We start from the raw sequence: 115,343 nt of genomic DNA on the forward strand, positions 1-115,343 counted from the left end.
GTGTCATCTTCGCTTTGGTTGCAATGTTTGCAACAGCTTCAAGAAGAGCTACCAGCAACGGAATTCAGTATGTGGGTTCGTCCATTACAAGCTGAGCTCAATGACAATACACTCACTCTTTTTGCCCCAAACCGTTTCGTATTGGACTGGGTACGTGATAAGTACCTCAACAGTATTAATCGTCTGCTGCAAGAGTATTGCGGCAATGACATGCCAAGTCTGCGTTTTGAAGTGGGTAGCCGACCAGTTGCAGCGCCAAAGCCAGCGCCTAAGCGCACGCCAGCTGATGTCGCAGCCGAATCTTCAGCTCCCGCACAGTTACAGGCAAGAAAGCCAGTTCATAAGACTTGGGATGATGATGCGCAAGCCATTGCGGATATTAACCATCGCTCGAATGTGAACCCAAAACATAAGTTCAACAACTTTGTTGAGGGTAAGTCGAACCAATTAGGCTTAGCGGCTGCTCGTCAGGTGTCAGATAACCCAGGCTCTGCATACAATCCGCTATTCTTATACGGTGGTACAGGTTTAGGTAAGACTCACCTGTTGCACGCTGTGGGTAATGCGATTGTGGATAACAAGCCAAATGCTAAAGTTGTCTACATGCACTCTGAGCGCTTTGTGCAAGATATGGTAAAAGCGCTACAAAACAACGCGATTGAAGAGTTCAAGCGTTACTACCGTAGTGTCGACGCGCTGCTTATCGATGATATTCAATTCTTTGCCAATAAAGAGCGTTCGCAGGAAGAGTTCTTCCATACTTTCAACGCTCTGTTAGAAGGCAACCAACAGATCATCTTGACTTCGGACCGTTATCCTAAAGAGATCAATGGTGTTGAAGATCGCCTTAAATCTCGTTTTGGTTGGGGGCTAACGGTTGCGATCGAGCCTCCAGAGCTGGAAACACGCGTCGCGATCTTGATGAAAAAAGCCGAAGATCACCAGATTCACCTTGCCGATGAAGTTGCGTTCTTTATTGCTAAGCGACTGCGTTCTAATGTTCGTGAGCTGGAAGGTGCTTTAAACCGTGTTATCGCCAATGCGAACTTTACCGGCCGACCAATTACTATCGACTTTGTTCGTGAAGCGCTGCGTGACCTACTTGCCCTGCAAGAAAAGTTGGTGACGATTGATAACATTCAAAAGACAGTCGCGGAATACTACAAGATTAAAGTCGCAGACCTGTTGTCTAAGCGCCGCTCTCGCTCAGTAGCCCGTCCACGTCAGCTGGCGATGGCATTAGCCAAAGAGCTGACTAACCACAGCTTGCCAGAAATTGGTGATGCGTTTGGTGGCCGAGACCATACCACGGTACTGCATGCTTGCCGTAAGATTGAGCAGCTACGTGAAGAGAGCCACGACATTAAAGAAGATTACTCGAACCTGATTCGTACTCTATCTTCTTAATTCGCACTATTTCTTGATTCACAGTATTCTAAGCATCGAGCAACAATAACGAATTCGGATAAGAGCATCCTATGAAATTTTCCATTGAGCGTAGCCACCTGCTTAAACCACTTCAGCAAGTGTCAGGAGCACTGGGCGGTCGTCCAACTTTACCAATTCTTGGTAACTTACTTCTTAAAGTCGAAGACAACGTACTCTCAATGACGGCAACCGACCTTGAGGTCGAATTGATTAGCCGTGTTAACCTCGAAGGTGAATTCGAAGCGGGGAGCATTACCGTACCTTCACGCAAGTTTTTGGATATTTGCCGTGGTTTGCCTGATGACTCTGTGATTACCTTTGTCTTAGAAGGCGACCGTGTCCAGGTTCGTTCTGGACGCAGCCGTTTCTCACTATCGACCCTACCTGCCAATGATTTCCCAAACATTGAAGACTGGCAGAGTGAAGTGGAAGTCTCACTGACTCAAGCAGAGTTACGTGGCTTAGTGGAAAAGACACAATTCTCAATGGCGAACCAAGATGTTCGCTATTACCTCAACGGCATGCTGTTTGAAATTGACGGCACAACGCTACGCAGTGTTGCGACCGATGGTCACCGTATGGCGGTATCTCAAACTGAACTTGGTGCGGACTTTGCACAGAAGCAAATCATTGTGCCGCGTAAAGGAGTATTAGAGCTGGTTAAGCTACTCGATGCACCAGAGCAACCTGTTGTGCTGCAAATTGGTAGCTCTAACGTTCGTGCTGAAGTGAACAACTATGTGTTTACCTCTAAGCTGGTGGATGGTCGATTCCCAGATTACCGCCGCGTTATGCCACAGACGACAACCAAAACGCTTGAAGCAGGTTGTGATGAGTTACGCCAAGCTTTTTCGCGCGCTGCGATTCTTTCTAACGAGAAATTCCGTGGTGTACGTGTCAACCTAGCTGACACCGAAATGCGCATTACGGCCAATAACCCAGAGCAGGAAGAAGCTGAAGAGATGCTTGATGTCAGCTTTGAAGGTGAGCCGATTGAGATTGGTTTCAACGTTAGCTATGTATTGGATGTGTTGAACACCCTGCGCTGTGAAAAAGTCAGAATTTCGATGTCAGATGCCAATGCCAGTGCGCTGATCGAAAACTCGGAAGATGACAGTGCCATGTACGTGGTGATGCCAATCCGACTCTAGCATGCCGCTCTCTCGTCTTATAATAAAGCAGTTTAGAAACATTGAAGCCTGTGACATTAACTTGTCAGCAGGCTTTAACTTTCTTATTGGACCAAACGGCAGTGGCAAAACCAGTGTCTTAGAAGCGATCTACTTACTTGGTCATGGTCGCTCATTTAAGAGCTCTTTGACCGGAAGAGTGATTCAAAATGACTGTAATGAGCTGTTTGTTCATGGACGTTTTTTGAACTCGGATCAATTTGAGCTACCAATTGGCATTAATAAGCAGCGTGATGGCTCAACAGAGGTTAAAATAGGCGGTCAGTCTGGGCAAAAGCTCGCCCAGCTGGCGCAGGTTTTACCTTTGCAGTTGATACACCCAGAAGGGTTTGATTTATTGACTGATGGGCCGAAACATCGTCGCTCGTTTATCGACTGGGGTGTGTTTCATACCGAGTCGGCATTTTATGATGCTTGGGGGCGATTCAAACGTCTTAACAAGCAGCGTAATGCTCTATTGAAAACAGCAACTAGCTATCGAGAGCTGAGTTATTGGGATCAAGAGATGGCGCGTTTGGCTGAGAATATCAGTCAATGGCGAGCCGATTACGTTGAACAAATGAAGGTCAAAGCGGAGCAGATCTGCAAAGCGTTTTTACCCGAGTTCGACATCCAATTGAAGTATTATCGTGGTTGGGATAAAGATACGCCTTACCAAGAGATACTAGAGAAAAATTTTGAGCGTGATCAGGCGTTAGGGTACACCTTTAGTGGTCCTAACAAAGCAGATTTGCGCATTAAAGTGAATGGTACGCCTGTTGAAGATGTGCTTTCACGAGGTCAGTTAAAATTGATGGTGTGTGCACTGCGCGTGGCGCAAGGACAACACCTAACAGAAATGACTGGCAAGCAATGTATCTACTTAATTGATGACTTTGCATCTGAATTAGATAGCCAACGTCGTAAGCGTCTAGCTGACTGCTTAAAAGAGACGGGGGCGCAAGTTTTTGTAAGTTCTATTACTGATAGCCAAATTGCGGATATGCGTGATGAAAATGGCAAGATGTTCCATGTGGAACATGGCACAATAGAGCAAAATATATAGCGGAAGATAACTCATGTCTGAAAATTACGATTCATCGAGTATTAAGGTACTAAAGGGTCTGGATGCGGTTCGTAAGCGTCCTGGTATGTACATCGGCGACACGGATGATGGCACCGGTCTGCACCACATGGTTTTTGAGGTGGTGGATAACTCAATTGATGAAGCGTTAGCGGGTCACTGTCAAGACATCGTTGTGACAATTCATGAGGACAATTCAGTATCGGTACGCGATGATGGTCGTGGTATCCCAACCGAAATGCACCCAGAAGAGAACGTATCAGCAGCAGAAGTTATTATGACGGTACTTCACGCTGGTGGTAAGTTCGATGATAACTCATACAAGGTATCAGGTGGTCTGCACGGTGTAGGTGTTTCGGTAGTAAACGCACTGTCTAAGCAAGTAACACTGACTATCCATCGCGGTGGTCAAATCCACACTCAAACTTACCATCACGGTGAGCCTCAAGCGCCACTGGCAGTGATTGGTGAAACAGAGCAAACAGGTACAGAAATCCGTTTCTGGCCAAGTGAAGAGACATTCTCTAACACAGAATTCCACTATGACATCCTAGCTAAACGTCTACGTGAGCTTTCTTTCCTAAACTCGGGCGTCTCGATCAAGCTACGTGATGAGCGTGAAGAAGATAAACAAGATCACTTCATGTATGAAGGTGGTATCCAAGCGTTCGTTGATCACTTGAACACCAACAAGACACCAATCATCGAGAAAGTATTCCACTTTAACGCAGAGCGTGAAGACGGTATCGCGGTAGAAGTCGCGATGCAGTGGAACGATGGCTACCAAGAGAACATCTTCTGTTTTACCAACAACATTCCTCAGCGTGATGGTGGTACTCACCTTGCTGGTTTCCGTGCAGCCCTAACGCGTACATTGAACTCGTTCATGGACAAAGAAGGCTTCTCGAAGAAAGCGAAAACCGCAACTTCAGGTGATGATGCACGTGAAGGTCTAACAGCGGTTATTTCGGTTAAGGTGCCAGATCCTAAGTTCTCAAGCCAAACCAAAGACAAACTGGTTTCTTCTGAAGTGAAGTCAGCAGTTGAGCAAGCTATGGGTGAGAAACTGTCTGAGTTCCTAATCGAGCACCCAGCAGAAGCGAAAACGGTTTGTACTAAGATTATCGACGCAGCTCGTGCTCGTGATGCAGCACGTAAAGCGCGTGAGATGACTCGTCGTAAAGGCGCTCTAGACCTAGCTGGTCTGCCAGGTAAATTGGCTGACTGTCAGGAAAAAGACCCTGCACTTTCTGAACTATACATAGTGGAGGGTGATTCGGCAGGCGGCTCCGCAAAACAAGGCCGTAATCGTAAGAACCAAGCGATTCTTCCTCTGAAAGGTAAAATCCTTAACGTTGAGAAAGCGCGTTTCGACAAAATGCTTTCTTCTCAAGAAGTGGCGACACTTATTACAGCGCTTGGCTGTGGTATCGGTCGTGACGAGTACAACCCAGACAAACTGCGTTACCACAACATCATCATCATGACCGATGCCGATGTCGATGGTTCGCACATTCGTACGCTACTATTGACCTTCTTCTATCGTCAAATGCCAGAGCTGATTGAGCGTGGCTACGTGTACATTGCTCAGCCACCGCTTTACAAAGTGAAGAAAGGTAAGCAAGAGCAGTACATCAAAGATGAAGATGCGATGAATCAATACCAAGTGGCATTGGCGCTAGATAACGCATCTCTGCATGTTAACGCTGAGGCGCCAGCCCTAGCTGGTGAAGCGCTAGAGAAGCTTGTTCAGCAGTACAACGCGGGTATTAAGCTGGTGGATCGCATGAGTCGTCGTTATCCACGTGCGCTTGTGCATGAACTGGTTTACACGCCACGTCTAACGGCAGAGCAGTGTCATGACGCAGCGGCAGTTGAAGCTTGGACTCAGCAGCTTGTCGAGCAGCTTAATGCCAAAGAAGTGGGCGCAAGCCAGTACAGCTTCGAAGTGGAACAGCACGCTGAGCTAGGTTTAAATCTACCTAAGATCATTGTTCGTACTCACGGTGTGACGCATGAGTTTGCGCTAAGTGTTGATCTATTCAACTCGAAAGAATACGGCAAGCTAGCAGACCTATCTGAAGCGTTAGATGGTCTGATCGAAGAGGGCGCCTACATCAAACGTGGTGAGCGTACTCAGCCAATCACAAGTTTTGTTGATGCTCTTGAGTGGTTAATCAAAGAGTCACGTCGTGGTCTAAGCCTACAGCGCTACAAAGGTCTAGGTGAGATGAACCCAGATCAGCTTTGGGAAACGACTATGGACCCAGAGACTCGCCGCATGATGCAAGTAACGATTGAAGATGCGGTTGGTGCAGATCAGCTGTTTACGACACTAATGGGTGACCAAGTAGAACCTCGTCGTAACTTTATCGAAGAGAATGCACTTAAAGTAGCTAACCTAGACGTTTAGATTGTTTTCTCTTCGCTGGATGAACTGATTTCTGTGTCGAAGGTGCTCATTTATGCTTATAAACTCCGCGCCTTCTCCTTGAACTAAGCTCATCCAGCTTCGATAAAAATAATCTAAAGATTTTAAAAAGACTGTCAGAAATGACGGTCTTTTTTGTTTTCGATATTTTAATTATTTTTCAAATGCTTGGGATGTCATCCTCAAGAGGGAGGAACGACTGAGTTGGGGATCTCTAAAAGCACATTGAAAATTTTTTAATTCGGATCCCTTGAAACTATTTTGCTTTAGCCACATATCTATTGTTGAAGAGGGAAGCTGTCTTGCTCAAGAGAGAAGAAACAGAACCTCTGGATTCGCTGATAAGATATCGCTCACGAGAGGATAACCTTAGAGGCACACATTGAACTGATTTATTACTACGTCCCAGCGTTATAAGAACCCGAGGAGTAGAAAATAAATCCCTTGGCCGGCAAAGATCTCAACAAGATAGATCCGCGCAAACTCACGGCTAAGACTATTGCTTACTATGAGGATAGCATTATGAGAACTGTAGATTTCACTCCACTTTACCGCAACGCAATTGGCTTCGATCGTCTATTCAACATGATGGAAGCAAACACTGCGAAAAACGCTTCTGGCGGTTACCCTCCTTACAACATTGAGCAAAAAGACGAAAACCACTATCGCATTACTATGGCAGTGGCAGGTTTCGCTGATGAGCAGCTCGATCTGACTCAGAAAGAAAACATGCTGATTGTTAAAGGTGAGCGTAAAAGCGAAGAAGAGAAGCAATACGTTTACCAAGGTATCGCAGAGCGCGATTTCGAGCGTAAATTCCAACTGGCAGACTACGTAAAAGTCGTGGGTGCTAGCATGGAAAACGGTCTACTGCATATTGACCTAGAGCGCGAGATTCCAGAAGCGATGCAACCGCGTAAGATTGCTATCAATGGCAGTAACCTAATCGAAGGTTAATTAACTGTCTCAAAACTGAGAGTAAAGAGTGAAAGAGCGCACATTAGCGCTCTTTTTTATTGTACTCGAATCTGTAAATCAGTACTTTCTGCGCCGTAAACTATAAATGTGGAAAATAGAATGAAAAAATTATTATTGGCGGCTTTAGTTATTGCTGTCTCTGGCTGTTCTAGCCTTGTTGCTCCGCTTGCTACTGATTACACCGCATCAAACGGTGAAAAGATTCGTATCGCTTACGCAAACCCTGAAAAATCGGCTAACTGTGAGCTGAAAGGTCAGTCAGCGTTCAACCCTAACTCGCAAAGTATTATGGGTATTGTATCGTTTGGTGATAGCGGAATGGATGCTGAGCACAAAATCAACTCAACTTTTGGTGAAGAAGCAGCAGCATTAGGCGCTAACTACATTAATCGTGGGTTTGCTGGCTCTTCTACATACGGTGGTGTATATCAGCGTTCTTCTACAATAGAAGCAAGCTACTTCTCATGTGAGCACATCCCTGCTCTATAAATACCAACAGCCCAAAGCGTGAACTTTGGGCTGTTTTTGTTTTGCTGCGCTTAACCTTGCTGGTAGGCGCGCTCTACTTCCTCTGCGATGATAGCGATGCCTTTTTGCATCATTTCATCATCTTGAACATAGTTCATTCGCAAGCATTGATGAGCATGTTCCCAGTCATCTTCTTGACCAATAAAGAAGTACTCGCCAGGGACAATCAGTACGCCGCGTGCTTTTAGGCGCTGATACAGTTCCATAGTGGTGATCGGCAGCTCATCAAACCAAAGCCAAAGGAAAATAGCGCCCTCTGGTTTGTGAATTCGGAAACGTGAGTCAGTAATTGCTGTTTGCAGTAACTCGACAGCGCGCTGAGACTTCTGTTTATAGAAAGGTTTAATCACCTCTGAACTCAGCTTTAACAAATCCCCTTTGCCAATAATGTGGTTGGCAATTGCAGGGCCTAAACTGCCCGGAGCGAGACTGATAATGCCATTCATATTAGTCATAGCCTGAGTGATTTCTTCACTGGCAATGACTATTCCGCAACGTACACCCGGCAAACCGAGTTTTGATAGGCTCATGCAAAGAATGGTGTTTTCATTCCAGAATGGCTCCACATCTTCAAAAATAATATTTGGAAACGGTAAACCGTAAGCATTATCAATGATCAGTGGGATGTTGTTTTCACGCGCGAGCTTATCCAATTTATGGATCTCTTCGTCGGTCAGCACGTTGCCAGTCGGGTTGGTAGGGCGGGATGCACAGATAGCGGCGACAGAGTCATCTACCTTTAGCTGTTCAAAATCGACATGATATTTAAATAGACCATTGTCGAGCATTTCAATCTCTGGGTGGTAAGAGACAAAGATATCTTCATTTATGCCTGCATCGCCATAGCCAATGTATTCTGGAGCGAGCGGCAGTAAGATTTTTTTGTGCGAGCCGTCAGGCTGTTTGCCAGCCAGCAGATTAAATAGGTAGAAAAAGCCACTTTGACTGCCGTTGGTTAAGCTGATGTTTTTTTCTGTGATATTCCAGCCATAGGTCTCTTTAAGTAGCTTGGCTAGCGCTTTAACAAATGCATCTTTGCCTTGCGGGCCATCGTAGTTCGCCATTGCGGCAACCAGCTCTCCACTTTCTAGCAGTTCCTCACTGGCGAGTCGAAAATAATCGAGCATGGCAGGAATGGCGGCCGGGTTACCTCCACCGAGCATGATGGCACCAGGAGTGCGTAGACCATCATTTAAATCATCCATTAACTGGGTAATACCTGAATACTGATTAAATTTTTCACCAAACTTAGAAAACTGCATTACTTTCTGTACCTAATTCATTGTTGTCATTGCTTTAGTTCTTGAACAGCTAGTGCGTGGCTAGCCAATAGAGTAATCCTTGAACATACATCAATGATAATAGGACGAAAAGCACTAAATCAGTGCATTGATAAAGAAAAGCCCAACTCCGAGGAGTTGGGCTTGAGTAGACTTGCTGAGTGTAAGGTCTTAGACCCTACTTTGGCGGTTACTTCTGCAGTAGAGAAATATCGGCAATTTCTAAGAACAGGTTACGCAAGTTGTTTAGCAGTGTTAGACGGTTCTTCTTCAGAGCTTCGTCATCAGCCATTACCATTACGTTATCGAAGAAGGCATCAACAGGCTCACGTAGGTCAGCTAGCTTGCTTAGTGCTTCTTGGTAGTTACCTGTTGCAAATGCTGGCTCTAGCGCTTCTGTCATCACTTCAACGCTTTCTGCTAGCGCTTTCTCTGCGTCTTCTTGGAGAAGCGCAAGGTCGATGTCTGCTGCTAGCTCACCGTCGAATTTCGCTAGGATGTTACCTACACGCTTGTTTGCTGCGGCTAGTGCTTCTGCTGCTTCTAGCTCACGGAAGTGAGATACTGCTTTCACACGCTGGTCGAAGTCGGCTGGCTTAGTTGGACGGTTAGCCAGTACAGCTTGGATGATATCCACACTGAAGCCTTCGTCTTTGTACCATGCGTTGAAACGACCAAGCATAAACTCGATAACGTCGTCAGCAACATTTGTGTTAGTCAGCTTGTCACCAAATAGAGACTGAGCCTTAGCAATTAGGTCAGTTAGGTCTAGGTTGTAGCCGTTTTCTACGATAATACGTAGTACACCTAGCGACGCACGGCGAAGTGCGAATGGGTCAGAGCCCTTAGGAGCTTGGCCAATACCGAAGATGCCAACAATTGTATCTAGCTTGTCTGCCATTGCTACCGCTGAAGAAATACCTGTGCTTGGTAGCTCGTCACCCGCGAAACGAGGCATGTACTGCTCGTAAAGCGCTAGTGCAACTTGCTCATCTTCACCGTCGTGGGTTGCGTAGTGCATGCCCATTACACCCTGAGTATCGGTAAACTCGAATACCATAGATGTCATTAGGTCACACTTAGCTAGCAGACCTGCACGCTTAGATTTTTCAACGTCAGCATCGATCTGCTCAGCAATGTAGCCAGCAAGTTCTGTGATGCGGTCTGTCTTGTCTTTGATAGTACCAAGCTGCTTCTGGAAGATAGCTTGCTCTAGCTCAGGTAGACGGTCGATAAGAGGACGCTTACGGTCAGTGTTAAAGAAGAATTCTGCATCCGCTAGACGTGGACGAACAACCTTCTCGTTACCTTCGATTACGTAGCGAGGCTCTTTTGATTCGATGTTTGAAACGAAAATGAAGTTAGGCAGTAGCTTCTTGTTGTCATCGTAAACAGGGAAGTACTTTTGGTCACCTTTCATGGTGTAAACCAATGCTTCAGAAGGTACTTTTAAGAACTCTTCTTCAAACTTCGCAGTTAAGACTACTGGCCACTCAACTAGAGATGTTACTTCTTCAACTAGATCGTCTTCTAGATCAGCAACACCGCCAACGGCAGCCGCTGCTTTTTGTGAGTCAGCAAGGATGATCGCTTTACGCGCTTCGTAATCAGCCATAACTTTACCGCGCTCTTCTAGGATCGCTGGGTATTGCTCTGCTGATTCGATAGTGAACTCTTGCTCACCCATGAAGCGGTGACCACGGATAGTGCGGTCAGAGGCTACGCCTAGGATCTCACCTTCGATAAGGTCAGAGCCCATCAGCATAGTTAGCGTTTTAACCGGGCGGATAAACTGAGTTGTTTTGTTACCCCAACGCATTGGCTTAGCGATAGGTAGGTTACCCAGTGCTTTAGCTGCTAGGTCTACAACGATTTCAGATGTTGCTTGGCCTTTTACTTCTTGTTTGAAAAGAAGCCATTCGCCTTTGTCTGTCACTAGACGGTCAGCTTGTTCAACCGTGATACCGTTACCACGTGCCCAGCCTTGTGCTGCTTTAGTCGCGTTACCGTCAGCATCGAATGCGACAGAAACCGCAGGACCGCGCTTCTCTACTACTTTGTCTGCTTGGCCTTCAGCTAGTGCTGAAACCTTAAGTGCTAGGCGACGAGGAGCGGCGTACCATTTCACTCCTTGGTGTGCTAGGTCTGCGCCTTTTAACTCTGCTTCGAAGTTTGCTGCGAACGCTTCCGCTAGCGTGCGAAGCTGCGTTGGTGGTAGCTCTTCAGTACCCAGTTCAATTAGAAATTCTTTAGCCATGATTACTTCTCCTCGTTGCGGCACATTGGGAAGCCAAGCGCTTCACGTGATGCGTAGTACGCTTCAGCAACTGATTTAGTCAGGTTGCGGATACGAAGGATGTAACGTTGGCGCTCTGTAACAGAGATAGCTTTACGCGCATCAAGGATGTTGAATGCATGACCGGCTTTTAGAATGCGCTCGTAAGCTGGAAGCGGAAGTGGCTTCTCTAGCTCAAGTAGCTCTTTACACTCTTTCTCGCACTGGTCGAAGAAAGTGAATAGGAAATCTACATCAGCGTGCTCGAAGTTGTACGTTGATTGCTCAACTTCGTTTTGGTGGAAGATGTCACCGTAAGTTACTTTGCTACCGTCTGGTGCGATGTTCCACACTAGGTCATAAACAGAGTCTACTTCTTGGATGTACATTGCTAGACGCTCGATACCGTAAGTGATCTCACCAGTAACAGGTTTACACTCAAGGCCACCTACTTGCTGGAAGTAAGTAAACTGAGTTACTTCCATGCCGTTTAGCCATACTTCCCAACCAAGACCCCATGCACCTAGCGTAGGGTTTTCCCAGTTGTCTTCTACGAAACGAATATCGTGTACTAGCGGGTCGATACCAAGAACTTCAAGCGAGCCTAGGTACAACTCCTGAATGTTATCTGGAGATGGTTTTAGAGCTACTTGGAACTGATAGTAGTGCTGCAGACGGTTCGGGTTTTCACCATAGCGACCATCGGTCGGGCGACGTGAAGGTTGAACGTAAGCTGTCGACATTGGCTCTGGGCCAAGTGCACGTAGACATGTCATTGGGTGAGAGGTGCCCGCACCTACTTCCATATCTAGAGGTTGAACAATAGTACAACCGTTTTGTGCCCAGTAATCCTGCAGCGCGAGGATCATTCCCTGGAAGGTTTTGATATCGTAATTTTGCATAGTAATTCGCGCGATTCTTGTGTCAAAAATTGAGAAAAAATAACAATCAAGTATACCCAGATATTTGGCATGGGAGTAGCGTTAATCTTGATTAATTCCTAGGCAAAATTCTCCTTTAATGGAAATTTAATGGCTTATTCGTCCAAATTTTCCTAAAAGGGAGTTTATTTGCAGTTTATCGCTTGAGAAACACCTTTCAGATGGTTAGAATTCCGCCGTCTTTGGGGAGTAGCTTACTTAACTATCAACACTGGGATGTTAAGTTCGTTCGTCAACATAATTGATGCAAAATCATCATGGCGTTCGAGACGTATCGACCAATTTAATCACAACAATGTCGCATGCGTTTAGCAAGACCTTAGACAAATCATCACGAACCGGGGTGGGGCGTGAGGTTTGTCTTCGGTTAAAATTATAATCCCTACCCCAGAAGAGCATGTCGTGAGCGTTTTAGCTATTTCTATCACCACCGTTGCTTTGGCGGAAATCGGTGACAAAACCCAACTTTTATCTCTGCTTTTAGCCAGTCGATACCGCAAACCATTACCTATTATCACTGCGATATTCTTGGCAACAATCGCGAATCATGCTTTAGCTGCCTGGCTTGGTGTGGTGGTGGCGGACTATCTTTCGCCCGAAATTCTTAAATGGGTGCTGGTGGTCAGCTTTATTGCCATGGCGGGCTGGGTATTGATTCCTGACAAACTGGATGATGATGAACAGATTTCGAATCGAGGACCGTTTGTCGCAAGCTTCATTGCCTTTTTTATCGCTGAAGTAGGAGATAAGACTCAAATAGCAACGTCGATTCTTGGTGCGCAATATCCTGACGCACTAACTTTGGTAATTTTGGGTACGACGATCGGCATGTTACTGGCCAACGTCCCTGTGGTTCTGATTGGCAAGTTATCTGCTGATAAGATGCCGCTAGATTTAATTCGCAAGATTACAGCATTACTGTTTATTGCTCTGGCAACCGCGGCTGCCGTGTTTCAATAACATCGGCTAAGTTGGTGTTAAATATCAATAACTAGCAGTGAAAAGATCCAGTTCAAACTCTGAATTTATTTCATTCTGAGTCGTGATCGCTGACATATAAGTGTCATACTTGTCATGGTACTTTAACCATGTGAATGATAGCGAGAGGGCAAGGTTATGCTTACACGTTATACTGGGATGACACCTAAAAGTCAGAGTTATTTGTTCACCTTTGGTCTAGCGCTGTGTTTGCTAGCAATGGTACTGACCGATATGTGGCTACCGATTGTGGCTGGTTCGTTTATTTTGACTGGTTTGACTGTTGAAGCTTGGATTCGAGCTGAACATATTATCCCGATGCATGAAGAGATGCGCGCGATGAGAAAACAGATAAGTAAACTTCAGTCAGAAGTCCGTACACTAGAATACGATGAATAAAACAACGGCAGCCACAAAGGCTGCCGTTTTCTTTTCTGCTATGGCGTTTAAGCCATTCCTTTCTTGATCAGATACTGATAAGGCAGTTGCTCGGTTTGCGAGCCAATCAATTGGTGGTCCATAAAGCGACAAAAGCTTGGAATGTCGCGAGTTGTTGATGGGTCATCCGCCTTAACGAGCAGTACTTCCCCATCTTGCATGGTTCTAATTGTCTTCCTGACCATCATCACTGGCTCTGGGCAGCGTAATCCTTCTGCCTCTAATGTCTTGGTTGCCTGTTCTGGATTGAATGTCATGGTCGTATCTTTGGTTACTCAATTTGGCCTAGATAATACTAGTGAAGAAAAAATATTCAATAACCCCTTGGCAAAGCGATCATTTTGTTTTAACTTAGTTAACAAGTTGGTAACATTTAAAACAGGAGAGCAAGTATGTTGACAGCTTTAGATCGTCTAACCATCTATTCAGTGCTGTGTTTTATCTCTTTTTGCGCACTTGTTTTACGTTCACCAGCAGAATCGTCGTCATTTATGCCTTTGCTCGGCATGGGTGCGACGGTGGTAGGGATTTGGCTTGAGATGCATCGCTGGCCGAGCGCATCTGAAGAACACGAAAACGAACTGTAGCGCTTCCAACTACGCTTCGTTTTTTATCACTACGCTCAACTACATTCCGACACTATCCCCAGTTTTCTTGGGCTTCCCCGCTGAAAAGCGGGATTTTTTTTGCCTGAAAAAGGTACAATACGCCCATACCCATCTAAAATACGTGGTTTAAGCGTGGAATTAGAAGATATTTATCGTCGAGATCTCAACCTATTGGTTGCATTGCGCGTACTGATTGAAGAGTGCAGCGTGAGCAAAGCTGCTAATCGCCTTAACCTTAGTCAATCCGCGATGAGTCGTGTTTTGGGGCGGCTACGCGATATGCTTGGCGACCCTTTGTTCACCCGCCAAGGTCAACATCTGATTCCGACAGAAAAGGCACTCGAAATTGATCGCTGTTTAGGTGAGCCACTAGAATCACTGCGTCAGTTGTTGTCACCGATTGAGTTTGAACCAAGCAGCTGCGATCAAACGTTTAATATCGCTACGACGGACTACGCAATGCAAACTATCTTGCCGTTTGCGTTGCCACGTATTTATCAAGAAGCGCCCAATGTGTCGTTTAACTTTTTACCACTTCAGCACGATAGATTAGCTGATCAGCTTACCTATGAAGGTGCAGACCTAGCGATCTGCCGCCCAATTGGTCCTGTAGAGCCACTACGTAGTGAAATTTTGGGTCGGGTTGGAGTGTTGTGCTTACTATCGAAGCAGCATCCATTGGCAGACAAAGAGCTCAGTCTGCAGGATTATCTCAACTACCCACATGCGATGATCGCTATTAGTGATGGTGTTAAGGCGTTGATTGAAGGGGCGTTAGTTGACCAACCTAAGCGTAAAATGGTGCTACGCGCATACCATTTAGAGGCAGCACTCGCGATTGTCGATACCATGCCACTGATTATTACGGTTCCAGCGGACTTGGCTTACTTAGTTGCCGAACGCTATGACCTAGTCATCAAGCCACTGCCATTTCAGTTTACCCCGTTCGACTATTCGATGATTTGGCACCCACGCTGTGAGCATTCGCCTGCTCAGGAGTGGTTACGCGGAATCGTAAAGGAAGAGTGCAGTCGCTTGATTGCCAAGCGCATTGAAGATATTGGTTTGGACTAAATCGTTTCAGTAACAAAAGAGCCAGCATTACAGGTGCTGGCTCTTTTCTATCTAACTGCAGCTGTTATAGCTTAATCACAACACGACCTGTTACTTGGCCGTTAGTGATGTCTTCCGCGTATTTTGGTGCTTCAGCCAATTCCACTTCAGTACAAGCTTGCTCAAAGTAGCTATCTGGAAGGAGTTCTACCAGTTTCTCCCACGCTGCGATGCGTTTTTCGGTCGGGCAAGAGACTGAATCAATACCTTGTAGGCGAACGTTACGTAGAATGAAAGGCATCACTGTAGTAGGTAGGTCAAAACCACCTGCTAGACCACACGCTGCGACCGCGCTGTTGTAATCCATCTGAGCCAGTACTTTTGCCAGTACCTTGCTACCTACAGTATCAACAGCACCTGCCCACACTTGTTTTTCAAGTGGGCGTGCTGGCTCTTCAAACTCAACCCGGTCGATAATGCGACTTGCACCGAGTTTCTCAAGTAGTGGGCCATTTTGTTCAACACGGCCTGTTACCGCCGCCACTTTGTAACCTAGTTGCGCCAATAGCGTTACTGCTACTGAGCCAACACCGCCACTTGCACCAGTAACAAGAATTTCGCCATCTTCAGGCTTAATCCCTGCATCAAGTAGTGCTTGGACACATAGCATACCTGTGAAGCCAGCCGTACCGACCATCATGGCTTTCTTGCTATCTAGCCCTTTTGGTAGTGGAACGAGCCAGTCAGCTTTCAGGCGAGCACGCTGAGCCATACCACCCCAGTGGTTTTCACCGACGCCCCAACCTGTCAGTACTACTTTGTCACCTGCTTGGTAGCGGTTGTCTTCAGAGCTCACTACGGTACCGGCTAAGTCGATACCTGGAACCATAGGGAAATTACGAATAATTTTGCCTTTCCCTGTGATTGCTAAACCGTCTTTGTAGTTTAGTGATGAGTAATCAACATCAATCAGTACGTCGCCTTGTGGCAGTTGTGCTTCGTCGATCTGCTCGATAGAAGCAATAGTACGTTTTTCTTCTTGGTTTAGAATCAGTGCGTTGAACATAAGTGGTCTCCACAAATAAGAGCAGCAATTTAAAAACTGGTTACGAGTGTAGATCCAAATCAGATATGACAAAAATGAAACTTTAGCATTATATCTATGCGCATCACGCATTTTGACCAAAGTATAAGCAAGAGATAGGTGTTGAGTGATGATAAATGACAAAAGCCCCTAATCGCGAGGATTAAGGGCTTAGGTATTTAAGAGAGGAAGAATTTGTACGACGGGTTGTCGGTTTCATCCTTGCATTGGTAACCCAGTTCGCGTAGGTGAGCAGAGAAGCGTGATAAATCCGATTCATCTAACTCAAAGCCACACAGAACGCGGCCATAGTCAGCACCATGGTTACGATAGTTGAATAAGCTGATATTCCAGTGGGTTCCCAGTGTGCTCAAAAACTTCAATAGTGCACCAGGGTATTCTGGAAACTCAAAGCTATACAAACGTTCTTTAAGTGGTTTAGAAGGTTTACCACCAATCATATAGCGCACGTGCAGCTTAGCCATTTCGTCGTCAGAAAGATCGACCACAGGGTAGCCACCATCACGCAAGTCATGAATGATGTTATCCAGCTCTTCTTGCCCGTCTTGCAGACGAACACCAACAAAGATATTGGCTAACGCGTCATCGTTGTAACGGTAGTTAAACTCAGTCACGGCACGGCCGCCAATCAAGTTACAGAACTCGAAAAAAGCCCCCTGACGTTCAGGGATGGTTACCGCCAATAGACCTTCACGTTTCTCACCCAGTTCACAGCGCTCAGAGACGTAACGTAGACCGTGGAAGTTAGTGTTGGCACCCGAAAGAACCGTACCTAGGTTTTTATCTTGCAGCCCGTTTTGCTCGGCAAATTTCTTCAGGCCCGCTAAAGCTACTGCGCCAGAAGGTTCGGCAATCGCACGTGTGTCTTCAAAGATATCCTTCACAGCCGCGCAGATTTCATCACTGGATACTGAGATATGACCATCAATGTATTTCTGACAAAGGCGGAAAGTCTCATCACCAATGCGTTTTACGGCGACGCCATCAGCAAACATGCTGACTTGATCGAGCACCACTGGTTCACCTGCGTCTAAAGCTGCTTTCAAACAAGAAGAGTCTTCTGGTTCAACCGCAATCACTTTGATTTCAGGCATCAGTTGCTTAACTAATACTGCGACGCCTGCCGCCAGACCACCACCGCCAACGGGAACGAAGATGTAGTCGAGGTGACCATTTTGCTGCAGCATCTCCATACCAATCGTACCCTGACCGGCAATCACTAGCGGGTGATCGAATGGTGGTACAAAAGTATAGCCATGCTCAGCTGATAGACGCACTGCTTCGGCTTTTGCCTCGTCAAAGTTACTGCCGTGCAGCACTACGTTACCGCCAAAACCACGTACCGCTTCGACTTTAATGTCTGGCGTGGTTTTTGGCATCACGATAGTGGTCTTGATACCTAGCTTAGTCCCAGAAAGCGCCATACCTTGAGCATGGTTACCTGCGGATGCTGCAATTACTCCCGCCGCTTTTTGCTCATCGTTTAGGCTTGCAACCATGTTGTATGCGCCGCGCAGTTTAAACGAGTGTACCGGCTGGCGGTCTTCCCGTTTGATTTGCACGTTATTACCAATACGCGCAGCAAGGCGAGGCATTTCCTGAAGTGGTGTTACTGTCGCCACTTCATAAACAGGCGCTCGTAAGATCTGGCGCAGGTAGTCTGCGCCAGTTTGAGGTTCTTGCCCTGAAAGTATTGAGTCACTCATAAGCTAGTCCTCTAGCTTAGATTTGTCTCGTACTGCACCTTTGTCAGCACTGGTCGCCATACTTGCGTACGCTTTTAGTGCAAATGAAACTTCACGTTGACGGTCGACTGGCTTCCAACCTAACTCATCTTGTTTTGCACGGCGCTCAGCAAGTTCTTGATCTGAAACTTGTAAAGAAATTGAACGGTTTGGAATATCAATAGCGATCATATCGCCTTGTTTCACCAAGCCGATTGCACCGCCGTTAGCTGCTTCTGGAGACGCGTGACCGATAGATAAACCAGATGTACCGCCAGAGAAGCGACCATCTGTCAGTAGGGCACACTCTTTACCTAGTCCCATAGACTTTAGGTAAGTCGTTGGATAGAGCATCTCTTGCATGCCCGGACCACCCTTAGGACCTTCGTAACGGATAACAACCACATCGCCTGCTTTCACTTTGCCACCAAGGATGCCTTCAACCGCATCTTCTTGGCTTTCAAACACTACCGCAGGGCCAGTGAATTTATGGATGCTCTCATCCACACCGGCTGTCTTAACGATACAGCCATCTAAGGCGATGTTGCCAGAAAGAACAGCCAGACCACCCTCTTGACTAAAGGCGTTGTCTTTGGTGCGGATACAACCTTCAGCGCGGTCGTCATCAAGACGATCCCAACGACAATCTTGTGAGAAGGCTTGAGTGGTACGAATACCTGCAGGACCTGCGCGGAAGAACTTCAATACTTCTTCATCTTCAGTTTGGATGATGTCGTATTTGGCGAGCTGCTCTTTCATTGAAAGACCAAGAACGGTGCGAGCTTGGTTGTGTAGCAGACCAGCGCGGTCAAGTTCACCAAGAATTGCCATTACACCACCTGCGCGGTGTACATCTTCCATATGATATTTCTGAGTCGAAGGTGCTACTTTACATAGGTGTGGAACTTGACGAGATAGACGATCGATATCTTCCATATCGAAATCCACTTCACCTTCTTGTGCTGCTGCTAGCAGGTGCAGGATAGTGTTGGTTGAACCACCCATTGCAATATCGAGTGCCATTGCGTTCTCAAACGCATCAAAGGTCGCGATGTTGCGTGGTAGTGCAGATTCGTCATCTTGCTCGTAGTAACGACGCGTCAGTTCAACAATGCGACGGCCCGCATTAAGGAATAGCTGTTCACGGTCAGCGTGAGTGGCTAGCATTGAACCGTTACCAGGCTGAGAAAGACCCAGCGCTTCGGTGAGACAGTTCATTGAGTTAGCAGTAAACATACCTGAACATGAACCACACGTTGGACATGCACTACGTTCGATCTGCTCACTCTGCTCGTCTGACACTTTCGGGTCAGCGCCTTGGATCATCGCATCAACCAAGTCTAGCTTGATGATTTGATCAGAAAGCTTGGTTTTACCCGCTTCCATTGGACCACCAGAAACAAAGATAACCGGGATATTGAGGCGCATTGACGCCATTAGCATCCCCGGGGTGATTTTGTCACAGTTAGAGATACATACCATGGCATCAGCACAGTGGGCATTAACCATGTACTCAACCGAGTCGGCAATCAGCTCACGTGATGGTAGCGAATAAAGCATACCGCCGTGGCCCATTGCGATACCGTCGTCGACAGCAATGGTGTTGAATTCTTTGGCGATACCGCCCGCTTTTTCAATCTCACGCGCTACCAACTGACCCATGTCTTTTAAGTGCACGTGGCCTGGTACAAATTGGGTAAACGAGTTAACTACCGCGATGATAGGTTTACCGAAATCTTCGTCTTTAACGCCCGTAGCACGCCATAAGGCGCGCGCACCGGCCATATTGCGTCCGTGTGTTGTGGTTGCTGATCTATATTTTGGCATTGTGTTACTTCCTATATTTGCCGGTGCTTTTTAAGCTTTGTCTGCGTCTTGTGGGTAAACGTAATCTAGCCAACCCCATTTATCTTCTGTGGTGCCATTAAATAGGCCGAAGTAAGCTTCTTGGAGCTCTTTGGTGATTGGGCCACGTTTACCGCTGCCGACTTCAATCTTATCGATAGTTGCAACAGGAACGACCTCTGCTGCTGTACCTGTCATAAAGACTTCGTCTGCTAGGTAAAGCGCTTCACGCGCAATGTTTGCTTCACGCACTTCATAACCGCGATCACGAGCGATAGTCATAATTGAATCGCGAGTGATACCCGGCAAGATTGCGCTGGTTGCTGGTGGCGTAGTGATAACACCATCTTTAATCACAAAGATGTTTTCGCCAGCACCTTCAGATAGGTAACCATCGACACTGAGTGCAATACCTTCATCGTAGCCGTGACGACGAGCTTCACCACCTACAAGTAGTGAAGATAGGTAGTTACCACCAGCTTTTGCCGCTGTTGGGATTGTGTTTGGCGCTGCACGGTTCCAGCTAGAGATCATCGCATCGACACCTTTCTCTAGTGCTTCTTCACCTAGGTATGAACCCCAAGGGAAAGCCGCAATGATCAGATCCATTTCAGTGCCTACTGGTGGGCAGACACCTAGACCTACGTTGCCGACGAAACCTAGTGGACGAATGTAAGCACTATCAAGTTTGTTTTGACGCAGCGTTTCGCGCGTCGCTTCCATGATCTCTTCAACAGAGTATGGAATAGGGAAGCGGTAGATTTTTGCTGAATCTTTAAGACGTTTTGCATGCTCTAAATGGCGGAAGACAATTGGGCCTTTAGGTGTGTTGTAGCAGCGCACGCCTTCAAATACTGAAGTACCGTAGTGCATAGCGTGAGTTAACACATGCACATTTGCTTCTGCCCAAGGAACCATTTCACCGTTAAACCAAATGTAGTCTGCTGTTTTTGTAGCCATTATTGCCTTCCTTATGCACAAATCTTTTGTTGTAGGTTGTTATTTGGGAGTTCGTCACTCGCAATTTGCGTGACTTCAACAGTGCGTACATCCCAAAGCTTCTCGATTTGATTGGTGAGAAATGAAATAGGACGATCACTGTCGACGATGATTTCAACGCTAGCGACTTTGCTCTCGTGGTTTTGCGTGCCAGCAACCTGCTTAACAATAAAACCACGGTGGCGTACCACACGAAGAACGCGTTCTAACAGTACAGGTTTATCATCCGCTTTAATGTCGATTAGATATCTTTCCATGTTAGGTGTTCTCCAGCATGTCATTGTTTGATGCACCTGGTGGTACAAGTGGCCATACGTTTTCTTCTTCGTCGATTAAAACATGAAGTAAGTATGAGGTTTTACTTTCTAGCATTTCTTTAAGAGCTGGCTCAACTTCTTCTTTTTTAGTGATCACTTTACCCGGAATATCAAAGGCTTTTGCTAGCATCACAAAGTCCGGGTTGTCATCAAGAATGGTTTCACTGTGGCGACCATCAAAGAACAGCGATTGCCATTGGCGAACCATGCCTAAACGCTGGTTATCGAGTAAAACGACTTTTACCGGAATCTGACGACGCTTCAGTGTGCCTAGCTCTTGGATGTTCATCATAAATGAGCCATCACCTGTGATAAGAATAGACTGATCATCAGGTCGAGCAACCGCTGCTCCCATCGCTGCAGGAAGACCAAAGCCCATAGTGCCTAGGCCTGCTGATGTGATGAAGTTTTGTGGCTCGCGCGGTTGGATGTGCTGGGCTGCCCACATCTGGTGCTGGCCCACATCGGTAGAAACAATCGAAGTGTCCGGCATAAGATCAGATAGCTGCTTCAGTAACCCTGGAGCGTAGATAAGATCGCCTGGGTGGTCGTAGCGCCACTTGAAGCCACTACGTAGACTTTCACTATGCTTAACCCAAGGCGTGATGTCTTGAGTTAGCTCTAGTTGAGGAAGAACGGCTGGGATCTCACCACGTACTGGCGCATTGGCTTGGCGCAGTTTGTGAATCTCTGCAGCATCAATATCAATGTGAATCACCTTAGCATTTGGCGCAAAGGTATCTAGCTTGCCAGTCACTCGGTCATCAAAGCGGGCGCCAACAGCAATCAATAGGTCACACTCTTGTACAACTAGGTTGGCCGCTTTAGTACCGTGCATGCCAAGCATACCTAGATAGTGAGGATCATGTCGTTCAATCGTACCTAGCCCTTTTAGGGTGCTAACAGAAGGCATTGGATTTAAACGTAGGAACTCTCGTACCGAGTCCGTTGCGTGACCAAGCTGAACACCACCACCGACATAAAGTACCGGACGAGAGCTTTGAGAAAGCAGCTCTTGTGCTTGGGTTATAGCCTCTTGGCTTGCCACAGGCATTGCTGGTGGAGAAAAAGGAGGAAGAAGGTTTACTGGTGCTTGGCCTAGTTGAACATCTTTGGCGATATCAACGATTACTGGGCCTGGGCGACCTGTTTTTGCCACTTCAAAGGCTTCAGCAAGTGTTGGTGCCAGTTCATTGATATCCGTTACTAGATAGCTGTGTTTAGTACACGCGAGTGACATACCGATCACATCGATTTCTTGGAACGCGTCAGTACCGATATGAGAGCTGGCAACCTGACCTGTGATCGCAACCAGTGGAATTGAATCCATAAAGGCATCAGCGAGACCAGTAACTAGGTTGGTTGCCCCTGGTCCTGATGTTGCCATACAGACTGCGACGTCTTGAGTTGAGCGAGCCATACCAATCGCGGCCATCGCTGCACCTTGTTCATGTCGGCAAAGGATATGTTCGACGCCACCATCATAGAGGGCATCATAGATTGGCATGATGGCCCCACCTGGGTAACCAAATACGGTTTTAATGCCTTGCTGCTTTAGGGCGGCAACGACTAACTCGGCACCTGTCATTGTGAGCCCCCTTTATGCATTGCTTGATGTTGTGTTGTGTTGCACGTCATGTGCGCTCCCATTCTTCCTACGGCTCTTGTTTTTCTGAGCTTTAATTTATGTCTGCCAAATTTTCAGCGTACTAATTGTAAAAAAACCCCCGGACTTTTCAGTGCGGGGGTTTTTTTGAATCTGTGGTTATCTTTCGCCCACTCTACCCCGCGCGGAATCAATAATGACCACGATAATCAGGGCAATCAGTGCGTTAATGCGGGCGTTGAAGTTCATTTATTATTTCTTTAGTTATCTGTGCCTATATGGGCACGAAATTGTTTGCGTCTCTAGTGGTAACATACAATTCCGCCGCATGACAAGCAAAAACTCATTCTTTTTTCACATTCTTTCAGCATCTCGCCAAGCTATATAACAACCTTGATAACAAAATAGACGAACTATCAGGGGGATAAATAATGGTCAGACAACAAGTGAGCTTGGTATGGGATTAGCGATCATTCACAGCCGAGCTTGCGTCGGGGTAGAGGCACCAACAGTGACGGTAGAAGTACATATTAGTAATGGTATGCCGGGATTTTGTTTGGTTGGGCTACCTGAAACTACGGTTAAAGAGTCTCGCGACAGAGTGCGCAGTGCGATCATCAATTCGCGTTTTGAATTTCCAGCTAAGCGAATCACAGTCAATCTCGCGCCTGCTGATTTACCTAAAGAAGGTGGTCGATTCGATCTGCCGATTGCATTAGGTATTTTAGCGGCGTCGGAGCAGATTCCTGTTAATGAACTAAATAATCAAGAGTTTATTGGCGAGCTTGCTTTATCTGGAGAGCTAAGAAGGGTGAAAGGTGTGTTACCCGCGGCATTGGCTGCCAATCGAGTTGAGCGCAGTTTAGTGGTCCCCCATAGCAATGGTGATCAGGCGGCTTTAGTTGGTGCTGAAAGACATAAATCGGCGCAAAGCTTACTTGAAGTGTGTGCCGACCTTTGTGGACAACAAAAGCTCTCACTACATCAAACCGCGCAAGTTTGTGCAGCACCGAGTAGCCAGAGAGATCTGCAAGATATAATCGGGCAGCAGCAAGGCAAGCGCGCTTTAGAGATTGCTGCCGCAGGCAATCACAACTTGTTGTTTCTTGGCCCGCCGGGGACAGGAAAAACTATGTTGGCTTCGCGTTTATGCGACTTGCTGCCCGATATGTCAGATAGTGAGGCACTTGAATCGGCTTCAGTAGCTTCATTAACCCAACAAGAAATCAATGCCCACAATTGGAAGCAGCGTCCTTTTCGCGCTCCGCATCACTCAAGCTCGATGGCGGCACTGGTGGGAGGAGGCTCTATCCCTAGGCCGGGAGAGATCTCTTTGGCGCACAATGGGCTGTTGTTTCTTGATGAGATGCCAGAATTCGAGCGCAAAGTACTCGATTCATTACGGGAACCATTAGAGTCAGGGGAGATTATTATCTCACGAGCCCAAGGCAAGACCCGCTTTCCTGCGAGATTTCAGCTCGTTGGGGCATTAAACCCAAGCCCCACTGGATACTACGAAGGCAACCAATCACGAGCCAATCCGCAAACTATTCTACGTTACTTAAGCCGCTTATCTGGCCCATTACTTGATCGCTTTGATATGTCTCTGGAAATCCCTGCTTTGCCAAAGGGGACGTTAGCGGAAGGGGGCGAAAGAGGTGAATCGACCCAGATTGTGCGAGATAGAGTATTGATAGCGCGTGAGAAGATGTTGTCGCGAGCGAGTAAGGTGAACGCCTTGTTAGGCAGTCGAGAAATTGAGCGCTACTGCCCTTTGCATAAACAAGATGCCCAGTTCTTGGAAACCGCATTGCATCGACTGGGGCTGTCGATTCGCGCTTACCATCGGATTATCAAGGTCGCACGTACCATTGCTGACTTAGAGGGGGCAAGCCATATTGAGCGCAATCATCTTGCCGAAGCACTAGGCTACCGAGCGATGGATCGCTTGTTGCGGCAGTTGACCGCGCAGGCGGTGTAAAAAAGCCCGCATTTGCGGGCTAGTAAAGTTAGAACTGGTAGTTAACACCGACAGAGAAGATCATCTGGTCTTCATCGTAGAAATCGATGTTTGAATCGGTTTGGCCGTAACCAGCAAAAGAGATAAGAGACCAATCTTGCCAACCCATAAACTGCTGATACTCATAGGCAGCAAAGAGACTTAACTCGTCATCGTCACGAACCTTGTTGTAGACAGGGTGTGACGCATCATAACCTTTGCTGGTGTAACTCGCGGTAAGCGCGAATTGATGGCGATTGATGACTTTAAACAGCGAAAGCTCGCCGCCCCAAGAGGTGAGAGAATTCGCATCGCCGTCGGCATCCGTTTTTATGTAAGTCAGTGATGGCACTAAGAACATAGTACGGTCGACGGGAATGCGATAACTACCTTTTACATAGATCGATGTCGCGTCACGTCGCAGTAACTGTTGATCACTCACTGAACGCGTCTGACCAGACTGTTCATTCTCAATATCTTTAACCGCGTATGCAGTATCTAGACTAAAACCAGAGTTAGCAATATTGCTAAATTTAAGTCGGTACGCGTTACCTTTTTCGTCGGTGACGGAGCGCGCGCTTCCTTCTAGGAAAGGATCGGCCCAAGTCTCGCCAGACATAATGGTCGGTAGGAAAGAGGCATCAATCACTGTTCCATTGGCCAATTGTTGCTTATAGCCTAACTCTAACGCTAAGGTACCAATGGCAATATCTTCACGAGATGTACCCGCATAGAACTGCTTGTCGAGTTGACTACCAAACGTATAAGCAATGCTACCTAGCGGCAGCGCTAAGACACTGCTATCACTTTGACCTTTCTGCGTATTGTCCGTAATGGTCGCGTTAGTGTCGGTATTAAAATTAGAGGTTGAAGAGGTATAACCGGCACTGAGTGAGACTTCGCCGCTGATCCCCGCTGAATCAGAGAGCTGGGCCATTGCTGGTGCTGTGCTCAGTACAGCAAGCGCAATAAGGGTTGGTTTTGTGGTCATTACGGGTTCTCCATGGTGTAAACCTAGTGACTGATTGCCTTGAGGTCGAAGTGTGCTCTAACAACTCTGACCATAGTTAGATTAGTTTCAAACTTTCCAATGGCTTGTATAATTACACGCTGTTTTATTATTCATAAATGAATGTTTATAAATTTTTCATTAAATCTCACTTATTAAGCGTATGTTGGCACATTTACTCCTTGTTCTGAATGTTAGTTTGGTCATCTTAAACTCTGCAGTCTGCTCGATAGCGATCTGCGTTGTGGCCGTTTTTAAGTTTGTTTTGCCAAGTGCTGCACTTAAAGCAAAGGGCACTCAGCTTGCCAATAAGATTATGTGGCTTTGGGCAACAATCAACTCTGCCATTCTTAACGTTTCGAACCGAATTGAGTGGGATATTCAAGGCGGTGACGAACTGAAAAAAGATGGCTGGTACTTGATGATCAGTAACCACCTTAGCTGGACAGATATTGTTGTACTGTGCTGCGTGTTCAAAGATCGCATTCCGATGCCAAAATTTTTTCTTAAGCAGCAACTGCTCTATGTACCTTTCATCGGTATGGCTTGTTGGGCTCTCGATATGCCATTTATGCGCCGCTATTCACGCGAATATCTGATTCGTCATCCGGAGAAACGTGGGCAGGATTTGGCAACCACTCGTCGTTCATGTGCTAAGTTCAAGCACACCCCTACAACGGTTGTGAACTATGTGGAAGGGACGCGCTTTACCCAAGACAAGCAGCGTAAAAGCAAAGCGGGTTATCAATATCTTCTGCAGCCTAAAACGGGTGGGATAGCCTATACGCTAGCAGCGATGGGCGATCAGTTTGAGAGTATTATTGATGTCACGTTAGCGTATCCTGATAATACACAAAAACCGTTTAAAGATGCTCTGATGGGCCGTATGACCAAGATCGTTGTTCGCACTAAAGTCTTGCCTGTGGATGAGCAAGTGCGAGGCGATTACTTTAATGATAAGCCATACAAGCGCCAGTTTCAGCAGTGGCTAGGTGATGTTTGGCAACAGAAAGATGAATTGCTACAGCAAGTACACCAAGATAAGTGATTAAATTTAAAGAATAAAAAAGGGAGCGTTTGCTCCCTTTTTACTTGGTGACTATTTTAGCGTTAGTAAGTAATTGACTAAGGCAAAGTACTCATCCAGAGAGGTGATTGAGCCTGCTTCAACTAAGTACTTGTTGTTAACAATAACCGCTGGAACACCTGATAGACCGCTGTTTTTAAACTGTTTGTCGAAGCGACGAACCATTGAATCTACCGCAAAACCGTTAAAGGCCGCGTCGAACTTCTTCGCATCGACGCCTTCATCCAAGAAGATCTGACGCAGTTCTTCATCATTCTTAGGTGCTTTGCGCATGTTGTGGATGCGGTTAAATAGCACGGGTGTCATCTTGTCTTCTACTTTCAGCACAATCATGGTTGCGTAAGCTTTGCTCATCGACTCACCCATGTTGCCGCCCATAAAAGAAACATGATTTTTCTGGAACTTGGCATCTTTAGGTAGCTTAGTTTTTAGCTGCTGAATGATAGGCTCGAACGAGTGACAGTGTGGGCAGTAGAAAGAGAAAAACTCCGTTACAGTTGGTTTCTTTGAGGCTTCTAAATCCAGCACCTTGTAGTGCTCACCTTGGTTGAACTGCGCAGCGTGAGCAGATAGGCTCAACATCAGTGTGGCAACTAGTGCAAACAGCTTTTTCATTCTTGACTCCATGTTGTCGATTTTCTTACCACTGTGGCATAAGTGAAAGTGGTGGCTCATCCAGTGCAGAAATCTGCTCTTTAAAAGCAAGTACCTGACTCTCCCAGTATTTTGGATCATTGAACCAAGGAAAAGCGAGAGGAAAAGCAGGATCTTGCCACCTTTTTGCTAACCATGCCATATAGTGCACCATACGTAGACCGCGCAGTGGCTCAATTAGTTTCAATTGATTGCTGTTGAAGTCGTTAAACTCCTGATAAGCCTCTAGCAGAATGTCTAACTGCATCAGCTTATCTGCTCGCTCGCCGTTAAGCAGCATCCACAAGTCCTGAATAGCAGGACCGTTACGAGAATCATCTAGGTCAACAAACATCGGGCCATCGCGCCAAAGAATATTTCCTGGATGGCAGTCACCATGCAAACGAATCAGGCTGGTTGAGTCACCCCAGTGGTTTTCTAGAGATTTGATCAGCAGGTCGAGATCGTTAAAGAACGCATTTTCGAGATGCATTGGTATAAACTGAGAGTGTTCTAGCAACTTGCGCGGCTGATAGACGTATTCTTCGAGCCCGATGGTAGGGCGGTGTTGGAATACTTGCTTTGAGCCAACTTTATGAATGCGACCCAAAAAGCGCCCAACTCCTTCGAGTTGCTCTAGGTTATCGACTTCAAACTGGCGCCCGCCAACACTTGCAAATAGGGCAAACAGATAGCCTTGATACTGGTGGAGAGTTTGCCCGTTAATGATTGTAGGTGGAGCAACGGGTATCTCAGACTCGATCAGTTCAAGGGTAAAGTCATGTTCCTCTTGGATTTGTTCTAAACTCCAACGCTCAGGGCGGTAAAACTTAACCACATAACGTTGGCGCTCTTCATCGGTAAATTGGTAGACGCGGTTTTCATAGCTGTTAAGAGCCAGAAATCCAGATTCCGCTCGAATACCAATGCTTTCGAGGGCATACCACATAAAATCAGGCGTTAACGCATCAAAGTTAAAGGCTTGCTGTGTCATAAAATAAAAGAGGCTCATTGCTGAGCCTCTTTCCATATCTGTGAGTAGAGCGCGCTTAGAGTTTCTTAATAAAGCGGCTTTCTACCTCAATAGTGAAGTCTTCGCTATCGGACAGTATAAACTGAATTGTTGAAACTGAAGAGCTGAGATTGTCAGGATTGACGCCTAAACTCATTGGTAGGTTAAGGACTTCACCCGGTTCAACTTGAATGGTTTGTTTGCCATACCAAGAGACATCACTTAGGCCTTCAACGCTGAGTTTGTACTCTTGTTCTTGTTGAGTTTTATTAATGATTTTCAGGGTGTAGGTATTCTCTACTTCACCTAAGCCATTGACTCTGAACAACTGATTACGGTCACGAAGAACACTCAAACCAGCAGGTTCGACACTAGCAACCTGAACAAAGAACAAGCCAATCATCACTAACAGTACCGCGCCATAACCGAGCAGTTTGGGACGCGCGACCTTAGTATGCTTGCCAGAGAGACGGTGCTCCGTGGTGTAGCTAATCAGGCCTTTTTCATAGCCCATGCGATCCATGGTTTTGTCACAGGCATCAATACAAGCACCACAGTTAATACATTCATACTGTAGGCCGTCACGGATATCGATACCGGTTGGGCAAACCTGAACACAAAGGTCACAGTCAATACAGTCACCTAAGCCCAGAGCTTTGTGATCGGCTTTTCGTGAACGAGGGCCTCGCGTTTCGCCACGTTTGCTATCGTAGCCGACGATAAAGGTATCTTTGTCGAACATAGCTGATTGGAAACGAGCGTAAGGACACATGTGAACACACATAATAGAGCGCATCCAACCTGCGTTGGCGTAAGTACAGCCCGCGAAAAATAGAACCCAGAATACCGGCCAGAATTCGGCATTAAAGGTGAAGAAGCCAACTACTAAGTCTTTGATCGGTACAAAATAACCGGTAAAGGTGAAGCCGGTAGCAAGGGCAATTGCCCACCAAGCTAAGTGTTTTACGCCTTTGCGCATTGCTAGATTGGCAGTGAGTTTTCCTGAATCTTGCTTGCGACGTTTGTTGGCGCTGCCTTCTAGTTTTTCTTCGAACCAAATATACATAAAGGTCCACACTGTTTGCGGGCATAAGTAGCCACACCAAACTCGACCTAAGAAAGTGGTGAGGAAAAAGAGACCAAAGGCGGCAATCATAAATAGCAGTGCAAGCAGAGTTAAGTCTTGCGGATAAAGTGTGGTGCCGAAAAAGTTAAACTGCTGATTGCCAAAGTCGAGCAAGATAGCTTGGCGTTCGCCATAAGGTATCCAAGGAATAAGAGCAAAGAAAACCAGTAGGAACCAGCCGCCATAACGACGTAGCTGTTGAAAGGTACCTTTACTCTCGCGAACATAGATTCGGTTGCTGGGATTAAACCTGTCCCCTTTGTTTTTATGGGCCTTAGGGTTAAAGGCCTTGGGAGTCACATCTTTGATATCGATTTTATCCTGACTCATTGCGCTTCCTTCTTGAGCTAAACGGTGAGATTTCTATTGTTCTCACTCTATAAACCTAAACATTGCTATTTGATTATAATATTTTAGTAAATACTTATGGACGGCGATTATATACGCAATAACATTTTCATTTCTTTAAGGCTATCAACCTTTAACAACAAAGATCAGTACAGTTCTATAAATAAATGGCCTAACAGTTTCTAGCTTTGTCACCAAATAGGTATAAAAAAAGCGACTCAAGGTCGCTTTCAATAAAACTGCTCGCTGCTAGTCAATAAGACCACGGGCACGCAGAATCGCCGTTTTAAAATCATCTTCTTGGTCTTTCTTTAGACCAGGAATCATTTCATTTTTGTCACTGTTGCGCATTTTTAGATGGTAAATAAGAACATCGTCTGTCAGATCTTCTAGTTTGCCTTCATAGCCTGCTTCTTGAGCGAGCTTAACGATCATCTGTAGCAGGTTAAGTTCCTGATCTTTTTGCCATTCAGGTTCAAGTAGCTCTAGTAGCTCCTCAATACGGTGACACTTCATCGGCTTTCTCCACAATATTTATAATGATTTGCTGCTAAAGGTATCAAATAGATGAAATGAAGGTAAGAAAAAAGCGCAGTCAGCACTGCGCTTTTTAATTAGGCTGCCTTGATAACCTTAGCAGGAGCAGTTGCCATAACGGCGGTCTTCTCGACTAAAGTCATTGCTGGAGCTGATTTTTTTGCCACTGGAGCAGAAACGAATCCACTACGGCGGCGCATCGCACTACGATTTGTGTGCGAAAACCTGACTGTTGTTGGGCGCATTCAGTTACCTAACTGTCAGGCATATCCATTGCCAATGTAATGGCCTAATTAATTATGAGTTTGCTTCATTGCTGAAGTTTGGCTCTTCTGGCTCACGCCAATCCGAACAATTAATTAGGAATATTGATATGCACGCATATCAATAAATAGATTAGCATTATCAGTCGGATTGGTCGATATCTAATCGATTGCGATTCGCTACAATTATGTGAAGATGTCTGTAGTAGTGAGACAGTAAACCAGATTAGTATGAAAGTAATTTAATGGTTTCGTACGTGCCAAGGAGGTGTTGATGTCGTTATTTAAGAAAACCCTGGCCAGTTTTGGTATTGGATCTGCAAAAGTAGACTCTGTTTTGCAGCAAGAGGTTTTATACCCGGGACAAAAAGTAAATATTACGATTCATGTTTATGGTGGGTCGACAGCACAAGAGATCGATAATATCGATCTAAAGCTCTATTGCCGCTATATCAAAGAGGTGCCAGCCAATCCAGATAAGGATAAGCACAATGCCGGGCGTATGCGTCGAGTTCCGACAAGTTATGCCTTAGCTAAGTGGTCACTGCCTTACGCTTTTACTATTAATCCGGGTGAAACGCGTGACTTTGAAATCGAGCTCGATGTGCCGTGGAATACGCCCGTTACCATTGGCGACTCCAAGGTGTGGTTGGAAACAGGCTTAGATATAGCGATGGCAAAAGATCCAACCGACAAAGACATTCTAACCGTCAGGCCTGATCCGCTACTTGATGGCATTTTTACCGCACTTGAAGAGCAAGGTTTGCGAATTCGTCAGGTAGAGTGTGAAGAAGTTGATGGTTTTGCGATGCCATTTGTCCAAGAGTTTGAATTTGTTCCGACCACAGGGCCTTTTCATGGCCGATGGCGAGAGCTTGAAGTAGTAGCGTATCGAACTGACGATAAGCTACAGATGTGGTTTGAGATTGATCGTCACCGTGAAGGCGCCAAGGGTATGCTTGCGAGCTTGTTAGGGATTGGCGACTTGAAGCGTCAAATGGAAATTCCTCTCCATACATCTGCGCAAGAGGCGGGTGCACAAGTGATTGCCTACTTGGATGAGCATTCTTAGCCAAAACTTAAAAACTTTCAGCTTACAAGTGTAAGCTTAATGTGCCATACTCTTGAGTAATTATTCCATATTTACTCAGAGTAGGGCACGCATGTCTGCTAATCCTCCCGCTGAATACAGCACCAAAGAAGAGTTCGCTAATACGCTGACCCATGCTCTAGGTATGGTATTAAGTATTGTTGGCTTGGTTTTACTCTTACTCAAATCGACCGAAAACAATGCGGATACGCTAACGATCACCAGTATGAGTATCTATGGCAGCAGCATGATAGTGCTGTTTCTTGCCTCTACGCTCTACCATGCGATTCCTTATAAGCGAGCCAAACGAGCATTAAAAACCTTTGACCACTGCGCTATCTACTTATTGATCGCAGGTAGCTACACGCCATTTCTACTCGTGAGCCTACGAACGCCGCTAGCGATAGGGTTAATGGTAGTGATCTGGAGCATCGCTCTGTTCGGCATCATTATGAAGCTTGCCTTTGTCTACCGTTTTAAGAAGCTTTCTTTAGTGACTTATCTGACCATGGGTTGGTTATCGCTGATTGTGATTTACCAATTGGCGATGAACTTATCGGTTGGTGGGTTAACTCTGCTTGCCGCAGGGGGAGTGATTTACTCACTGGGAGTGATCTTCTACGTCGCAAAACGCATCCCTTACAATCATGCTATTTGGCACGGATTTGTTCTAGCAGGATGCGCTTGCCATTTCTTCGCTATTTATCTCTACGTTGATCCCGTTTAACGTCGCCAGAAGGCTGGGAAAAACAGGACAAGCAAGGTCAAAATTTCTAGTCTTCCCATTAACATTCCTAAGCTTAGTAGCCACTTAGCGGCGTCTGGCAGTGGGGCAAAGTTACCCGTCGGACCGATGACTGACCCCATACCCGGTCCAACATTGGCAACCGCAGTAATAGAGCCTGAGATACTGGTGATTGGGTCGAGCCCCATTGCGCTGAGTCCACCAGCAATCGCAATAATGGTGATAAAAAACGTCAAACCAAAGGCGACAACCGAACGGACGATATCGTCGTTTACCGGGCGTTGGTTGTACCGTTGAACAAATACCCCAGAAGGATGGATCAGTTTCATCATCTGCTTGTTAAGCAATGTCAGGGCAATCTGAAAACGGAAGATTTTAATCCCGCCCGCAGTTGAACCTGAACAGGCTCCTGCCATCATCAAAAATGCAAACAAGGTGGTAGGAAGTGCGCCCCATGCGGTGAAATCTTCCAAGCCAAAGCCTGTGGTGGTAACCACTGAGACAATGTTGAACATGGATACTCGAAGTGCATCTAAAACGGCATAACCATCTCTGATCACTAACCAAGCCGCGATGATTAAGCTGCTAACCAAGAACAAGTAGCTAAATCCGCGTACTTGCGCATCTTTGACTAATTCATTGAGACGGCGCTTTCTAATTGCTGCAACAAACAGTAAAAACGGCAAACCACCCAAAAACATAAATAGTGTCGCTACCCAATGCGCACCATTAGAGAAATGGTTCATCGAGCCATCTGATGTGGAATAGCCACCGGTAGATAAGGTGGTAAAGGCGTGGTTGATTGCTTCAAACAGATTCATCCCTGTGAGAAGGTAGCCAACAATGCATAACCCCGTCAGTGATAAGTAAACCGCGACAATGTTCTTTGCCACCGTTTTGGCTCGTGGACTGCTTTTATCTGACCAGTCAGAGGATTCGGTGTGGAAGAGTTTCATACCACCGACGTTAAGCATAGGCAGTACCGCAACCGCCATCACGATAAAGCCAATCCCACCTAACCATTGCAGTATCGAGCGCCACAATAAAATGCTCGGTGCCATGTTATCTAAGCCACTGAGTACGGTTGAGCCCGTGGTTGTGATGCCCGACATGGTCTCAAAGTAAGCATCGGTAAAGCTGATGTGATTGATAAACACAAAAGGTAGCGCTGCGAACGCACTGGCTATCGTCCACACCAAACTGGTGATGAGGAACATATCGCGCACACTGAGCTTAAATTGTTTGGTGCGGCCAATCGTCAAACAGGCAAAAGCGGCGGTATGAGTAATGATAACCGCCTGGCCAAACTCTAAAAATCCAGACGTACCAGTGATGAAGGCGACCAATGTTGGTACGTACATGAACAGGGCTAGCTTAGATAACACTAGCCCGATAACAAACAGTACAGGACGGAAATTGACCATAACCCTTGCCTAAAGGAAGAACGGACTCGGTTGGAATAGGGCTTCTACGTCTGGGACGTATTTCTTGTCGACCAAGAACATCACCACATGGTCATCTTGTTCGATAACAGTACGGTCGTGGGCAATCAACACTTCCTCGCCACGGACAATCGCACCAATGGTGGTACCTGGTGGAAGCTTGATATCACCAATTGCGCGACCAACAACTTTCGATGTGGTTTCATCACCATGTGCAATGGCTTCGATCGCTTCTGCAGCCCCTCGGCGCAGTGAAGATACGTTAACAATATCGGCACGGCGAACGTGGGTCAGCAATGCAGAAATCGTCGCTTGTTGCGGTGAAATCGCGACATCGATAGCGCCACCCTGTACAAGATCGACATAAGCACCGCGCTGAATCAGTACCATCACTTTTTTGGCTCCCATGCGTTTCGCAAGCATGGCAGACATAATGTTGGTTTCATCTTCGTTGGTGAGAGCAATAAACACATCGACCTGATCGATATTCTCTTCCGCAAGGAGTTCCTGATCTGCCGCATCACCACAGAAAACGATGGTATTTTCTAGCTCTTCTGACAGCTTTTCCGCGCGTTGGTAGCTATGTTCAATCAGTTTAACGCTGTAGAGTTGTTCTAAGCGGCGAGCAAGGCTAGCACCGATGTTACCGCCACCAACTATCATAATACGGCGGTAAGGCTTCTCAAGACGTTGTAATTCACTCATTACCGAGCGGATGTGATTACTTGCTGCAACGAAGAAGACTTCATCGTCAGCTTCAATGATGGTGGTGCCCTGTGGTCGAATTGGTCGGCCTTGGCGGAAAATCGCCGCAACGCGCGTGTCGATATGCGGCATGTGCTCACGTAGCGCAGACAGTGCATTACCAACCAGTGGGCCACCATAGTAGGCTTTTACGGCAACCAAGCTCACCTTCTGCTCAGCAAAACTCACAACTTGCAGTGCCCCTGGGTATTGAATCAAGCGTTCAATGTAGCTAGTGACTAGCTCTTCTGGTGCAATCAAGTGATCGACGGGTACAGCGCCCGACTGGAACAAAGCTTCCTTCTCAGATAGATATTGAGGGGAGCGAATTCGCGCAATTCGGTTAGGAGTGTTAAACAGTGTAAAAGCCACCTGACAGGCAGCCATATTGGTTTCATCCATATTGGTGACTGCAACCAACATGTCAGCATCTTGAGCACCGGCTTCACGCAACACGTCTGGGTGGCTAGCATAACCATTCACGACACGGAGGTCGTACTTATCTTGCAGCTCGCGCAGACGATCTGAGTTGCGGTCTACAATGGTGATGTCGTTGTTCTCGCCAACTAGGTTTTCTGCCAGTGTGCCGCCAACCTGACCTGCACCAAGGATGATGATTTTCATACACTAATCTCGTTTAACTACTGAAAAGGCGGCGACTATTGTCACCGCCTAACTGTATTACGCGTTTTTGATTAACACTGCGTAGTAGAAGCCGTCCATATCCTCGTCGCCAGGTAAGATTTGGCGTCCTGGATTGTTGATATCAGAACCCACTAAGGTTGCGTTATCAGTGCGCTCAAGGAAAGCTTTTACTTGTAGTACGTTTTCTTTTGGAGTAATTGAACAAGTGGCGTAAACCATAGTACCGCCCACTTTCAATTGGCTCCACATTGCATCCATAATTTCACTTTGTAGCTCAGCTAAGGCGTCAATGTCGTTTGCTCGACGTAACCACTTAATATCTGGGTGACGACGAATAACGCCCGTTGCTGAACAAGGTGCATCAAGTAGAATGCGGTCAAATTTTTCGCCTGTCCACCACTCTTGAGGGTAGCGAGCGTCACCACAAATAACATCGGCACGCAGTTGAAGACGTTCTAGGTTGTCATAGACGCGATCAAGACGTTTGGCGTCACAATCAATCGCAACCACTTCGGTATCTTCCGTATGCTCAAGAATATGCGCGGTTTTACCGCCTGGCGCAGCACAACAATCAAGAATCAACTCACCATTCTGTGGCTGCAGATAGTTTACTGACAACTGAGCTGCAGCGTCTTGTACCGATACCCAACCACGATCGAAACCTGGAAGTAGCGTTACGTCACAAGGCGAGGCCAATTTTATGGCATCAGCAGCTTCTGGGTGAATGCTGCATTCAATGTTTTCATCTTTCAGCAGTTCTAGATATTCATCACGAGTATGGTGCTGGCGATTTACACGCAGCCACATTGGCGCTTTGCTATTGTTCGCTTCGACTAATTGCTCCCACTGCTCTGGGTAGCTCTCACGTAGCATGTTAAGCAGCCAATTTGGGTGACCATATTTGCCCGCGTTGTGGCTAACTGCTTTTTCATCTAATTCTTCTTGCTCGCGAAGGTAGCTGCGCAGCACAGCATTGATTAGGCCGCGTAGGCTTGGGCCTTTCAACGTCTTAGTTCCTTCAACCGTTTCTGCGACGGCAGCATGTGCTGGAATACGCATGAAACTCAGTTGGTAAATTCCGACCAAAATAAGATGGTGGAAAACACGCTTTTTCCCTTTGAGTGGATTTTCCATTAGCTCGTTAGCAATAGACTCCAAACGTGGCAAGTAACGCAGGGCTCCATAACAGATCTCTTGCAACAGTGCATGGTCTCTTGGTCTGATGGTCTTTTGCGCCGCAGGTAATGCGTGTGAAAGAGATTGGCCTTTGTCGACCACTTGGAATAGGACGTTGGCTGCAGCAGCGCGAACATTCATGATGAATACCTTAAATTAAGGGAGGGTGTCTCCACCCTCAAAATGTACGTTTCCCGATAAGGGAGAATATGTTTAAACCAGCTGAGTGCCGACTTCAAACCAGCTTGCACGAGAGTTCAAGATATCTTGAACAGACATCGCTTTCTTACCTGGAACTTGTAGTTGTTCTAAAACCAGTACGCCATTGCCAGTAGCAATGTAGATACCGCTTTTATCTGCTTGCAAGATAGTGCCAGCAGGTTGAGTTGTTGACTGCTCATCGACCCGGCTTTGCCATACTTTGATGCTGTTCTCAGCAGCGATAAAGTGGCTCATTGGCCAAGGATTGAAAGCACGAACGCAGCGCTCGATATGTGCAGCTTCGTCATTCCAGTCAATGCGGGCTTCTTCTTTGCTCAGTTTCTTAGCGTAGTTGGCCAGTGCATCGTCTTGCTTCTCTGGTACCGCTTTACCTAGCGCAATATCAGCTAAACATTCAACTAATGCTTGTGGGCCAAGTTCTGCCAGCTTTTCGTACATAGAAGTACTAGTATCGTTAGCTTCAATAGGCAAAGTCGCTACTTTGAGCATATCACCGGTATCTAAGCCGATATCCATTTGCATAATGGTCACGCCTGTTTCCGCATCTCCCGCCCAAATAGAGCGTTGGATCGGCGCAGCACCACGCCAGCGTGGCAGGATTGAACCGTGAACGTTAATGCAGCCTAGTTTTGGCGTATCAAGCACCGCTTGCGGAAGTAGCATGCCGTAAGCCACCACCACCATGATGTCTGCGTTTAAATCTGCCAGCTCTTGTTTGGCTTCATCAGACTTAAAGTTTTCTGGCTGATATACGGGAATATTATGCTCAAGGGCTAATTGCTTTACAGGTGGCGCTGCCAGTTTTTTACCACGACCTGCAGGACGGTCAGGGTTAGTGTATACAGCAATGACATCGTGCTCCGAAGACAACAACGCCGCCAAGTGACGGGCGGCGAAATCCGGAGTACCAGCAAAAACAATTTTCAAAGGTTTGCTCAAGGTACCTTCCTTCTATTTAATTAGCGATTAGGCTTTGCTTGCATTCTTCTCGTTGAAGCGCTTGATCTTAGCTAGCTTGTCTTGAATACGCTTGCGCTTTAAAGGCGAAAGATAGTCAACAAACAGTTTGCCTTCTAAGTGGTCAAGTTCATGCTGAACACAAATAGCTAATAGATCATCAGCTTCAAATGTGTACTCTTCACCATCACGGTTAAGTGCTTTTACCGTCACTTCCGCTGCGCGTGGCACTAATGCACGTGCGCCAGGGACAGACAGACAGCCTTCTTCGATACCATCTTCGCCGCGTTTTTCTAAGATTTCTGGGTTAATCAGAACCATAGGCTCGTCACGTGTTTCAGAAATATCGATAACAACGATACGTTGGTGGAAATCAACCTGGGTTGCTGCCAGACCAATACCTTCTTCGTCGTACATGGTTTCAATCATGTCATCAACGAACTTTTGAATCTCAGGTGTCACTTCTTCTACCGGCTTAGCTACGGTGCGAAGACGATCATCTGGGAATGTTAATACTTGTAATACAGACATATACACTCGAAATGTTGAACTGTGCCGAATCAGGATAAACCTCGTTGGCTCAATTCTAGACATTTTATACCCCAAATGACAGCATCAATGCGCTTTTTGAGCCGCTTCTCTTTGTTGTTAACACTCAGTTTAACAGGGAATGCCGTAAGGATAGGTCGCTGATAGGGAGTCGAAACATGTTACACATTTGGCGAGGTCTGTTTGTTGTCGTGTTGGTGACGATCGTTAATGGTGTTAGTGCTCAAGAAGGGGCTCTATCGATTAACAAACAAGCGCCGAAGACTTATACCGTCGTCAAAGGTGATACCTTGTGGGATATTTCTGCGCTGTATCTCGAAAGCCCGTGGCAGTGGCCGCGCTTATGGCAATTAAATTCGAACATAGTAAACCCGCACCTGATCTTTCCTGGAGATAAACTGACCCTCGTGTGGCGAGAAGGGCAACCAAAACTGATTTTAAAACCTGTGGTCAGTTTGACGCCCGCTATTCACCAACGAGCAAAACACCCGATCCCTGTCATCAAACCGCAGCATGTCCTGCCTTTCATTGAGCACGATCTGTTGTTGGAGGGGGAAGCAATCCATGAAATGAGTCGAGTGATTGGCAATAGCACCGGGAGTCAACTGATGGATTCACAAAACGTCATCTATATCTCGGCTCACCAAGTCGCTCAAGAGTGGGGGATCTATCGTTTAATGCATGAGTTTAAACGAGCAGACAAAAGCGCCAAAGTGATAAGAAAAATAGCTCATGGACAACTTGTTGCCAGTGATGAGCGATACTCCTCGCTGCGTTTGACTAAACAAAGCCATGAAGTAGTGGTAGGCGATATCGCTATGCCAATATTGCCACCTTCAAACTCAACCACTTCGCTAAGCTTAACCCCTGTCTCTGCAGAAGTTGATAAGGTTGAGATTCTCGGAGCGGTAGAAGATACCTATTACGTTGGCAAAGACCAAGCGGTGGTGGTTAATCGTGGCGAGTTAGATGGTGTTAAGCAAGGCAGCGTGTTTGAACTGTTTAACTCGGGCGCTGGTGACGTTACTCATCGTACAAACAACTCATCAATCCCTTTCCCTGATAGGCGTATTGGCCACATGATGGTTGTCCGTCCTTATCAGCATTTTAGTATCGCGATCATTACCGACAGTTCAGAGGCGGTCAGTATCGAGACCAAGGTTCACTCCCCAAGGAGCCGGTAATTTGTGACCAATGAAGAGCTCGCGGCATGGCTGTCGCTCAACTTTACCCCTAGAGTCGGTCCGAAAACCTTTTCTCGTCTGCTCGCAATGGACTCACCAGTAAACATTGTTCAATCTGACCTTCCGGCGCTTTTAGCCCTTGGATTAAACGCACAACAGGCTAACTATCTAAAAAACCGAGCGGCGAAAGAGGTTGAGCAGTGCTTTGAGTGGCAACAACAATCTGCTCAACACAACATTGTCACTAAGCAAGAGAGCAGTTACCCGGCATTACTTGAACAGGCGGTAGGCTCTCCTCCGATTTTATTCGTTCAAGGAGAGGTGAGCGGTTTGTCTGAACCTCAAATTGCGATGGTCGGTAGCCGCAATGCCAGTCCTGAAGGGCTTAATATCGCGCGAAGCTTTGCTCGGGCTTTGGTTGAGCAAGGTCTGACGGTGACAAGTGGTTTGGCCCTTGGCGTGGATGGCTACGCCCATGATGGAGCGTTGCAAGGAGGAGGACGTACACTCGCGGTTCTCGGCAGCGGCCTAGAAACTATTTACCCAACTAGACATCGTGAACTTGCTAGCAGAATCCTTGATAGTGGAGGGGCGCTGGTTTCGGAGTTTCATCCTAAAGCGAAGCCTAAAGCCGATCATTTTCCGCGCCGCAATCGAATTATCAGCGGCCTTTCTATTGGAGTGCTAGTGGTTGAAGCCGCAGAGAAAAGTGGTTCCTTGATTACGGCGCGCTATGCCATAGAGCAAGGGCGTGACGTGTTTGCTATTCCGGGTTCTATCCACGATTCAAATGCACGCGGTTGTAACCTGTTGATTAAGCAAGGTGCGTGTTTGGTGATGAGAGTTCAGGACATAGTTGATGAAATAGAGACGCTTTTACGCTGGTCTAATTCCAGTAAGCCACCGATTCAAAATGAACTTTTCGAGGAAATAGATAGTAAAGAAGAATTGCCATTTCCTCTGCTGTTAGCTAACGTAGGAAGTAAGGCTATACCAGTTGATATTCTTGCAAACAGGACCAATATACCTGTGCAGGACGTCATGATGCAGCTCTTGGAGCTTGAGCTTTCAGGGCATGTTGTTGCAGTTTCCGGTGGCTATATTCGAAAGGGGAGGGGCTAGCTATGATGATGGATATCTTAATGTATCTATTCGAAACCTACATCCATAGCGATGCAGAGTTACAAGTCAATCAAGATGAGCTAGAAGAAGAGCTTCTTCGCGCAGGCTTTCATCAAAAAGACATTTACAAAGCCCTTGTCTGGCTAGAAGAGCTAGCAGCACTGCAGCAAAGTGAAACCCACTCTGCGATCTCAGTGTGTAGCACTTCGAACTCGACTCGTATTTATACAACTAAAGAGTGTGAGCGCTTAAGTCTAGAGTGCCGCGGCTTTTTGACCTTCTTAGAGCAAGTTAACGTCCTCACGACTGAAACTCGTGAGATGGTTATTGACCGCATTATGGGCCTAGAGACGGACGAGTTTGAGCTTGATGATCTGAAATGGATTGTGCTTATGGTGCTATTTAATGTACCAGGCAATGAGAATGCATACACACTTATGGAAGAGCTGCTGTATACCAAAGAACAAGGTATCCTTCACTAACCTTTCTGAGTTGATATGAGCAATAAAATTGATCATCAGCTGTTTTCAGCCCATGAACATGCACTAGAGCACCAAGCTTGCCCTAAATGCCAAAGTGAACAGCGCGAAGGTGAACTTCACCTTCGCCATGGTAAGCATGGTCCTTTCTTGGGTTGCGATCAGTACCCTGTGTGTGACTTCATTAAACCTTTGCATCAGAACGACGGTCACATCGTTAAAGAGCTCGGTGTTGCTTGCCCTGAATGTGGCAACGAGCTGGTTCTTCGTCAGGGGCGCTATGGGATGTTTATTGGCTGTAGTCATTACCCGCAGTGCAATCACATCGAGTCTTTAGATCAACCTAAGCAAGAACAGCAGCAGCCGGAACACCATACTTGTCCAGAATGCAATAAAGGCCAGTTAGTGGAGCGTAAAACTCGTTTTGGTAAGGTTTTCTATGCTTGTGACAACTATCCGAAATGCAAGTTTGCTGTCAATCAGCCGCCGATTTCAGGTCAGTGTGAGAAATGTGGTTTTCCACTGTTAGTTGAGAAGAAACTCGCCAGTGGAGTCAAAAGGCAGTGCGCTGACCGAAAGTGTCACCACACACAGTCTGAATAATAAAAAACGGCGCATCAAGCGCCGTTTTTGCTATCTATAAACTGAGTTATTGGGCGAAGTTTGCTGAAAACTCATGAACAGCAGGAAATGCTTGCTCATCTAACAGATCGGCAAGTGCACACAGTTTACGCTGCAGTTCACCGCTGTAATCACCACACACATTAATGTGACCCATCTTGCGGCCTGTACGTTTCTCTTTGCCATACCAATGAATGTGTACCCCATCCATAGCGAGTAATTCGCTCGGTAAGGTATCTTCACCCAAGATATTAATCATTGAAGTTTCACGAATCAGTTTAGTGCTGCCTAGTGGTAAGCCGCATACTGCTCTTAAGTGATTTTCAAACTGACAAGTTTCTGCGCCTTGTTGAGTCCAGTGTCCAGAGTTATGCACGCGTGGGGCAATCTCATTGACCAGCAAGGTGCCGTCGACATCGAAAAACTCAAGGGCTAATACACCAACGTAATCGAGCTTATTTGCAACAGCGGTAAACATCTGTTTTGCTTGTTGTTGCAGTTCAGTATCTGCGATGGCAGTAGACAGAGTCAGCACGCCGTTTGTGTGAACATTTTCAGCTAATGGATAAACGGCAACGCTACCATCTTCGCTGCGTGCACCAACTAGGGAAACTTCACGGTTAAATGGCACGAACTCTTCAGCTACGATCGCTTGAGTCTCAGATGCAGCAATGCACTCGGCCATTTCTGTCCAAATAGTCTCGATTTGAGCCGGATCTTTTAAACGCCACTGACCTTTACCATCGTATCCACCAAGCGCACTTTTTAGCACCATAGGGATGCCAACGTGTGCAATGGCTTGGTCAAAGTCTTCACGTGTATTGATGACAAAGTACTTTGCATTGCGTACATCTGCGTCATCAAGCAATTGCTTCTCGATACGGCGATCGCCGCCTGCTTTTATCGCCTCAGTCGAAGGTAAGAATTTTCCACTTTGCTCGCAGATTGCCAGAATATCGTGAGGGATATGCTCAAACTCAGCGGTGATAACATCAGCATGAGCGATGGCGTTTTCAAGTCCGTGACCAATCACAGTCTGCGTGAGTGGATGAACGATATTTTTACTGCCAACGTCATACGCTGAGATATCAATATTAAGCGGCGCGCCAGCCAGCGACATCATGCGAGCTAATTGACCAGCACCTAGCACTAAAACATGCATGACTTAGTCCTCTGCAGGATTTGGGTTCGCTAAAACCGTTTCTGTCTGTTCAGCGCGGAAAGCTTCAACTTTCGCCATTACAGCTTCATCATGTGTACCAAGAATTTGCGCAGCGAGAATACCTGCATTTGCCGCACCCGCTTCGCCGATAGCCAAAGTACCGACAGCAATACCTTTTGGCATTTGCACGATGGAGTATAGAGAGTCTAGACCACTAAGTGCGCGGGACTGAACTGGAACACCTAGAACTGGCAGTGAAGTGAAGGCTGCCGCCATGCCTGGTAAGTGCGCAGCACCGCCTGCACCAGCAATGATTACTTTCAGGCCACGCTCTTTAGCGCTGTTTGCATAGTCTGCAAGAAGTTGAGGGGTACGGTGCGCAGAAACTACTTTAGTTTCGTACTCAACCCCGAATCTGTCTAGCATTTCAGCTGCTAGTTTCATGGTTGGCCAATCTGATTTAGAACCCATGATGATACCGACTTTCATCTCAAACTCCTTCAAAGCTGCATAGAATTGGTGAGCAAACATTTTGAGCGCATTATACGGAGATTTTATACTTAAGCAAACGTTTGCGTCATAGTGAAATACTTAGCTTGGGAATTTATTAATAAATAGCTTTAGTCTCGGATTGAGATTGTTTGTAGACTTAAGCCTGTAGAGAATAACTAAGGTGTGACTAAGTGGAAAACTTTAATCAAGCACTCAAGGCTTTGATGGATGGTGAAGTGATCGCTTATCCAACCGAAGGAGTCTTTGGTGTGGGTTGTGATCCCGATAATAGTGAAGCGGTGCGTAAGCTATTGGATCTTAAGCAGCGCCCAGCCGATAAAGGGCTCATTCTTATCGCGGCGAGTTACCAGCAGTTAATTCCGTATATTGATGAATCTCAGCTGACTCAAGAGCAGCTAATCAGGGTCAAGCAGAGTTGGCCAGGACCGATCACTTGGATAATGCCATCGAGTGATCGCGTATCTCGGTGGGTATCCGGTCAACATCAATCGATTGCTGTGCGAGTGACGGATCATCCTTTGGTACAAAAGATGTGTAATGCATTCGGAAAGCCGTTAACCTCTACCAGCGCAAACTTGTCCGGTCAGCCACCATGTAAGACAAGTGAAGAAGTTTATTTGCAGTTTGGCTATGACCAGATTGCGGTACTCGAAGGCCAAACAGGTGGTAGAGAAAAGCCCAGCGAAATTCGTGATGCTCAATCACTACAAGTATTAAGACAGGGATAACCCTGCAATAAAGGAAGTCGTATGTCAGCCATAGATAAACAAACGGTAAAGCAATTTTTAATGGATCTTCAGGATTCAATTTGTCAGCAGCTTGAAGAAGCAGATGGACAAGCGGTATTTGTTGAAGATGCATGGCATCGCGAGCCAGGAGAGAAGCTAGGTGGTGGTGGCCGTACTCGTGTGATGAAAGATGGTGCTGTGTTTGAGCAAGGTGGAGTGAACTTTTCTCATGTGCAAGGTAAAGAAATGCCAGCTTCTGCCACGGCGCATCGCCCTGAATTAGCGGGACGTCGTTTCGAGGCGATGGGTGTCTCCTTAGTTATGCATCCAAACAACCCTTATGTACCGACGTCGCATGCCAACGTTCGTTTCTTTATTGCAGAAAAAGAGGGTGAGGAGCCGATTTGGTGGTTTGGAGGCGGTTTCGATCTAACACCTTTCTACCCATTTGAAGAAGATGCGCAGTATTGGCACAACACAGCGAAAGAAGTGTGTGCACCGTTTGGCGAAGGCGTTTACTCGGAGCATAAAGCTTGGTGCGACAAATACTTCTACTTACCTCACCGAGATGAAACACGTGGGGTTGGTGGCTTATTCTTTGATGATCTCAACCATTGGCAGTTTGATAAGTGTTTTGACTATATTAAGGCAGTCGGTGAGGGTTATTGCCAAGCATACCTGCCGATTGTTGAACGTCGTAAAGAAACTGAATACGGTGAGCGTGAACGCCAGTTCCAACTGTATCGTCGTGGGCGCTATGTAGAGTTTAACTTAGTCTTTGACCGTGGCACATTGTTTGGCTTACAAAGCGGAGGCCGCACTGAGTCTATTCTTATGTCTATGCCGCCACTAGCTCGCTGGGAATATGCTTACCAAGTGGAGCCAAACTCTCCAGAGGCTGAGCTGTATGATCATTACCTTAAACCGAGAGAGTGGTAATACTTTCCTCCTTATATAGATAGTGATAGGGTCAATGTTCTGCATTGGCCCTTTTTGTTTTCTGATAGGTAAGGATATGACTCAGCAAATAGACAACTACGTTGTTTTTGGTAACCCAATCGCCCAAAGTAAATCACCATTTATTCATACGTTATTTGCTCGTCAAACTAATCAGTCTTTGACCTATACCACTAAGAGTCCGGCAACCGATGCTTTTGTCCAAGCTGCGAGTGAGTTTTTTGCTGAGGGTGGCAAAGGGTGCAATGTTACTGTGCCATTTAAAGAGGAGGCGTTCCGCTTTGCGAATCGTGTCACCGAGCGCGCGCAGTTAGCAGGTGCAGTTAATACTCTAAAAAAACTTGATGATGGTGAGATTCTAGGCGACAACACTGATGGCGAAGGGCTTGTCCAAGACTTGTTGCAATATCAGGTTATGCTAAAAGGGGCTCGTATTCTGCTGATTGGGGCTGGTGGTGCAGCGCGAGGTGTGATTAAACCATTACTCGATCAGCAACTGGCTGAAATTGTGGTCACCAATCGTACCTATGCTAAAGCGCAGCAGTTGGCAGAAATGTTTCAGCCTTATGGAAAGATTTCTGCCCAACCAATGGAGGCTGTGTCTGAGAGCTTTGATTTGATCATTAACTCAACATCGTCGAGCTTAAGTGGAGAGCTACCCGCTATCTCTAGCGCTATTTTCTCACCTCAAAGCACAGTCTACGACATGATGTATGGTGCAGGGAAAACGACCTTCAATCAGTGGGCAACAGATAATGGCGTCATCAAGGTATATGATGGTTTAGGCATGCTGGTGGGGCAGGCCGCGGAAAGCTTTATGTTGTGGCGTGGACTAAGGCCTGGTACAAAGCAGATTTTGCGTGAACTGAGAAAAAACCTAGAGGGCCTGTAATGAACCAATCTATTCTTTTTCCCGATATCCAATCATGGGATGAAGATAAGCAAGCGGTATTGTTTTCTGCGCAGCAAGCTGGGGCGCTGATTCAGTGCTTAGTCAGTAAAACGGAACTAGAGAAGTTGTCAGGTCAAACAGTTGAGAATGAGCAGCAAGCTCTCGAAGTATTTTCTCAATACCGTTTTGACCTTGAAGAGCTTGCTGAAGAGTTAATAGAAGATGAAGAATTTAATTCACAAGGTTGGATAGAAGTTGTTAGTTAATATCTTCTACTTGGTGTAGGTAGTCTTCTTTATTCTGCACATAGTTATCTGCCGATTTTTGTAAGAACGCGCGTTCCTTTTCATTGAGTGGACGTGCTTGCTTAACAGGGCTACCTACGTACAAATAACCGCTTTCCAGAATTTTACCTGGGGGAACTAAACTCCCAGCACCTATCATTACCTCTTCTTCTATTACCACACCATCTAAGACAATCGCCCCCATTCCAACTAGCACTCGATCTTTGATCGTGCAGCCGTGTAGCATCACTTTGTGACCAATAGTGACATCATTACCAATGAGCAGAGGGTAGCCGTCAGGGTTTTCTTTATTCTTGTGGGTGACATGCAACACACTGCCATCTTGGATATTGGTGCGATTGCCGATATGAATATGGTTTACATCACCTCGCGCTGCAACGAGCGGCCAGACACTGGAGTCGTCTCCAATACGAATATCGCCAACTAATACTGAGCTGCTATCTATATAGACTCTTTCACCTAATTGCGGAGTAATACCTTTGTAACTGCGTAGAGAACTCATTTTTTCTCCTTATATAGAGGGAATCTTGCCATGGTAGGGGTAGAAAAGTGGCAAAAACAGGTCGTTTTGAATAGAAAATACTCAAACAATAAAAAAATCAAAAAAAACTGAAAAAAGGGCTTGCCAATGTGATGGCGATCTCTATAATGCCCCCTCGCTGACACGGGAACGCTTCGAAAGAAACGAGAGCCCAGTTAGCAAGGTCAATTAGCCAAGCGGAAACGCTTGAAAAAAGTTTGAAAAAAGTGGTTGACACTAAACTTTATCTCGCTAAAATGACCGCCTCTTCCGAAGTGATGTGAGTCACAAAGAAGAGAGCTCTTTAATAATATAAACCTATCAATCTGTGTGGGCACTCGTTGATGATAATCCAAATAGATACTTCGGTATCGATTTAGGTTTCAATGAAACGAAGTGACCAACGAGTCGAAAGACTCAGCACAGTCAATTCAAGCATTACTTATGTAATGTTCAGTATTCATTGAGCCGACAAAATCTTAAATTGAAGAGTTTGATCATGGCTCAGATTGAACGCTGGCGGCAGGCCTAACACATGCAAGTCGAGCGGAAACGAGTTAACTGAACCTTCGGGGAACGTTAACGGCGTCGAGCGGCGGACGGGTGAGTAATGCCTGGGAAATTGCCCTGATGTGGGGGATAACCATTGGAAACGATGGCTAATACCGCATAATAGCTTCGGCTCAAAGAGGGGGACCTTCGGGCCTCTCGCGTCAGGATATGCCCAGGTGGGATTAGCTAGTTGGTGAGGTAAGGGCTCACCAAGGCGACGATCCCTAGCTGGTCTGAGAGGATGATCAGCCACACTGGAACTGAGACACGGTCCAGACTCCTACGGGAGGCAGCAGTGGGGAATATTGCACAATGGGCGCAAGCCTGATGCAGCCATGCCGCGTGTATGAAGAAGGCCTTCGGGTTGTAAAGTACTTTCAGCAGTGAGGAAGGTGGTAGTGTTAATAGCACTATCATTTGACGTTAGCTGCAGAAGAAGCACCGGCTAACTCCGTGCCAGCAGCCGCGGTAATACGGAGGGTGCGAGCGTTAATCGGAATTACTGGGCGTAAAGCGCATGCAGGTGGTTTGTTAAGTCAGATGTGAAAGCCCGGGGCTCAACCTCGGAATTGCATTTGAAACTGGCAGACTAGAGTACTGTAGAGGGGGGTAGAATTTCAGGTGTAGCGGTGAAATGCGTAGAGATCTGAAGGAATACCGGTGGCGAAGGCGGCCCCCTGGACAGATACTGACACTCAGATGCGAAAGCGTGGGGAGCAAACAGGATTAGATACCCTGGTAGTCCACGCCGTAAACGATGTCTACTTGGAGGTTGTGGCCTTGAGCCGTGGCTTTCGGAGCTAACGCGTTAAGTAGACCGCCTGGGGAGTACGGTCGCAAGATTAAAACTCAAATGAATTGACGGGGGCCCGCACAAGCGGTGGAGCATGTGGTTTAATTCGATGCAACGCGAAGAACCTTACCTACTCTTGACATCCAGAGAACTTTCCAGAGATGGATTGGTGCCTTCGGGAGCTCTGAGACAGGTGCTGCATGGCTGTCGTCAGCTCGTGTTGTGAAATGTTGGGTTAAGTCCCGCAACGAGCGCAACCCTTATCCTTGTTTGCCAGCGAGTAATGTCGGGAACTCCAGGGAGACTGCCGGTGATAAACCGGAGGAAGGTGGGGACGACGTCAAGTCATCATGGCCCTTACGAGTAGGGCTACACACGTGCTACAATGGCGCATACAGAGGGCGGCCAACTTGCGAAAGTGAGCGAATCCCAAAAAGTGCGTCGTAGTCCGGATCGGAGTCTGCAACTCGACTCCGTGAAGTCGGAATCGCTAGTAATCGTGGATCAGAATGCCACGGTGAATACGTTCCCGGGCCTTGTACACACCGCCCGTCACACCATGGGAGTGGGCTGCAAAAGAAGTGGGTAGTTTAACCTTCGGGAGGACGCTCACCACTTTGTGGTTCATGACTGGGGTGAAGTCGTAACAAGGTAGCCCTAGGGGAACCTGGGGCTGGATCACCTCCTTATACGATGATTATTGCGATGAGTGTTCACACAGATTGATGGTTTATGTAGTTTAAGAGATAGAACATCCCCCAAGATGTTCAACTTAGTGTCCCGTTCGTCTAGAGGCCTAGGACACCGCCCTTTCACGGCGGTAACAGGGGTTCGACTCCCCTACGGGATACCATTGGGTCGTTAGCTCAGTTGGTAGAGCAGTTGACTTTTAATCAATTGGTCGCAGGTTCGAATCCTGCACGACCCACCATTCTTTCCACGAAGGATGGCTTTTGTTTTACTTTTCAAAAGTGAAAACAAGAGAAAACTTATGTGGGCGATTAGCTCAGTTGGGAGAGCACCTGCCTTACAAGCAGGGGGTCACTGGTTCGAGCCCGGTATCGCCCACCATTCTCTAAGTATTTTTGGATTAGGATTTCCAAACCACTTCAGTAACGAGTATGTGGTTGGTATTTTCGACGCCGAAAGTCTTTAGAAAATGTACTTCCTTGTGAAGAAACATGCTCTTTAACAATTTGGAAAGCTGACGAATAACAACAATCCCCATCTCTTTGAGATGCGTTGTTATTCAATTAAAAGTTCTCAAATCCTAAAACTATGTTTTAGGTACCAACACACATTCAAGTGTTCTTGGAAATTTGAGTCCGGCAAAATCGTGTCTGCACATGTATAAAAATGCAGACAACTTTGGTTGTTTAAACAGAGACCCTTTGGGGTTGTATGGTTAAGTGACTAAGCGTACACGGTGGATGCCTTGGCAGTCAGAGGCGATGAAAGACGTAGTAACTTGCGATAAGCCCAGATTAGGTAGTAACAACCATTTGAGTCTGGGATTTCTGAATGGGGAAACCCAACTGCATAAGCAGTTACTGTTAACTGAATACATAGGTTAACAGGGCGAACCGGGGGAACTGAAACATCTAAGTACCCCGAGGAAAAGAAATCAACCGAGATTCCGAAAGTAGCGGCGAGCGAAATTGGACTAGCCCTTAAGCTTTTAATGAGACAGGTGAAGGCTCTGGAAAGTGCCGCGATACAGGGTGATAGCCCCGTAACCGACATCTCATCATCAGTGAAATCGAGTAGGGCGGGACACGTGATATCCTGTCTGAATATGGGGGGACCATCCTCCAAGGCTAAATACTACTGACTGACCGATAGTGAACCAGTACCGTGAGGGAAAGGCGAAAAGAACCCCTGTGAGGGGAGTGAAATAGAACCTGAAACCGTGTACGTACAAGCAGTAGGAGCACCTTCGTGGTGTGACTGCGTACCTTTTGTATAATGGGTCAGCGACTTATATTCAGTAGCAAGGTTAACCATCTAGGGGAGCCGTAGAGAAATCGAGTCTTAACTGGGCGTCGAGTTGCTGGATATAGACCCGAAACCAGGTGATCTAGCCATGGGCAGGTTGAAGGTTGAGTAACATCAACTGGAGGACCGAACCGACTAATGTTGAAAAATTAGCGGATGACTTGTGGCTAGGGGTGAAAGGCCAATCAAACCTGGAGATAGCTGGTTCTCCCCGAAATCTATTTAGGTAGAGCCTCGGACGAATACTACTGGGGGTAGAGCACTGTTAAGGCTAGGGGGTCATCCCGACTTACCAACCCTTTGCAAACTCCGAATACCAGTAAGTACTATCCGGGAGACACACGGCGGGTGCTAACGTCCGTCGTGGAGAGGGAAACAACCCAGACCGCCAGCTAAGGTCCCAAATTATAGCTAAGTGGGAAACGATGTGGGAAGGCTTAGACAGCTAGGATGTTGGCTTAGAAGCAGCCATCATTTAAAGAAAGCGTAATAGCTCACTAGTCGAGTCGGCCTGCGCGGAAGATGTAACGGGGCTAAGCTATAAACCGAAGCTGCGGCAATGCAATTTATTGTATTGGGTAGGGGAGCGTTCTGTAAGCCGTTGAAGGTGAGTTGTAAAGCTTGCTGGAGGTATCAGAAGTGCGAATGCTGACATGAGTAACGATAAAGGGGGTGAAAAACCTCCTCGCCGGAAGACCAAGGGTTCCTGTCCAACGTTAATCGGGGCAGGGTAAGTCGACCCCTAAGGCGAGGCCGAAAGGCGTAGTCGATGGGAAACGGGTTAATATTCCCGTACTTCTTACAATTGCGATGGGGGGACGGAGAAGGCTAGGTGGGCCTGGCGACGGTTGTCCAGGTTCAAGTGCGTAGGCTTGAGAGTTAGGTAAATCCGGCTCTCTTTAAGGCTGAGACACGATGTCGAGCATCTACGGATGTGAAGTCATTGATGCCATGCTTCCAGGAAAAGCCTCTAAGCTTCAGATTGTAAGGAATCGTACCCCAAACCGACACAGGTGGTCGGGTAGAGAATACCAAGGCGCTTGAGAGAACTCGGGTGAAGGAACTAGGCAAAATGGTACCGTAACTTCGGGAGAAGGTACGCTCTTGACGGTGAAGTCCCTTGCGGATGGAGCTATTGAGAGTCGCAGATACCAGGTGGCTGCAACTGTTTATTAAAAACACAGCACTGTGCAAAATCGTAAGATGACGTATACGGTGTGACGCCTGCCCGGTGCCGGAAGGTTAATTGATGGGGTTAGACGTAAGTCGAAGCTCTTGATCGAAGCCCCGGTAAACGGCGGCCGTAACTATAACGGTCCTAAGGTAGCGAAATTCCTTGTCGGGTAAGTTCCGACCTGCACGAATGGCGTAATGATGGCCACGCTGTCTCCACCCGAGACTCAGTGAAATTGAAATCGCTGTGAAGATGCAGTGTACCCGCGGCTAGACGGAAAGACCCCGTGAACCTTTACTACAGCTTGGCACTGAACATTGACCCTACATGTGTAGGATAGGTGGGAGGCTTTGAAACCGGTACGCCAGTATCGGTGGAGCCGTCCTTGAAATACCACCCTTGTAGTGTTGATGTTCTAACTTAGACCCGTTATCCGGGTTGAGGACAGTGCCTGGTGGGTAGTTTGACTGGGGCGGTCTCCTCCCAAAGAGTAACGGAGGAGCACGAAGGTGGGCTAATCACGGTTGGACATCGTGAGGTTAGTGCAATGGCATAAGCCCGCTTGACTGCGAGAATGACAATTCGAGCAGGTGCGAAAGCAGGTCATAGTGATCCGGTGGTTCTGTATGGAAGGGCCATCGCTCAACGGATAAAAGGTACTCCGGGGATAACAGGCTGATACCGCCCAAGAGTTCATATCGACGGCGGTGTTTGGCACCTCGATGTCGGCTCATCACATCCTGGGGCTGAAGTCGGTCCCAAGGGTATGGCTGTTCGCCATTTAAAGTGGTACGCGAGCTGGGTTTAGAACGTCGTGAGACAGTTCGGTCCCTATCTGCCGTGGGCGTTGGAAGATTGAAGGGGGCTGCTCCTAGTACGAGAGGACCGGAGTGGACGAACCTCTGGTGTTCGGGTTGTGTCGCCAGACGCATTGCCCGGTAGCTAAGTTCGGAATCGATAACCGCTGAAAGCATCTAAGCGGGAAGCGAGCCCTGAGATGAGTCTTCCCTGACCCCTTGAGGGTCCTAAAGGGTTGTTCGAGACTAGAACGTTGATAGGCAGGGTGTGTAAGCGTTGTGAGGCGTTGAGCTAACCTGTACTAATTGCCCGTGAGGCTTAACCATACAACACCCAAAGGGTTTTGATGGACTCAAAGCAAGAACTTTGAATGTGTCACTACAGAACTTAAAACAGCTTTCCGAATTAAAGAATTTGCTTGGCGACCATAGCGATTTGGACCCACCTGATTCCATGCCGAACTCAGAAGTGAAACGAATTAGCGCCGATGGTAGTGTGGGGCTTCCCCATGTGAGAGTAGGACATCGCCAGGCTTTAAATACTGTTACTCGTATATACGTGTAACCACATCATCAGTGTACTAATCTGACGATGACAATTTGTGGAGAGATGGCTGAGTGGTTGAAAGCACCGGTCTTGAAAACCGGCATACGTTAATAGCGTATCTAGGGTTCAAATCCCTATCTCTCCGCCACTATTTAAACCCCAGCAGAAATGCTGGGGTTTTTTCGTTCTTGTCTTATAAGTCTGATACTACTGAGTTTCGCATGCAGAACTGCTTCTTAAAGCAGAATTGAAGTGAGAAATAATCGCTTCTGCTAATGGGTGCTCACGACTTACAGCGATGTGTAGAGGAACTCTCTTTACCGCAAGATCTGATACGTAAAAGTCTTTTTGCTTGAGCCCCATCGTTTTTAGATTCCAAGAGAAGACAGCCTCATCCATCAAGATGGCATCCGCTCTTTGTTTAGTTAAATACAGAATGTTCTCTTTGACATCTTTCGCTGCAAGAATATTCAGCCCTGCCTTAGACTTTAATGCCTCCCCATAAGCGTACCCAGAGACTAAACCTAGCCTGATCTCGCTAAGGCTCTGAGCGTCTTGATACTTAATAGGTGCCGACTTCGGGCTTATTAATTTAATTTGATTGATGTAATAGGGATGACTAAATAGAAAGTCTTGCTCTCTTTCCGGTGTTTTCCACACTCCAAGTAAGACGTCTGATTTTGCTTCTAGCGTTGACTTATAAGCTCTCTTCCAGGGTAGAAAATGTGTTTCTAGTTCATAACCTGCAAGGCATAGTGTGTCTTTGACTATCTGATGAGCATAGCCAAGAGGTTGAGACGGAGCATTAAAATACGGCGGCCACTCGTCTTGAACACCAGTCAGAGGTTTCAATGCATAGCTGTGACCCGAAAAGATGAAACACAGTACTATTAAGGCATACTTTGCCACTTCAAGCTTCCTTGCTTACCATAAGTTGTTCTTTTCATCTTAGGAGGAAGGTAATCAAGAAACCGTGACTCGCTCAAAAGATATGATTATCAATACAACTTGGAGCGTTGCTTCTCAAGAAGGGCTTTATTTTATGTTAACTAGATTGCTTGGCCATTCTTCATAAGGAACAGGTCTGCTGTATAAGAAGCCTTGGCCAAGTGGACAGTTGAGCTTTGATAACAACTTGGCCTGTTCATCCGTTTCAATACCTTCCGCAATAAGTGATACCTTCATTCCTTTCGTCATATTGACAATCGCAGCGACAATCGAGGTATCAAGCTCTTCAGGGTTAAGGTTATTAACGAAAGTGCGATCAATCTTAAGGCAGTTAAAGGGCAGCTTGTGCAAGTAAGCGAGCGAGCTGTAACCAGTACCAAAATCATCAATCGCGATATGAACACCGAGATCACGTATGGCCTGCATGTTCTGAATAGTGACGGGATCGTTGTCAACGATGCGTGATTCAGTAATTTCCAAGGTTAGATTGTTAGCGCTCAATGTCGACTGAGCGAGAACCTTTTGCAACGTTGAAATGAAGTCTGGTTGAGATAGTTGATTTACTGACAGGTTGACGTGTATATGGAACGATGAGTCCCATTTGCCCTCTTTCATCCCTTGAACTGTGTCGTTACAGGCTTGAAGCAGTATCTGTTCGCCAATTGCGCCAATCAGTCCACTTTCTTCTGCAATAGGAATAAAGTCCATTGGCGATACCAAACCAGCAGAAGGGGAGAGCCAACGTGCTAAGGCCTCTGCGCCGACGACTTCTCCAGTCTTAAGGTCAACAAGGGGTTGATAGAAAGGTACAAACTCATTGTGTTCCAATGCATCTTTAATTTTTACCTGCATTAGCGTGCGGTTACGAGAAATATCCGCCATTTCAGGTCGATAGTGACTGATATTGGTAATATCTTGCTTAGCGTTGCTCAGGGCGATACTGCCGTTTCTGAGCCACAGAGTCATGTTTTCATTCGGTCCATGATCAACAATACCGATTGATACACTGACAACAACGCTTTCTTGCTCCATGACAAAAGGAGAGGCGAATGTATTTAGAACTCGATTTGCGGTTTGAAGGGAGCTTTCACCATTTTGTTGTTCGGGTATATAAATGGCGAACTCATCTCCGCCAATTCGTGCTAAGTAATGCTCACCAGTGAATACTGATTTGAGACGTCGCGAAATAGTAATCAGTAGCTGATCACCTTGATAATGACCTAGGCTGTCATTGATATCTCTAAACTTATTGATACCAACCAGCATCAGTGCGCCATTTAGAGCAGGAAGTTTGTCACAGGTATCTATCAAACCTTCTCGACTATAAAGTTTGGTTAAAGAGTCGTAGAGAAGCTGAGAGCGAAGCGCTCTGAACGAAGCTTTAAGGTTATTTGCCATCTCATTAAAGGCGTAAACCAGCATGGTTGTTTCGTAAATACTCCCGGGCTTTGGCATATGACTATCCCAATCCCCTTTCGCTAAACGCTTAGCTGCTGCTGCTGTCGATGTGATTGGCGCGACGATACGGTTGAAAGCGACCAGACCTAAACCTATCCCGATAAAACTGGCAATGACACCAATTATCCAGCTATTTCTTTGGCTTTCAGGAAGTTTACCCAATAAGTGATTTTCTGAAATGGCGACGCCGATATACCACTTCAATCCATGTTCGTCAGTGTAAGGGGTAAAATGATTGAAGTAGCGCTCACCTTCAATATCAAGCGTGTACCTTTGAGTCTCGCTTTTCTGATGCAGTTGGTGAGATGAGAAATAGTCAGCGTTAGCTTTGACGATAGGATCTGAGCTTTCGGTAGCAAGCAGCCGTTCACCTTTCTTACTTTGTGGTGTACCCCAAGAGACAATTCGCCCACTGGTCGACTGGGCGACAACACGATTCTTATCGTCGACGATGTAGAGCACGGCATTGGTTTTTTGTTGTTGAGCTTTTAGAAAGGTATTGAAGGTATCGATTTTGATGTCCGTGACGACAACACCTTGAAAAACTTGGTCGTAAAAGACCGGTGTTAATGCCGAGAGAGTGATTTCTTGTCTCTCATCCGCGTTGGCATATATCGATGACCACATGGGCACTAGACTTTTGGCAACAGGTGCATACCAAGGACGAATCCGTGGATCGTAACCTTCAAATACTGAGCGAATATCTTCACTGATTACCTGTCCACGGTAAATGACAAGCTTTCCGTCAGTGCGGTCATCTTGCACCATTAGGGTATAACCTTTATTCGGCTCCTTGCGAAAGCCGATATACTCAGCACTTTCTCCGCCAAAACCAATCACATCAAGTTGTGGGAAATTGTTGTAGAGGTTCCGAAATGAGGTAAGCAAATACTGCTCAATCACTGTAGTGTCACCCGGAGTATAGAGTCGATTGAAACCTATGGAGTGGCTCAAAGCTAAGCTTGCTTGAAAGGGTTCGTCTAGAAAACTGTGAAGTTCGAGGTTAACGTTGTCGGTCAGGGCAGTGAGCTGCTTGTCACTGATATCTACTACCATCTCTTCGTAACTATTTTTTTGAACAGTGACGATCACGCCTATGGTGAAGATAAAAATCATCACAAACGGTAGTACTACGGCGGTTCTAAGAGTGATTTGAGTGGTCGCTGACATCCGTGTTCTTCTGCTGATACAGTACTCTGAATTTATTCTTGTATTAAATGCGAGCGAGTGTATTGATTAAAAAGTAGGTGATTTATCCTTATTATTCAAGCTAATGAGTTTAGCCGTGTTGATTAAATCACCTCTATTTCAATCAAGTTGTGACGTTTGTTCCAGTGTTAATAGAGCTCCTTGAGCTTACGTGTCAGTGTATTGCGTCCCCAACCTAGTACTTTTGCTGCATCTTGCTTATGCCCGTTGGTGTGCTCCAACGCCGCTTCCAAAAGTATACGTTCAAATTCAGGAAGTGCATAAGAAAGTAGTTCTGTATCGCCTTGTGTGAGAGAACTTTTTGCCCATGTTGCGAGTTGTTGTTGCCAAGAGCCTGAAGTGGACACATCGTTGTGTGCCTTTTCTTCAAGCAGTTCTGTGGGAAGATCGGCAGGTAAAACTTCAGTACCGCTCGCCATAACCGTTAACCAGCGACAGATGTTTTCTAGTTGACGGACATTGCCTGGCCAATCTAAGCGGTTGAGTGTTTCGACTGTGCTTGGATGAAGCGTTTTTACATCGACGCCAAGTTCTTCTGCGGCAAGAGCGAGGAAATGTAGCGTGAGCTTTTCAATATCTTGTTTGCGCTCTCTTAACGCAGGGATCTGGATGCGAATAACATTGAGGCGGTGAAACAAATCTTCACGGAAATCGCCTTTATGCACCAACTTTTCGAGATTTTGGTGGGTTGCTGCGACAATTCTTACATCGACTTTAATTGGCGAGTGGCCGCCAACACGGTAAAACTGACCATCGGCAAGAACACGCAGCAATCGCGTTTGGATATCAAGCGGCATGTCACCAATCTCATCCAAGAATAGAGTACCGCCATTGGCTTGTTCAAAACGGCCTTGGCGAACGCTATTGGCGCCAGTAAATGCCCCTTTTTCATGACCAAACAACTCAGACTCGATTAAGTCTTTCGGTATCGCGGCCATATTCAAGGCGATAAAAGGCTTGCTGGCTCTTGGGCTGTGGCGATGAAGGGCATGAGCGACCAGTTCTTTACCAGTACCTGATTCTCCATTGATCAGCACAGAGATAGACGAACGCGACAAACGACCGATAGCGCGAAACACTTCTTGCATCGCGGGCGCTTCACCAATGATTTCTGGTGGTGTGTAGTTATCGTCAGCAAGAGAAGCCTGTTCTTGTTTTTGTTCTTGGCTATGGGTAATGGCGCGCTCAACCAAAGTCAGCGTTTCATCAACATCAAATGGCTTAGGCAAATACTCAAATGCCCCTTTCTGATAAGCATTCACGGCTGCATCGAGATCGGAGTGGGCAGTCATAATGATGACAGGTAATTCAGGCGAGCGTTCATGGACTTGCTTAAGGAGCTCAATGCCGTCAATACCAGGCATGCGTATATCGGAAACAAGCACATCAGGTGTTTCACGTTCAAGCGCCATCAGCACGCTCTCTGCATCAGCAAAGGTTTCACACTTGATATTGGCAGATGATAGGGTCTTCTCCATGACCCAGCGAATGGAGCTGTCGTCATCGACCACCCAAACATATCCTTTACTCATATTGTTTTCCTTACAGCAATGCCACTAATGATGTTTAAATAGGTAAATAAATCGTAAATGTTGTTCTACCTGGCCAACTCTCTACATCAATTTTACCTTGATGTTGGTCGATCAGATTTTGTGCAATCGAAAGCCCAAGTCCTGTTCCGCCCTCGCGGCCACTGACCATTGGGTAAAACAGCGTGTCTTGTAAGTCGGCTGGAATACCCGGTCCATTGTCGATAATTTCGATACGGGCGGCTAATTTGCATCTCTGGCCATGTATGTTGGCTTGATGCACCGTTCTGGTGCGAATGGTGATTTGGCTATTCGATTGGTTTTTTAGTATGTGTCCAGCATTGCTAACAATGTTAAGCAGTGCTTGTTCTATCTGATCCGCATCCATTAAGATTTCTGGCAAGCTCGGATCATAGTCTCGTTCAATCGTGACACTTTGATTGACTTCAAGGTCGACAAGCTGGCGAACTTTTTCCAAAATCAGATGCAGATTCTCTGGTTGTTTCTTACCGGGTTTTTGCGGGCCCAACAATCTGTCGACTAACGCGCGAAGTCGGTCTGCTTGTTCAATAATTATCTGGGTATATTCCGCTAAGCTTGGGTCTGGCAAGGTTCGCTCAAGCAGTTGTGCCGCTCCTCTCAACCCTCCTAGAGGATTCTTTATTTCATGGGCTAATCCGCGCACCAGAAGCTTAGCTGCTTGTTGCTGCGCATGCTGATTGAGCTCTTGAGATAAACGGCGCTGTTGGCCAATCTTTCTCATCTCGACTAGCAGCATTAACTCTTTTTTCCATGAGATAGGGCTAACGGTGACTTCTAACATCAGAGGCTTACCATCAACCACGAAAGTTACGTCACTATCTGTGATGCTTTGGCCGCTTTGCAAAGGCTGAGAGAGCAATGCCAGATCCATCGAGGCGTGCTGAATTAAGTGGGAAAGAGGGTGGTCAACGATGCGCTTAGCGCTTTGGGAAAAAAGCTGCTCTGCGGCTGGGTTGGCGTATTTGACTAGCAGCGATTCGTTCATGATCAAAATTGCCGTGACTTGATGATTTAAAATAATGTCGTTGAGTTCGCTATCCACTGCTTTTGCCCCATCCTTGAACTTGAATTGTGCAATGCACCAATATGGTGCGTTAAGTAATTCAAGTATGGCGCATTGAATGTGAGAACTGAAGTGAAAACAGTGAAAGTCCTAGGAATTAGGGCTTGGTTTCACTGATTTGATGGTTGCTCGCAGTAAATGCACCGTTATAGGTTGAGACGATGCAATAAGCTTGCCGTCTCTAAATGCTTGAATGCTCAATGAGTGTTGACCCCGATCGAGGTTTTTTAACTGCCAATTGGGCTGAGTGTTAAGGTCGCCATAATTAACCCCGTTGACAATAAGTTGTAGTTGCTCATTAGGGGCAAGTTTACGGTTGAGCGTCGCTTTAACCTGTAGCGAGCCGTTATTGCTTCTTACCGCTGAGTCTGGCTCTGGCACGGTAATGTTTACTTCCAGTGGTGTCGTTACTGAAGGTGAGGGAGTTTGCTGTTGTTCTAGATTGTGCTGACCCAAAGTTTGGCTTTCTCTTTGTTGATCTGAAGGAACAGTTATTGGTTCATGCTGAGGAAGGGTAATCGCACTGGCCGTGTTTTCGGGCTGTGCGTCACTGAAATGACGAGTACCATCGTCATCAACCCAGGTATATACAGTTTGAGCTGCTGCTATGGCAGTGAAGAGTAGACTAGTTGTGAGAGCGAGTCGAAGTGGGCGCATAACCGTTCCTGATTTGATGTCACAGTCATGGTATCAGGCGCATTAAACGGCATAGAAACAAAAAGGCTCACCTGCGAGGTGAGCCTTAGTTTTATGTAACCCGACGCGTTAGCGCGTACTAAAGTTGATTATACAGAGTAGTACAATTCGAACTCTAGTGGGTGAGTTGTCATGTTTACTTTCTCTACGTCTTGAGACTTAAGATCGATGTAAGAGTCGATGAAGTCGTCAGAGAATACGCCGCCAGCTGTTAGGAACTCACGGTCAGCGTCTAGACACTCTAGGGCTTCTTTTAGTGAGTAAGCAACAGTTGGGATTTCAGCTGCTTCTTCTGCTGGTAGGTCGTAAAGGTCTTTATCCATTGCTTCACCTGGGTGGATCTTGTTCTTGATACCGTCAAGACCAGCCATAAGCATTGCAGCGAAACATAGGTATGGGTTCGCAGATGGATCACCGAAGCGTAGCTCGATACGACGTGCTTTAGGGCTTGGTACCACTGGGATACGGATAGAAGCAGAACGGTTACGTGCTGAGTAAGCAAGCATAACTGGCGCTTCGAAGCCTGGTACAAGACGCTTGTACGAGTTAGTTGATGCGTTAGCAAATGCGTTGATTGCTTTAGCGTGCTTGATAACGCCACCGATGTAGTAAAGTGCCATTTCAGATAGGCCGCCGTACTTGTCACCAGCGAATAGGTTAACACCGTCTTTCGCTAGAGATTGGTGAACGTGCATACCAGAGCCGTTGTCACCAACAAGTGGTTTAGGCATGAATGTCGCTGTTTTACCAAATGCGTGAGCAACGTTGTGTACCACGTACTTGTAAACTTGGATTTCGTCCGCTTTCGCCGTTAGCGTGTTAAAGCGAGTTGCGATTTCGTTCTGACCCGCAGTTGCTACTTCGTGGTGGTGCGCTTCTACTACTTGGCCCATCTCTTCTAGGATTAGACACATTGCGCTACGGATGTCTTGAGAAGAATCCACTGGTGCTACTGGGAAGTAACCACCTTTCACGCCCGGACGGTGACCTTTGTTACCGCCTTCGATGTCTGAACCTGTGTTCCAAGCTGCTTCGATATCGTCAATCTTAAAGAAAGAACCAGACATGTCAGTTGCGAACTTAACGTCATCAAATAGGAAGAACTCTGGCTCTGGACCAACAAGTACTGTATCAGCGATACCAGTAGCGCGTAGGTAGTCTTCAGCGCGTTTTGCGATTGAGCGAGGGTCACGGTCGTAGCCTTGCATTGTTGCAGGCTCAAGGATGTCACAACGAACGTTTAGCGTTGCATCTTCAGTGAACGGGTCAAGTACAGCAGATGATGCGTCAGGCATCATTACCATGTCTGATTCGTTGATGCCTTTCCAGCCAGCAACTGATGAACCGTCAAACATTTTACCTTCTTCAAAGAAGTCTGCGTCAACTTGGTGTGCAGGGATAGATACGTGCTGCTCTTTACCTTTAGTGTCGGTAAAGCGTAGGTCAACAAACTTAACTTCGTTTTCTTGGATCAGAGATAGAACGTTTTCTACTGACATCTTGGATAACCTCCAGTGTTATTAAAGCGGTTTAGCTCGATTCGGTTTATGAAATCCAGCATTGATTAATTTCATTTCAATCGTATTAATCGATGCTATTTCTCTTAAAGCCAAAAGCGTGCCAAAAAAATTAATCCATTAATTTCAATAAGTTAGCGGTTTTGGTGTTAATTTGGTGCAGCTCTTTGCACCAAAATGATCTGCCTTTGCACTTAAATGGTGCATCTGGGGTGTGTTGCACCAAGATAAGACAAAATCGACATTCATTCAGCCGAGTTTTCGACCGCATGTCAATGGGGATTTCCCTTTACTCGGAGTGAGCTTGCGTTTCATCAATAAAAAATTCGTCTAAATGGAGCGAATCAGATCACATATTTCTGGGTTTTTCGCTAGAATCTGGTACATTACGGTCGTTTTTTTAATCAAATAGGCAGTGCTCATTAAATGTTCAATTTAAGAGGGTTGCTTCTTTTATAAGTGAATCAAAATCCATGGCTACTCCACAGATTGATAATTTAAGAAATATCGCGATCATCGCGCACGTTGACCACGGTAAAACTACACTGGTTGATAAACTACTACAGCAATCAGGTACTTTAGAGTCTCGCGGTGAAGCTGAAGAGCGAGTCATGGACTCGAACGACATCGAGAAAGAGCGTGGTATTACCATTCTTGCTAAAAACACAGCAATTAACTGGAATGATTACCGTATCAACATCGTAGATACTCCGGGACACGCGGACTTCGGTGGTGAAGTAGAACGTATCATGTCGATGGTAGACTCAGTGCTACTTATCGTTGACGCAGTTGACGGCCCAATGCCGCAAACGCGTTTCGTAACGCAAAAAGCCTTTGCTCACGGCCTTAAGCCAATCGTTGTAATCAACAAGATTGACCGTCCAGGCGCGCGCCCTGATTGGGTTATGGACCAAGTATTCGACCTATTCGACAACCTAGGTGCAACTGACGAACAGCTAGACTTTAAAGTGGTTTACGCTTCTGCACTAAACGGTTGGGCATCTCTAGAAGAAGGCGAAACTGGCGAAAACATGGAACCACTGTTCCAAACTATCGTTGAAGAAGTATCTGCACCACAAGTTGACCTAGAAGGTCCACTACAGATGCAAGTTTCTCAGCTAGATTACAGCTCTTACGTTGGCGTTATCGGTGTTGCTCGTGTAACTCGTGGTAGCGTTAAGCCAAACCAACAAGTGACAGTTATCGGTGCTGATGGTAAGACTCGCAACGGTAAAGTGGGTACGGTAATGGGTTACCTAGGTCTAGAGCGTCACGACGTAGATCAAGCGAACGCGGGTGACATCATCGCGATCACTGGTCTTGGTGAGCTAAAGATCTCTGACACTATCTGTGCACAGAACCAAGTTGAAGCGCTACCTGCGCTATCTGTTGATGAGCCAACAGTAACAATGACGTTCCAAGTAAACACTTCTCCATTCGCGGGTAAAGAAGGTAAGTTCGTGACTTCACGTAACATCCTTGAGCGTCTAGAGAAGGAACTGGTACACAACGTTGCACTACGTGTAGAACAGACTGACGATCCAGACAAATTCCGCGTATCAGGTCGTGGTGAACTTCACCTATCTATCCTGATCGAAAACATGCGTCGTGAAGGTTTCGAGCTAGCAGTATCTCGTCCAGAAGTAATCATCAAAGAAGAAGATGGTCAGCTAATGGAACCGTTTGAGACGGTAACTATCGACGTGATGGAAGAGCACCAAGGCGGCATCATGGAGAACATCGGCCTACGTAAAGGTGAGCTGAAAGATATGTCTCCAGATGGCAAAGGCCGTGTACGTATGGACTTCGTAATGCCGTCTCGTGGCCTGATTGGTTTCCAAACTGAGTTCATGACACTGACGTCGGGTTCTGGTCTTCTATACCATACGTTTGATCACTACGGCCCTCACAAAGGCGGTAACATTGGTCAACGTATCAACGGCGTACTGATCGCGAACGCGGCAGGTAAAGCACTAACTAACGCACTGTTTAACCTTCAAGAACGTGGTCGCATGTTCATTGGTCACGGTGTTGAAGTATACGAAGGCATGGTTATCGGTATTCACAGCCGTGACAACGACCTAACAGTAAACGCACTAAAAGGTAAGCAGCTAACTAACGTACGTGCATCTGGTACAGATGACGCACAGGTACTGACTCCGCCAATCATCATGACTCTAGAGCAAGCGCTAGAATTCATCGATGACGACGAGCTAGTAGAAGTTACGCCAGAAAGCATCCGTATCCGTAAGAAGTTCCTAACGGAAAGTGATCGTAAGCGTGAAGCACGTAACGCTAAGTAATCTCACTTAGTTGTTATTCAAGCTTTAAAGCCCTGAGTTGATGCCAACTTGGGGCTTTTGTTTTTTAGGGTATGGAAATGAAACCTATCATAATTACTGGCGGTCCGGGTGCAGGTAAAACAACCTTGCTTGAGGCTTTGGCTGAATATGGCTATGCCACATTTGCTGAGGGATCTCGCGCGCTGATTGAGCAGCAGAGCCAGCTGCCTGATGGTATTTTGCCATGGACAGACTTGCCTAAATTCGCGCGTTTGTGCTTAAGGTTTATGGGTGACCAAAAGCTCACTGCGCAGCAATCACAGGTTGCTTTTATGGATCGAGCCATTCCCGATATTGTTGGTTATCTTAAAGTGGGCGGCTGTGAGGTAGGGCAAGAGTTCCTAGACCAAAGTGCTGGATACCATAATCAGGTGTTTGTCTGCCGACCTGAAACCTCGATTTATGTTCAAGATGCGGTGCGTCCGCATAGTTTTGAAGAGGCACTACAAATCCACCAAGTGCTTGTCGAAACCTATACGGAGCTAGGTTATCAGGTGATTGAAGTGCCATGGGGGACAGTCGCTGAAAGAGTGGCTTTTGTTCGCCAAGTAGTGGACTTAGATACAGGGGCAGAAAGCTAAAACCTCCTCATAAAGAGGAGGCTTTTAAATATTACTTTTGACTTAACTTTTGCAGGAACTTATCCGATTCTGCAATCGCTGCATTCATATCTTGTATTGCGTATTGGATATCTTGCTCCAAGCTCGCGAACTCACCCTGTAGAGAGCCAATCGCACTCGCGTTGAGGTTGTGCTTTAAATAGAGAGTATTGTCGCGCAGTGTATTGAGGACTGGGGTCATTTTGTCTTCTGCGCGCTTCATTGCTGACAACATAGTATTGTATGAGCGCTGAGTCTCTTTAAGTTTTTGTTCACTCGAACGCTTAAGCTTAGTGCTAGTGTAAAGCTTTAGTTCTTCTTGCCACTCGGCAAATAGCGCATCTGAAACATCTTCAATTGCGGCAATGCGGTCACTGACATCTTGCGCGGCTTTTTCACTGTCTTGGTACTTGTCGTTGATCTGGTTGTAGACGGTTTCTAGTTCTCCACCGTCGAAGTTGGTTAGTGCCGAAAGCGCTTCCAGTGCACTAGTAAATTCTTGCTGCGCGTCTTGTTGTGACTGCTTGGCGTCTTCAACACGATCCACCATGATGTCTCGTTTATGGTAGCCTACTTGTTCCATTGCAGAGTAATAGGCTGATTGACACCCTGTTAGGGTAAAAATCGACAATACAATAGCCAGTAAGTACGGCATGATGGTTTCCTTTCCTTTAGAATTAGACTGTTAGGATGACTGAGATAGTAGGGAGTTACAAGTTGAAAATCGAGCCAGTGATTAAGCAAACCGTATTATTTGCGCGCTATCTGCTGACGAGAATGGGTCACGATAGAGTCAATGTTAATGCTGGCTATCTGGCGTACATAACCTTGCTATCAATTGTGCCTATGCTCACCGTGTTGCTATCGGTGTTATCCTCTTTTGCTATTTTTGAAAATGCCGGTACTGCACTGCAAGATTTTGTGATTACCCATTTTGTTCCGGCGGCAGGAGATGCGGTTAAGAATGCTTTGCTGGAGTTTGTCGCCAACACAGGGAAAATGAGTGCTGTCGGTGGTGCTTTCTTGTTTGTTGCGGCTTTAATGCTGATTTCCAACATCGACAAAAACCTTAACTATATTTGGCGTGTCACTGACAAGCGTCGCGCGGTGTTTTCCTTCTCAATGTACTGGATGGTACTGACGCTCGGACCAATACTGGTTGGCGCCAGTATTGCCGCGACTTCTTATGTCACCTCGCTGAAAATTCTTGAGAGTGAGACAATATCAGGCGTCTATAACTTATTGTTACGTTGGCTACCCTTCCTACTGTCATTCTTCGCTTTCGTCGGTTTATATCTATTGGTGCCAAACAAGAAAGTGCGATTCCCTCATGCGGTTGTCGGGGCGATTGTCGCCGCACTGCTGTTTGAGGCGAGTAAGAAAGGATTTGCCGCTTATATTACCGAGTTTCCTTCTTATCAGCTGATTTACGGTGCTTTGGCTGCGATTCCTATCCTGTTTGTTTGGGTCTACTTATGTTGGCTCATTGTTCTAGTTGGTGCTGAGGTGACGGCGGCATTGGGTGAAAGAGAGCAGTGGAGTGAGCAACAAGAAATGGTAAACTCAAGCCAAACTAATATTGAGCCAGACAAAGGAAAGCAGAGTGATAGCACTGATCCAGAGAGTAAGTGAGGCAGCCGTACGCGTAGATGGTGAAGTGGTTGGAGAGATCGACAAAGGTCTACTTGTGCTGCTAGGCGTAGAAAAAGACGATGATGAAGCGAAAGCAAAACGTTTGATGGAGCGTGTAACCACTTACCGAGTGTTTGGTGACGATGAGGACAAGATGAACCTCAACGTGAAACAAGTCGATGGTAAAGTACTGGTGGTCTCCCAATTCACGTTACCTGCTGATACTAAGAAAGGCACAAGAGCTGGATTCTCTCGTGGCGCACACCCTGCGGACGCTGAGCGTTTGTATGAATACTTTGCAGATCGCTGCGCAGAAGTATTACCGACAGAGCGAGGACGCTTTGCGGCAGATATGAAAGTGTCGTTAGTAAATGACGGCCCCGTAACCTTCTGGTTGCAAGTATAATTATAAGGCTAGTGGAGGGGCGCTCTCGCCTCTATAAAAAGGATTTTTATGTTTAAGCTGATCACGCCAAAAACAGATAACCAACTGAATAAGTATTATCACTTTCGTTGGCAAATGTTGCGCGAACCGTGGCGAATGCCGATTGGTTCAGAGCGCGATGAATATGATCCAATGAGTCACCACCGCATGATTGTCGATGGTCGTGGCAGACCAATGGCAATCGGGCGTCTGTACATTACGCCAGACAGTGAAGGTCAAATCCGCTACATGGCGGTTAAAGGTTCTCGTCGTAGTAAAGGCATGGGTTCACTTGTCTTGGTGGCGCTTGAATCTTTGGCGCGTCAGGAGGGGGCAAAGCGCTTAGTGTGTAATGCTCGTGAGGATGCGATCTCCTTTTATGAGAAGAATGGTTTTGAGCGACGCGGTGAACTGACCGACGAGCGTGGCCCGGTGAGACACCAGCAAATGGTCAAGCAGCTTGATCCGATGGCGAATGTACTGCGTAAACCAGAGTGGTGTACTGAGCTTCAAGAGCGATGGGAGCATCAAATCCCGATCAGTGACAAGATGGGCATTAAGATAAACCAATACACTGGCTATCAGTTTGAGTGTGGTGCGCAGCTTAACCCGAACCTCAACCCGCACAATACTATGTTTGCTGGCTCAGCCTTTACGTTAGCAACCCTGACAGGCTGGGGAATGACCTGGCTGCTGATGAAAGAACGCGGCCTAACTGGTGATATTGTGTTGGCAGATAGCCAGATTCGTTACCGACATCCAGTGACGCAAAACCCAGTTGCCTCGACTTCTCTAGATGGTATCAGCGGTGATTTGGATCGTTTGGCGTCAGGACGTAAAGCGCGAATTGTTATTCATGTCACGATTCAGAGTGGCGATCAGGCTGCGGTAGAATTCATCGGTACCTATATGCTCATCCCCGACTATAAGTCTGTGCTTGGTGATGACTCTTCAGCGTCGGTGTAAGCGTTCGCTTCTTGTTCGGCCGTTTCAGGTTTAGTCTTATCGGCCTGGCAAGTCTGCTTAATCACGTTGGCACCATTGAGGATGTCTGACCAAAGTTCAGCGCACTCTTGCTGTGATTTAAACAGCAAGGTCGCAAACTGAGGTTTGGTCAAATCTATTTCACCAGCAACCTGTGAGTGGCTAGTTGGGCTACTGACAGAGATTCTTCCTCGATCAGCAATCATTTTTACAGCCCCTAAATCTAGTGGGTGCAAATACTCTTGTTCACCATCGACACTTTTCGCTGCTAGTGTGGCTTGGTGGAAATAGGTGGTTAACTTTCCTGACAAGCTATGTGACAGCATTGAATAGTCGCCAGATAGGCCTTCAAGTTCAACTTCTGCTTCTGCCAGTCCGGTGAGAGAAAATGGCAGTGCTTGCTCTAGCAAATAATGTTCTAGGGGTAGACCATCGGCATGGAGTGTTAGCTGCCACGGCGCGCTTAAGGTACTTCTATCCCAAATACCGTTGGCTTCTATGTAGCCTTGTTCTAGCGGAATAAAGGCGCGATCTAAGGTGAGTTTGTTATTGCTAGCATGTGCGGTCAGGTGGGCCTGTGTGGTGAGTAGCTTATCTATGCTGGCCGCATTGGCGCTTATCTCTATTTTTCCTTCTAACAGACCGTATTGGTCTTGCTCAATTAGCGTCAGCTCAGAGCCTTCAATATTCAAACCTGAGACTTGCCAGTATGGTTGCTTTTCAACTTGGATAAACTGAGCGTTTTCAACCTCTAGTTGGTTAATTGCTAGGTGCTGTAGGGAAGCGGTGACCTTTTTAATACTGGGTATTAGCTGCTCGGTTTGTTCAAGCCATTTAATGCCGTCAAGTTTGAGCTGCGACAGTGAGATACTCTGTGGTGAAACTGCGCCTTGGAGTTGCACTCGTCCTTGTTTGAAGTCGGCGTCGAACTCTTCAATACCAATTTGGTTAGAATTGAAAGCGAGCTTTGCTCTTGGAGAGAAAAGCTGCAATTCTCCGTTGCCAATGCTTTCGGCGTTAAATGAAGCATAGCCAGTCTGTTGTTGCCACATAGTCTGAGTAAGGTCGAGATCCTCTAGTGAGGCATCAAGGTGTTCAAAGCGCCAATGGCGATAGTTAAACGAGCTATTAAGAATATCTAAGCTGTTGATGTGGTAGATCGGCAGATTAAGGTTACCCAGTGTGGTTGAAAGCGTTTCTATCTGGCTCGAAAGTGGCAACTTTAGTTGGTCGATGGTGACGTTAATTAATGACCAACCTTGCGGGTACTGCTCTGCTTGTCCGGAAATATTCGCTCCGCGCCAATTAAAAGAACTGCCAAATATTGTGCTGTTGGCGGCTTGGTAACGCATATCGATGAGCAAGTTATCAAGAGCTTCTCCTTGCATGTAAAGTTGCTCAACAGATAGCTGGATATCGCCATAAGGTAGCCCGTTTTGATCGCTGTGCCACACTGGGTTTTCTATCTGCATATTCACGCCACGAGCTGACCATTTATTGCCACTGATATCGACATGTTTAAACGCTAGCTGGTGGAGCTTAACTTGTTCGAAAAGGGGAGATTCAAGTTCATTCAGGTCTAAACTTGCCCCTTCGACTAAAATAGAGTCGAAGCTTAGTTTGCCTTGCTGCCAAGGGAATTGGCTCAGCCATAAAGTGAGTTTAGGGAGCTGGATCGCCTTGTTGTCATGTTGCAGTTCAACGTCGTTTAACGTCAGTTGGAATGGAGGAGAATATTCAGCGTGGGTGGTTTCGAGTTGATAAGGCGTCAGGGTATTAATAAAAGTGGTGACGAGTTTTGCGGCATAGCTGGTTTGCATGACCGTATACAACGCAACTAAGGATAGAGTGATGGTACTGACCACTAGAATAGTAAGCAGCAAGAGTGCTTTTTTCACGTTGAATCACTTTCCCTCGTCGATAGATGCTACTAGCTTGGAACACTTTTTCTTTTCAGGCAACAAAAAGCCCCTCAATAGAGGGGCTTAGCTAAACAATTTCCAAGCAGGTCACTAATCTAGCTGAGGTCCAGCAGCAACCAGTGATTTACCTTCGTCATTGTCAGTGTACTTATCAAAGTTGTTGATGAAGCGCTCTGCTAGGTCTTTCGCTTTGCTTTCCCATTGTAGTGGGTCAGTGTAAGTATCACGAGGATCTAGGATTGCAGGATCAACGTCATGCAATGCCGTTGGTACTTCTAGGTTAAAGATTGGAATATGCTTGGTTTCTGCGTTCTCAATCGAGCCGTCTAGGATTGCATCAATGATGCCGCGAGTATCTTGAATTGAGATACGTTTACCGCTGCCATTCCAGCCTGTATTGACTAGGTAAGCTTCAGCACCCGCTGCTTCCATACGCTTAACCAGAACTTCTGCATATTTTGTTGGGTGCAGCGTTAAGAACGCAGCACCAAAACAGGCTGAGAAGGTTGGTGTTGGCTCAGTAATACCACGCTCTGTACCCGCTAGCTTAGCAGTAAAGCCAGATAGGAAGTGGTACTTAGTTTGCTCTGGAGTCAGCTTAGACACTGGTGGTAGTACGCCAAACGCATCAGCAGATAGGAAGATAACCTTGTTTGCATGGCCTGCTTTCGATACTGGCTTAACGATGTTCTCAATGTGTTCGATTGGGTAAGAAACACGGGTGTTCTCGGTTTTAGAACCGTCATCGAAGTCGATTGAACCGTCGCTACGTACTGTGACGTTCTCTAGTAGAGCATCGCGACGAATCGCATTGTAGATGTCTGGCTCAGCTTCTTTAGATAGCTTGATGGTTTTCGCGTAACAGCCACCCTCGAAATTGAAGATACCGTCATCATCCCAGCCGTGCTCATCATCGCCGATTAGCTCACGTTTAGGGTCGGTAGATAGTGTGGTTTTGCCTGTACCAGATAGGCCGAAGAACACAGCAACATCGCCGTTTTCTTTACACTTGTTGGCGCTACAGTGCATAGAAGCAATATCTTTAAGAGGAAGGAAGTAGTTCATCATTGCGAACATGCCTTTCTTCATCTCACCGCCGTACCAAGTACCGCCAATAAGCTGCATGCGTTCAGTCAGGTTAAATACCGTGAAGTTTTCAGAGTTGAGGCCGTGTTCTTCCCATTTCTGGTTAGTACATTTCGCACCGTTCATGACCACGAAATCAGGTTCGAAGGTGGCTAGCTCTTTTTCAGATGGGCGGATGAACATGTTCTTCACGAAGTGCGCTTGCCACGCTACTTCAGTGATAACACGAATGCTTAAACGAGTGTCTGGGTTGGCACCACAGTAACCGTCAATGACGAAAACACGTTTGCCTGACAGCTGATTAGTGACGAGCTGTTTAAGATCATTCCATACCGCTTGATCAATAGGTTTATTGTCGTTTTTCACCGCGTCGGATGTCCACCACATATGTTCTTCTGTAGTTGCGTCTTTTACGATGTACTTATCTTTTGGTGAGCGTCCAGTAAAAATACCGGTATCAACAGCGACTGCGCCTAGCTCGGTGACCACGCCTTTTTCATAGCCTTCCAGATCCGCGCGAGTTTCTTCTTCGAACAACATCTCGTAGCTTGGGTTACGAATAACCTCTTTAACGTTTTGAAGCCCGTGTTTGGTAAGATCGATTGTTGCAGCCTTTGTATGTTCCATAACGGTCATAGGTGCTCCTTATAGGAATATTTTGTAGGGATTTTGTAATGATTTTTTAATTTTTATCTGCTCACCATGCTAGCAATGGGCCTCGTAGAAAACAGGGATATAGCTCAAAAAATACCCGTGTTTTTAGTGGGGTTTTAAGCGACACATCACATATTGGTGGAGTTAGTTTATCGTGTGCGCAAAGCTTTGCGCTAGAGCAAAATAATTATTAATTGATAAAAATTAACAGGTTAATTTATTACGGCTAAGGCTAGGTATTGCGGGGGATTGATCACAAAAAGGCCAGCGTGCGCTGGCCTTTTGAAGGGTAAATTACAGTCTTGCTATGCTGTAAAAATTAATGCAGTGTTTTGTTGCCTGAATCTGTTTGATTGAACAGCTCAGATACCTGTGCTTCGTCGAACGTATAGTTCGTGCCGCAGTAATCACAATGTAAAGAAATTGAACCAACCTCAGCCAAAATGTCATTTATTTCCGCACGGTCGATGGTAACAATCGCTGCGCCACTGCGCTCACGAGAACAGCCACAGAAGAACTCGACGGCTTGCGGATCAAACAGACGAACTTTTTCTTGGTTGTAGAGACGGTAAAGCAATTCGTTCGCTTCAAGGCTAAACAGCTCTTCATCTTTTACTGTATCTGTCAGCTGCTCTAAGTGCTCAAAGTCTTCTGGTGTACCAGTACCGTCAGGCATAACCTGAATTAGCATACCTGCCGCACGCTGTTGGCCTTCGTGCTCACCAGTACGCAGCCAGATGCGAGTTTTAAGCTGCTCTGAGTTGGCAAAGTAGCTTTCTAGGATTTCAGATAAGTTGTCGCCGTCTAGGCCAACGATACCTTGGTAGCGTTCACCTTTCTTAGGGTCGATGGTAATCACCAGATGGCCTTTACCCATCATGTCATGAATAGTCGCGTTATCTGCGATATCACCATCCCAACGAGCAACACCACGGATTTTCTGATCGTGATCGCCATTGATAACGGCCAGTGATACCGGGCCATCACCTTGCAGTTGCATAGTGATAGAACCTTCAAACTTTAACGTTGCCGTTAATAAGGTGGTTGAAACCAATAGCTCACCAAGCAGCTTTTGTAGTGGTGCTGGGTATTCCTTGCTAGAAACAATACGTTGGTAAGCGTCATCCAATTGTACCAACTCACCACGAACTGAAAGATCTTCAAATAAGTAGCGGTTCAAAACATTGCTTGCCATGTGGCGATTCCTCGTAAATCTGCTAGAGCTTATTGGTGTTTAAATTTAATAATATCGCGGCGCTGCTTTTTATCAGGGCGGCGGTCTGGGCTAGGGTTATGGGCGTGAAGTTTGCGACGTGCTGCATTCTCTTCACGTTTACTTAGACTCTCTGCTGTTTCAGAGTAGAGCGTTTGCGCTTCTGGAGCTCCGCGACGTTGGTCAGAAATTTTCTCTATGACCACAGTTTTTTCTTCGTGCCCTTGTCTTAAGCTAATCACCGCACCGAGTTCGACAGCCTTGCTTGGCTTGCTGCGCTGACCATTATAATGGACTTTGCCACCATCGACCATGTTGCGCGCGATGGAGCGAGTTTTATAAAATCGTGCAGCCCATAGCCATTTATCGAGTCTTACTGCTTCGGTTTGGGAACCCATTGTATTTCTTGCCCTCTAAGGTGGTGAATGTTTATTCCATTCAGATGCAGTAACAATGGTGACGAATGTGGCATTTTTCAAGCGAGATCATAAAAATTAAACGCTAAGAAAGCGACGTTCGGTGGTTTTATGTTTAGCTTGTTTCATATTTTGATACAATGATCCGCTACATCTTTGATAACTAATATTAACTTCCGTTATACAGGGCTTAATACCATATTCTTAACGGGTGCAATACGGCTCCAAGCCAGCGAGAAAGGGACAGCGAGTGCAGCAAAACAGGGTAATGACACTACTTAAATTCGGTGAGGCGCTTAGAGACGTTGCGATGCAGCAGCGTATCAGCTACGTAGTGATGATGCTTCTACTCACAATCAGTGCATGGATCGCTGGGCAGATGCTTTGGCAACCGTGGAGCGCATCGTCAGTATCGAAATGGCAGCCGAGTGGCGTGGTTAGCGCAGGCTCGTCTAGCTCATCGCAACTCGATATCTCTGAGCTACAGAACAGCAATCTATTCGGTAAGTACCGAGAAAGTGCGCCAGTTGTCGAGCAACCCAAGGTACAAGATGCGCCGAAAAGTCGCTTGAATGTGGTGCTAGTGGGTGTGGTCACTAGTTCGAACCCAGAGAAAAGTTTAGCGGTGATTGCTAATCGTGGTCAGCAGGCGACCTATGGCATAAATGAGGTGATTGAAGGCACTCGCGCTAAGCTTGTTCAAGTCCAGTCCGATCGTGTCATCATCGACAATTCAGGTCGTAATGAAACCGTTATGCTCGAAGGTCTGAAATATACCAAACCATCAGTAACGGCAGTTAAAGCACCAGAAAGTGTGACACGCAGTCAGGTTTCACCAGACTCATTAAATAAAATTCGCGAAGAAATCCGCCAAGATGCTAAACAGATCTTCCAATATGTGCGGATGTCTCAAGTAAAACAAGATGGAGAGGTGGTTGGCTACCGCCTTTCTCCTGGTAAAGATAGAGCGTTGTTTGACGCTGTTGGTCTTAAACCGGGTGATATCGCAATTTCAATAAATGGACTGGATCTCAAAGATTCTGCGGCAATGGGAGAAGTGTTTAGAAGCTTGTCCCAGTTGACTGAACTCAACTTAACAGTAGAACGAAACGGTCAACCACACGAAATATACATTGAATTATAAGGTTGTCGCAGCAGCGTCAGCGATCCGAGGAGTACAGAGTGAACCATTGGCTTAAAAAAAGCGCATGGCTTTTAGCAGGAAGCTTATTAACGTCACCTGCAGTGGTGGTAGCAAATGATTTTAGTGCCAGCTTTAAAGGCACAGATATACAAGAATTTATCAATATTGTTGGCCGTAACTTAGAAAAAACCATCATTGTTGATCCTTCGGTGAGAGGCAAAGTCGATGTGCGTAGCTACGACATGTTGACTGAAGAGCAGTACTACAGCTTTTTCCTCAATGTGCTCGAAGTGTACGGCTTTGCTGTGGTGGAAATGGACAATGGCATCTTAAAGGTCATCAAAGACAAAGATGCAAAAACATCGGCAGTGCCTGTTGTCGGTGATGGCAGTATCAATGGTGATGAAGTGGTCACCCGAGTCGTCGCAGTGCGTAATGTCTCAGTGCGTGAATTATCCCCTCTGTTGCGTCAGCTTAACGATAATGCGGGTGCGGGTAACGTGGTTCACTATGACCCAGCAAACATTATCCTAATTACGGGTCGCGCGGCGGTGGTTAATCGTCTGGCGGACATTATCAAGCGTGTTGACCAAGCGGGTGACAAAGAAATTGAAGTGGTTGAACTAGATAATGCGTCAGCCGCAGAAATGGTGCGTATTGTTGAAGCTCTGAACAAAACCACCGATGCCAAAAACACACCTGCCTTTCTTCAACCTAAATTGGTCGCTGATGATAGAACCAACTCGATTCTGATCTCTGGTGATCCGCAGGTACGTGAGCGCCTACGTAAGTTGATCAAACAGCTCGATATTGAGATGGCATCAAAGGGCAATAACCGCGTGGTTTACCTTAAGTATGCCAAAGCAGAAGATTTGGTTGATGTGCTAAAAGGCGTGTCAGATAACCTGCAAGCAGAGAAATCATCCGGTTCGAAACAGGCGAGTAGCGCTAAACGTGGTGAAGTGATGATTGCCGCTCACCCAGATACCAACGCACTAGTGGTAACTGCTCCGCCAGATATCATGAACGCGCTGCAGGATGTGATTGCTCAGCTCGATATTCGTCGTGCTCAGGTTCTCATCGAAGCGCTAATTGTGGAAATGTCTGAAGGTGATGGCCTTAACTTTGGTGTTCAATGGGGCTCGCTCGAAACAGGTGCTGTAATTCAGCACTCTAATGCAGGCGCACCAATTGGTAGCGTGATGGTTGGTCTCGAAGAGGCCAAAGATAGCACGGAAACGACCACGCTCACTGATACTACGGGGCAAGTGACAGGTTTTAACTCTGTGACTAAGAAAGGTGACTACACTAAGCTCGCTTCGGCATTGGCTGGGGTTAATGGGGCAGCGTTGAGTGTTGTTATGGGCGACTGGACAGCATTGATCAGTGCCGTTTCAACCGACTCCAACTCAAACATTCTGTCTTCACCAAGTATTACCGTAATGGACAATGGTGAAGCGTCATTTATTGTTGGTGAAGAAGTGCCGGTTATTACTGGTTCTCAGACTGGCTCAAACAATGACAACCCATTCCAGACCGTTGAACGTAAAGAGGTCGGTATCAAGCTTAAAGTGGTACCTCAAATCAACGAAGGTAACTCAGTACAGTTAAAGATTGAGCAAGAAGTCTCTAACGTACTGGGCGCTAACGGTGCGGTCGATGTGCGTTTTGCCAAGCGTCAACTGAATACCTCTGTGATGGTAGAAGACGGTCAGATGATTGTGCTTGGTGGTCTTATTGACGAGCGAGCGCTAGAAAGTGAATCTAAAGTGCCACTACTGGGCGATATTCCTTACCTAGGCCATCTATTTAAATCAACCAGCACTCAGGTTGAGAAGAAAAACCTGATGGTGTTTATCAAGCCAACCATCATTCGTGATGGCATGACGGCAGACGGTATTACTCAACGTAAATACAACTTTATTCGTGCCGAGCAGCTCTACAGAGCTGATCAGGGTTTGAAATTGATGGATGACGGTCATATTCCGGTATTGCCAGAATATGGTGAAGAGATTGGTCATCCTGTTGAGATCCAAGCATTTATTGATCAGATGAGCACTAACTAATGGACGTCGAGTTAAATCCAAGCTTTAAACGCTTGCCGTTTAGTTTTGCCAATCGCTTTAAGCTTGTTTTAGAGCCTGCGGACAGTGGTTTAGTGCTTTACTATATCGCGCCGATTTCAGTGCAGGCTTTGATTGAAGTGAAGCGCGTGTGTGGTCAGTCTTTTACCTTGCAAGCGCTAAGCAAAGAAGCATTTGATGGCAAGTTAACTGAAGCTTATCAGCGTGACTCTTCGGAAGCGCGCCAACTGATGGAAGACATTGGTGCCGATAATGATGATTTCTTCTCTTTGGCGGAAGACTTACCGCAAGATGAAGACTTGCTTGAGTCAGAAGACGACGCACCAATCATCAAGCTTATCAACGCGATGTTGGGTGAGGCGATTAAAGAAGGGGCGTCAGATATTCATATCGAGACGTTTGAGAAAAGCCTCTCTATTCGATTCCGTATTGATGGCGTGTTACGTGATGTGCTCTCACCGAGCCGCAAGTTAGCGCCATTGCTTGTATCGCGTGTTAAGGTCATGGCCAAGCTTGATATCGCTGAAAAGCGTGTCCCACAAGATGGTCGTATCTCGTTGCGAATTGGTGGTCGTGCGGTCGATGTGCGTGTTTCAACGATGCCCTCTTCACACGGCGAACGTGTGGTAATGCGTCTACTAGACAAAAACGCGACGCGCTTGGATTTGCATAGTCTTGGTATGACAGAAGCCAACCACAACGCCTTCCGTCAGATGATTGCTCGCCCGCACGGCATTATTTTGGTCACAGGTCCTACGGGTTCGGGTAAGTCGACCACCTTGTATGCTGGTCTGACAGAGATTAACAGCAATGAGCGCAATATCCTGACGGTCGAAGATCCGATTGAATTTGATATCGATGGTATTGGCCAAACTCAAGTTAATCCCAAAGTGGATATGACTTTTGCTCGTGGCTTACGTGCAATTTTGCGCCAAGACCCGGATGTGGTTATGGTGGGTGAGATTCGCGACTTAGAAACAGCGCAAATCGCGGTTCAGGCTTCTTTGACTGGTCACTTAGTGATGTCGACCTTACACACCAATACAGCCGTCGGTGCGATTACACGTCTGCGTGATATGGGCATTGAACCTTTCCTTATTTCTTCTTCTTTACTGGGTGTTTTGGCTCAGCGATTAGTGCGCACGCTATGTTCTGACTGTAAAGAGCCTTATGAAGCGGATAAAGAAACCAAAAAATTGTTTGGTTTGAAAAAGAAAGAGGACTTAACTCTCTACCGTGCCTGTGGCTGTGAAGCATGTAATTATAAAGGCTACCGCGGACGTACAGGCATTCATGAATTGCTTGTGATTGATGAAGATGTTCAGACCTTGATTCACAGTGAGTCAGGAGAGCAGGCGATTGAAAAGCAGATTCGTCAGCACACGCCGAGTATCCGAGATGATGGTCTAAGCAAAGTACGCGCGGGTATCACCTCGCTTGAAGAAGTGATGCGGGTGACCAAGGAAGGCTAATGGCGGCATTTGAATATAAAGCGCTCGATGCGAAAGGTAAGACCAAAAAAGGCGTTATCGAAGGTGATAATGCTCGTCAGGTGCGTGCCAGACTTAAAGAACAAGGCCTAATACCGGTTGAAGTGAGCGAAACAAGGCAGAAAGCGAAAAAGCAGACTAGCCAAGCGACGTTTCAGTTTAAACGGGGTTTAAGCACGCCTGATTTAGCCTTAATCACTCGTCAATTGGCGACTTTGGTTCAGTCCGGTATGCCGCTCGAAGAGTGTTTAAAAGCCGTATCTGAACAGTCAGAAAAACCGCGCATCCGTACTATGTTGCTTGCTGTCCGTTCCAAGGTGACGGAAGGTTATACCTTAGCCGACAGCTTGGCCGACTTTCCCCATGTCTTCGATGAGCTATTTCGCTCGATGGTTTCTGCAGGCGAAAAATCAGGGCATTTGGACTCAGTGCTAGAGCGTCTTGCTGATTATGCTGAAAACCGTCAAAAGCTACGTTCTAAATTGCAGCAAGCGATGATTTACCCAGTCGTGCTAGTGGTTTTCGCGGTCGGTATTGTGGCGTTCTTACTCGCCGCTGTTGTGCCTAAAATCGTGGGTCAGTTTGTCCAAATGGGCCAAGAGCTACCTCAATCGACTCAGTTCTTGCTTGCTGCCAGCGACTTTATCCAAAACTGGGGGCTTACCCTGCTTGTCGCTTTGATTGTTGTTGTCTACCTAGTTAAGTTTGCGCTTAGTAAGCCTAAGTTACGTTTGAGTTGGGATCGCAAAGTCATCTCGATGCCCTTGGTTGGCAAAATTGCCCGCGGTCTAAACACTTCGCGTTTTGCACGCACATTATCTATCTGTACTTCGAGCGCGATTCCAATTTTGGAAGGAATGCGCGTTGCAGTGGACGTTATGTCGAACCATTACGTTAAACAGCAGGTCTTAATCGCGACAGATAATGTTCGTGAAGGTGCTAGCTTACGCCGCGCTCTTGAGCAGACCAAATTGTTCCCACCCATGATGCTGCACATGATAGCCAGTGGTGAACAGAGTGGTGAGCTAGAAGGTATGCTGACTCGTGCTGCGGACAACCAAGACTCAAACTTTGAATCGACAATCAATATTGCACTGGGCATCTTTACTCCGGCTTTGATTGCTTTAATGGCGGGGTTGGTGCTGTTTATTGTTATGGCGACGCTAATGCCAATTTTAGAAATGAATAACTTAATGAGTTCATAACAGCTTTTAGCAAATCTAAGCTGCTTTTGTGGAGAATAAAATGAACAAAAAAATGAAGAAACAGTCTGGCTTTACCTTGTTAGAAGTTATGGTTGTGGTGGTGATCCTAGGTATTTTGGCAAGCTTTGTCGTACCTAATTTGCTTGGGAACAAAGAAAAAGCGGATCAACAGAAAGCGATTACCGATATCGTTGCGCTAGAGAATGCGCTTGATATGTACAAGCTTGATAACAGCGTTTACCCGTCAACAGACCAAGGTTTAGAAGCGCTAGTGACTAAGCCTTCTAGCCCTGAGCCGCGCAACTACCGTGACGGTGGCTACATTAAGCGTCTACCTTCCGATCCATGGGGTAACGACTACCAATACTTGAGCCCAGGTGACCATGGTAATGTTGATATCTTTACGCTAGGTGCGGATGGTCAGGAAGGGGGCGAAGGTGCCAACTCTGATATCGGCAACTGGAATATTCAAGATTTTCAGTAATTAGCAGTTAACGCTTAGTCTTTATGCGTCGTCATTCTGGATTTACTCTGCTTGAGATATTGCTGGTATTGGTGCTGATTTCACTCGCATCCGTAGCGGTGATTTCTACCCTACCAGTCAATGCAGAAGACGGCGCAAAAAAGCAGGCTCAATCTTTGTTTTATCGGGTACAGCTGCTTAATGAAGAGGCGATGCTGAGTGGCAATGACTTTGGTCTGCGCGTTGATGAGAAGAAATCACGCTACCACTTTATGCGACTAAAATCGCAGGGGTGGCAAAAGCTTGAACAGCACCATATACCGCCCGAGACTGAGCTCGCGGATAACCTTGCCATCATGTTAACGCTAGGAGGCAACGTCTGGAACGACCAAGAGCGCTTGTTTAAACCCGGTTCGCTCTTTGACGAAGATATGTTCGCCGAGTTTGAACAAGAGAACAAAAAACTGCCACCACCACAAGTCTTCATTATGTCGAGCGGCGAAGTGACACCATTTTCTATTGCTATTTACCCGCAGGATAGTAGTGCTGAAAACGATGCATGGCGAATAGTGGCAAAAGAAAATGGTCAGATCATCTTGTTAGCACCTGGAGAAAGTGATGAAGAAAGCTAAGCAAGGCTTTACGCTTCTTGAGGTGTTGGTCGCGTTAGCGATCTTTGCTACTGCGGCTATAGCAACCATACGCTCGGTTAGCCAACATATTAATACGCTTAACTTTCTCGAAGAGAAAACTTTTGCGGCTATGGTGGCAGACAACCAAATGGCGAAGGTAATTTTATCTGGCAGTAAGCCAAGTAAGAAAAAAGGCAAAGAAACACTTGCACAGCGAGATTGGTTCTGGACAGTGGAACCCGTTTCCACCACAGGGGATATGCTACAAGCCTTTGATGTTAAAGTTGCGACCAGTGAAAAAGGATCGCCAGTGGTCACGGTGAGAAGCTATGTACCGAAATAGTCTTGATCGGTCACAGGGCTTTACCCTGATTGAAGTGCTAGTGGCGATTGCTATTTTTGCTAGCTTGAGTGTCGGGGCTTATCAGGTTCTCAATCAAGTTCAGCGCAGCAATGAAATTTCGATGGAGCTTAGTGAGCGATTGAAAACGCTGCAACGAGCCTTGGTGTTTATGGACAATGACTTTCGCCAAATGGCGCTGCGTCAAGCTCGTACCAATGGCGAAGACCCTTCTCCTATGTTGCTGCAATGGAAAGACTATTTACTCGACTCTGATACCAAAGGGGTGATGTTCGTTCGTGCGGGGTGGCACAACCCACAGCAACAGTTTCCGCGTGGTGGAATAAGCAAAGTCGGTTATCGGATTAAAGACAAGCAGCTGCAACGAGTGTGGTGGCGTTATGCGGACACACCTGCTGGGCAAGAAGGCATTGTGATGCCATTGCTCGATGGTGTGGAAGAGTTTGAGATGCGTTTTTTCGATGGCAAGCAGTGGCAGAAAGAGTGGCAAACTAAATTTGCTCTACCACAGGCGGTAGCGTTGAGCCTAGAGCTAGAAGATTATGGCAAAATTGAGCGTATCTATCTGACATCAGGTGGCACACTGGAGCTGGCTGAGGAGCAGAAGCAAGATGGTTAGAAAGCAGCGCGGCGTCGCGCTTATTATCGTCCTGCTGCTGCTGGCGGTTATGGTCAGTATTGCTGCAAGCATGGCAGATCGTCTGTTTAGTCAGTTTAAACGAGCGACTAACCAGATCAATTATCAGCAAGCTTATTGGTATAGCGTCGGGGCTGAAGCATTGGCGCAGGCAGGTCTTGAACAAAGCTTTAAAGACTCAGATACGATTAACCTTTCGCAGCCATGGGCATTGGAAGAGCAAACTTACCCGTTGGACTATGGGACGCTAAAAGGCCGCTTAGTTGATCAGCAGTCCTGCTTTAACCTCAACGCTCTGTCGAGCTTAGCTTCGACAGCTGGGTCGGATAAGTCTCCATACTTGGTCGATGTCTTTCAAAACTTGCTCGAAGAGTTGGAAATTGAAAATTACCAAGCAGAAACAGTTGCTCAATCTACTTGGGAATACGTCGACAGCAATAACTCGGTTAACTCGACGGTTGGGGTTGAAGACAGCTTCTATGAGTCGATGTCTCCCGCCTATATGGCGGCAAATAGCCTGATGGCGGATAGCTCAGAGTTACGCGCGGTCAATCAGGTTTCGGGTGACGTGATGGAAAAAGTATTGCCTTACGTGTGTGCTATTCCAACCACTGATTTGAGATTAAATGTAAATACGATCAAGCCCGAGCATGCTGCATTGCTGGCAGCTTTGTTTCAACCTGCTCTTAGTGTCACTCAAGCTAAGCAGGTGTTGGAAAATCGCCCTTTTGACGGCTGGGCGAGTGTTGACGACTTTTTAAATGAGAAAGAGTTTGCCAACGTAACGGCTGATGCACGTAAAGAGGGCAAAGGCTATTTGGCTGTGACCAGTGCCTATTTCGAGTTGGATGTTGAATTATTAGTTGGGGACTCTCGCGTGAGAGTGCGCAGCTTGCTATTTAGTAGTGATAAACAAACTGCGACGGTCATTAGCCGTCGCTTCGGAGGTATCGGTGAACGAGTTTCTGATCGTTCGACTGACAAATAATACCGCTCAGGCTATCCAGTGGTTAGTCTGGTCGGAGTCACAAAAGGAAGTGATTGCGAGCGGAGAGCTAGACAGTTATCAGGCACTGCCAGAGATCGCGACATACGCGGAAGGCCGTCGCACGATTGTTTTGTTGTCAGCAGAAAGCCTAGTGCTAACCGATGTAGAAATTCCTGCGGGTGCCAGTCGCCAGCTTGAATCTATGCTGCCCTATGTGCTTGAAGATGATTTAGCGCAGGATGTCGATCAACTGCATTTTACCATTCTAAACAAATCGCAAGGTCAAGCGCAGGTGTGTGCGGTGGATTCACAGTGGCTAGAAAAAGTCCTCATGGAGCTTGGCGATATTGGTTGTCAGATCCAAAAGGTAATGCCCGACGTATTGGCGCTTCCAGAGAGTGAAGGATTGTCTGCGGTTGAGATTGGTCAGCAATGGCTATTGAAGAAGTCTAGCTACCAAGGTATGTCGGTTGAGAGTGATTGGCTATCGCTGGTGGCTCAGTCTGAATGGGTACAGCAAGACGAAGAATTTCTACCGCTAACTTCATATTCGGCTTTGCCTGCTTCTCTTGAGCTTGCTGAACAGCAGCAGTGGCTGAACGGCGAGCCTAAGTTGGTGATGCAGTTACTCGCTGAACAAGCTATTACAAGCAAGATTAATCTTCTGACTGGTCAATTTAAGCCTAAATCGTCTTTCAGTCGCTATTGGAAAATCTGGCAAAAGGTTGCAGTTGCGGCAGTGTTGTTATTGGCGGTTGTGGTTGTCGATAATGTGCTTAAGATTCAAAAGTATGAAGCGCAGGCGAGTGCTTATCGTACGGAAAGTGAGCGTATTTTCCGCCAGTCCTTACCGGGTAAAACCAAGATTCCGACCGTGAGTTATCTAAAGCGTGAAATGGAGCGTGAAGCGAGTCGTTTATCTGGTGGCTCTGATGGCAATGAACTCATTAGTCTGATGGTGAAGCTGCCTCCTTTACTCAATCAAGTGCCGGGTTTAGATCTCACCAGTTTTAAGTATGACAGTGGACGTAATGAAGTTCGCTTACAAGCGCAAAGCAAAGATTTCCAAACCTTTGAAAAGGCTGCAGAGCTGATGGGCTCTAATTTTGCGGTCGAGCAGGGGCAACTTAACCGCTCAGGGAGCCTAGTCAATGGCTCTTTTGTTCTCAAGCCGTTGTGAGGGATTAAGCATGAATAAATTGGTCAATACCTTACAAACTTGGTGGTTGAGTATTTCACAACGTGAGCAGCGCTTAGTGGTTGCTTGCTCCCTATTGGTGGTCATTGGTGGCCTGTATTGGGGCGTCGTTCAACCTGTCGCCGAGCGAGCAAATAACGCGCAAATGCGCATTCAAAGCGAGAAGCAACTGCTTTCTTGGGTGAAAGACAAAGCGGATCAGATCAGTCAATACCAAGGGCAGGGTGGCAGAGCGGTTTCTAGCCTACCTATCAACCAAGCGGTATCTTCAAGTGTTGGGCGCTTTAAAGTTGAGTTGATTCGTGTCCAACCGCGTGGCGAGCAGTTTCAGGTGTGGGTTGCGCCTATGCCGTTCAATCAGTTCTTAAATTGGATAACCTTTTTGCAAGAGACGCATGGAATCAAGGTGGTATTTCTTGATATCGATAAAGGAAGCCAAGACGGTATGATAGAAGTGAATCGACTCCAGCTTGGTAGAGGGTAATTGAGTGAAGAAAACAGTGTTATCGGGTGTGTTTCTTAGCTCCGTGTTTGTTGCTAGCGCTATGGTTCATTTACCCGCTCAGTTCGTAGTGCAATATGCGCCTCTGCCTAATCAACTCAGCTTGATTGGGGTTGAAGGAACTGTGTGGCAGGGCTCAGTGCACCAAGTGAAATGGCAAAACCAAAACTATGGCGCGCTAAATTGGCAGCTTAACCTTGCTAAGCTGTTAACTGGGACTGCAGAGGCTCAAGTGCGCTTCGGTCGTGGCAGTGATCTATCGCTTCAAGGTCGTGGAATTGTTGGTTATTCGCCAAGTGGTTTATACGCTGAGAATTTAATTGCTTCGCTGCCCGTTGAAAAAGTGATGCAGTTTGCACCTTCTCTGCCGGTGCCTTTAGAACTGAACGGGCAAGTAGAACTTAGCCTGCGCTCATACGTTTACGCGTCTCCTTATTGTGAGAGCGCCCAAGGAAGTGTGGTGTGGAATACCGATACTGTCGGAACGCCTATGTCTGACTTAGAAGTTGGCCCTGTGATTGCTAACTTTAGCTGTCAGTCGAGCAGCTTTGATGTGGTTGGCGAGCAGAAGAGTAATCAAGTCGAAAGTGGCTTCACTGCTAAGCTGAATTCGGATCAGAGCTACACCTCAAGTGCTTGGTTTAAGCCTCAGGCTGAGTTTCCGAGTGCATTTCAGCAGCAGTTAAAATGGTTACCAACTCCCGCAGACCGCGAAGGTAAGTTCCAGTTTAGTTACCAAGGTCGACTCTAAACACGCGATCTAAAAACCAACAAGGGCAGCGATTAAGCTGCCCTTGTTCGTTGACTCCCTGTTACTTTGTCGCAGGGAAGCTGATTTGTACTTTTAAGCCACCACCACTGCGATTATTGACGATCACTGAACCATTGTGCTGACTGACAATGCGTTTAACAATCGCTAAGCCAAGCCCTGTTCCTTCGCTTCCTCGCGCGGTATCACCACGAGTGAAGGGTTCAAACAGTTTCGCGATCTGGCTCTGTTCTATCCCTGGTCCATTATCTTCAACGCACACCCAAACCAACTTGTTATCCGCGGTAATGCCAGTGCTCACCTTTGTCCAACCATTACCATAGCGAATCGCATTGACGACTAAATTGCTCACCGCGCGCTTGATAGCAATTGGGCTGCCTAAGGTCTCTTTGATTGGCTGGTGGAGTTCGGTATCAATTTGCACCTCGTAACCGCCTTCAGATGAAGCGACATCGTTAGCGATTTCGTTAAGGTCGACCTCAATAAAAGATTGCTTGTTTACCGGCTTGAGGTAGTCCATAAATTGGCTGATGATCTCGTTGCACTCTTCAGTATCGCTAATAATGCCCTCAGCTAGATAGCTATCTTCAGGGGACATCATTTCTGTCGCAAGACGAATTCTGGTTAACGGTGTACGCAGATCGTGGCTAATGCCCGCCATCAGCAGCGCTCTGTCTTCCTCTAGTGCTTGAATGCCTTTGGACATCTGGTTGAAAGCACGGGTTACCGAGCGAATTTCCGAAGCGCCTTTTTCAGGTAACGGTGGTGGAATCTCACCGCGACCCACCCCCTTGGCCGCTTTTTCCAACGCAATAAGAGGACGATTTTGCAAACGGATGAACAACCAGCCTCCAGCAACAATCAACAACGCCATGATTAGGCTATTGCGAAACAGTGGTGTAAAGTCCTCTTCTTGCAGTTCAGAGAGTGGAATGCGTAAGAGGGAGTCAGGTAGGGAATCTATCTTCATCCACAACACGTAGCTCTCTTCTCCGAGCATCATACGAACATCGGTTGGTGAGCCAAGTTCATTAGTCATCTCTTCACTCATCAGGTCGATGCTCACCGCATGGTAATACTCTTCTGCCATTGGACTATCTTCAGCATGAACCGTCACCCCTAGCTGCTCCAATACACGCCTACGCAGCGGCGCATCCATGGCTAAGCCATCTTCTAGGGTGGCGGAGTCATCCAGCATCAGATTAATTTCGTGGCCGAGGATTTTATTGAACTGCTGCAAGCTCGGCATCAGGGCGTAATTAAATACGGCGTAGTAAGAATAGACTTGGCTGGCAATAAGCAGAGTCAGAAAGATAAAAATGGATTGAGTAAATGAGCTGCGAATGCGCATAACACCTACCTTGAGAAAAGGTTAGTCTAAAACAAAGAGTGCGAGACTAAGTCTCGCACTCTATCAAAACATATTGTCGGTTACGCTTCTTTGCCGTCTGGGACAAAAACATAACCTAAGCCCCATACCGTTTGGATGTAGCGAGGTTTACTTGGGTCGACTTCGAGCATACGACGCAGACGAGAGATTTGCACGTCAATCGAACGCTCCATCGCTGAGTATTCACGGCCGCGGGCCATGTTCATTAATTTATCACGCGACATTGGCTCGCGTGCATTGGTCACGAGAGCTTTCAGTACCGCAAATTCACCAGAAGTGAGCGGCATAGCTTCATCGCCACGGAACATTTCACGCGTACCTAGGTTTAAGCGGAAATCACCAAACTCAACCACCGATTCTTCACTACTTGGCGCACCAGGTAGCTCGGTCGTTTGACGACGCAAGACTGCTTTAATGCGCGCTAATAGTTCACGTGGGTTAAACGGTTTTGGTAAGTAGTCATCTGCGCCTACCTCAAGGCCGACGATACGATCGATCTCGTCACCTTTGGCGGTCAGCATTAGAATCGGTAATGTGCTGTTGGCATTACGAAGGCGACGGCAGATCGACAGCCCATCTTCGCCCGGTAACATCAGGTCTAGCACCATCAAATGGAAAGTTTCACGCGTTAGCAGGCGGTCCATCTGCTCACTGTTTGCAACACTACGAACTTGGAATCCTTGTTCAGACAAGTAACGCTCTAGTAGTGCACGAAGTCGTGCATCATCATCAACAACTAAGATCTTGTGATTTTCTTGCATGTAATGGGTCCACCTAGTTAATAAGCTTGCGCGACTTCAGGCTATTGAAACAGTCACCTTTATGCGCAACTTAAAATGTAACACTGTTCTTAAGCTATTGGTGCAAAGAATTGTTAACGTTTATTTCCTTTTTAGCTAATGTATATCGGAACTTCAATTTAATAACGTCAGAAATATGAAAACGAACCTAATAACAAGAGAAGGCTTTGATCGACTTAAAAAAGAGCTCGATTTTTTGTGGAAAGAAGAGCGTCCAGAAGTGACCAAAAAAGTGACTTGGGCAGCGAGTCTCGGTGACCGGAGTGAAAACGCTGACTATCAATACAACAAAAAGCGCTTAAGAGAGATAGATCGCCGTGTACGTTATTTGCGTAAGCGTTTAGAGCAAGTAAAAGTGGTTGATTACTCACCGCAGCAGGAAGGCAAAGTATTCTTTGGAGCTTGGGTCGAAATCGAAAATGAAGCGGGTGAAATCAAAGCTTTTCGTATTGTCGGCCCTGACGAAATTTACGGTGACGCCAAAGGTTATATTTCGATTGATTCCCCGATGGCGCGCGCCTTATTGAAAAAAGAAGTCGATGACGAATTCAGCGTTAAAACCCCAGAAGGTTACAAAGAGTGGTTCGTTAACACTATTCGCTATAGCGCTGAATAACAAAAAGTCCCGCGGTGCGGGACTCTTAGCTGTGATTATTTTTCGTAGTCGGGTTTTTCAGTGAGGATGTAATTATGTTCACTGCCCACCACAGCGCCATACTTGAGGAAGTTTTTACCTAAGATCATGCTGTAGTGGAAACGGCTACGGTCTTTGAGGTTCACTTGGATCTTTTTCTCTAGCTCACCCAATTTGACTTGCATTTCCACGACGGGACGAATGGTCGGTTTCTCACCTTTTTTCGCCCTGATTTTCATGCTATCGACGACCTCTAGGGTAAAGTCTTTCTCCATGCCGAGATCGTTTTGGTAGGTAAAGCTGACCATGGGCTTGCCATCTTTTTCAAACTGTTTGATGTTCTGTGCATTGATAGAGCTGACGTCTGCACCAGTATCAAGTTTGACGGGGAAGCTAAGACCTTCGACTTGCGCTACCTCGATATGGCCTGCCTTAAATAGCGGGTAGGAATCGAGGAGATGATCAGTGCGAGTGTTTATGAGTACGCCATTTTTGGACATCTTCTGGCCTATGACGAAGTAATCACTGGTCTCGTCTTCATCGAGTACATCAATGGCGTACGGCAGTTCAACTTTCTCGCCGTATAGGGTGAAGGTACCAAATACCACTGGGCGAGTGGAGTCTCCGACTTTTAGAGTTTTATTGATCGGTTTAGAAAACTGCTTGGCCTCGCCGCTTTGGTCTGTGAGGTAGTAAGTTACCCACTCTTTGCCTTTCTTTTCAAACATCTCGAAGCTTGCGACTTTTAGCAGTGGTGTTTTCACTACCAGTGATGGTTCTGCCGTTAATTCAATGCCATCAAGTAATAGAGACTCCTCACCGGAAACCTGCATGGCTTTTGACTTGCTACTGATGGTTTTAGGCTTGCCTGATAACAAAGACGTCGCGCTAGTATCGATCATAAAGCGTCGATTGAGCGTGCCTTTGCCGAGACGTAGCTGTGAATTGAGTTTGCTACGGTCAGTTAAGTAGACGAACCAGTATTGAGTTTCAGCGCCGTTAGTGTCGATTGGAACGAACACCATGGGGCGCTTTTTGCCACTCACGTTCAACATACGTACCAATGGGCGTGTGAGTGTCTCGCTGCTGCCATTGCCATCTTCGACATCGAAAGAGACCAGTTGCTTGTTAGAGTCGATGTTTATATTGGTGGCATGCAGTGAAGAGTAGTTGTTTTGCAGTGAGTAGCTGATCTTCTGCTTTACACCAGCGATTTCAACCGACTCTTTCTTACCAACAAGTTGCGCATTTTTTTGCTCTTGAAGGTAATCGTAGCCTGCGTAAACCCAAGCGTTGTTATCGAGAAAAGTTTTGCCAATCAGAATTGGCGCGGAAAACTGGTTTCTATCGGTCAAGTTAACTTGTGTCATGACGGTTTTGCCAGCAATAGTCATTGGCAAGGTGATGGTTGGGCGCAGAATCGGTTCTTTTTGTGTTCGATTGCGAATCACGCCGACACGTTCAATAGGCCTAGTCACCTCAATGCTCTCACCGGTGTGCGGATGCTTAATGGTGAAAGTCACTTCAACACCATAAGGGGCAAAAAGTTCAGCATTCCAATCATCGTAATCGACATCATCAATAGGGTCGAAGTCGATCAGCGCTTTCATCAGCTTGTGATCTTTGAGTTGGCTAAACTGGGGATCAGAGCTGGAAACGTGAATGTTGGTAGCATGCATCGATGTCGTGTCTGCGCCAGTATCAATCTTACCTGCAAATGAAACCCCTTTTAGTGCCTCGATATCGTCGAGATAAACGCTTTCTACCCGGCCTAAGACAAGTTTGTCATCAAGGGTGTAAACAGGAGACTGGGTAGAAGCATTGATCGCAGCGCTAGCTTGATCAGCTAGGGCCAGAGGAGAGGCTAAGGATACAGATAGTACAGAAAGGGCCAGTAAGATTTTTTTCATAGCGGTTCCAACTACTCGTTATTCGCACAAGGTCTTGAACGAAATTAGTTCCATTTTTCAGATCTAAGTTCTGACTTATCTCTATTTCTGACACAACTTTCACATAATTGCCAAACTATTGGCAAAACAATTGCGTAACCTTGCTCGCGGTAACAAAAAGTATTGGGTTTTACATCAAGAATCCCAATATAAAGAAGGTTAAAAATACAACAAGAGATTCAACGGATGAGCCAAGCTATCTGTAATTTGATTGCTCAGGAACTGAGTGTTCGACCTGAGCAGGTCACTGCTGCTGTTAACCTCATTGATGATGGAAACACAGTCCCTTTTATTGCCCGCTACCGTAAAGAAGTCACGGGTGGATTGGATGATACTCAGCTGCGTAACCTTGATAGCCGTTTATCCTACCTACGCGAGCTAGATGAGCGTCGTCAAACCATTCTTAAATCGATTCAAGAGCAGGGGAAGTTAACCTCTGAACTTGAAGCTGAGATAGCGCAGGCAGACAGTAAAACACGTCTTGAAGACCTTTACTTGCCTTACAAACCAAAGCGTCGTACTAAAGGCCAAATTGCGATTGAGGCAGGCTTAGAGCCACTAGCAGACAAGCTTTGGAATCATCCGCAAACCGAACCTGAAGCGGAAGCGGCAAACTACCTAGATGCAGACAAAGGCGTTGCTGATACCAAAGCAGCTCTGGATGGCGCTCGTGCTATCGTGATGGAACGAATCGCTGAGGATGCCAATCTACTAGAGAAAATTCGTGCTCATCTGAATCGCAACGCGGAACTTGTTGCTAAAGTGGTCGACGGCAAAGAGCGCGAAGGTGAGAAATTTAAAGATTACTTTGAGCACAATGAAGCCTTGAGTAAAGTGCCATCGCACCGCGCACTTGCCATGTTGCGTGGTCGAAATGAAGGTTTCTTAACTCTTGCGATGAATGCTGACCCTGCTCAGGAAGAAGGCGTTCGTCAGTCTCATTGTGAGACGATTATTAGTGACCACTATGGTATTTCCCTAAGCAGTGCTCCGGCAGATGGCTGGCGTAAGCAGGTGATTAGCTGGGCGTGGCGCATCAAAGTTTCGATGCACATGGAAACTGAGTTGATGGGCGCGATGAAAGAGCGTGCAGAGATTGAAGCGATTGAGGTTTTTGCCACTAACCTGAAAGATCTACTGATGGCAGCACCTGCGGGCCCTCGTGCCACACTTGGCCTCGATCCTGGTCTTCGTACTGGTTCTAAAATTGCGGTGGTTGATTCAACCGGTAAAGTGCTAGCAACTGAAACCATCTATCCTCATCCGCCACAAAAGCAATATGATAAATCTGCGCAAATTGTTGATGCTTTAGTTCGTAAGTACAACGTGGATCTGATTGCGATTGGTAATGGTACCGCTTCACGTGAAACCGACAGCTTTGTCGCTGATTTGATTAAACGTGGCAACCTCAAGGTGCAGAAAATCATGGTTAGCGAAGCGGGTGCATCGGTTTACTCGGCGTCAGAGCTAGCAGCAAAAGAGTTCCCGAACTTAGATGTGTCGCTGCGTGGTGCAGTGTCGATTGCTCGCCGTTTGCAAGATCCACTGGCTGAACTGGTTAAGATTGACCCTAAATCGATTGGTGTGGGTCAGTATCAGCATGATGTTAGCCAATCCATGTTGGCAAAACGTCTTGATGCGGTAGTCGAAGATTGTGTGAATGCTGTTGGTGTCGACGTGAATACCGCATCACCGGCTCTGCTAACTCGCGTAGCTGGCCTATCGAGCACAATTGCGCAAAACATTGTTGACTACCGTGATGAGAATGGCCGCTTTGAAGCGCGTACCACGCTGAAAAAAGTCGCGCGTCTTGGGCCTAAGGCATTTGAGCAGTGTGCGGGCTTCCTGCGTATTATGGATGGTAAGAACCCTCTTGATGCCTCGTCTGTTCACCCAGAAGCATACCCTGTGGTAAAAGCGATTGCTGAGAAAAACAGCAAAAATGTCAAAGCGCTGATTGGTGATACTCAGTTCCTACGCGGACTTCACGCTGTCGATTACACCGATGAGAACTTTGGTGTTCCAACCGTGAGCGACATTATCAAAGAACTTGATAAACCGGGTCGCGACCCACGCCCTGAGTTTAAGACAGCCACATTCGCTGATGGCGTTAATCAGGTTTCTGATCTTGAACCTGGCATGGTGTTAGAAGGGGTAGTGTCTAACGTTGCGAACTTTGGTGCCTTTGTTGATATCGGCGTTCACCAAGATGGCTTAGTACACATCTCTGCGCTGACGGACCGTTACGTCTCGGACCCACGAGAAGTGGTTAAAGCGGGCGATATCGTCAAGGTGAAAGTGATGGAAGTGGATGTGCAGCGTAAACGTATTGGTCTTTCAATGCGCTTAACCGATGAGCCAGGGCAGGACAACCGAGCTCAGCGTTCAAGTGCTCCACGTGGTCAGCAGCGTCAACAACAAGGTGGTCAACGCCGCCGTGATGAGTCGTCGAACAATAACAGTGCTATGGGTGGCGCATTTGCTGCTGCCTTTGCAAAAGCTAAGCGTTAAGTTATTACGCTAAAAATATAAATCCCCGTAGTAGCGATACTAGCGGGGATTTTTTTCGGCATTACCTTATCGAACCAGAGAACGACAAGGTACTACAACACCGCAATTACATCAGAAGGGGTATTTGGGGCCACGGCATCTCCGTAATGAAATTTAATCACGGTTCTGCGTTTTTCCATCATCCCCTCTGTTATCGCCGCATCGATTATGCGCTTCGGTAAACGAAAACGCATGGCATAGCCTTTACCTTGATGTTCGCTATAACTTTCCAGTGCCAACAGTTGGAATAGCCTTTCGAGGGTATCTTTAGGTTCTTCCTGAGAAACTGCAACCACACTCCCACTTTCTTCCGTCTCATAGCTTGGGTGCTCTGAGGGATCCCATGAGGATTGCTTTCGCCGCTTATCGTCTGCTGTTACCTTTCGTTCTGCGTTACTCTTGGTCAATGCAATCGTTGGTGCAATTGGCTCTCGGACTTTATTGTCGCGCGCCGCTTGCTCCGTTTGCACATTAACCGATGGGGCGATGAGTGGAACGCTTACGTTCGTAGGTGATACGAGCATTCATTAACCTCCTCACGCCCAACCTGAGAGTGGTAACTCTTTCGGTTAGTTTATTTATCGACCAGTTAGGGCAAAGGTTTAGCGCAGATTTTTATTTTTTGTACATTGTTCATTTATTGCTTTAGCGATCAATGAATTGGTGCACTTGCTGACAAAATGCCTCGAATTCAGTCATAAACGGCGCATGGGAAGAGTCGGTAAAAATGTAGCTATCGCTGTTTGGCGCGAGGCTATCGACATCACTGGCGACTTTGGCAGGCACAAGACCATCTAAGCGGCCATAGAGACGTAGCATCGGGATGGTTAGGCTTTCTAGCTCAGCACGATAGTCGATATCGGCTAACAGTTGTAAACCTGTTAACAGAGAGGTTGGGTTTGGTGTAGGCCTCGATAGAACGGCTTTTTTCAGCTGTTTGACATCTTGTCTTGCTGAAGGGCTCCCCATCGCCTGCAAGGCCATAAAACGTTCGATAGTCAGTTGGAAATCATCAACCAATTGTTCGGTAAACGCACTTAGCACATTTGGTTGAATGCCGCGCCAAGGTCTCTCGGCGGCAAATTTGGGTGAGCTTGCGACAGTAATCAGCTTTTCGACTCGTTGCGGGGCATTGAGTGCAATATGGGTTGCCAGTAAACCGCCTAGTGACCAGCCAAGCCAGATCGCTTTCTCAGGTGCGTGCAGCAAGACTTGTTCAGCGAGATCATGCATATTCTCGAAACTAGACTGATGACTATGACCAAACCCTGGCAGATCGACCACATGGACACAAAAATGCTGGCTAAGAACTTCAACAGTCTGCTGCCAAACCGCGCCATTCATTCCCCAACCATGGAGTAGCACTAGGTCATCACCTTGACCTTGGGATTGCCAGTACAAAGATTTACTGTTGTTCTCAGTTTGTAGCACTTTTTCCATCCTCTCGCTCTCAGTCCTGTCTAGACAATCATCAAATACTGTTTCAATGGAGTGGGGTTATGTTAACTCAAAAGGTAGTGAAACACATCGCCGACCTGTTGCCGATGCATTGCGAGGTTTGCCATCTCGCGCTGGCCAAGCCACATCCACCTAGTGGTATTTGCGGTCATTGCTCGCGCTACTTCGCGCCTGTTCCTCGATGCCAGCGCTGCGGTTTACCCACTCCTTTTGATATAGCAGAGTGCGGAGAATGTCTTAAACATCCGCCTAAATGGCAGCGGCTCTATTGTGTTGCTGACTATCAACCACCACTTGCGCAATATGTTCATAGGCTTAAGTACGAACGGCAATTTTGGCAGGCGAGTAAGCTCGCGAGCCTGCTCGCCCCGAGAATAGAAACGCCCGCACAGATCATCACTTTTGTGCCCTTGCACTGGGGGCGATATCTAAGGCGCGGATTTAATCAGAGTGAGTTGATAGCACGTTCACTCGCACGTCAACTCAACGTATCGTGTCAGCCCTTGTTCAAAAGAGTGAGAGCAACACCTCAGCAGCAAGGTTTAACTAAGTTGGAACGAAAGCGAAATCTAGACCGTGCTTTCTTACTCAATGGAGAGATTGTTGCTGACCATATCGCGATTGTTGATGATGTTCTCACTACAGGTAGTACGGTGCAGCATTTATGTGAATTACTGCTTGAAGCGGGGGTGAAAAGCGTTGATATTTACTGCATCTGCCGTACTCCTGAGCCAGCAAGTTAGTATAAATTGACTAAAACGCTAGATCTCTCAGTTTTCAGGAGTAAAATGGTCAACTAATAGCCTACAAAATTACTCAGGTATTCGTCGTGTCAAATACAATTACTATTACAGAAACCGCCCAAAAACACTTTGCTAACCTATTAGGTCAGCAGCCAGAAGGCACTAATATTCGTGTATTCGTGGTAAACCCTGGCACTCAAAACGCAGAGTGTGGCGTGTCTTACTGCCCGCCAGAAGCGGTAGAATCTACCGATACTGAATTGGCGTTTGAGTTCTTCTCAGCATTTGTTGATGAGCTAAGCCTGCCATTCCTTGAAGACGCTGAAATTGATTTTGTAACTGACAAAATGGGCTCTCAGCTAACTTTGAAAGCACCAAACGCGAAAATGCGTAAGGTTTCTGATGACGCGCCTCTAGTAGAGCGTGTTGAGTACGTGATTCAGACTCAGGTTAACCCTCAGCTTGCGGGTCACGGTGGTCATGTAAACCTAGTTGAAATCACAGACGAAGGCATTGCAATTGTTGCCTTTGGTGGCGGCTGCAACGGCTGTTCTATGGTTGATGTAACACTGAAGGAAGGTATCGAGAAAGAGCTCCTTCAGCAGTTTGAAGGCGAGCTGTCTGCGGTACGCGATGCAACCGAGCACGATCGTGGTGAGCACTCTTACTACTAAGAAATGCATTTAACCGAATGAAATACATAGGGTTGACAGTAATGTCAGCCCTTTTTTTGTTTTCAAAGCTGATAAATTTCTCATATATTAGGAGTGTTGAACTTTCGAACAATAGGGTTTTGAAAGAGCGACAGATTCTAGAACCTTCCCTTGATGCAAAGGAGTAAGCTCGTGGCCAAACGGAACCCACCAGAAATTCTGGCGAAACAGACTGTGGCGCAATCTCGACTGTTCGCTATTGAAGCGTTGGATTTACGCTTTAGCAATGGTGAACATCGGACTTATGAGCGCATGAAACCTAGTGGGCGAAATGCAGTCATGATGGTTCCTGTTACCGATCAAGGTGACATTTTGTTAGTCAGAGAATATGCGGCGGGCACTGAGAGGTACGAGTTGGGTTTTCCTAAGGGGTTAATTGATCCTGGTGAAACTCCCCAGCAAGCGGCTGAACGTGAATTGAAAGAAGAGATTGGCTTTGGTGCTCATAAATTAACACCTTTGAAAGAAGTCGTTCTTGCCCCTTCTTATTTCTCTAGCAAAATGACCCTGTTCATTGCAGAGCAACTATACTCAGAGCAATTGGAAGGTGATGAACCAGAGCCGTTAGAAGTGGTTCGTTGGCCTTTAGCACAAGCTGAAGAGCTTTTAACACACCTCGATTTTAGTGAAGCGCGCAGTATTACTGCGTTGTTACTCGCTCTACGAATCTTAAAATAATTAACGTTTTCCTCAGCGATGTCGCGTGAGGAAAGAGTAGGTAGAGCGTAAGGATTTTTTATGCCAATGACAGAAGACCTTTCTCATCATTTGCCCGCAGTGATTGAAATTGCCCGTAGTGCTGGGCAGTTGATTCTCGATATTTACGAGAAAAAAGAGTACCAGGCGTTTACCAAAAGTGATGAAACACCAGTGACCAGTGCTGATATCGCCGCGCACAAACTGATTGTGGAAAGACTTACCGAGCTGACTCCAGATATCCCGGTGTTATCGGAAGAAGCGGCCGATATCAGTTTAGATAAACGTTCACAGTGGGATCGCTACTGGCTAGTTGATCCACTGGATGGTACCCAAGAGTTTATTGCCCGCAGTGGCGACTTTGCCACCATTATCGCTCTCGTAGAAAACAACAAACCCGTGATGGGAGTGGTTTATGGTCCGGTTTCTGGGGTGACCTACTACGCTTATCAAGGTAAAGGGGCGTGGAAAATTCCAGACTTAAGCGAAAGCGTGCGTATCAAAACCCATCAACATGATGGCAAGCAAAGCCCAATCGCGATTGCGATTAGTCGTCGCCAAGATATCAATCGCATCACAAGCCGAATGAGCAGCGGTTGGAATTATGATTTAGTTCCACTTGGCTCAGCAGCACTGAAAGCCTGTTTAGTCGCTGAAGGCGCGGTCGATTGCTACCTACGGCTTGGCCCAACCGGTGAATGGGATACCGCCGCAACGCAATGTATTGTCGAAGAAGCGGGTGGACGTATTCTAAGTACCTTATTAGAGCCGCTCTCTTACAATGAACGCGATACGTTAGAAAACCCGAATTTTATTGTCTTAGGTGATGAAAACTTGCCGTGGGATGAGATTTTAAAGGTTAAGGATTGAAGCGGACTCCGTCCTTAAGAACGCTTCGCTTCGAGAACGGGCTTCGCCCTATGGAAAGCGGGATCGCTACGCTGCTGGATTGCTAGCTCTGATTTTGGTCATTCCTCACTCTTGAGGATGATGAATTGTTTATTCAAACTAAGAGGGTTGACGTTTTCACGCCAACCCTCTTTTTTGTTATCCAGTTATCCAGTTATCCAGTTATCCAGTTATCCAGTTATCCAGTTATCCAGTTTAAGCCTTCGAATACACATCTCTATCACCCAGCCAGCGGTCTATAATCGCGACAGCATTATCTGGATAGTTGTCATGAATATGACGAGCGATGCGCTGAACTTCGGGGATTAAGCGCTGATCACGGACTAAATCTGCAATCTTAAAGTCAGCCATACCGGTTTGCTTGGTGCCTAATAGCTCACCCGGCCCACGGATTTCTAAGTCACGCTGTGCAATCACAAATCCATCATTGCTTTCACGTAAAACGCCTAAGCGCTTTTGAGCGGTTTTCGACAGTGGTGAATGGTAGAGCAACACACAGTGACTGGCGACACTACCTCGACCTACGCGGCCTCGTAGCTGGTGGAGCTGAGCTAAACCCAAACGCTCGGGGTTTTCGATAATCATTAAGCTTGAGTTAGGCACATCAACACCCACTTCAATCACGGTGGTCGCGACCAATAGATGGAGTTTATTGTCCTTGAAATCTTGCATCACCGCTTGCTTCTCAGCGGGTTTCATTCGACCGTGTACTAAGCCAATCTTGACGTCTGGCAGTTTGCGTTGCAGTTCTTCAGCCGTATCCGCTGCCGCTTGAGCTTCGAGCACCTCAGATTCATCAATCAGAGTACACACCCAATAGGCTTGCTTGCCTTCATTGAGACAAGCGTTTTTGACTCGCTCAACAATATCGTCCCGTTTAGTATCCGGAATAGCGACGGTTTGAATCGGCGTTCTCCCCGGTGGGAGCTCATCAATCACTGACGTTTCTAAATCAGCGTAGGCGGTCATTGCCAGTGTTCGAGGTATTGGGGTAGCGGTCATAATCAGCTGGTGCGGATAAGCACCTTGCTTGGCCCCTTTTTCACGCAGCTCTAAGCGCTGGTGGACACCAAATCGATGCTGCTCATCAATGATAACTAAAGCTAAGTGATGAAACTCGACATGCTCTTGGAACAAAGCATGGGTGCCAACCACCATTTGCGCTTCACCATTGGCGATTTGAGCAAGCTCCGCTTCTTTGGCTTTACCTTTCAGTTTGCCAGCCAACCAGCCAACCTTGATGCCCATAGGTTCGAGCCAAGCCGCGAAATTAATCGCGTGCTGCTCGGCGAGTAGCTCAGTAGGGGCCATCAGTGCGACTTGATAGCCATGCTCTAAGGCGCGCAGAGCGGCAAGTGCTGCGACTAGGGTTTTACCTGAACCTACGTCCCCTTGAACCAGGCGCATCATAGGGTGTGGCTTTTCGAGATCTTGTTCGATTTCACCCACTACGCGTGCTTGTGCATTGGTGGGTGAAAAGGGAAGTTGGTCGAGCAGTTGCTGCTTAAGTTTGTTGCGAGCGGGTAGTGGTAATGCTGTGTCTTGCTGACCTTTGCTGCGCACCGCTAACATCGACAGGTTTTGTGCCAGTAGCTCTTCCATAATCAAGCGGATCTGCGCTGGGTGCTTGCCTTCATCAAACTGCTCTAAATTGATATTCGGTGGCGGGCGATGAATTGTGTGCAGTGCTTGCGCTAGGGTGATTTGGTGATCATACAGACCGTTGGGTAGCAGTTCTTGTACGGCTGCTTTGTCAAGTAACTCAAGGGCTTGGTCAGTTAAATTACGTAGCGTAACTTGACGCAGACCATCTGTCGTTGGGTAAACAGGAGTTAATGTCTGTTCTGCATCAGCTTTTTGGTTCGGAGCATAGAACTTGTAGTCTGGGTGGACAATCTCTAGTCCGTAGCCACCACGTTTGATTTCACCATAAGCGTGAACGGTTTTACCTTCGGCGAAGTTGTTCTTCATTCCGGCGGTAAAATTGAAAAAACGCAACGTGATTGTGCCGTTGCCATCACTGATTTTCACCGACAGCATTTTGCGTTTACCAAACAAGGTATCAACACTCATCACCTTGCCTTGTACCGCTGCCCATAAGCCAGCATGCAGTTTTACAATCGGGTAGATACGAGTGCGATCTTCATAACGCAGAGGAAGGTGAAACAGTATATCTTGAACACTATTGAGCCCAACTTTAGCTAACTTCTCGGCGACTTTGGCACCAACGCCAGTCAAAGAAGTGAGAGGAATCGCAGATAGCAGTTGGGACATGACACAGCTCGCTCGTTATTTTGAGTAAGTGACTCAGTGAGTTAGATAATACCTTGTTAGTTAACCATTGGGCTGTGTTTTTGTACAGGAAAAATTGGGGTTAGAGAGCGGGAACGCTGTGCTATGGATAACGGGATCGGGCTTCGCCCTGCTGGAAAACTAGGTTTGGCTCTAATGTGTACGGCGGGCAGTTATAGCCTATCCAAATGACAAAGGGTTGACCCTAAGAGTCAACGCTACATAATTTCTCCAGCTCTCCAGCTCTCCAGCTCTCCAGCTCTCCAGCTCTCCAGCTCTCCAGCTCTCCAGCTCTCCAGCTCTCCAGCTCTCCAGCTCTTTTACTTCTTCTGCATCTCTGCCCACCATTCGTCATCGGCGATAATCTGGCCTTGTTCATCTAGTGGTGGATAAGGAAGCTTTTTGCGCTTGGCGACTTTAGCTAGCACCGGATGACCACGTTCGAACAGTAAGCGATGAATGGTTTCTTCTGGTACAGAGCTTACTTCATTGTCGTACATGCCAGCCGCTTCGCGTTGGCGCTGCGCTTCATAAAGAATCACTGCACTGGCTACCGATACGTTGAGAGACTGCACCATTCCGACCATAGGGACGATAATATCTTGGTCAGCGAGCTTTTTGGCTTGCTCAGATGCGCCTACTTTTTCACTACCGAGAATGATAGCTGTTGGTTTGGTGTAGTCGATGTCGCGGAAGTCGACTGCAGTTTCAGACAGGTTGGTCACAAGCACCTGCATGCCTTGAGCTTTGAGCTCAGTGATAGCCTCGTCGATAGAGTCATGGGTTTCAACGTCTACCCAATTACGAGCACCCGCCGAAGTATGGCTCAGTGTGCGCATTTCATTTGGCCATACTGCGTGAATCTTGTGAATACCCGTTGCATCGGCGGTACGGATAACTGCAGATACGTTATTTGGCTTGTGAACTTCTTCTAGGCAAAGGGTTAAGTCAGCTTGGCGTGCTTTTAACACTTCTTGGATTCGATTGTAGCGTTCTAAATTCATAATCTTATACAAAAGAAAAGCCCTTGAAATGGTGGTTTCAAGGGCAGTTAGATATTCAAATCAAACGGTTAGTTCTTGCGGCGACGGACTTTAAGCGTCTGTGGCATAGCTTTAATCTTACGCATAATGCCAGCAAGGTGAACACGATCTTTGGTCGTTAGCAGTACTGTTACTGTGTACAAGCGACCATCACGTTCTTCTGTTGAAAGTCCGTGAATGTTGGAACCCGTCTTTGAAATAACGTTAGTCAGCTCTGCGAGTGCGCCTTGACGATTTTGTACATCGACAGTGACTTCGGTGATGAACTCTTTGTCGTAATCATCAGACCATTCCACCGCCATGTACTTATCCGGCTCTTTCTGATAACCGCGTACATTCGGACACATTTCGCGGTGAACAACTAAGCCTCGGCCCGGTGAAACATGAGCGATAATGTGGTCGTCTGGGATTGGGTGACAACAGTTAGCGAACGTCAGCAAAATACCTTCCGCACCGCGGATCGGCAGTTTCTTCTTACCTTCGTTATTGCTCTCAACTTCAGTCAACTCATCTGCATCGCCCAATAAGCGACGTGCAATGACGATGCTCATCAGCTCGCCTAGACCAATATCGGCCAGTAGATCGTCGATTGACTCTACTTTTAGGTCGGTCAGAACATGGTTGATGTTCTCTTCATCGATATCTGATAGAGAAAGCTCGCCTAAGGCATGGTTAAGCAGGCGACGACCTAAGGTAATCGACTCTTCGCGGCGCATGGTTTTCAGAACCTGACGGATCTTAGTACGCGCACGAGACGTCACCACGTAGTTGAGCCATGCAGCATTAGGACGCGCACCCGGAGCACTGATGATTTCAATCGTCTGACCGTTTTTCAGCGATTTACTCAGTGGATAAGGGTTGCGATCAACACGAGCACCAACACAGGTATTACCCACATCGGTATGTACTGCATAAGCGAAGTCTACTGCGGTAGCACCCACTGGCAACTCAACAATGCGGCCTTTCGGCGTAAAGACGTAAATCTCATCTGGGAACAGATCTGACTTAACGTTTTCGATGAATTCGAATGAGTTACCCGCGCTTTGCTGTAGCTCAAGTAGGCTTTGCATCCAGCGCTGAGCTTTGACTTGCGCTGTAGTGCCTGTTCGCTCACCGTTGCCTTTGTAAGACCAGTGAGCCGCAACCCCTTTATCCGCCATTTGATCCATATCTTCGGTACGGATCTGAACTTCAACCGGAACACCATGAGGGCCAACCATTGAAGTATGGATAGATTGATAGCCGTTCGCTTTCGGTACTGCGATGTAGTCTTTCATCCGACCTGGACGTGGCTTGTACAGGCTATGTACCTGACCAAGCACGCGATAACAAGTATCGGCATTGTTGACGACGACACGGAAAGCGTAGATATCCATGATGGTATGGAAGCGCTGCTCTTTGGTCTTCATCTTGTTGTAGATGGAGAAGAGGTTTTTCTCACGACCAAAAACACGTGCTTTAAGGCCGACTTCTTCAAGGCGACCTTCTATCTCATCATGGATACGTTGAATCATCTCTTTACGGTTACCACGGGCGGCTTTAACTACCTCTTTAAGAACGCGATAACGGTTCGGGTAGAGCGCTTCAAAACCAAGCTCTTCTAGCTCAGTTTTAATATTGTGGATACCAAGGCGGTGCGCCAATGGAGAATAGATTTCTAAGGTTTCGCGAGCGATACGACGCTTCTTGTCTGGACGAAGAGCGCCGAGCGTGCGCATGTTGTGCGTACGGTCAGCAAGCTTAATCAGAATAACGCGGATGTCTTGCACCATGGCAAGCACCATCTTGCGGAAGTTTTCTGCCTGAGCTTCCTTGCGATCGCGAAACTTAAGCTTATCAAGCTTAGAAACGCCATCCACCAGTTCTGCAACGGTATTACCAAATTGAGCTTCAAGCTCTTCTTTGGTGACTTCAGTATCTTCAATAACGTCGTGAAGTAGGGCTGCTTGCAGGGTTTCAATATCAAGGCGCATTTCAGCCAAGATACGAGCAACAGCAACAGGGTGGATGATATAAGGTTCACCGCTAGAGCGGGTTTGCCCTTCATGGGCATCTTTCGCTACCACATAAGATTGACGCAGAGCCTCAATTTGAGGCTCTGTTAGGTATTCTTGGGCAACGTCTTTTAGGCTATCGAATAGATACAAACTTTAGGCCCGGAAGATAGTTGTAGTGACGAGAAGGTCTAATTAACGGCTGTGAGCAATGCTGCTTACAGCTGCTAGTTCAGCGGCTTCTTGCTCTTGCTGCTCTTGACGCTCACGTGCATCAAGAATCTCTTTAGTGATAAGACCTTCTTCGATTTCGCGTAGAGCGATAACCGTTTGCTTATCATTCTCTTCTGGCACTAGTGAATCTTTGCCACCAGTTTGCATTTGACGAGCGCGGCGTGCCGCAATTAGAACTAGGTCGAAACGGTTGCCAACTTTTTCAACAGCGTCTTGAACAGTTACGCGTGCCATGAGAACTCCAAATTAGTTAACTAAAATTTTGAATGACGAGAAATTATACAGGCTGACAGTTCCTAGTGTCTAGGATCTGTTTGTGTTTCCTGCTATTTACTCAGCTAAAAGCGCATCAAGCATGCCTTTATATTTAGCAGCTTGCTTGTCTTGCTTCAATCTTTCTGCGCGGATGATGGCTTTAAAGTCCATCAGAGCAGTGTCGAAATCATCGTTGATGATCACGTAGTCGTACTCACTGTAGTGTGAGATTTCTGATTTTGCTTCAGCCATACGCTTAGCAATCACTGCATCGCTGTCTTGTCCACGAGCGTTAAGGCGACGCTCCAGCTCACCATTTGAAGGCGGCAGGATAAACAGGCTTTTTGCCAAAGGCATTTGTTCACGAATCTGACGAGCGCCTTGCCAGTCAATATCTAGGAACACATCGATGCCTTTATCGAGGTTTTCTTCAATCCAAACACGAGACGTGCCGTAGTAGTTGCCAAACACTTCGGCATATTCAAGGAATTCACTTTTCTCAATCAGCTCTTCAAAGTGCTCTTTTTGTACGAAGTGGTAATGAACACCATCTTGCTCGCCAGGGCGCATACCGCGAGTGGTATGAGAGACCGACACTTTCATCGCGTAGGTTGGGTTAGTTTCTAGCATGGCTGAAATCAGACTAGATTTTCCAGCACCACTTGGTGCAGATACGATATATAGAGTGCCTTTACCCATAGGTACGATCCCACATTTGGTTTGATTACTGCCAGTAGATAATACCGACATGTTTAAAGATAGCACTGACCACATAGAAACACCGAAGTGGTGAAATTTAGGCCAGAAAAATGGAGGCGAAGAGTAGCATAAATCGCCTATTTAGGACAACTTGCAATAAGGGCTTAATTGTCACCGCTTTCACTTGTTGAGAACTAAGGGGATATTCAACAGATTTATCGCCTAAGGCAATCGTTTGCTATTTTTGTATATTTAACCGAGAAAAGCGTTGAGTTTTTATTCGAGATCCTTACAATCCGCGCAAACGATTAAATGCTGTATATGTCTAATAAAATGGATTGGACGTTTCTACCACTGAGCCTACCTTAGTGACTACAGTAGCTTATGCGCCATCTCTTTTTGCAGCATTGAACCCGTTTACTGTTTACCCCACTTGTAAAGGTTTCATTGTGAGTCTCGAATCAACTCTAAAAGCCCAGAGTCAGTCTGGTGTGCTGAATTCAGTATTTAAAATTGCTGAGCGTAAAACAACCTTAGGTACCGAGCTATACGCTGGCTTTATTACCTTTTTAGCAATGAGCTATATTTTGGCGGTTAACCCTGCCATTTTGGGCGGTATTCCTGGGATGGATAAAGGCGCAGTCTTTACAGCAACAGCACTGGCTGCGGCAATCGCGACTTTCATTATGGGTGTTTGGGGTAATTACCCAGTTATGCTTGCGCCTGGCATGAGTATGAATGGTTTCTTTAAAGGGATGCTACTCAGCGGCTCGGTTGCGCTCGTGTGGAACGAAGCCCTATTTGGCATCTTTTTATCAGGTGTGCTTTATCTGCTCCTCTCCCTGACCAATATTCGTAAATCCTTGATAGAGTCGATTCCTAACGATCTGAAGAACGCCATCACAGTATCGCTTGGTCTGTTTATCGCCTTTTTAGGTTTAAAGAACGCGGGCATCATCGTTGAGAACAAGTTTGTTTTGGTCGGTATGGGTAATATCACTGACCCTCAAGTCATCATTGCCTACATCAGTATTTTTATTGCCTTGGGCTGTATGGTTCGTGACATCAAGCTGGCGACCTTTATCTCGTTTGTCAGTGCGATATTACTAACTGTTATCGCTGATATGGTGATGGGAACAAGCAATGCACCAATCCCTGAGCAAATCGTGACGGCACCGCCAAGCATGGCGAGTACGTTTGGTGCCGTGTTTGATTTCTCTGGTTTAACTGCAGACAAGATGTTCGATCTGCTGTTTGTTGTGGTTATTTTTCTGATTGTCGATTTCTTTGATGGCATGAGCACTATAGTGGGTGTTGGCCGTGATGCAGGTATTATCGACAAAGATGGCAAAGTACCTAACGCTCGATCTGCTCTGGTAGCTGATGCAGGGGGAACTGTGATTGGCTCGGTTCTTGGTACAACCTCGATTACTGCGTTCTCTGAGTCGGGTATTGCTTCGTCTCAAGGTGCGAAAACAGGTCTAGCGGCGGTTGTGGTGTCGGGTTTGTTCCTTGTTTCACTGTTTTTGTACCCTCTGTTCTCTATTTTCTCGGCGGCTATGGTTGCTCCGGCTATGGTCGTGGTGGGCATCTACATGATAGGTCGCTTAGGCCAGATTGACTGGGAGAAGAAAGAGTCTCGCATTGCTTCATTCTTTACCATTATGTTCACCGTGCTGAGCTTTTCGCCTGCCAATGGTATGGCGATGGGCTTTATCAGCTATGCCTTCACTATGGTTGTCGCGGGTAAAGGTAAGCAGGTTCACCCAGTGATTTACGCTCTGTCTGCTATTTTCTTAGCCTACTTGCTGCTACTGTAATTGTTAGAGGAGTTGGCAACATCGACTAAAGGATGAATGTTTGCCAACTCTTTTTCGCCTTCCTCGTGATAAACTGTTTTTCAATCAATTGGATTGTTTTGGAAACAACGCATGCCTTCTCACTTACCTCAGTCGTTTAGTAAACCGTTTCTCAAGATCTTTCACGCTCTAGAGGCAGTGCTCTTGGTGGCGATTACGCTCGCTACTTTGTACGCCATGGTTGAAGAGTTTTTGCATGTGTTTACTGAGAAGCGTGTTCTTCTTACCGATATTCTGCTGATGTTTATCTATCTCGAAGTGCTTGCCATGGTTAAGCAGTTTGTGATGAACGGTAAGATTCCAGTGAGATACCCGATCTATATCGCCATGATGGCCATTGCTCGTTACATCACTTTAGGAATGAAAGAGATGGATGCGACCCTAGTGGTGTGGTTGTCTGTCGCGGCATTGATTCTAGCCGTTGCTACTATGGTGATTCGATTTGGGCACCATTACTGGCCTTACGTGGATAGAAACACCTTAGAGAAAGATGAGTAGCTATTTAGACTAAAATGCCCCGCGAGTGAAGCGGGGTATTTGTTTTAGTGTTGCTCTTCGTGGCGGATATACATAAGCGCCACCATGCTAAAGCCCATAAACTGCCATAGGTATTGGCCGTCACTCGCCCCTGAAAGAGTTTGAGTCAACGCCATACAACCAGTGACAAACAGTGACGCGATTGCAGAATAACGCAGCCAAGGTCTTTGTTTGTTAGCCATAAACTCGCCGTTGAGCACAGAGCGAATAACTAGAACAAATGGCAAGCACTGCAACACAATCAAAATAGGAAACATAAAGTCGAACGTTGGGCTAAGAAACACGTGGCCGACTTGGCTTTTGTCCCATGTTCCGACGATATAACCTTTCCAGCCAGACCATGTATCACCTGCATAGGCGGTTTCTGGCGTTATTACGCCCAGTAAGACCCCCATCACTTTGTCGATGAAGCCGTTCTTGAACCAAAATACAAACAGAAATATTTGGACTGGAATGATTTGATAAGCGAGTTTTTTCAACATGAACTTGTACCCTAAACGGATGAAACTGAATTGCTCGCTAGTATGCTAAGAGCGGTTTTGTTCATGTTTGATGCAAGGCAACTTGATTTTAAAGCACACAAAATCCCTACTTTTCTAAGTACAGAGAGCTAGGGCTTAATAGGCTTAAAGCCTTACCAGTTCAAGGGTGGAGTAAGGCTTAGAGTTTGACAAAGTTTGAGGTTTAGAAGAGGTTTGCTTTTTGTGAAGATTCAATAAGATCAAACAGTTGTCCTTTGTTCTCTTTCTGTAGGCTTTCAAAACGCTGGTAGTTGTATTGCGAGCTTTTAGGGTTGTTTGCACTTTGCTCGGTAACACTAAGCAGATAGTAACTGATCGGGCTCGGGGTGCTTTCAGCAGCGTAAAAGAGGTAAGGGTATGACTGATCGTGCTGGTTGTTGATCAGTAGCGCCAAACCCAGCGTCAGATTGGCGATGTCGCAGCGCGGATTCATCTCAAATGCTTGTTTAGCCAAGACGAGTGACTGTGATTGACTCTTCTGGTTTTGACCTTCTAGATAGTCGAGAGAAGCCGCATATGACAACAGAGCATTGACCAAGTAGTTGTCACGGCCTTGTTGCTGAATCTGTTGAAGTTGCTTCGTGATAGGCTTGAAAGCCTCCCCTCCTTTACCTTGATAAAAGAGGGAAATCCCAGCTGAGATCGCTTTCCAGTCATCAAAGTTTTCGATTGAGGTAACTCGATGATTTGCCGCTTGATAGTCAGCTGTATTTGGAGCAACGACAGCTTTAACCTCTAGCACCACATCACCAATGGCATCAAAGAATGAGCCTTCATTAAATGTCTGCTCGATTTTATGATTGAGTTCAGGGTGTTGGTGGTTTTGAACGATTAAGGTGAGAAGGTAGTCTTGCTCTACATGTTTTATCCAACCTTTAATTTCAACCCCTTGTCGCACCAAGTTTTCTTGATCTTGCTGAGCTAACTGAGAGAAATGATAGCCGGTAATACTGCGTGCTGAATTTAATCCATAAAACAGGTAATTAAACACGCTCTCAGCCATGGGGTAATCTTGGCTCGAATCCAGTGTCAGTTCGTGGATATAAACGGGAATGGTCTGTGTTTGTATCTCTGTAGGGTTGGTATTGAGTTGTATTTGCTTGTTGGTGACGAGCAGTAGAGTTGCCAGTACAGCTAAACAGATACTTGCGAGAGCGAGGTAGATTCCCCGTTTATTCTTGGCAGGCGCCTTTATGCTGGCATTAGATACCTCTAGACCTTCAACCGACGCATCTGGTGTAGGCTCATCCTCTTGAGTAACCCTGATATCAAAAAGATAGCCCTGCTTTGGAATGGTTTGAATCACTTGGTATGGCCGAGAGTTATCTTGTAAGTGACTTCTCAACTGGCTAATGACCTGCCTAACTAGATTGTCCGAGACGTGGCTACGCTGCCAAACGGATTCAGCGATTTGTTGAGTGCTGACCACCTGACCTTTGCAGTCGATTAAGTAGTTAAGTAGCCGAGCCTGCAGTGGCTCTAAATGAACCTCTTGCTCGTCAATCACCAAGTGATTTCGTTGAGGGTAGAACCTGATAGGGACATTCAGTTGCAAGATATAGCAAGGAGACGAGGCCATAGGGAAGAATCTAGGTTACAAATAACCCGATTAGATTATTGGGTTTAGAGTATTGAAGCAAGTGGGCTATTCGATATAAAAAAAGCCCTGCATTGCAGGGCTTTAAATTTGGTTAGATCAGATTACTCGATGTTCTGGATCTGCTCGCGCATCTGTTCAATTAGAACTTTCAGCTCAACGCCTGACGCAGTGATATCTGTGCTGATTGATTTAGACGCTAGTGTGTTTGATTCACGGTTGAACTCTTGCATCATGAAGTCTAGACGGCGGCCACAAGCGCCACCTTTCTTCAGGATGTTAGTTGCTTCTTTTACATGCGAGTCTAGGCGGTCTAGCTCTTCTGCTACGTCAGATTTTTGTGCTAGAAGGATCAGCTCTTGCTCAACGCGCGATGAATCAAGCTCAATTTTCGCTTCTTCAAACTTCGAGAACAGACGCTCACGCTGCCACTCTAAAATTTCAGGCATTCGCGCACGTACTTTAACTACTTCGTCAGTGATCGCATCTAAGCGCTGGACGATAAGCGCCTTCATGTTTTCACCTTCACGGCCACGCGCTTCAATAAATTCGCTCACAGCTTCGTCAAATGCACCTAGCAGGTCTTTGTTTACTGCATCCATATCTTGCTCAGAGGTTTCCATAACACCCGGCCAGTTCATGACTTGGAATGGATTAAGACGGCTTTCTTCGCCCGTCATCTGCATTACTTGGTTAGCGGCGTTGATCACTTGCTGTGCTAGATTTTCGTTGATGCTTAACTCGCCTTTCGCAGCTGGGTTAGCTTCAAAGCGCAGTGCACATTCCACTTTGCCGCGCGCAAGACGTTTACGAAAACGCTCGCGTAGCACGGGTTCTAGGCCACGGAACTGCTCTGGCAAGCGGAAGTAGGTTTCAAGGTAGCGTTGGTTTACGCTACGGATTTCCCATACGGCGGTGCCCCAATCACCTTTGACTTCTTTACGAGCGTAGGCTGTCATACTGTAGATCATCGAATTTTCCTGTATATCATCTTTGAAAATAGCGCGAGGCAATAGTAGCACAAAGGTTGGCCAAAGGAGGATAGTTTGACATCGCAATCCAAATAGCTTTGTTTGCCAAACTTCGCTATAATCCTGCTCCAACCAAATTCGTCTCCCCCTTCATATAAGGTAGATGCCCATGCGTCCAAACGATCGCAAGGCGGATCAAGTTCGCCCAATCAAAATTACTCGTAACTACACTGCGTATGCAGAAGGCTCTGTGCTTGTTGAATTCGGCAACACGAAAGTGCTGTGTAATGCGACCGTTGAAGAAAACGTACCACGTTGGCTAAAAGGTCAGGGTAAAGGCTGGGTAACGGCTGAGTACGGCATGCTACCGCGTTCGACTCACTCACGTATGCGTCGTGAAGCAGCAAGCGGCAAACAAGGTGGTCGTACGATGGAAATTCAGCGTCTGATTGCTCGTAGCTTACGTGCGGTAGTTGACCTAGAAGCAATGGGCGAAATCATGGTGACCGTTGACTGTGACGTGATTCAGGCAGACGGCGGTACACGTACAGCATCTATTTCGGGTGCAAGCGTAGCAATGGCGGATGCATTCCAACACTTAGTAGAGAAAGGCAAGCTAAAAGCGAATCCTATGAAAGGTCACGTAGCGGCTGTTTCCGTGGGCATTCTAGGTGAAGATATTCTGTGTGACCTTGAGTACACAGAAGATTCAGCAGCTGATACCGATATGAATGTTGTGATGACGGAAGATGGTCGCATGATCGAAGTTCAAGGCACGGCAGAGGGCGAACCCTTCACTCACGCTGAGCTGATGAAGCTACTGGAGTCGGCGACCAAAGGTATTACCGAAATTGTAGCGGCGCAGAAAGCGGCGTTAGAAAATTGATTTAGATAGCTTCCTCTTTAGGAAGCTATTTTTTTATCAAAATTTGGCCAAGGCTAAGTTTTGAACTGTTTATAAACCGTCTAGACAACTAGACCTTTTATTTAGAGAGAAAGTAATGAAAGCATACCAGCGTGAATTTATTGAGTTTGCACTAGAGAAAGAAGTCCTAAAATTTGGCGAGTTTACTTTAAAGTCTGGCCGTAAGAGCCCGTACTTCTTTAACGCTGGTCTTTTCAATACTGGTCGTGACTTAGCGCGTCTAGGTCGCTTCTACGCAGCAGCGCTAGCGGATTCTGGCATTGAATTCGACGTTCTGTTTGGCCCTGCGTACAAAGGTATTCCAATCGCGACTACTACAGCGGTTGCACTGGCTGATCATCACGATGTAGATACGCCTTACTGCTTTAACCGTAAAGAAGCGAAAGACCACGGTGAAGGCGGTAACCTAGTCGGTAGCGCGCTAGAAGGTCGTATCATGCTGGTGGATGATGTGATTACCGCAGGTACGGCTATTCGTGAATCAATGGAAATCATTAAAGCCAACGGCGCGGATCTAGCGGGTGTGTTGGTTGCTATTGACCGCCAAGAGAAAGGTAAAGGCGAGCTGTCGGCGATTCAAGAAGTCGAGCGCGACTTTGGCTGCGCGATTATTTCAATTGTAAGCCTGACTGACCTAGTCACTTTCCTAGAGGAGAAAGGTACTGACGCAGAGCACCTGGAAGCAGTAAAAGCGTACCGCGCTCAATACGGCATCTAAGACCGGATTTCGTCCTTTGGAACGCTTTGCTCCGAGAATTGGGAACGGGCTTCGCCCTTAGAATTTTTTCGTTCCCACATCCCGAATCCATAGCGAAGCGTTCCTAAATAAAAAGGGTTGACGCTTTCACGTCAACCCTTCATTTTTGAAGCTCTCCAGCTCTCCAGCTCTCCAGCTCTCCAGCTCTCCAGCTCTCCAGCTCTCCAGCTCTCCAGCTCTCCAGCTCTCCAGCTCTCTAGCTCTCTAGCTCTCTATATCATCCCGATCGCCATAGTGTGAGTTATCGTAAATCTCACGACCATCGCGTTGGGTTTTTAGCAGAGAAAGGTTCCACATATATTGCTCTGGATGTGGACGAACCAAATCTTCAATCGCTTGGTTCATCGCACGAGCATCGGTCTCTTCATTGCCTGTTGGGAAGTTTTCAAGCGCAGGTAAGATGTGCACTTCATACTTACCGGTTTTATCGTTGTAGGCAGGCAGAACAGGGACGACTTTTGCTTTAGATAGGCGAGCCATCTTACCGAAACCTTTTAGTGTGGCTTTCTCTGTACCAAAGAAAGGAACAAACACAGAGTTGGCAGCGCCAAAGTCTTCGTCTGGTAACCAATAACCTAGATAACCGTCCTTAATTGAGCGCACAAAAGGTTTTACCCCTGCTTCACGGGCAAAGATACGACCACCATACTGCATGCGCTGAACATGCATTAGCCAGTCACCAATTGGATTGCGCTGTGGCTTCATAATGGTGGTGACTTTATAACCTTTCGCGGCAAGCATAACGGCAGGGTAGTCAACCGCCCACGCATGAGGCGCTAGGATGATTACGTTCTCACCAGCATCTAGCAGCGGTAAGATGTTTTCCTCACCGATCATTACGCCACGGCTTTGGTTGTGTTTGGTTGAGCGCACTAAAAATTCAGAGTAACCCAACAGGTATTGCGTAGCCTTGACGAAAGTCTCTTCAAGGATCTCTTGACGTTCTTGCTCAGACTTTTCAGGGAAACAGTATCTTAGGTTGACGCGAGCTCGTCGCACCACACGACCATTTTTGCGCACGGCAAAGACGGATAACTTGCGTGCAAGCGTGTCACGCAAGCGATATGGAATAAAAGCAAATAACCCAGCAAACAAGATACCTATCCAAGTGCCCCAATGTTTAGGGTGGAGGAAAGACCACTCAAAAGTTGGGTTGTGCAGGTGTTTGTCTATGCTGTTTTTTTCATTGGTGCTCATTCAGCAGGGCCTATTCTATTGATAACGAGAGTTGGTTAGCGTTTCATCTGGCAGCGACTTGAAGCGTTTGTGTAGCCACATCCACTGTTCTGGAGCACGCATAATAATCTCTTCGACAAATTTATTCATATATGCCGCAGCGGCGGTTTCATCTTTTTTCGGGTAGTCAGGCTCAATATTCTTATCGGCAATAATTTCGTACTTACCTTGGCTGTTTCTAAAGCCAGAGCCCGGGATAATGGCACACTTACTGGTGTTAGCAAGAATGCTCGTCCCTGTTGTGGTGCAGGCTTCTTCAACGGCAAAGAATGGCACAAACACAGATTTGTTGTGACCGTAATCTTGATCTGGCAGATAGAATAAGCGATGCCCCTGACGTAACACGCGAATCATCTGCTTAAGGTCGGTACGGTAGATAAGTTTGTTGCCATTGCGTGTGCGACCACGGTATTGAATGAATTCATAGGCAGGGTTGCTGTGCGGGCGGTAAGCGCCATAGCCTTGCAAACCCAATACTCCAAAAGCACGCGCGGTGATCTCAAGATTGAGAGCATGAACACAACAAAGTAAGACACCTTTGCCTTCCTTATCTAAGCGTTTTAGCTCTTCAACGTCTTTGGTCTGTAAAATACGTTTAAAGCGCCATGTCGGCCAAAACCAGGTAATCCCAGTTTCAATTAAGGCCATACCGGTATTTTTGAAGTTTTCTGCAACGCTTTTGTCTATCTCACTTTGTGACATGTCTGGAAAAGCGAGTTCGAAGTTTCTTCTCGCGACATGTACACGGGATTTGCCAAAGCGCATCCCTAAACGACCGATGCTTTGCCCCAAGCGCAGTAATAGAGGGTAAGGGAGAACATTAACAATCAATGCGAGCAGTCCAAAGCCGAGCCAAACTCCCCAGTTTCTCGGGTGTAGTAAGGAAAGGGTAAATGGAGGCGGTTGATTGTATTTATCTTTACTCATAGTGATTACTTAATTTGTGCGCTTAACAGTGCCCAGTATTCTTCAAAGTTTGCAGTCGGTTGGTATTTAAAATCAGAGCGAACGAATCGGTTTAAGCTTCCTTCTACCTGACCAAGCAGTTGGGCGGCCAATACCTTCTCATCAACAGGAAATGCCTTTCCTTCACGCAGCATACGTTCACGCAGGATCTGACGGATAGAGGTTTCAATACGCTCAAATAGTTGATTGATACGGTCGCGCAAGCGTTCATTTTCAAACATTAGTGCGTGACCTGACAAGATACGGCTCAGACCTGGATTACGCTCAGCAAAGGCCAGAATCAATTGTAGTACGAGTCGAATTCGAGTCAGAGTGTCTTTCTCTTCATCCAGAATACGGTTGATGCGCGACATTAGAGACTCTTCGATAAACTCGATTAAGCCTTCGAACATGCGCGCTTTACTTGGAAAGTGTCTGTACAGTGCGGCTTCTGAAACGCCAACTTGCTTAGCGAGTTTTGCGGTTGTAATGCGTGAAGCGCCTTCGTTGGACTCCAGCATTTCAGCCAATGCCTGCAAAATTTCATCTCGGCGGTTGGTTTTTCTTGTTCCGGCCATGAACCTTTTTCCTTATTGTTACCATTCTGAATAAAGCTTTGAGCAAATTAGCTCAAAGCCAACAACTTATGACGATTCCATTTATCGCGAAGGTTTGTTCTTCTTGAGAATAAATATGAGCTTTACGCTTCTAGTTTGTCCGCGATTGTCATGATGATTTGCGAGGCAATTTGTTGCTTCGATGCAAGGGTAAGTGATTGCTTACCATCTTTCCAGTATACGGTGATTGCGTTGTCGTTGCTATTGAAGCCTTGCCCTTCGACAGAGACATCGTTAGCACAAATCATATCAAGATTCTTCTTGCTGAGCTTTGTACGTGCGTAGTGTTCTACGTCTTGAGTTTCAGCAGCAAACCCAACGGTAAATGGTCGAGATTCACTGAGAGCAGCGACAGAAGCGATAATATCGGGATTCTTCACCATAGTGATGGTCATTTGATCGCTATCATCGCTCTTTTTGATTTTTTGCTCGGCGATGTATTCAGGGCGATAGTCAGCAACTGCGGCGCAGCCGATAAAGATGTCATGAGTTTTCGCTTGCTTTATGGCAGCGTTATACATGCTTTGCGCACTGTCGACATCAATGCGCTCTACACCTGCTGGTGTCGTTAAGGATACTGGGCCAGAAACGAGCGTTACTTTTGCTCCCTGTGCCACTGCAGCTTGCGCTAATGCAAAGCCCATTTTTCCAGAACTATGGTTAGAAATATAACGCACAGGGTCGATTGCTTCACGGGTTGGGCCTGCCGTAATCACCACGGATTTACCTTTCAGTGGCTTATCAGCAAAAAACTGTTCACATCGCTCGACGAGCTGCATTGGCTCTAACATGCGCCCAGGGCCCACATCCCCACACGCTTGTTCGCCTGCCGCAGGCCCCCAAATATGCATACCACGACTTGCAAGGGTTGCGATGTTCTCTTGGGTGGCGATATTGCGATACATCTGCTGATTCATTGCTGGTGAGACGGCAATGGGTGAGTCGGTCGCAAGCACTAATGTCGTGAGTAAATCGTTACCCATACCCGCGCTCATGCGGGCAACTAGATCAGCGGTTGCCGGTGCAAGTAGGACAAGATCAGCCCATTTGGCAAGCTCGATATGGCCCATAGAGGCTTCTGCAGCAGGATCGAGTAGGCTATCAGAGACAGGTCTGCCAGAGACGGCCTGCATGGTCAGTGGGGTAATAAATTCTTTAGCTGCTTTGGTCATTACCACTTGAACCTGCGCGCCACGTTCAATAAGGCGGCGAGTCAGCTCGGCACATTTGTAAGCAGCGATACCACCACTAATACCTAATAGGATCTTTTTACCTGCGAGTGTTTGCATGATGATCTTCCTTAAAATTTCTGCCCGTAAGATACCACGGCTGATATTTACGTGCCTAGGGTCGCTATCTGAGTTATTAAATTTGAAAGTTGATTTGGTGCAAAGTTTGCCACACCTCTATCGCTACAGTGTTTCAAGCTCTTCGCTTAGTTAATCGCACTGTTTCTTGCTCGGTTTTATCTATGATGCCTTCTTTATTTACTCTAACTTTTGCTGAGTTCATTACTGATGGGATATAGATGAACGCTTTACCAAAAGAATCCATGCCTAGAGAAAAGCTTCTATCACATGGCCCGCAATCGCTAACGGATGCAGAACTGCTGGCGATATTTTTAAGAACGGGTACTCAAGGAATGAATGTTCTGGCTCTATCAGACCATTTGATTAAGGAATTTGGCTCACTCAGAGCGCTTTTTTCTGCTGATTTAGACCTTTTTTGTCGTCACAAAGGACTCGGTGTCGCTAAATATGTTCAACTGCAAGCAGTACTAGAAATGACCCAACGCTACTTAGCTGAGACGCTAAAGCGCGGTAATGCCTTGACTAGCCCTGAACAAACTAAACTCTATCTATCTGGACTGCTCAGAGATAAGCAGAGAGAAGAATTCTTTGTGCTCTTTTTAGACAATCAACATCGGGTAATATGTGGAGAGCCGCTGTTCCAAGGCACGATAGATGCCGCTTCAGTCTACCCAAGAGAAGTCGTTAAGCGTGCTTTAGAGCACAATTCAGCGGCCTTGATTTTGGCGCACAATCACCCGTCAGGCGTTGCAGAGCCTAGCCAAAGCGATCGACGAATAACCCGCCGAATCAGTGATGCGTTAGCGCTGGTGGACATCCGCGTGCTAGACCACTTTGTGGTTGGCGATGGAGAGATTGTTTCCTTTGCGGAGCGCGGTTGGATTTAAATCACATTTTTAGTTGTGAGTTCGCTAATTTCTGCTACAATCCCCCGACATTTTTTAGCACATAAATCAGCTCTGCCTAAAAAAGATCACGAAAACCTGTAAAAAGGATCTGTTCGGGTCTTGAGCAATGCTACTCAAGTTAGTATAATGCGCGACCTTTGATAGCCTTGTATGGGTTTCCATAGCGGTATAAGACCTCAAACTTCTAATTTAGAAACTGAGAGGTTCGGCCACCAAGGTTGATATCGAGCTGAAACGATTTTGGAGAAGACATTCATGTCACGAGTATGCCAAGTAACTGGTAAGCGTCCAGTAACGGGTAACAACCGTTCACACGCACGCAATGCTACTAAGCGTCGTTTTCTGCCGAACCTACAAACTCATCGTTTCTGGGTAGAGAGCGAAAAACGTTTTGTTAAACTACGTCTATCTGCTAAAGGTATGCGTATCATCGATAAGAAAGGCATTGATGCTGTTCTTGTTGATATCCGTGCAAACGGCGTAAACGTTTAAGAGGAAATAGACAATGGCAAAGAAAGGCGTACGTGAGAAAATCCGTCTAGTATCTTCTGCAGGTACTGGTCACTTCTACACGACTGATAAGAACAAACGTAACATGCCAGGCAAATTTGAGATCAAAAAGTTTGATCCAGTAGTTCGCCAGCACGTTATGTACAAAGAAGCTAAAATCAAGTAATTAATTCTTCTTTGAACTTCCTTCGGGAAGCGTGAATTGAAACCCAATCATAGCAATATGGTTGGGTTTTTTATTGCGTAGAGAACGGGAACGCTGCGCTATGGAAAACGAGATCGGGCTTCGCCCTGCGAGAAATCTAGAGTTGACACTTTAACCATGGTCAAGCAACGTTAGTTCTCCAGTTCTCCAGTTCTCCAGTTCTCCAG

Annotated in this window: 104 protein-coding genes, 4 tRNA genes, 3 rRNA genes and 1 riboswitch; of the genes, 59 read left to right on the forward strand and 52 right to left on the reverse strand. The window is 46.6% G+C overall.

Annotation, left to right across the window (positions count from 1 at the left end):
- From dnaA to LYZ37_RS00030, 6 genes are all read left to right on the forward strand, one after another.
- Positions 1-1,407, forward strand: coding sequence for a chromosomal replication initiator protein DnaA (gene dnaA, locus LYZ37_RS00005; RefSeq protein WP_004743594.1), 1,407 nt, complete (start codon positions 1-3; stop codon positions 1,405-1,407).
- Between the two features lie 71 nt (positions 1,408-1,478).
- A complete protein-coding gene (gene dnaN / locus LYZ37_RS00010) occupies positions 1,479-2,579 on the forward strand; it encodes a DNA polymerase III subunit beta (protein WP_004743595.1) in 1,101 nt (366 codons plus the stop codon).
- A 1-nt stretch (position 2,580) separates the two neighbouring features.
- Positions 2,581-3,663, forward strand: a complete 1,083-nt coding sequence (gene recF / locus LYZ37_RS00015) for a DNA replication/repair protein RecF (protein ID WP_069667991.1) — start codon at positions 2,581-2,583, stop codon at positions 3,661-3,663.
- A 13-nt stretch (positions 3,664-3,676) separates the two neighbouring features.
- On the forward strand, positions 3,677-6,094 hold the full coding sequence (gene gyrB / locus LYZ37_RS00020; protein ID WP_171325415.1) for a DNA topoisomerase (ATP-hydrolyzing) subunit B: 2,418 nt from the start codon (positions 3,677-3,679) through the stop codon (positions 6,092-6,094).
- Between the two features lie 540 nt (positions 6,095-6,634).
- Entirely contained in the window at positions 6,635-7,069 is a 435-nt protein-coding gene (locus tag LYZ37_RS00025; RefSeq protein WP_004743598.1) for an Hsp20 family protein, read from the forward strand.
- A 120-nt stretch (positions 7,070-7,189) separates the two neighbouring features.
- A complete protein-coding gene (locus LYZ37_RS00030) occupies positions 7,190-7,579 on the forward strand; it encodes a hypothetical protein (RefSeq protein WP_004743599.1) in 390 nt (129 codons plus the stop codon).
- Between the two features lie 50 nt (positions 7,580-7,629).
- On the opposite strand, the gene LYZ37_RS00035 is transcribed toward LYZ37_RS00030, so the two are convergent.
- From LYZ37_RS00035 to glyQ, 3 genes are all read right to left on the reverse strand, one after another.
- Positions 7,630-8,880 carry a valine--pyruvate transaminase gene (locus LYZ37_RS00035; protein ID WP_272786018.1) on the reverse strand — a complete coding sequence of 417 codons (1,251 nt, stop codon included), beginning with the start codon at positions 8,878-8,880 and terminating at the stop codon, positions 7,630-7,632.
- A 208-nt stretch (positions 8,881-9,088) separates the two neighbouring features.
- The gene (gene glyS, locus LYZ37_RS00040) at positions 9,089-11,155 is read right to left on the reverse strand and encodes a glycine--tRNA ligase subunit beta (protein WP_272786019.1); all 2,067 of its coding nucleotides are present in this window, start codon (positions 11,153-11,155) and stop codon (positions 9,089-9,091) included.
- A 2-nt stretch (positions 11,156-11,157) separates the two neighbouring features.
- Positions 11,158-12,075: a glycine--tRNA ligase subunit alpha gene (glyQ, locus tag LYZ37_RS00045; RefSeq protein ID WP_004743602.1), complete on the reverse strand. Its 918-nt coding sequence runs from the start codon at positions 12,073-12,075 to the stop codon at positions 11,158-11,160.
- A gap of 441 nt (positions 12,076-12,516) precedes the next feature.
- On the opposite strand from glyQ, the gene LYZ37_RS00050 reads away from it, so the two are divergent.
- Both LYZ37_RS00050 and LYZ37_RS00055 read left to right on the forward strand, forming a co-directional pair.
- Positions 12,517-13,074: a TMEM165/GDT1 family protein gene (locus tag LYZ37_RS00050; RefSeq protein WP_272786020.1), complete on the forward strand. Its 558-nt coding sequence runs from the start codon at positions 12,517-12,519 to the stop codon at positions 13,072-13,074.
- A 156-nt stretch (positions 13,075-13,230) separates the two neighbouring features.
- Entirely contained in the window at positions 13,231-13,491 is a 261-nt protein-coding gene (locus LYZ37_RS00055) for a hypothetical protein (protein WP_004743604.1), read from the forward strand.
- Between the two features lie 47 nt (positions 13,492-13,538).
- Here the strand turns inward: LYZ37_RS00055 and tusA are convergent, their stop codons facing one another.
- Positions 13,539-13,787: a sulfurtransferase TusA gene (gene tusA / locus LYZ37_RS00060; protein WP_004743605.1), complete on the reverse strand. Its 249-nt coding sequence runs from the start codon at positions 13,785-13,787 to the stop codon at positions 13,539-13,541.
- A gap of 135 nt (positions 13,788-13,922) precedes the next feature.
- Between tusA and LYZ37_RS00065 the strand changes: the two genes are divergently transcribed.
- Both LYZ37_RS00065 and LYZ37_RS00070 read left to right on the forward strand, forming a co-directional pair.
- A complete protein-coding gene (locus LYZ37_RS00065) occupies positions 13,923-14,117 on the forward strand; it encodes a hypothetical protein (RefSeq protein ID WP_004743607.1) in 195 nt (64 codons plus the stop codon).
- A gap of 153 nt (positions 14,118-14,270) precedes the next feature.
- Entirely contained in the window at positions 14,271-15,212 is a 942-nt protein-coding gene (locus LYZ37_RS00070) for a LysR family transcriptional regulator (RefSeq protein WP_069668002.1), read from the forward strand.
- Positions 15,213-15,276: 64 nt separating this feature from the next.
- Here LYZ37_RS00070 and acuI read toward each other — a convergent pair whose 3' ends face one another.
- The 6 genes from acuI to ilvG all read right to left on the reverse strand — a co-directional run bounded on the left by acuI (position 15,277) and on the right by ilvG (position 22,769).
- Complete coding sequence (acuI, locus tag LYZ37_RS00075; RefSeq protein ID WP_272786021.1) at positions 15,277-16,257, reverse strand: acrylyl-CoA reductase (NADPH); 981 nt, start codon at positions 16,255-16,257, stop codon at positions 15,277-15,279.
- A gap of 197 nt (positions 16,258-16,454) precedes the next feature.
- Complete coding sequence (gene ilvA, locus LYZ37_RS00080) at positions 16,455-18,002, reverse strand: threonine ammonia-lyase, biosynthetic (RefSeq protein WP_272786022.1); 1,548 nt, start codon at positions 18,000-18,002, stop codon at positions 16,455-16,457.
- Positions 18,003-18,005: 3 nt separating this feature from the next.
- A complete protein-coding gene (ilvD, locus tag LYZ37_RS00085; RefSeq protein WP_171325405.1) occupies positions 18,006-19,847 on the reverse strand; it encodes a dihydroxy-acid dehydratase in 1,842 nt (613 codons plus the stop codon).
- A gap of 30 nt (positions 19,848-19,877) precedes the next feature.
- On the reverse strand, positions 19,878-20,825 hold the full coding sequence (ilvE, locus tag LYZ37_RS00090) for a branched-chain-amino-acid transaminase (RefSeq protein WP_004743612.1): 948 nt from the start codon (positions 20,823-20,825) through the stop codon (positions 19,878-19,880).
- Between the two features lie 11 nt (positions 20,826-20,836).
- Positions 20,837-21,121 carry an acetolactate synthase 2 small subunit gene (gene ilvM, locus LYZ37_RS00095; RefSeq protein ID WP_004743613.1) on the reverse strand — a complete coding sequence of 95 codons (285 nt, stop codon included), beginning with the start codon at positions 21,119-21,121 and terminating at the stop codon, positions 20,837-20,839.
- A 1-nt stretch (position 21,122) separates the two neighbouring features.
- Entirely contained in the window at positions 21,123-22,769 is a 1,647-nt protein-coding gene (gene ilvG, locus LYZ37_RS00100; RefSeq protein ID WP_171325401.1) for an acetolactate synthase 2 catalytic subunit, read from the reverse strand.
- A gap of 475 nt (positions 22,770-23,244) precedes the next feature.
- Between ilvG and LYZ37_RS00105 the strand changes: the two genes are divergently transcribed.
- Entirely contained in the window at positions 23,245-24,768 is a 1,524-nt protein-coding gene (locus LYZ37_RS00105; RefSeq protein ID WP_272786023.1) for a YifB family Mg chelatase-like AAA ATPase, read from the forward strand.
- A gap of 28 nt (positions 24,769-24,796) precedes the next feature.
- On the opposite strand, the gene LYZ37_RS00110 is transcribed toward LYZ37_RS00105, so the two are convergent.
- Complete coding sequence (locus LYZ37_RS00110) at positions 24,797-25,777, reverse strand: DUF2860 domain-containing protein (RefSeq protein WP_272786024.1); 981 nt, start codon at positions 25,775-25,777, stop codon at positions 24,797-24,799.
- Between the two features lie 181 nt (positions 25,778-25,958).
- Between LYZ37_RS00110 and LYZ37_RS00115 the strand changes: the two genes are divergently transcribed.
- Positions 25,959-26,843, forward strand: coding sequence for an acyltransferase (locus tag LYZ37_RS00115; RefSeq protein WP_272786025.1), 885 nt, complete (start codon positions 25,959-25,961; stop codon positions 26,841-26,843).
- Positions 26,844-26,894: 51 nt separating this feature from the next.
- Here the strand turns inward: LYZ37_RS00115 and LYZ37_RS00120 are convergent, their stop codons facing one another.
- The 5 genes from LYZ37_RS00120 to LYZ37_RS00140 all read right to left on the reverse strand — a co-directional run bounded on the left by LYZ37_RS00120 (position 26,895) and on the right by LYZ37_RS00140 (position 30,783).
- Complete coding sequence (locus LYZ37_RS00120; RefSeq protein ID WP_004743618.1) at positions 26,895-27,497, reverse strand: thiol:disulfide interchange protein DsbA/DsbL; 603 nt, start codon at positions 27,495-27,497, stop codon at positions 26,895-26,897.
- A gap of 25 nt (positions 27,498-27,522) precedes the next feature.
- Positions 27,523-28,509 (reverse strand): serine/threonine protein kinase, encoded by a 987-nt coding sequence (locus LYZ37_RS00125; protein WP_272787178.1) that lies wholly within the window; start codon positions 28,507-28,509, stop codon positions 27,523-27,525.
- Between the two features lie 55 nt (positions 28,510-28,564).
- Positions 28,565-29,983, reverse strand: coding sequence for a cytochrome c oxidase accessory protein CcoG (ccoG, locus tag LYZ37_RS00130; RefSeq protein WP_272786027.1), 1,419 nt, complete (start codon positions 29,981-29,983; stop codon positions 28,565-28,567).
- A gap of 267 nt (positions 29,984-30,250) precedes the next feature.
- Entirely contained in the window at positions 30,251-30,517 is a 267-nt protein-coding gene (locus tag LYZ37_RS00135) for a YihD family protein (RefSeq protein WP_272786028.1), read from the reverse strand.
- Positions 30,518-30,615: 98 nt separating this feature from the next.
- A complete protein-coding gene (locus tag LYZ37_RS00140; RefSeq protein WP_171325389.1) occupies positions 30,616-30,783 on the reverse strand; it encodes a hypothetical protein in 168 nt (55 codons plus the stop codon).
- 292 nt (positions 30,784-31,075) lie between these two features.
- Between LYZ37_RS00140 and LYZ37_RS00145 the strand changes: the two genes are divergently transcribed.
- On the forward strand, positions 31,076-31,873 hold the full coding sequence (locus LYZ37_RS00145) for a sporulation protein (protein WP_004743623.1): 798 nt from the start codon (positions 31,076-31,078) through the stop codon (positions 31,871-31,873).
- Positions 31,874-31,964: 91 nt separating this feature from the next.
- Positions 31,965-32,618 carry a PAQR family membrane homeostasis protein TrhA gene (gene trhA, locus LYZ37_RS00150; protein ID WP_239827172.1) on the forward strand — a complete coding sequence of 218 codons (654 nt, stop codon included), beginning with the start codon at positions 31,965-31,967 and terminating at the stop codon, positions 32,616-32,618.
- On the opposite strand, the gene LYZ37_RS00155 is transcribed toward trhA, so the two are convergent.
- The 5 genes from LYZ37_RS00155 to def form a co-directional block, all read right to left on the reverse strand.
- On the reverse strand, positions 32,615-34,060 hold the full coding sequence (locus LYZ37_RS00155; protein WP_171325385.1) for a TrkH family potassium uptake protein: 1,446 nt from the start codon (positions 34,058-34,060) through the stop codon (positions 32,615-32,617). The two genes, trhA and LYZ37_RS00155, sit on opposite strands and share 4 nt — an antisense overlap.
- Positions 34,061-34,069: 9 nt before the next feature.
- Entirely contained in the window at positions 34,070-35,446 is a 1,377-nt protein-coding gene (gene trkA, locus LYZ37_RS00160; RefSeq protein WP_004743626.1) for a Trk system potassium transporter TrkA, read from the reverse strand.
- A gap of 57 nt (positions 35,447-35,503) precedes the next feature.
- On the reverse strand, positions 35,504-36,784 hold the full coding sequence (gene rsmB / locus LYZ37_RS00165) for a 16S rRNA (cytosine(967)-C(5))-methyltransferase RsmB (protein ID WP_272786029.1): 1,281 nt from the start codon (positions 36,782-36,784) through the stop codon (positions 35,504-35,506).
- Positions 36,785-36,856: 72 nt separating this feature from the next.
- Complete coding sequence (gene fmt, locus LYZ37_RS00170; protein ID WP_272786030.1) at positions 36,857-37,804, reverse strand: methionyl-tRNA formyltransferase; 948 nt, start codon at positions 37,802-37,804, stop codon at positions 36,857-36,859.
- 27 nt (positions 37,805-37,831) lie between these two features.
- Positions 37,832-38,353 (reverse strand): peptide deformylase, encoded by a 522-nt coding sequence (gene def, locus LYZ37_RS00175; RefSeq protein ID WP_004743629.1) that lies wholly within the window; start codon positions 38,351-38,353, stop codon positions 37,832-37,834.
- Between the two features lie 176 nt (positions 38,354-38,529).
- Here def and LYZ37_RS00180 point away from each other — a divergent pair, with 176 nt between their 5' ends.
- Genes LYZ37_RS00180 through LYZ37_RS00195 form a run of 4 tightly spaced genes read left to right on the forward strand, consistent with a single transcriptional unit; the run spans position 38,530 to position 41,759 of the window.
- Positions 38,530-39,555 (forward strand): LysM peptidoglycan-binding domain-containing protein, encoded by a 1,026-nt coding sequence (locus LYZ37_RS00180; protein WP_272786031.1) that lies wholly within the window; start codon positions 38,530-38,532, stop codon positions 39,553-39,555.
- A gap of 3 nt (positions 39,556-39,558) precedes the next feature.
- Positions 39,559-40,677, forward strand: coding sequence for a DNA-processing protein DprA (dprA, locus tag LYZ37_RS00185; protein ID WP_272786032.1), 1,119 nt, complete (start codon positions 39,559-39,561; stop codon positions 40,675-40,677).
- Between the two features lie 2 nt (positions 40,678-40,679).
- Positions 40,680-41,159, forward strand: coding sequence for a DUF494 family protein (locus tag LYZ37_RS00190; RefSeq protein WP_038197518.1), 480 nt, complete (start codon positions 40,680-40,682; stop codon positions 41,157-41,159).
- A 15-nt stretch (positions 41,160-41,174) separates the two neighbouring features.
- The gene (locus tag LYZ37_RS00195; protein WP_239852409.1) at positions 41,175-41,759 is read left to right on the forward strand and encodes a DNA topoisomerase family protein; all 585 of its coding nucleotides are present in this window, start codon (positions 41,175-41,177) and stop codon (positions 41,757-41,759) included.
- Between the two features lie 46 nt (positions 41,760-41,805).
- On the opposite strand, the gene LYZ37_RS00200 is transcribed toward LYZ37_RS00195, so the two are convergent.
- Together LYZ37_RS00200 and purE are read right to left on the reverse strand one after the other, a co-directional pair.
- Positions 41,806-42,939 carry a 5-(carboxyamino)imidazole ribonucleotide synthase gene (locus LYZ37_RS00200; RefSeq protein ID WP_272786033.1) on the reverse strand — a complete coding sequence of 378 codons (1,134 nt, stop codon included), beginning with the start codon at positions 42,937-42,939 and terminating at the stop codon, positions 41,806-41,808.
- A gap of 3 nt (positions 42,940-42,942) precedes the next feature.
- Positions 42,943-43,428 (reverse strand): 5-(carboxyamino)imidazole ribonucleotide mutase, encoded by a 486-nt coding sequence (purE, locus tag LYZ37_RS00205; protein ID WP_069668053.1) that lies wholly within the window; start codon positions 43,426-43,428, stop codon positions 42,943-42,945.
- A 194-nt stretch (positions 43,429-43,622) separates the two neighbouring features.
- On the opposite strand from purE, the gene LYZ37_RS00210 reads away from it, so the two are divergent.
- The 4 genes from LYZ37_RS00210 to LYZ37_RS00225 all read left to right on the forward strand — a co-directional run bounded on the left by LYZ37_RS00210 (position 43,623) and on the right by LYZ37_RS00225 (position 46,295).
- Entirely contained in the window at positions 43,623-44,180 is a 558-nt protein-coding gene (locus tag LYZ37_RS00210) for an L-threonylcarbamoyladenylate synthase (RefSeq protein WP_272786034.1), read from the forward strand.
- Between the two features lie 21 nt (positions 44,181-44,201).
- Positions 44,202-45,119 (forward strand): oxygen-dependent coproporphyrinogen oxidase, encoded by a 918-nt coding sequence (hemF, locus tag LYZ37_RS00215; RefSeq protein WP_195877313.1) that lies wholly within the window; start codon positions 44,202-44,204, stop codon positions 45,117-45,119.
- A 76-nt stretch (positions 45,120-45,195) separates the two neighbouring features.
- On the forward strand, positions 45,196-46,029 hold the full coding sequence (gene aroE / locus LYZ37_RS00220) for a shikimate dehydrogenase (RefSeq protein ID WP_272786035.1): 834 nt from the start codon (positions 45,196-45,198) through the stop codon (positions 46,027-46,029).
- The gene (locus tag LYZ37_RS00225) at positions 46,029-46,295 is read left to right on the forward strand and encodes a DUF1488 domain-containing protein (protein WP_004743640.1); all 267 of its coding nucleotides are present in this window, start codon (positions 46,029-46,031) and stop codon (positions 46,293-46,295) included. The genes aroE and LYZ37_RS00225 overlap by 1 nt, the downstream gene beginning before the upstream one ends.
- On the opposite strand, the gene LYZ37_RS00230 is transcribed toward LYZ37_RS00225, so the two are convergent.
- Positions 46,288-46,836, reverse strand: coding sequence for a gamma carbonic anhydrase family protein (locus tag LYZ37_RS00230; protein WP_272786036.1), 549 nt, complete (start codon positions 46,834-46,836; stop codon positions 46,288-46,290). The genes LYZ37_RS00225 and LYZ37_RS00230 overlap by 8 nt on opposite strands.
- Before the next feature lie 499 nt (positions 46,837-47,335).
- Between LYZ37_RS00230 and LYZ37_RS00235 the strand changes: the two genes are divergently transcribed.
- The 7 genes from LYZ37_RS00235 (at position 47,336) to LYZ37_RS00265 (ending at position 52,860) form a co-directional block, all read left to right on the forward strand.
- A 16S ribosomal RNA gene (locus tag LYZ37_RS00235) occupies positions 47,336-48,888 on the forward strand.
- A gap of 88 nt (positions 48,889-48,976) precedes the next feature.
- A tRNA-Glu gene (locus LYZ37_RS00240) sits at positions 48,977-49,052 on the forward strand.
- A gap of 2 nt (positions 49,053-49,054) precedes the next feature.
- A tRNA-Lys gene (locus LYZ37_RS00245) sits at positions 49,055-49,130 on the forward strand.
- 64 nt (positions 49,131-49,194) lie between these two features.
- Positions 49,195-49,270: transfer RNA gene (locus LYZ37_RS00250), tRNA-Val, on the forward strand.
- A 332-nt stretch (positions 49,271-49,602) separates the two neighbouring features.
- Positions 49,603-52,492 (forward strand): 23S ribosomal RNA (locus LYZ37_RS00255).
- A gap of 91 nt (positions 52,493-52,583) precedes the next feature.
- A 5S ribosomal RNA gene (gene rrf / locus LYZ37_RS00260) occupies positions 52,584-52,699 on the forward strand.
- The 16S, 23S and 5S rRNA genes sit together here with 4 tRNA genes alongside, the layout of an rRNA operon.
- Positions 52,700-52,769: 70 nt before the next feature.
- Positions 52,770-52,860, forward strand: a tRNA-Ser gene (locus LYZ37_RS00265).
- Positions 52,861-52,919: 59 nt separating this feature from the next.
- On the opposite strand, the gene LYZ37_RS00270 is transcribed toward LYZ37_RS00265, so the two are convergent.
- The 6 genes from LYZ37_RS00270 to glnA all read right to left on the reverse strand — a co-directional run bounded on the left by LYZ37_RS00270 (position 52,920) and on the right by glnA (position 61,156).
- Positions 52,920-53,621 carry a substrate-binding periplasmic protein gene (locus LYZ37_RS00270; RefSeq protein WP_272786037.1) on the reverse strand — a complete coding sequence of 234 codons (702 nt, stop codon included), beginning with the start codon at positions 53,619-53,621 and terminating at the stop codon, positions 52,920-52,922.
- Between the two features lie 126 nt (positions 53,622-53,747).
- Positions 53,748-56,288 carry a bifunctional diguanylate cyclase/phosphodiesterase gene (locus LYZ37_RS00275; RefSeq protein WP_272786038.1) on the reverse strand — a complete coding sequence of 847 codons (2,541 nt, stop codon included), beginning with the start codon at positions 56,286-56,288 and terminating at the stop codon, positions 53,748-53,750.
- Between the two features lie 167 nt (positions 56,289-56,455).
- Positions 56,456-57,859: a nitrogen regulation protein NR(I) gene (gene glnG / locus LYZ37_RS00280; protein ID WP_272786039.1), complete on the reverse strand. Its 1,404-nt coding sequence runs from the start codon at positions 57,857-57,859 to the stop codon at positions 56,456-56,458.
- 34 nt (positions 57,860-57,893) lie between these two features.
- On the reverse strand, positions 57,894-58,883 hold the full coding sequence (gene glnL, locus LYZ37_RS00285) for a nitrogen regulation protein NR(II) (protein WP_408068351.1): 990 nt from the start codon (positions 58,881-58,883) through the stop codon (positions 57,894-57,896).
- 168 nt (positions 58,884-59,051) lie between these two features.
- Entirely contained in the window at positions 59,052-59,618 is a 567-nt protein-coding gene (locus tag LYZ37_RS00290) for a DUF4124 domain-containing protein (protein WP_272786040.1), read from the reverse strand.
- 128 nt (positions 59,619-59,746) lie between these two features.
- The gene (gene glnA, locus LYZ37_RS00295) at positions 59,747-61,156 is read right to left on the reverse strand and encodes a glutamate--ammonia ligase (RefSeq protein ID WP_004749011.1); all 1,410 of its coding nucleotides are present in this window, start codon (positions 61,154-61,156) and stop codon (positions 59,747-59,749) included.
- A gap of 491 nt (positions 61,157-61,647) precedes the next feature.
- Here glnA and typA point away from each other — a divergent pair, with 491 nt between their 5' ends.
- Positions 61,648-63,477, forward strand: coding sequence for a translational GTPase TypA (typA, locus tag LYZ37_RS00300; RefSeq protein ID WP_272786041.1), 1,830 nt, complete (start codon positions 61,648-61,650; stop codon positions 63,475-63,477).
- A 77-nt stretch (positions 63,478-63,554) separates the two neighbouring features.
- Positions 63,555-64,097: an AAA family ATPase gene (locus LYZ37_RS00305; RefSeq protein ID WP_272786042.1), complete on the forward strand. Its 543-nt coding sequence runs from the start codon at positions 63,555-63,557 to the stop codon at positions 64,095-64,097.
- A 31-nt stretch (positions 64,098-64,128) separates the two neighbouring features.
- Here LYZ37_RS00305 and LYZ37_RS00310 read toward each other — a convergent pair whose 3' ends face one another.
- Positions 64,129-64,770 (reverse strand): DUF2959 domain-containing protein, encoded by a 642-nt coding sequence (locus tag LYZ37_RS00310; RefSeq protein WP_069667706.1) that lies wholly within the window; start codon positions 64,768-64,770, stop codon positions 64,129-64,131.
- 35 nt (positions 64,771-64,805) lie between these two features.
- Between LYZ37_RS00310 and LYZ37_RS00315 the strand changes: the two genes are divergently transcribed.
- The 3 genes from LYZ37_RS00315 to LYZ37_RS00325 are packed head-to-tail and all read left to right on the forward strand — an operon-like array spanning position 64,806 to position 67,137.
- Positions 64,806-65,747, forward strand: coding sequence for a virulence factor BrkB family protein (locus LYZ37_RS00315; protein WP_420794620.1), 942 nt, complete (start codon positions 64,806-64,808; stop codon positions 65,745-65,747).
- A complete protein-coding gene (gene dtd / locus LYZ37_RS00320) occupies positions 65,719-66,153 on the forward strand; it encodes a D-aminoacyl-tRNA deacylase (RefSeq protein WP_069667708.1) in 435 nt (144 codons plus the stop codon). Before LYZ37_RS00315 ends, dtd begins: the two co-directional genes overlap by 29 nt.
- A gap of 48 nt (positions 66,154-66,201) precedes the next feature.
- On the forward strand, positions 66,202-67,137 hold the full coding sequence (locus tag LYZ37_RS00325) for a bifunctional GNAT family N-acetyltransferase/hotdog fold thioesterase (protein ID WP_272786044.1): 936 nt from the start codon (positions 66,202-66,204) through the stop codon (positions 67,135-67,137).
- On the opposite strand, the gene LYZ37_RS00330 is transcribed toward LYZ37_RS00325, so the two are convergent.
- The 4 genes from LYZ37_RS00330 to hslR form a co-directional block, all read right to left on the reverse strand.
- On the reverse strand, positions 67,095-69,053 hold the full coding sequence (locus LYZ37_RS00330; protein WP_272786046.1) for an AsmA family protein: 1,959 nt from the start codon (positions 69,051-69,053) through the stop codon (positions 67,095-67,097). The genes LYZ37_RS00325 and LYZ37_RS00330 overlap by 43 nt on opposite strands.
- Positions 69,054-69,167: 114 nt before the next feature.
- Positions 69,168-70,799: a phosphoenolpyruvate carboxykinase (ATP) gene (pckA, locus tag LYZ37_RS00335; RefSeq protein ID WP_004746111.1), complete on the reverse strand. Its 1,632-nt coding sequence runs from the start codon at positions 70,797-70,799 to the stop codon at positions 69,168-69,170.
- A gap of 337 nt (positions 70,800-71,136) precedes the next feature.
- Positions 71,137-72,012, reverse strand: a complete 876-nt coding sequence (gene hslO / locus LYZ37_RS00340; protein ID WP_272786047.1) for an Hsp33 family molecular chaperone HslO — start codon at positions 72,010-72,012, stop codon at positions 71,137-71,139.
- Positions 72,013-72,041: 29 nt separating this feature from the next.
- Positions 72,042-72,428 carry a ribosome-associated heat shock protein Hsp15 gene (gene hslR / locus LYZ37_RS00345; RefSeq protein WP_272786048.1) on the reverse strand — a complete coding sequence of 129 codons (387 nt, stop codon included), beginning with the start codon at positions 72,426-72,428 and terminating at the stop codon, positions 72,042-72,044.
- Positions 72,429-72,714: 286 nt separating this feature from the next.
- On the opposite strand from hslR, the gene gspC reads away from it, so the two are divergent.
- The 12 genes from gspC to LYZ37_RS00405 are packed head-to-tail and all read left to right on the forward strand — an operon-like array spanning position 72,715 to position 83,901.
- Positions 72,715-73,590 (forward strand): type II secretion system protein GspC, encoded by an 876-nt coding sequence (gene gspC, locus LYZ37_RS00350; RefSeq protein ID WP_272787127.1) that lies wholly within the window; start codon positions 72,715-72,717, stop codon positions 73,588-73,590.
- Between the two features lie 38 nt (positions 73,591-73,628).
- Positions 73,629-75,656 (forward strand): type II secretion system secretin GspD, encoded by a 2,028-nt coding sequence (gspD, locus tag LYZ37_RS00355; RefSeq protein WP_272786049.1) that lies wholly within the window; start codon positions 73,629-73,631, stop codon positions 75,654-75,656.
- A complete protein-coding gene (gene gspE, locus LYZ37_RS00360) occupies positions 75,656-77,146 on the forward strand; it encodes a type II secretion system ATPase GspE (RefSeq protein WP_272786050.1) in 1,491 nt (496 codons plus the stop codon). Before gspD ends, gspE begins: the two co-directional genes overlap by 1 nt.
- Positions 77,146-78,369 (forward strand): type II secretion system inner membrane protein GspF, encoded by a 1,224-nt coding sequence (gspF, locus tag LYZ37_RS00365; protein WP_272786051.1) that lies wholly within the window; start codon positions 77,146-77,148, stop codon positions 78,367-78,369. The genes gspE and gspF overlap by 1 nt, the downstream gene beginning before the upstream one ends.
- A 40-nt stretch (positions 78,370-78,409) precedes the next feature.
- Positions 78,410-78,853, forward strand: coding sequence for a type II secretion system major pseudopilin GspG (gspG, locus tag LYZ37_RS00370; protein ID WP_272786052.1), 444 nt, complete (start codon positions 78,410-78,412; stop codon positions 78,851-78,853).
- A 23-nt stretch (positions 78,854-78,876) separates the two neighbouring features.
- Complete coding sequence (gspH, locus tag LYZ37_RS00375) at positions 78,877-79,464, forward strand: type II secretion system minor pseudopilin GspH (RefSeq protein ID WP_272786053.1); 588 nt, start codon at positions 78,877-78,879, stop codon at positions 79,462-79,464.
- A complete protein-coding gene (gene gspI / locus LYZ37_RS00380) occupies positions 79,451-79,807 on the forward strand; it encodes a type II secretion system minor pseudopilin GspI (protein WP_069667719.1) in 357 nt (118 codons plus the stop codon). Before gspH ends, gspI begins: the two co-directional genes overlap by 14 nt.
- Positions 79,794-80,444 (forward strand): type II secretion system minor pseudopilin GspJ, encoded by a 651-nt coding sequence (gene gspJ, locus LYZ37_RS00385; protein WP_272786054.1) that lies wholly within the window; start codon positions 79,794-79,796, stop codon positions 80,442-80,444. The genes gspI and gspJ overlap by 14 nt, the downstream gene beginning before the upstream one ends.
- On the forward strand, positions 80,437-81,450 hold the full coding sequence (gspK, locus tag LYZ37_RS00390; RefSeq protein WP_272786055.1) for a type II secretion system minor pseudopilin GspK: 1,014 nt from the start codon (positions 80,437-80,439) through the stop codon (positions 81,448-81,450). Before gspJ ends, gspK begins: the two co-directional genes overlap by 8 nt.
- Entirely contained in the window at positions 81,416-82,630 is a 1,215-nt protein-coding gene (gene gspL, locus LYZ37_RS00395; RefSeq protein ID WP_272786056.1) for a type II secretion system protein GspL, read from the forward strand. Before gspK ends, gspL begins: the two co-directional genes overlap by 35 nt.
- Positions 82,631-82,640: 10 nt before the next feature.
- The gene (locus LYZ37_RS00400; protein ID WP_272786057.1) at positions 82,641-83,132 is read left to right on the forward strand and encodes a type II secretion system protein M; all 492 of its coding nucleotides are present in this window, start codon (positions 82,641-82,643) and stop codon (positions 83,130-83,132) included.
- A 4-nt stretch (positions 83,133-83,136) separates the two neighbouring features.
- Positions 83,137-83,901 (forward strand): type II secretion system protein N, encoded by a 765-nt coding sequence (locus LYZ37_RS00405; protein WP_272786058.1) that lies wholly within the window; start codon positions 83,137-83,139, stop codon positions 83,899-83,901.
- A gap of 61 nt (positions 83,902-83,962) precedes the next feature.
- On the opposite strand, the gene envZ is transcribed toward LYZ37_RS00405, so the two are convergent.
- The gene (gene envZ / locus LYZ37_RS00410; protein WP_171381648.1) at positions 83,963-85,270 is read right to left on the reverse strand and encodes a two-component system sensor histidine kinase EnvZ; all 1,308 of its coding nucleotides are present in this window, start codon (positions 85,268-85,270) and stop codon (positions 83,963-83,965) included.
- Positions 85,271-85,350: 80 nt separating this feature from the next.
- Positions 85,351-86,070, reverse strand: coding sequence for an osmolarity response regulator transcription factor OmpR (gene ompR / locus LYZ37_RS00415; RefSeq protein WP_004746095.1), 720 nt, complete (start codon positions 86,068-86,070; stop codon positions 85,351-85,353).
- Positions 86,071-86,245: 175 nt separating this feature from the next.
- On the opposite strand from ompR, the gene greB reads away from it, so the two are divergent.
- Positions 86,246-86,725: a transcription elongation factor GreB gene (gene greB, locus LYZ37_RS00420; protein ID WP_239826858.1), complete on the forward strand. Its 480-nt coding sequence runs from the start codon at positions 86,246-86,248 to the stop codon at positions 86,723-86,725.
- Between the two features lie 35 nt (positions 86,726-86,760).
- Here the strand turns inward: greB and LYZ37_RS00425 are convergent, their stop codons facing one another.
- The gene (locus LYZ37_RS00425; protein ID WP_272786059.1) at positions 86,761-88,653 is read right to left on the reverse strand and encodes a putative ATP-dependent zinc protease; all 1,893 of its coding nucleotides are present in this window, start codon (positions 88,651-88,653) and stop codon (positions 86,761-86,763) included.
- 225 nt (positions 88,654-88,878) lie between these two features.
- On the opposite strand from LYZ37_RS00425, the gene LYZ37_RS00430 reads away from it, so the two are divergent.
- A complete protein-coding gene (locus LYZ37_RS00430) occupies positions 88,879-91,203 on the forward strand; it encodes a Tex family protein (RefSeq protein WP_272786060.1) in 2,325 nt (774 codons plus the stop codon).
- Positions 91,204-91,295: 92 nt separating this feature from the next.
- Here LYZ37_RS00430 and LYZ37_RS00435 read toward each other — a convergent pair whose 3' ends face one another.
- Complete coding sequence (locus tag LYZ37_RS00435; RefSeq protein ID WP_272786061.1) at positions 91,296-91,766, reverse strand: ATP-dependent Lon protease; 471 nt, start codon at positions 91,764-91,766, stop codon at positions 91,296-91,298.
- A 121-nt stretch (positions 91,767-91,887) separates the two neighbouring features.
- Positions 91,888-92,682, reverse strand: a complete 795-nt coding sequence (bioH, locus tag LYZ37_RS00440) for a pimeloyl-ACP methyl ester esterase BioH (protein WP_272786062.1) — start codon at positions 92,680-92,682, stop codon at positions 91,888-91,890.
- A gap of 59 nt (positions 92,683-92,741) precedes the next feature.
- Here bioH and LYZ37_RS00445 point away from each other — a divergent pair, with 59 nt between their 5' ends.
- The 4 genes from LYZ37_RS00445 to cysQ all read left to right on the forward strand — a co-directional run bounded on the left by LYZ37_RS00445 (position 92,742) and on the right by cysQ (position 95,722).
- Complete coding sequence (locus LYZ37_RS00445; RefSeq protein ID WP_272786063.1) at positions 92,742-93,443, forward strand: phosphoribosyltransferase family protein; 702 nt, start codon at positions 92,742-92,744, stop codon at positions 93,441-93,443.
- Between the two features lie 86 nt (positions 93,444-93,529).
- Positions 93,530-94,117, forward strand: coding sequence for a Fe-S biogenesis protein NfuA (nfuA, locus tag LYZ37_RS00450; RefSeq protein ID WP_054962683.1), 588 nt, complete (start codon positions 93,530-93,532; stop codon positions 94,115-94,117).
- A 171-nt stretch (positions 94,118-94,288) separates the two neighbouring features.
- Entirely contained in the window at positions 94,289-94,834 is a 546-nt protein-coding gene (gene nudE / locus LYZ37_RS00455) for an ADP compounds hydrolase NudE (protein WP_272786065.1), read from the forward strand.
- 60 nt (positions 94,835-94,894) lie between these two features.
- Positions 94,895-95,722 carry a 3'(2'),5'-bisphosphate nucleotidase CysQ gene (cysQ, locus tag LYZ37_RS00460; RefSeq protein WP_239826863.1) on the forward strand — a complete coding sequence of 276 codons (828 nt, stop codon included), beginning with the start codon at positions 94,895-94,897 and terminating at the stop codon, positions 95,720-95,722.
- Between the two features lie 234 nt (positions 95,723-95,956).
- On the opposite strand, the gene recG is transcribed toward cysQ, so the two are convergent.
- The 5 genes from recG to gmk all read right to left on the reverse strand — a co-directional run bounded on the left by recG (position 95,957) and on the right by gmk (position 102,278).
- Positions 95,957-98,035: an ATP-dependent DNA helicase RecG gene (recG, locus tag LYZ37_RS00465; protein ID WP_272786066.1), complete on the reverse strand. Its 2,079-nt coding sequence runs from the start codon at positions 98,033-98,035 to the stop codon at positions 95,957-95,959.
- A gap of 338 nt (positions 98,036-98,373) precedes the next feature.
- Positions 98,374-99,057, reverse strand: coding sequence for a tRNA (guanosine(18)-2'-O)-methyltransferase TrmH (gene trmH / locus LYZ37_RS00470; RefSeq protein WP_004746080.1), 684 nt, complete (start codon positions 99,055-99,057; stop codon positions 98,374-98,376).
- A gap of 68 nt (positions 99,058-99,125) precedes the next feature.
- Positions 99,126-101,243 (reverse strand): bifunctional GTP diphosphokinase/guanosine-3',5'-bis pyrophosphate 3'-pyrophosphohydrolase, encoded by a 2,118-nt coding sequence (gene spoT / locus LYZ37_RS00475; protein WP_272786067.1) that lies wholly within the window; start codon positions 101,241-101,243, stop codon positions 99,126-99,128.
- Between the two features lie 42 nt (positions 101,244-101,285).
- A complete protein-coding gene (rpoZ, locus tag LYZ37_RS00480; RefSeq protein ID WP_004410883.1) occupies positions 101,286-101,558 on the reverse strand; it encodes a DNA-directed RNA polymerase subunit omega in 273 nt (90 codons plus the stop codon).
- Positions 101,559-101,654: 96 nt separating this feature from the next.
- Entirely contained in the window at positions 101,655-102,278 is a 624-nt protein-coding gene (gene gmk / locus LYZ37_RS00485) for a guanylate kinase (protein ID WP_004746077.1), read from the reverse strand.
- A gap of 295 nt (positions 102,279-102,573) precedes the next feature.
- Positions 102,574-102,673: riboswitch (purine riboswitch) on the forward strand.
- A gap of 54 nt (positions 102,674-102,727) precedes the next feature.
- Here gmk and LYZ37_RS00490 point away from each other — a divergent pair.
- The gene (locus tag LYZ37_RS00490; RefSeq protein WP_069667880.1) at positions 102,728-104,098 is read left to right on the forward strand and encodes an NCS2 family permease; all 1,371 of its coding nucleotides are present in this window, start codon (positions 102,728-102,730) and stop codon (positions 104,096-104,098) included.
- A gap of 111 nt (positions 104,099-104,209) precedes the next feature.
- A complete protein-coding gene (locus LYZ37_RS00495) occupies positions 104,210-104,635 on the forward strand; it encodes a phosphate-starvation-inducible protein PsiE (protein WP_272786068.1) in 426 nt (141 codons plus the stop codon).
- A gap of 44 nt (positions 104,636-104,679) precedes the next feature.
- Here the strand turns inward: LYZ37_RS00495 and LYZ37_RS00500 are convergent, their stop codons facing one another.
- From LYZ37_RS00500 to LYZ37_RS00510, 3 genes are all read right to left on the reverse strand, one after another.
- A complete protein-coding gene (locus LYZ37_RS00500; RefSeq protein WP_272786069.1) occupies positions 104,680-105,156 on the reverse strand; it encodes a hypothetical protein in 477 nt (158 codons plus the stop codon).
- Positions 105,157-105,358: 202 nt separating this feature from the next.
- Positions 105,359-106,774, reverse strand: coding sequence for a winged helix-turn-helix domain-containing protein (locus LYZ37_RS00505; RefSeq protein ID WP_272786070.1), 1,416 nt, complete (start codon positions 106,772-106,774; stop codon positions 105,359-105,361).
- 122 nt (positions 106,775-106,896) lie between these two features.
- Positions 106,897-107,763, reverse strand: a complete 867-nt coding sequence (locus tag LYZ37_RS00510) for a YicC/YloC family endoribonuclease (RefSeq protein ID WP_239852469.1) — start codon at positions 107,761-107,763, stop codon at positions 106,897-106,899.
- Between the two features lie 169 nt (positions 107,764-107,932).
- On the opposite strand from LYZ37_RS00510, the gene rph reads away from it, so the two are divergent.
- Together rph and pyrE are read left to right on the forward strand one after the other, a co-directional pair.
- Positions 107,933-108,649, forward strand: a complete 717-nt coding sequence (gene rph, locus LYZ37_RS00515; protein ID WP_004410877.1) for a ribonuclease PH — start codon at positions 107,933-107,935, stop codon at positions 108,647-108,649.
- A 115-nt stretch (positions 108,650-108,764) separates the two neighbouring features.
- The gene (pyrE, locus tag LYZ37_RS00520) at positions 108,765-109,406 is read left to right on the forward strand and encodes an orotate phosphoribosyltransferase (protein WP_239826871.1); all 642 of its coding nucleotides are present in this window, start codon (positions 108,765-108,767) and stop codon (positions 109,404-109,406) included.
- A 243-nt stretch (positions 109,407-109,649) separates the two neighbouring features.
- On the opposite strand, the gene lpxM is transcribed toward pyrE, so the two are convergent.
- The 4 genes from lpxM to coaBC form a co-directional block, all read right to left on the reverse strand.
- Entirely contained in the window at positions 109,650-110,642 is a 993-nt protein-coding gene (gene lpxM, locus LYZ37_RS00525) for a lauroyl-Kdo(2)-lipid IV(A) myristoyltransferase (protein WP_272786071.1), read from the reverse strand.
- A gap of 15 nt (positions 110,643-110,657) precedes the next feature.
- Positions 110,658-111,608, reverse strand: coding sequence for a Kdo(2)-lipid IV(A) acyltransferase (locus tag LYZ37_RS00530; RefSeq protein WP_272786073.1), 951 nt, complete (start codon positions 111,606-111,608; stop codon positions 110,658-110,660).
- Positions 111,609-111,613: 5 nt separating this feature from the next.
- Positions 111,614-112,204: a nucleoid occlusion factor SlmA gene (gene slmA / locus LYZ37_RS00535; RefSeq protein WP_004743839.1), complete on the reverse strand. Its 591-nt coding sequence runs from the start codon at positions 112,202-112,204 to the stop codon at positions 111,614-111,616.
- A 122-nt stretch (positions 112,205-112,326) separates the two neighbouring features.
- Positions 112,327-113,532 (reverse strand): bifunctional phosphopantothenoylcysteine decarboxylase/phosphopantothenate--cysteine ligase CoaBC, encoded by a 1,206-nt coding sequence (gene coaBC, locus LYZ37_RS00540; RefSeq protein WP_272786074.1) that lies wholly within the window; start codon positions 113,530-113,532, stop codon positions 112,327-112,329.
- Positions 113,533-113,771: 239 nt separating this feature from the next.
- Here coaBC and radC point away from each other — a divergent pair, with 239 nt between their 5' ends.
- From radC to rpmG, 3 genes are all read left to right on the forward strand, one after another.
- The gene (gene radC / locus LYZ37_RS00545) at positions 113,772-114,440 is read left to right on the forward strand and encodes a RadC family protein (RefSeq protein WP_272786075.1); all 669 of its coding nucleotides are present in this window, start codon (positions 113,772-113,774) and stop codon (positions 114,438-114,440) included.
- 276 nt (positions 114,441-114,716) lie between these two features.
- A complete protein-coding gene (gene rpmB / locus LYZ37_RS00550; protein WP_004743834.1) occupies positions 114,717-114,953 on the forward strand; it encodes a 50S ribosomal protein L28 in 237 nt (78 codons plus the stop codon).
- A 13-nt stretch (positions 114,954-114,966) separates the two neighbouring features.
- The gene (gene rpmG / locus LYZ37_RS00555) at positions 114,967-115,137 is read left to right on the forward strand and encodes a 50S ribosomal protein L33 (RefSeq protein ID WP_004410866.1); all 171 of its coding nucleotides are present in this window, start codon (positions 114,967-114,969) and stop codon (positions 115,135-115,137) included.
- Positions 115,138-115,343 lie beyond the last annotated feature (206 nt).

This window comes from Vibrio tubiashii (assembly GCF_028551255.1).
Taxonomy (GTDB): domain Bacteria; phylum Pseudomonadota; class Gammaproteobacteria; order Enterobacterales; family Vibrionaceae; genus Vibrio; species Vibrio tubiashii_B.

Bases quoted from the DNA above. Each gene is read 5' to 3' on its own strand.
- dnaN (WP_004743595.1), top strand. From the start codon at position 1,479: ATGAAATTTTCCATTGAGCGTAGCCACCTGCTTAAACCACTTCAGCAA.
- recF (WP_069667991.1), top strand. From the start codon at position 2,581: ATGCCGCTCTCTCGTCTTATAATAAAGCAGTTTAGAAACATTGAAGCC.
- gyrB (WP_171325415.1), top strand. From the start codon at position 3,677: ATGTCTGAAAATTACGATTCATCGAGTATTAAGGTACTAAAGGGTCTG.
- LYZ37_RS00025 (WP_004743598.1), top strand. From the start codon at position 6,635: ATGAGAACTGTAGATTTCACTCCACTTTACCGCAACGCAATTGGCTTC.
- LYZ37_RS00030 (WP_004743599.1), top strand. From the start codon at position 7,190: ATGAAAAAATTATTATTGGCGGCTTTAGTTATTGCTGTCTCTGGCTGT.
- LYZ37_RS00035 (WP_272786018.1), bottom strand. From the start codon at position 8,880: ATGCAGTTTTCTAAGTTTGGTGAAAAATTTAATCAGTATTCAGGTATT.
- glyS (WP_272786019.1), bottom strand. From the start codon at position 11,155: ATGGCTAAAGAATTTCTAATTGAACTGGGTACTGAAGAGCTACCACCA.
- glyQ (WP_004743602.1), bottom strand. From the start codon at position 12,075: ATGCAAAATTACGATATCAAAACCTTCCAGGGAATGATCCTCGCGCTG.
- LYZ37_RS00055 (WP_004743604.1), top strand. From the start codon at position 13,231: ATGCTTACACGTTATACTGGGATGACACCTAAAAGTCAGAGTTATTTG.
- tusA (WP_004743605.1), bottom strand. From the start codon at position 13,787: ATGACATTCAATCCAGAACAGGCAACCAAGACATTAGAGGCAGAAGGA.
- LYZ37_RS00065 (WP_004743607.1), top strand. From the start codon at position 13,923: ATGTTGACAGCTTTAGATCGTCTAACCATCTATTCAGTGCTGTGTTTT.
- acuI (WP_272786021.1), bottom strand. From the start codon at position 16,257: ATGTTCAACGCACTGATTCTAAACCAAGAAGAAAAACGTACTATTGCT.
- ilvA (WP_272786022.1), bottom strand. From the start codon at position 18,002: ATGAGTGACTCAATACTTTCAGGGCAAGAACCTCAAACTGGCGCAGAC.
- ilvD (WP_171325405.1), bottom strand. From the start codon at position 19,847: ATGCCAAAATATAGATCAGCAACCACAACACACGGACGCAATATGGCC.
- ilvE (WP_004743612.1), bottom strand. From the start codon at position 20,825: ATGGCTACAAAAACAGCAGACTACATTTGGTTTAACGGTGAAATGGTT.
- ilvM (WP_004743613.1), bottom strand. From the start codon at position 21,121: ATGGAAAGATATCTAATCGACATTAAAGCGGATGATAAACCTGTACTG.
- ilvG (WP_171325401.1), bottom strand. From the start codon at position 22,769: ATGACAGGTGCCGAGTTAGTCGTTGCCGCCCTAAAGCAGCAAGGCATT.
- LYZ37_RS00105 (WP_272786023.1), top strand. From the start codon at position 23,245: ATGGGATTAGCGATCATTCACAGCCGAGCTTGCGTCGGGGTAGAGGCA.
- LYZ37_RS00110 (WP_272786024.1), bottom strand. From the start codon at position 25,777: ATGACCACAAAACCAACCCTTATTGCGCTTGCTGTACTGAGCACAGCA.
- LYZ37_RS00115 (WP_272786025.1), top strand. From the start codon at position 25,959: ATGTTGGCACATTTACTCCTTGTTCTGAATGTTAGTTTGGTCATCTTA.
- LYZ37_RS00120 (WP_004743618.1), bottom strand. From the start codon at position 27,497: ATGAAAAAGCTGTTTGCACTAGTTGCCACACTGATGTTGAGCCTATCT.
- LYZ37_RS00125 (WP_272787178.1), bottom strand. From the start codon at position 28,509: ATGACACAGCAAGCCTTTAACTTTGATGCGTTAACGCCTGATTTTATG.
- ccoG (WP_272786027.1), bottom strand. From the start codon at position 29,983: ATGAGTCAGGATAAAATCGATATCAAAGATGTGACTCCCAAGGCCTTT.
- LYZ37_RS00135 (WP_272786028.1), bottom strand. From the start codon at position 30,517: ATGAAGTGTCACCGTATTGAGGAGCTACTAGAGCTACTTGAACCTGAA.
- LYZ37_RS00140 (WP_171325389.1), bottom strand. From the start codon at position 30,783: ATGCGCCCAACAACAGTCAGGTTTTCGCACACAAATCGTAGTGCGATG.
- LYZ37_RS00145 (WP_004743623.1), top strand. From the start codon at position 31,076: ATGTCGTTATTTAAGAAAACCCTGGCCAGTTTTGGTATTGGATCTGCA.
- trhA (WP_239827172.1), top strand. From the start codon at position 31,965: ATGTCTGCTAATCCTCCCGCTGAATACAGCACCAAAGAAGAGTTCGCT.
- LYZ37_RS00155 (WP_171325385.1), bottom strand. From the start codon at position 34,060: ATGGTCAATTTCCGTCCTGTACTGTTTGTTATCGGGCTAGTGTTATCT.
- trkA (WP_004743626.1), bottom strand. From the start codon at position 35,446: ATGAAAATCATCATCCTTGGTGCAGGTCAGGTTGGCGGCACACTGGCA.
- rsmB (WP_272786029.1), bottom strand. From the start codon at position 36,784: ATGAATGTTCGCGCTGCTGCAGCCAACGTCCTATTCCAAGTGGTCGAC.
- def (WP_004743629.1), bottom strand. From the start codon at position 38,353: ATGTCTGTATTACAAGTATTAACATTCCCAGATGATCGTCTTCGCACC.
- LYZ37_RS00180 (WP_272786031.1), top strand. From the start codon at position 38,530: ATGTTACACATTTGGCGAGGTCTGTTTGTTGTCGTGTTGGTGACGATC.
- LYZ37_RS00190 (WP_038197518.1), top strand. From the start codon at position 40,680: ATGATGATGGATATCTTAATGTATCTATTCGAAACCTACATCCATAGC.
- LYZ37_RS00195 (WP_239852409.1), top strand. From the start codon at position 41,175: ATGAGCAATAAAATTGATCATCAGCTGTTTTCAGCCCATGAACATGCA.
- LYZ37_RS00200 (WP_272786033.1), bottom strand. From the start codon at position 42,939: ATGCATGTTTTAGTGCTAGGTGCTGGTCAATTAGCTCGCATGATGTCG.
- purE (WP_069668053.1), bottom strand. From the start codon at position 43,428: ATGAAAGTCGGTATCATCATGGGTTCTAAATCAGATTGGCCAACCATG.
- hemF (WP_195877313.1), top strand. From the start codon at position 44,202: ATGTCAGCCATAGATAAACAAACGGTAAAGCAATTTTTAATGGATCTT.
- aroE (WP_272786035.1), top strand. From the start codon at position 45,196: ATGACTCAGCAAATAGACAACTACGTTGTTTTTGGTAACCCAATCGCC.
- LYZ37_RS00225 (WP_004743640.1), top strand. From the start codon at position 46,029: ATGAACCAATCTATTCTTTTTCCCGATATCCAATCATGGGATGAAGAT.
- LYZ37_RS00230 (WP_272786036.1), bottom strand. From the start codon at position 46,836: ATGAGTTCTCTACGCAGTTACAAAGGTATTACTCCGCAATTAGGTGAA.
- LYZ37_RS00275 (WP_272786038.1), bottom strand. From the start codon at position 56,288: ATGTCAGCGACCACTCAAATCACTCTTAGAACCGCCGTAGTACTACCG.
- glnG (WP_272786039.1), bottom strand. From the start codon at position 57,859: ATGAGTAAAGGATATGTTTGGGTGGTCGATGACGACAGCTCCATTCGC.
- glnL (WP_408068351.1), bottom strand. From the start codon at position 58,883: ATGAACGAATCGCTGCTAGTCAAATACGCCAACCCAGCCGCAGAGCAG.
- LYZ37_RS00290 (WP_272786040.1), bottom strand. From the start codon at position 59,618: ATGCGCCCACTTCGACTCGCTCTCACAACTAGTCTACTCTTCACTGCC.
- glnA (WP_004749011.1), bottom strand. From the start codon at position 61,156: ATGTCAGTAGAAAACGTTCTATCTCTGATCCAAGAAAACGAAGTTAAG.
- typA (WP_272786041.1), top strand. From the start codon at position 61,648: ATGGCTACTCCACAGATTGATAATTTAAGAAATATCGCGATCATCGCG.
- LYZ37_RS00305 (WP_272786042.1), top strand. From the start codon at position 63,555: ATGAAACCTATCATAATTACTGGCGGTCCGGGTGCAGGTAAAACAACC.
- LYZ37_RS00310 (WP_069667706.1), bottom strand. From the start codon at position 64,770: ATGCCGTACTTACTGGCTATTGTATTGTCGATTTTTACCCTAACAGGG.
- LYZ37_RS00315 (WP_420794620.1), top strand. From the start codon at position 64,806: ATGACTGAGATAGTAGGGAGTTACAAGTTGAAAATCGAGCCAGTGATT.
- LYZ37_RS00325 (WP_272786044.1), top strand. From the start codon at position 66,202: ATGTTTAAGCTGATCACGCCAAAAACAGATAACCAACTGAATAAGTAT.
- pckA (WP_004746111.1), bottom strand. From the start codon at position 70,799: ATGACCGTTATGGAACATACAAAGGCTGCAACAATCGATCTTACCAAA.
- hslO (WP_272786047.1), bottom strand. From the start codon at position 72,012: ATGGCAAGCAATGTTTTGAACCGCTACTTATTTGAAGATCTTTCAGTT.
- hslR (WP_272786048.1), bottom strand. From the start codon at position 72,428: ATGGGTTCCCAAACCGAAGCAGTAAGACTCGATAAATGGCTATGGGCT.
- gspC (WP_272787127.1), top strand. From the start codon at position 72,715: ATGACACTACTTAAATTCGGTGAGGCGCTTAGAGACGTTGCGATGCAG.
- gspE (WP_272786050.1), top strand. From the start codon at position 75,656: ATGGACGTCGAGTTAAATCCAAGCTTTAAACGCTTGCCGTTTAGTTTT.
- gspF (WP_272786051.1), top strand. From the start codon at position 77,146: ATGGCGGCATTTGAATATAAAGCGCTCGATGCGAAAGGTAAGACCAAA.
- gspG (WP_272786052.1), top strand. From the start codon at position 78,410: ATGAACAAAAAAATGAAGAAACAGTCTGGCTTTACCTTGTTAGAAGTT.
- gspH (WP_272786053.1), top strand. From the start codon at position 78,877: ATGCGTCGTCATTCTGGATTTACTCTGCTTGAGATATTGCTGGTATTG.
- gspI (WP_069667719.1), top strand. From the start codon at position 79,451: ATGAAGAAAGCTAAGCAAGGCTTTACGCTTCTTGAGGTGTTGGTCGCG.
- gspJ (WP_272786054.1), top strand. From the start codon at position 79,794: ATGTACCGAAATAGTCTTGATCGGTCACAGGGCTTTACCCTGATTGAA.
- gspK (WP_272786055.1), top strand. From the start codon at position 80,437: ATGGTTAGAAAGCAGCGCGGCGTCGCGCTTATTATCGTCCTGCTGCTG.
- LYZ37_RS00400 (WP_272786057.1), top strand. From the start codon at position 82,641: ATGAATAAATTGGTCAATACCTTACAAACTTGGTGGTTGAGTATTTCA.
- envZ (WP_171381648.1), bottom strand. From the start codon at position 85,270: ATGCGCATTCGCAGCTCATTTACTCAATCCATTTTTATCTTTCTGACT.
- ompR (WP_004746095.1), bottom strand. From the start codon at position 86,070: ATGCAAGAAAATCACAAGATCTTAGTTGTTGATGATGATGCACGACTT.
- greB (WP_239826858.1), top strand. From the start codon at position 86,246: ATGAAAACGAACCTAATAACAAGAGAAGGCTTTGATCGACTTAAAAAA.
- LYZ37_RS00425 (WP_272786059.1), bottom strand. From the start codon at position 88,653: ATGAAAAAAATCTTACTGGCCCTTTCTGTACTATCTGTATCCTTAGCC.
- LYZ37_RS00430 (WP_272786060.1), top strand. From the start codon at position 88,879: ATGAGCCAAGCTATCTGTAATTTGATTGCTCAGGAACTGAGTGTTCGA.
- LYZ37_RS00435 (WP_272786061.1), bottom strand. From the start codon at position 91,766: ATGCTCGTATCACCTACGAACGTAAGCGTTCCACTCATCGCCCCATCG.
- bioH (WP_272786062.1), bottom strand. From the start codon at position 92,682: ATGGAAAAAGTGCTACAAACTGAGAACAACAGTAAATCTTTGTACTGG.
- LYZ37_RS00445 (WP_272786063.1), top strand. From the start codon at position 92,742: ATGTTAACTCAAAAGGTAGTGAAACACATCGCCGACCTGTTGCCGATG.
- cysQ (WP_239826863.1), top strand. From the start codon at position 94,895: ATGCCAATGACAGAAGACCTTTCTCATCATTTGCCCGCAGTGATTGAA.
- recG (WP_272786066.1), bottom strand. From the start codon at position 98,035: ATGTCCCAACTGCTATCTGCGATTCCTCTCACTTCTTTGACTGGCGTT.
- trmH (WP_004746080.1), bottom strand. From the start codon at position 99,057: ATGAATTTAGAACGCTACAATCGAATCCAAGAAGTGTTAAAAGCACGC.
- rpoZ (WP_004410883.1), bottom strand. From the start codon at position 101,558: ATGGCACGCGTAACTGTTCAAGACGCTGTTGAAAAAGTTGGCAACCGT.
- gmk (WP_004746077.1), bottom strand. From the start codon at position 102,278: ATGGGTAAAGGCACTCTATATATCGTATCTGCACCAAGTGGTGCTGGA.
- LYZ37_RS00495 (WP_272786068.1), top strand. From the start codon at position 104,210: ATGCCTTCTCACTTACCTCAGTCGTTTAGTAAACCGTTTCTCAAGATC.
- LYZ37_RS00500 (WP_272786069.1), bottom strand. From the start codon at position 105,156: ATGTTGAAAAAACTCGCTTATCAAATCATTCCAGTCCAAATATTTCTG.
- LYZ37_RS00505 (WP_272786070.1), bottom strand. From the start codon at position 106,774: ATGGCCTCGTCTCCTTGCTATATCTTGCAACTGAATGTCCCTATCAGG.
- LYZ37_RS00510 (WP_239852469.1), bottom strand. From the start codon at position 107,763: ATGATCTACAGTATGACAGCCTACGCTCGTAAAGAAGTCAAAGGTGAT.
- rph (WP_004410877.1), top strand. From the start codon at position 107,933: ATGCGTCCAAACGATCGCAAGGCGGATCAAGTTCGCCCAATCAAAATT.
- pyrE (WP_239826871.1), top strand. From the start codon at position 108,765: ATGAAAGCATACCAGCGTGAATTTATTGAGTTTGCACTAGAGAAAGAA.
- lpxM (WP_272786071.1), bottom strand. From the start codon at position 110,642: ATGAGCACCAATGAAAAAAACAGCATAGACAAACACCTGCACAACCCA.
- LYZ37_RS00530 (WP_272786073.1), bottom strand. From the start codon at position 111,608: ATGAGTAAAGATAAATACAATCAACCGCCTCCATTTACCCTTTCCTTA.
- slmA (WP_004743839.1), bottom strand. From the start codon at position 112,204: ATGGCCGGAACAAGAAAAACCAACCGCCGAGATGAAATTTTGCAGGCA.
- coaBC (WP_272786074.1), bottom strand. From the start codon at position 113,532: ATGCAAACACTCGCAGGTAAAAAGATCCTATTAGGTATTAGTGGTGGT.
- radC (WP_272786075.1), top strand. From the start codon at position 113,772: ATGAACGCTTTACCAAAAGAATCCATGCCTAGAGAAAAGCTTCTATCA.
- rpmB (WP_004743834.1), top strand. From the start codon at position 114,717: ATGTCACGAGTATGCCAAGTAACTGGTAAGCGTCCAGTAACGGGTAAC.
- rpmG (WP_004410866.1), top strand. From the start codon at position 114,967: ATGGCAAAGAAAGGCGTACGTGAGAAAATCCGTCTAGTATCTTCTGCA.